Annotated in this window: 89 protein-coding genes, 1 tRNA gene, 1 other RNA gene, 1 pseudogene and 1 riboswitch (2 of these 93 cut by a window edge); of the genes and pseudogenes, 41 read left to right on the top strand and 51 right to left on the bottom strand. The window is 65.6% G+C overall.

Going from position 1 to position 115,343, the window contains the following annotated elements; genetic code table 11:
• From OIU93_RS10040 to OIU93_RS10030, 3 genes are all read right to left on the bottom strand, one after another.
• Positions 1-251, bottom strand: partial view of an SH3 domain-containing protein gene (locus OIU93_RS10040; RefSeq protein ID WP_264269956.1) — the 5' end (the start) only. It extends 1,294 nt beyond the left edge of the window; the window shows 251 of its 1,545 coding nt (coding positions 1-251); its start codon is at positions 249-251; its stop codon lies off the left edge, out of view.
• Between the two features lie 250 nt (positions 252-501).
• Positions 502-2,091, bottom strand: a complete 1,590-nt coding sequence (locus OIU93_RS10035; RefSeq protein WP_264269931.1) for a long-chain-fatty-acid--CoA ligase — start codon at positions 2,089-2,091, stop codon at positions 502-504.
• Positions 2,092-2,220: 129 nt separating this feature from the next.
• Complete coding sequence (locus OIU93_RS10030) at positions 2,221-2,745, bottom strand: nucleoside deaminase (protein ID WP_264269930.1); 525 nt, start codon at positions 2,743-2,745, stop codon at positions 2,221-2,223.
• 113 nt (positions 2,746-2,858) lie between these two features.
• Between OIU93_RS10030 and OIU93_RS10025 the strand changes: the two genes are divergently transcribed.
• Both OIU93_RS10025 and OIU93_RS10020 read left to right on the top strand, forming a co-directional pair.
• Entirely contained in the window at positions 2,859-3,488 is a 630-nt protein-coding gene (locus OIU93_RS10025; protein WP_264269929.1) for a uracil-DNA glycosylase, read from the top strand.
• Positions 3,485-4,339 (top strand): SDR family oxidoreductase, encoded by an 855-nt coding sequence (locus OIU93_RS10020; RefSeq protein WP_264269928.1) that lies wholly within the window; start codon positions 3,485-3,487, stop codon positions 4,337-4,339. The genes OIU93_RS10025 and OIU93_RS10020 overlap by 4 nt, the downstream gene beginning before the upstream one ends.
• Positions 4,340-4,502: 163 nt before the next feature.
• Here OIU93_RS10020 and OIU93_RS10015 read toward each other — a convergent pair whose 3' ends face one another.
• Positions 4,503-5,780 (bottom strand): FAD-binding oxidoreductase, encoded by a 1,278-nt coding sequence (locus tag OIU93_RS10015; protein WP_264269927.1) that lies wholly within the window; start codon positions 5,778-5,780, stop codon positions 4,503-4,505.
• A 377-nt stretch (positions 5,781-6,157) separates the two neighbouring features.
• Here OIU93_RS10015 and OIU93_RS10010 point away from each other — a divergent pair, with 377 nt between their 5' ends.
• Complete coding sequence (locus OIU93_RS10010; protein WP_264269926.1) at positions 6,158-9,520, top strand: DEAD/DEAH box helicase; 3,363 nt, start codon at positions 6,158-6,160, stop codon at positions 9,518-9,520.
• A gap of 72 nt (positions 9,521-9,592) precedes the next feature.
• Positions 9,593-10,762, top strand: a complete 1,170-nt coding sequence (locus OIU93_RS10005) for a hypothetical protein (RefSeq protein WP_264269925.1) — start codon at positions 9,593-9,595, stop codon at positions 10,760-10,762.
• 54 nt (positions 10,763-10,816) lie between these two features.
• Here the strand turns inward: OIU93_RS10005 and OIU93_RS10000 are convergent, their stop codons facing one another.
• The 3 genes from OIU93_RS10000 to OIU93_RS09990 form a co-directional block, all read right to left on the bottom strand.
• On the bottom strand, positions 10,817-11,440 hold the full coding sequence (locus tag OIU93_RS10000) for a malonic semialdehyde reductase (RefSeq protein ID WP_264269924.1): 624 nt from the start codon (positions 11,438-11,440) through the stop codon (positions 10,817-10,819).
• Positions 11,441-11,885: 445 nt separating this feature from the next.
• Positions 11,886-13,139 carry a sensor histidine kinase gene (locus OIU93_RS09995; RefSeq protein ID WP_264269923.1) on the bottom strand — a complete coding sequence of 418 codons (1,254 nt, stop codon included), beginning with the start codon at positions 13,137-13,139 and terminating at the stop codon, positions 11,886-11,888.
• 55 nt (positions 13,140-13,194) lie between these two features.
• Positions 13,195-13,395, bottom strand: coding sequence for a hypothetical protein (locus tag OIU93_RS09990; protein WP_264269922.1), 201 nt, complete (start codon positions 13,393-13,395; stop codon positions 13,195-13,197).
• 110 nt (positions 13,396-13,505) lie between these two features.
• On the opposite strand from OIU93_RS09990, the gene OIU93_RS09985 reads away from it, so the two are divergent.
• A complete protein-coding gene (locus OIU93_RS09985; protein ID WP_264269921.1) occupies positions 13,506-14,177 on the top strand; it encodes a response regulator transcription factor in 672 nt (223 codons plus the stop codon).
• A 265-nt stretch (positions 14,178-14,442) separates the two neighbouring features.
• A pseudogene (locus OIU93_RS09980) lies at positions 14,443-16,224 on the top strand (BCCT family transporter).
• A 264-nt stretch (positions 16,225-16,488) separates the two neighbouring features.
• Here OIU93_RS09980 and OIU93_RS09975 read toward each other — a convergent pair.
• Positions 16,489-17,745, bottom strand: a complete 1,257-nt coding sequence (locus OIU93_RS09975) for an APC family permease (RefSeq protein ID WP_264269920.1) — start codon at positions 17,743-17,745, stop codon at positions 16,489-16,491.
• A 197-nt stretch (positions 17,746-17,942) separates the two neighbouring features.
• Here OIU93_RS09975 and OIU93_RS09970 point away from each other — a divergent pair, with 197 nt between their 5' ends.
• Together OIU93_RS09970 and OIU93_RS09965 are read left to right on the top strand one after the other, a co-directional pair.
• Positions 17,943-19,190, top strand: coding sequence for an exonuclease domain-containing protein (locus tag OIU93_RS09970; RefSeq protein ID WP_264269919.1), 1,248 nt, complete (start codon positions 17,943-17,945; stop codon positions 19,188-19,190).
• A 109-nt stretch (positions 19,191-19,299) separates the two neighbouring features.
• On the top strand, positions 19,300-20,556 hold the full coding sequence (locus OIU93_RS09965) for a hypothetical protein (RefSeq protein ID WP_264269918.1): 1,257 nt from the start codon (positions 19,300-19,302) through the stop codon (positions 20,554-20,556).
• 134 nt (positions 20,557-20,690) lie between these two features.
• Here OIU93_RS09965 and OIU93_RS09960 read toward each other — a convergent pair whose 3' ends face one another.
• Positions 20,691-21,260 carry a histidine phosphatase family protein gene (locus OIU93_RS09960; protein ID WP_264269917.1) on the bottom strand — a complete coding sequence of 190 codons (570 nt, stop codon included), beginning with the start codon at positions 21,258-21,260 and terminating at the stop codon, positions 20,691-20,693.
• Positions 21,261-21,425: 165 nt separating this feature from the next.
• Here OIU93_RS09960 and OIU93_RS09955 point away from each other — a divergent pair, with 165 nt between their 5' ends.
• The 3 genes from OIU93_RS09955 (at position 21,426) to OIU93_RS09945 (ending at position 27,002) form a co-directional block, all read left to right on the top strand.
• Entirely contained in the window at positions 21,426-22,586 is a 1,161-nt protein-coding gene (locus OIU93_RS09955) for a GAF domain-containing protein (RefSeq protein ID WP_264269916.1), read from the top strand.
• 97 nt (positions 22,587-22,683) lie between these two features.
• Positions 22,684-24,474 carry an NAD(P)/FAD-dependent oxidoreductase gene (locus tag OIU93_RS09950; protein WP_264269915.1) on the top strand — a complete coding sequence of 597 codons (1,791 nt, stop codon included), beginning with the start codon at positions 22,684-22,686 and terminating at the stop codon, positions 24,472-24,474.
• 59 nt (positions 24,475-24,533) lie between these two features.
• Positions 24,534-27,002, top strand: a complete 2,469-nt coding sequence (locus OIU93_RS09945; RefSeq protein ID WP_264269914.1) for a DEAD/DEAH box helicase — start codon at positions 24,534-24,536, stop codon at positions 27,000-27,002.
• Positions 27,003-27,081: 79 nt separating this feature from the next.
• Here the strand turns inward: OIU93_RS09945 and OIU93_RS09940 are convergent, their stop codons facing one another.
• Both OIU93_RS09940 and xsc read right to left on the bottom strand, forming a co-directional pair.
• On the bottom strand, positions 27,082-28,419 hold the full coding sequence (locus tag OIU93_RS09940) for an FAD-binding oxidoreductase (RefSeq protein ID WP_264269913.1): 1,338 nt from the start codon (positions 28,417-28,419) through the stop codon (positions 27,082-27,084).
• 191 nt (positions 28,420-28,610) lie between these two features.
• Positions 28,611-30,416, bottom strand: coding sequence for a sulfoacetaldehyde acetyltransferase (xsc, locus tag OIU93_RS09935; RefSeq protein WP_264269912.1), 1,806 nt, complete (start codon positions 30,414-30,416; stop codon positions 28,611-28,613).
• 191 nt (positions 30,417-30,607) lie between these two features.
• On the opposite strand from xsc, the gene OIU93_RS09930 reads away from it, so the two are divergent.
• From OIU93_RS09930 to OIU93_RS09920, 3 genes are read left to right on the top strand one after another with little or no spacing between them, the layout of a single operon-like run.
• A complete protein-coding gene (locus OIU93_RS09930) occupies positions 30,608-31,447 on the top strand; it encodes an IclR family transcriptional regulator (protein ID WP_264269911.1) in 840 nt (279 codons plus the stop codon).
• Between the two features lie 5 nt (positions 31,448-31,452).
• Entirely contained in the window at positions 31,453-32,439 is a 987-nt protein-coding gene (locus tag OIU93_RS09925) for an AAA family ATPase (RefSeq protein ID WP_264269910.1), read from the top strand.
• Between the two features lie 16 nt (positions 32,440-32,455).
• A complete protein-coding gene (locus OIU93_RS09920) occupies positions 32,456-34,174 on the top strand; it encodes a cobalt chelatase (protein WP_264269909.1) in 1,719 nt (572 codons plus the stop codon).
• A gap of 127 nt (positions 34,175-34,301) precedes the next feature.
• Here OIU93_RS09920 and OIU93_RS09915 read toward each other — a convergent pair whose 3' ends face one another.
• The 8 genes from OIU93_RS09915 to OIU93_RS09880 form a co-directional block, all read right to left on the bottom strand.
• On the bottom strand, positions 34,302-35,408 hold the full coding sequence (locus OIU93_RS09915) for a YeiH family protein (RefSeq protein ID WP_372342903.1): 1,107 nt from the start codon (positions 35,406-35,408) through the stop codon (positions 34,302-34,304).
• Positions 35,409-35,536: 128 nt separating this feature from the next.
• Positions 35,537-37,093, bottom strand: a complete 1,557-nt coding sequence (locus OIU93_RS09910) for an APC family permease (protein WP_264269907.1) — start codon at positions 37,091-37,093, stop codon at positions 35,537-35,539.
• A gap of 80 nt (positions 37,094-37,173) precedes the next feature.
• The gene (locus OIU93_RS09905; RefSeq protein ID WP_264269906.1) at positions 37,174-38,187 is read right to left on the bottom strand and encodes a phosphotransacetylase; all 1,014 of its coding nucleotides are present in this window, start codon (positions 38,185-38,187) and stop codon (positions 37,174-37,176) included.
• 24 nt (positions 38,188-38,211) lie between these two features.
• Positions 38,212-39,606 (bottom strand): aspartate aminotransferase family protein, encoded by a 1,395-nt coding sequence (locus OIU93_RS09900; RefSeq protein ID WP_264269905.1) that lies wholly within the window; start codon positions 39,604-39,606, stop codon positions 38,212-38,214.
• 166 nt (positions 39,607-39,772) lie between these two features.
• Positions 39,773-40,954, bottom strand: a complete 1,182-nt coding sequence (gene alr, locus OIU93_RS09895) for an alanine racemase (RefSeq protein ID WP_264269904.1) — start codon at positions 40,952-40,954, stop codon at positions 39,773-39,775.
• A gap of 75 nt (positions 40,955-41,029) precedes the next feature.
• Positions 41,030-42,655, bottom strand: coding sequence for a PLP-dependent aminotransferase family protein (locus OIU93_RS09890; RefSeq protein WP_264269903.1), 1,626 nt, complete (start codon positions 42,653-42,655; stop codon positions 41,030-41,032).
• On the bottom strand, positions 42,642-43,538 hold the full coding sequence (locus tag OIU93_RS09885) for a universal stress protein (protein WP_264269902.1): 897 nt from the start codon (positions 43,536-43,538) through the stop codon (positions 42,642-42,644). Before OIU93_RS09885 ends, OIU93_RS09890 begins: the two co-directional genes overlap by 14 nt.
• Positions 43,539-43,644: 106 nt before the next feature.
• Positions 43,645-45,219, bottom strand: coding sequence for a helix-turn-helix transcriptional regulator (locus OIU93_RS09880; protein ID WP_264269901.1), 1,575 nt, complete (start codon positions 45,217-45,219; stop codon positions 43,645-43,647).
• Positions 45,220-45,366: 147 nt separating this feature from the next.
• On the opposite strand from OIU93_RS09880, the gene OIU93_RS09875 reads away from it, so the two are divergent.
• A complete protein-coding gene (locus OIU93_RS09875) occupies positions 45,367-46,155 on the top strand; it encodes a GNAT family N-acetyltransferase (protein WP_264269900.1) in 789 nt (262 codons plus the stop codon).
• Positions 46,156-46,177: 22 nt separating this feature from the next.
• Here OIU93_RS09875 and OIU93_RS09870 read toward each other — a convergent pair whose 3' ends face one another.
• The 7 genes from OIU93_RS09870 to OIU93_RS09840 are packed head-to-tail and all read right to left on the bottom strand — an operon-like array spanning position 46,178 to position 54,910.
• Entirely contained in the window at positions 46,178-47,416 is a 1,239-nt protein-coding gene (locus OIU93_RS09870; protein WP_264269899.1) for an acyl-CoA dehydrogenase family protein, read from the bottom strand.
• A 40-nt stretch (positions 47,417-47,456) separates the two neighbouring features.
• Positions 47,457-48,683 carry an acyl-CoA dehydrogenase family protein gene (locus OIU93_RS09865; RefSeq protein ID WP_264269898.1) on the bottom strand — a complete coding sequence of 409 codons (1,227 nt, stop codon included), beginning with the start codon at positions 48,681-48,683 and terminating at the stop codon, positions 47,457-47,459.
• 15 nt (positions 48,684-48,698) lie between these two features.
• A complete protein-coding gene (locus OIU93_RS09860; RefSeq protein WP_264269897.1) occupies positions 48,699-50,141 on the bottom strand; it encodes an LLM class flavin-dependent oxidoreductase in 1,443 nt (480 codons plus the stop codon).
• An 18-nt stretch (positions 50,142-50,159) separates the two neighbouring features.
• Positions 50,160-51,266: an ABC transporter permease gene (locus OIU93_RS09855; protein ID WP_264269896.1), complete on the bottom strand. Its 1,107-nt coding sequence runs from the start codon at positions 51,264-51,266 to the stop codon at positions 50,160-50,162.
• Positions 51,263-52,270: an ABC transporter permease gene (locus tag OIU93_RS09850; RefSeq protein WP_264269895.1), complete on the bottom strand. Its 1,008-nt coding sequence runs from the start codon at positions 52,268-52,270 to the stop codon at positions 51,263-51,265. The genes OIU93_RS09855 and OIU93_RS09850 overlap by 4 nt, the downstream gene beginning before the upstream one ends.
• Positions 52,267-53,832 (bottom strand): sugar ABC transporter ATP-binding protein, encoded by a 1,566-nt coding sequence (locus OIU93_RS09845; RefSeq protein WP_264269894.1) that lies wholly within the window; start codon positions 53,830-53,832, stop codon positions 52,267-52,269. Before OIU93_RS09845 ends, OIU93_RS09850 begins: the two co-directional genes overlap by 4 nt.
• Entirely contained in the window at positions 53,816-54,910 is a 1,095-nt protein-coding gene (locus OIU93_RS09840; RefSeq protein WP_264269893.1) for a substrate-binding domain-containing protein, read from the bottom strand. The genes OIU93_RS09845 and OIU93_RS09840 overlap by 17 nt, the downstream gene beginning before the upstream one ends.
• 1,501 nt (positions 54,911-56,411) lie before the next feature.
• Between OIU93_RS09840 and OIU93_RS09835 the strand changes: the two genes are divergently transcribed.
• Both OIU93_RS09835 and OIU93_RS09830 read left to right on the top strand, forming a co-directional pair.
• A complete protein-coding gene (locus OIU93_RS09835; RefSeq protein WP_264269892.1) occupies positions 56,412-57,590 on the top strand; it encodes an MFS transporter in 1,179 nt (392 codons plus the stop codon).
• Between the two features lie 231 nt (positions 57,591-57,821).
• Entirely contained in the window at positions 57,822-59,645 is a 1,824-nt protein-coding gene (locus OIU93_RS09830; protein ID WP_372342902.1) for a calcineurin-like phosphoesterase C-terminal domain-containing protein, read from the top strand.
• A gap of 116 nt (positions 59,646-59,761) precedes the next feature.
• Here OIU93_RS09830 and OIU93_RS09825 read toward each other — a convergent pair whose 3' ends face one another.
• Positions 59,762-60,589, bottom strand: coding sequence for a shikimate 5-dehydrogenase (locus tag OIU93_RS09825; RefSeq protein ID WP_264269891.1), 828 nt, complete (start codon positions 60,587-60,589; stop codon positions 59,762-59,764).
• Between the two features lie 584 nt (positions 60,590-61,173).
• On the opposite strand from OIU93_RS09825, the gene OIU93_RS09820 reads away from it, so the two are divergent.
• Positions 61,174-62,922: a calcineurin-like phosphoesterase C-terminal domain-containing protein gene (locus OIU93_RS09820; protein ID WP_372342901.1), complete on the top strand. Its 1,749-nt coding sequence runs from the start codon at positions 61,174-61,176 to the stop codon at positions 62,920-62,922.
• A 78-nt stretch (positions 62,923-63,000) separates the two neighbouring features.
• Here the strand turns inward: OIU93_RS09820 and OIU93_RS09815 are convergent, their stop codons facing one another.
• Positions 63,001-63,681, bottom strand: coding sequence for a FadR/GntR family transcriptional regulator (locus tag OIU93_RS09815; RefSeq protein ID WP_264269889.1), 681 nt, complete (start codon positions 63,679-63,681; stop codon positions 63,001-63,003).
• Complete coding sequence (locus OIU93_RS09810; protein WP_217388791.1) at positions 63,678-64,991, bottom strand: MFS transporter; 1,314 nt, start codon at positions 64,989-64,991, stop codon at positions 63,678-63,680. Before OIU93_RS09810 ends, OIU93_RS09815 begins: the two co-directional genes overlap by 4 nt.
• 208 nt (positions 64,992-65,199) lie before the next feature.
• Between OIU93_RS09810 and OIU93_RS09805 the strand changes: the two genes are divergently transcribed.
• The 3 genes from OIU93_RS09805 to OIU93_RS09795 all read left to right on the top strand — a co-directional run bounded on the left by OIU93_RS09805 (position 65,200) and on the right by OIU93_RS09795 (position 68,539).
• Positions 65,200-66,387: a CynX/NimT family MFS transporter gene (locus OIU93_RS09805; protein WP_264269888.1), complete on the top strand. Its 1,188-nt coding sequence runs from the start codon at positions 65,200-65,202 to the stop codon at positions 66,385-66,387.
• A 125-nt stretch (positions 66,388-66,512) separates the two neighbouring features.
• Positions 66,513-67,535, top strand: coding sequence for an LLM class flavin-dependent oxidoreductase (locus OIU93_RS09800; RefSeq protein WP_264269887.1), 1,023 nt, complete (start codon positions 66,513-66,515; stop codon positions 67,533-67,535).
• Positions 67,536-67,708: 173 nt separating this feature from the next.
• Positions 67,709-68,539, top strand: a complete 831-nt coding sequence (locus OIU93_RS09795) for a hypothetical protein (RefSeq protein WP_264269886.1) — start codon at positions 67,709-67,711, stop codon at positions 68,537-68,539.
• A gap of 96 nt (positions 68,540-68,635) precedes the next feature.
• Here the strand turns inward: OIU93_RS09795 and OIU93_RS09790 are convergent, their stop codons facing one another.
• Positions 68,636-68,863, bottom strand: coding sequence for a hypothetical protein (locus OIU93_RS09790; RefSeq protein ID WP_264269885.1), 228 nt, complete (start codon positions 68,861-68,863; stop codon positions 68,636-68,638).
• A 93-nt stretch (positions 68,864-68,956) separates the two neighbouring features.
• Between OIU93_RS09790 and OIU93_RS09785 the strand changes: the two genes are divergently transcribed.
• Both OIU93_RS09785 and OIU93_RS09780 read left to right on the top strand, forming a co-directional pair.
• Positions 68,957-69,946 carry a winged helix-turn-helix domain-containing protein gene (locus OIU93_RS09785; RefSeq protein WP_264269884.1) on the top strand — a complete coding sequence of 330 codons (990 nt, stop codon included), beginning with the start codon at positions 68,957-68,959 and terminating at the stop codon, positions 69,944-69,946.
• A gap of 48 nt (positions 69,947-69,994) precedes the next feature.
• Positions 69,995-70,369 (top strand): PH domain-containing protein, encoded by a 375-nt coding sequence (locus OIU93_RS09780; protein ID WP_217388796.1) that lies wholly within the window; start codon positions 69,995-69,997, stop codon positions 70,367-70,369.
• A gap of 91 nt (positions 70,370-70,460) precedes the next feature.
• Here the strand turns inward: OIU93_RS09780 and cycA are convergent, their stop codons facing one another.
• The 3 genes from cycA to OIU93_RS09765 form a co-directional block, all read right to left on the bottom strand.
• Positions 70,461-71,942, bottom strand: coding sequence for a D-serine/D-alanine/glycine transporter (gene cycA, locus OIU93_RS09775; protein ID WP_264269883.1), 1,482 nt, complete (start codon positions 71,940-71,942; stop codon positions 70,461-70,463).
• 55 nt (positions 71,943-71,997) lie between these two features.
• A complete protein-coding gene (locus tag OIU93_RS09770) occupies positions 71,998-72,204 on the bottom strand; it encodes a hypothetical protein (RefSeq protein WP_264269882.1) in 207 nt (68 codons plus the stop codon).
• A gap of 156 nt (positions 72,205-72,360) precedes the next feature.
• Positions 72,361-72,458, bottom strand: a riboswitch (glycine riboswitch).
• Between the two features lie 74 nt (positions 72,459-72,532).
• Positions 72,533-72,703 (bottom strand): hypothetical protein, encoded by a 171-nt coding sequence (locus tag OIU93_RS09765; RefSeq protein WP_217388798.1) that lies wholly within the window; start codon positions 72,701-72,703, stop codon positions 72,533-72,535.
• A gap of 382 nt (positions 72,704-73,085) precedes the next feature.
• Between OIU93_RS09765 and OIU93_RS09760 the strand changes: the two genes are divergently transcribed.
• Positions 73,086-73,964 carry a hypothetical protein gene (locus OIU93_RS09760; RefSeq protein WP_336245080.1) on the top strand — a complete coding sequence of 293 codons (879 nt, stop codon included), beginning with the start codon at positions 73,086-73,088 and terminating at the stop codon, positions 73,962-73,964.
• 60 nt (positions 73,965-74,024) lie between these two features.
• On the opposite strand, the gene OIU93_RS09755 is transcribed toward OIU93_RS09760, so the two are convergent.
• The 4 genes from OIU93_RS09755 to OIU93_RS09740 are packed head-to-tail and all read right to left on the bottom strand — an operon-like array spanning position 74,025 to position 78,573.
• Positions 74,025-75,251 carry a glycerate kinase gene (locus OIU93_RS09755; protein WP_264269881.1) on the bottom strand — a complete coding sequence of 409 codons (1,227 nt, stop codon included), beginning with the start codon at positions 75,249-75,251 and terminating at the stop codon, positions 74,025-74,027.
• A gap of 46 nt (positions 75,252-75,297) precedes the next feature.
• Positions 75,298-76,875, bottom strand: a complete 1,578-nt coding sequence (locus tag OIU93_RS09750; protein WP_264269880.1) for an SLC13 family permease — start codon at positions 76,873-76,875, stop codon at positions 75,298-75,300.
• A complete protein-coding gene (locus tag OIU93_RS09745; protein ID WP_264269879.1) occupies positions 76,872-78,389 on the bottom strand; it encodes a HAMP domain-containing sensor histidine kinase in 1,518 nt (505 codons plus the stop codon). Before OIU93_RS09745 ends, OIU93_RS09750 begins: the two co-directional genes overlap by 4 nt.
• On the bottom strand, positions 78,382-78,573 hold the full coding sequence (locus OIU93_RS09740) for a hypothetical protein (protein WP_264269878.1): 192 nt from the start codon (positions 78,571-78,573) through the stop codon (positions 78,382-78,384). Before OIU93_RS09740 ends, OIU93_RS09745 begins: the two co-directional genes overlap by 8 nt.
• A 239-nt stretch (positions 78,574-78,812) precedes the next feature.
• Here OIU93_RS09740 and OIU93_RS09735 point away from each other — a divergent pair, with 239 nt between their 5' ends.
• From OIU93_RS09735 to OIU93_RS09720, 4 genes are all read left to right on the top strand, one after another.
• A complete protein-coding gene (locus OIU93_RS09735) occupies positions 78,813-79,466 on the top strand; it encodes a dTMP kinase (RefSeq protein WP_264269877.1) in 654 nt (217 codons plus the stop codon).
• Positions 79,467-79,859: 393 nt separating this feature from the next.
• Positions 79,860-81,161: an isocitrate lyase gene (gene aceA, locus OIU93_RS09730; protein WP_217388804.1), complete on the top strand. Its 1,302-nt coding sequence runs from the start codon at positions 79,860-79,862 to the stop codon at positions 81,159-81,161.
• Between the two features lie 145 nt (positions 81,162-81,306).
• The gene (gene aceB / locus OIU93_RS09725; RefSeq protein ID WP_264269876.1) at positions 81,307-82,944 is read left to right on the top strand and encodes a malate synthase A; all 1,638 of its coding nucleotides are present in this window, start codon (positions 81,307-81,309) and stop codon (positions 82,942-82,944) included.
• 421 nt (positions 82,945-83,365) lie between these two features.
• Complete coding sequence (locus tag OIU93_RS09720) at positions 83,366-84,577, top strand: MFS transporter (RefSeq protein ID WP_264269875.1); 1,212 nt, start codon at positions 83,366-83,368, stop codon at positions 84,575-84,577.
• On the opposite strand, the gene OIU93_RS09715 is transcribed toward OIU93_RS09720, so the two are convergent.
• A complete protein-coding gene (locus tag OIU93_RS09715) occupies positions 84,574-85,242 on the bottom strand; it encodes a YoaK family protein (RefSeq protein WP_264269874.1) in 669 nt (222 codons plus the stop codon). The two genes, OIU93_RS09720 and OIU93_RS09715, sit on opposite strands and share 4 nt — an antisense overlap.
• A 342-nt stretch (positions 85,243-85,584) precedes the next feature.
• Between OIU93_RS09715 and OIU93_RS09710 the strand changes: the two genes are divergently transcribed.
• On the top strand, positions 85,585-86,949 hold the full coding sequence (locus OIU93_RS09710; RefSeq protein WP_264269954.1) for an amino acid permease: 1,365 nt from the start codon (positions 85,585-85,587) through the stop codon (positions 86,947-86,949).
• Positions 86,950-87,175: 226 nt separating this feature from the next.
• On the opposite strand, the gene OIU93_RS09705 is transcribed toward OIU93_RS09710, so the two are convergent.
• Positions 87,176-87,376, bottom strand: a complete 201-nt coding sequence (locus OIU93_RS09705; protein ID WP_264269873.1) for a hypothetical protein — start codon at positions 87,374-87,376, stop codon at positions 87,176-87,178.
• Between the two features lie 111 nt (positions 87,377-87,487).
• Positions 87,488-87,622, bottom strand: a complete 135-nt coding sequence (locus OIU93_RS09700; protein WP_264269872.1) for a hypothetical protein — start codon at positions 87,620-87,622, stop codon at positions 87,488-87,490.
• 262 nt (positions 87,623-87,884) lie between these two features.
• Between OIU93_RS09700 and OIU93_RS09695 the strand changes: the two genes are divergently transcribed.
• Entirely contained in the window at positions 87,885-88,607 is a 723-nt protein-coding gene (locus tag OIU93_RS09695; RefSeq protein WP_264269871.1) for a DsbA family protein, read from the top strand.
• Between the two features lie 3 nt (positions 88,608-88,610).
• Here the strand turns inward: OIU93_RS09695 and OIU93_RS09690 are convergent, their stop codons facing one another.
• On the bottom strand, positions 88,611-89,306 hold the full coding sequence (locus OIU93_RS09690; protein WP_217388811.1) for a LytR C-terminal domain-containing protein: 696 nt from the start codon (positions 89,304-89,306) through the stop codon (positions 88,611-88,613).
• An 8-nt stretch (positions 89,307-89,314) separates the two neighbouring features.
• Positions 89,315-89,614, bottom strand: coding sequence for a type II toxin-antitoxin system VapB family antitoxin (locus tag OIU93_RS09685; RefSeq protein ID WP_217388812.1), 300 nt, complete (start codon positions 89,612-89,614; stop codon positions 89,315-89,317).
• Positions 89,615-89,794: 180 nt separating this feature from the next.
• Between OIU93_RS09685 and OIU93_RS09680 the strand changes: the two genes are divergently transcribed.
• The 3 genes from OIU93_RS09680 to OIU93_RS09670 all read left to right on the top strand — a co-directional run bounded on the left by OIU93_RS09680 (position 89,795) and on the right by OIU93_RS09670 (position 93,415).
• Complete coding sequence (locus OIU93_RS09680) at positions 89,795-90,820, top strand: isopenicillin N synthase family oxygenase (protein WP_217388813.1); 1,026 nt, start codon at positions 89,795-89,797, stop codon at positions 90,818-90,820.
• A gap of 197 nt (positions 90,821-91,017) precedes the next feature.
• On the top strand, positions 91,018-92,691 hold the full coding sequence (locus tag OIU93_RS09675) for a cell wall metabolism sensor histidine kinase WalK (protein ID WP_264269870.1): 1,674 nt from the start codon (positions 91,018-91,020) through the stop codon (positions 92,689-92,691).
• A gap of 298 nt (positions 92,692-92,989) precedes the next feature.
• Positions 92,990-93,415: an Hpt domain-containing protein gene (locus tag OIU93_RS09670; protein ID WP_264269869.1), complete on the top strand. Its 426-nt coding sequence runs from the start codon at positions 92,990-92,992 to the stop codon at positions 93,413-93,415.
• Here OIU93_RS09670 and OIU93_RS09665 read toward each other — a convergent pair.
• Both OIU93_RS09665 and OIU93_RS09660 read right to left on the bottom strand, forming a co-directional pair.
• Entirely contained in the window at positions 93,412-94,188 is a 777-nt protein-coding gene (locus tag OIU93_RS09665; protein WP_217388816.1) for a response regulator transcription factor, read from the bottom strand. The two genes, OIU93_RS09670 and OIU93_RS09665, sit on opposite strands and share 4 nt — an antisense overlap.
• Positions 94,189-94,339: 151 nt before the next feature.
• A tRNA-Ser gene (locus OIU93_RS09660) sits at positions 94,340-94,424 on the bottom strand.
• Positions 94,425-94,757: 333 nt separating this feature from the next.
• Between OIU93_RS09660 and OIU93_RS09655 the strand changes: the two genes are divergently transcribed.
• From OIU93_RS09655 to recR, 5 genes are all read left to right on the top strand, one after another.
• Complete coding sequence (locus tag OIU93_RS09655) at positions 94,758-96,170, top strand: HNH endonuclease signature motif containing protein (RefSeq protein WP_264269868.1); 1,413 nt, start codon at positions 94,758-94,760, stop codon at positions 96,168-96,170.
• Positions 96,171-96,237: 67 nt separating this feature from the next.
• An RNA gene (gene ffs / locus OIU93_RS09650) (signal recognition particle sRNA small type) lies at positions 96,238-96,334 on the top strand.
• 60 nt (positions 96,335-96,394) lie between these two features.
• Positions 96,395-97,315, top strand: coding sequence for a tRNA glutamyl-Q(34) synthetase GluQRS (gene gluQRS, locus OIU93_RS09645; RefSeq protein ID WP_264269867.1), 921 nt, complete (start codon positions 96,395-96,397; stop codon positions 97,313-97,315).
• Complete coding sequence (locus OIU93_RS09640; protein WP_264269866.1) at positions 97,312-100,848, top strand: DNA polymerase III subunit gamma and tau; 3,537 nt, start codon at positions 97,312-97,314, stop codon at positions 100,846-100,848. The genes gluQRS and OIU93_RS09640 overlap by 4 nt, the downstream gene beginning before the upstream one ends.
• A gap of 110 nt (positions 100,849-100,958) precedes the next feature.
• On the top strand, positions 100,959-101,621 hold the full coding sequence (recR, locus tag OIU93_RS09635) for a recombination mediator RecR (protein WP_264269865.1): 663 nt from the start codon (positions 100,959-100,961) through the stop codon (positions 101,619-101,621).
• Here recR and OIU93_RS09630 read toward each other — a convergent pair.
• The 4 genes from OIU93_RS09630 to OIU93_RS09615 all read right to left on the bottom strand — a co-directional run bounded on the left by OIU93_RS09630 (position 101,618) and on the right by OIU93_RS09615 (position 108,800).
• Positions 101,618-104,110: an FAD-dependent oxidoreductase gene (locus OIU93_RS09630; RefSeq protein ID WP_264269864.1), complete on the bottom strand. Its 2,493-nt coding sequence runs from the start codon at positions 104,108-104,110 to the stop codon at positions 101,618-101,620. The genes recR and OIU93_RS09630 overlap by 4 nt on opposite strands.
• Before the next feature lie 24 nt (positions 104,111-104,134).
• Positions 104,135-105,028: a formyltetrahydrofolate deformylase gene (purU, locus tag OIU93_RS09625; protein WP_264269953.1), complete on the bottom strand. Its 894-nt coding sequence runs from the start codon at positions 105,026-105,028 to the stop codon at positions 104,135-104,137.
• A 79-nt stretch (positions 105,029-105,107) separates the two neighbouring features.
• Positions 105,108-106,991, bottom strand: a complete 1,884-nt coding sequence (locus OIU93_RS09620; protein WP_264269863.1) for a BCCT family transporter — start codon at positions 106,989-106,991, stop codon at positions 105,108-105,110.
• 1,029 nt (positions 106,992-108,020) lie between these two features.
• Positions 108,021-108,800, bottom strand: coding sequence for an IclR family transcriptional regulator (locus OIU93_RS09615; protein WP_264269952.1), 780 nt, complete (start codon positions 108,798-108,800; stop codon positions 108,021-108,023).
• A gap of 436 nt (positions 108,801-109,236) precedes the next feature.
• Here OIU93_RS09615 and OIU93_RS09610 point away from each other — a divergent pair, with 436 nt between their 5' ends.
• Positions 109,237-110,523: an aspartate kinase gene (locus tag OIU93_RS09610; RefSeq protein ID WP_264269862.1), complete on the top strand. Its 1,287-nt coding sequence runs from the start codon at positions 109,237-109,239 to the stop codon at positions 110,521-110,523.
• Positions 110,524-110,642: 119 nt separating this feature from the next.
• Here the strand turns inward: OIU93_RS09610 and OIU93_RS09605 are convergent, their stop codons facing one another.
• Positions 110,643-112,022 carry an HNH endonuclease gene (locus tag OIU93_RS09605; RefSeq protein WP_264269861.1) on the bottom strand — a complete coding sequence of 460 codons (1,380 nt, stop codon included), beginning with the start codon at positions 112,020-112,022 and terminating at the stop codon, positions 110,643-110,645.
• Between the two features lie 191 nt (positions 112,023-112,213).
• Between OIU93_RS09605 and OIU93_RS09600 the strand changes: the two genes are divergently transcribed.
• Both OIU93_RS09600 and OIU93_RS09595 read left to right on the top strand, forming a co-directional pair.
• Entirely contained in the window at positions 112,214-113,119 is a 906-nt protein-coding gene (locus OIU93_RS09600; protein ID WP_264269860.1) for a 3-methyladenine DNA glycosylase, read from the top strand.
• A gap of 48 nt (positions 113,120-113,167) precedes the next feature.
• Positions 113,168-113,644 (top strand): hypothetical protein, encoded by a 477-nt coding sequence (locus OIU93_RS09595; RefSeq protein ID WP_264269859.1) that lies wholly within the window; start codon positions 113,168-113,170, stop codon positions 113,642-113,644.
• A 10-nt stretch (positions 113,645-113,654) separates the two neighbouring features.
• On the opposite strand, the gene OIU93_RS09590 is transcribed toward OIU93_RS09595, so the two are convergent.
• Together OIU93_RS09590 and OIU93_RS09585 are read right to left on the bottom strand one after the other, a co-directional pair.
• Positions 113,655-114,320 (bottom strand): response regulator, encoded by a 666-nt coding sequence (locus tag OIU93_RS09590; RefSeq protein ID WP_264269858.1) that lies wholly within the window; start codon positions 114,318-114,320, stop codon positions 113,655-113,657.
• Positions 114,317-115,343 carry the 3' portion of an ATP-binding protein gene (locus OIU93_RS09585; protein WP_264269857.1) on the bottom strand. Its footprint extends 695 nt past the window's final position, so only the last 1,027 of its 1,722 coding nucleotides appear in the window; its start codon lies off the right edge, out of view; its stop codon occupies positions 114,317-114,319. Before OIU93_RS09585 ends, OIU93_RS09590 begins: the two co-directional genes overlap by 4 nt.

The following is a 115,343-nucleotide window of genomic DNA, read 5'->3' as shown; positions in this document are numbered from 1 at the left end:
GCCTTGACCTCCCACCAAACACCGCTGGCCTTGCCCGTCCGGGTAACCGCAGTGCCCTTGGCAAGAACAGCCAAGGACTCGTAATGGGCACCGGCATTCTGACGCAGGTTCAAGTTCGCGGTGGTTCGAATGACCGTGGTGGTTTGCGCACGCGGGGCGAGTGGCTTCTTCGCGACAGTGAGTTGCAGTGGAGCTGCGCCCGTGGGGACCGGTGCTGCCACCGCCGCGGGGGCCAGCGCCCCCACCGCCATTGACGCACCGAATGTCGCGGCTGCAATCCGTAGGGAGAGGAGGGGTTGGGGACTCATGGTGATTACTCCTTGAACAAAGGAATTGACCCTGAGACATCAATCCCCGTGGATAAGTGCTCGCTTGGGTACACACTATGTGTCTGGAGTTGCCAATGTCACGGGTGTTACAGGAGGGATTGAAGAGAATTGGCCCTCCCGGTGTTGTTTTTTCGGGAGGACCAACCGTTGAACGCACCTGCGTGCGGACGCGCTAGGCGTTTTGCCGCAACACGTTCTTTTGCACCTTTCCGGTGGATGTGCGCGGCAAATCCTGCGGGAAGTGGATGGTCTTGGGAACCTTGAAACCGGCCAATTGTGTGCGGGCGTGGGCCTGGAGCGTCGCCGCGTCGACCTGCGATCCGCTGGCCCGGAGGACAAAGGCAACCGGCGTTTCGCCCCATTTTTCGTCCGGCACGCCGATCACCGCGACGTCAAGGACCTCCGGATGGTTTGCGAATGCCTGCTCGACCTCGATGGTCGAGATGTTTTCCCCGCCGGAAATGATGATGTCCTTGGCGCGGTCCTTGAGCTGGATGTACCCGTCGGGGTGCATGACGCCTAGGTCCCCCGTGTGGAACCAGCCGCCGGAAAACGCCGCGGCGGTGGCTTCCTCGTCCCGGAAGTAGCCAATCATGACGTTGTTGCCGCGCAGCACGATTTCGCCCATCGTCTCCCCGTCGGCCGGCACATCCTTCATGTCAGCATCAACGATGCGCGCCGATTCGGCCTGGACCATGCCCACTCCCTGTCTGGCGACTTTCTGCGCCTTGGCCTCGTCGTCCAACCCGTCCCAGGCGTCCTGGTACTCACAGATCGTGTAGGGCCCGTAGACCTCGGTGAGGCCGTAGACGTGAACGACCTCGATGCCGAGCATCTGCAGCTTGCGGATGATCGCCGGCGAGGGCGGAGCCCCTGCAGTGGTGATCTTGATGCCGCGCTCCAGCTCGTGGGCGCGGGAGGAGTCGGCGATGATGGAGCAGACCGTGGGGGCGCCGCACAGGTGTGTGACGCCGAGGTCGTCGATGGCGTCCCATACCGGTTCCGCGCGCACGCCGCGCAGGCACAGGTGCGTGCCGCCGGCAGCGGTGACGGCCCAGGGAGTGCACCAGCCGTTGCAATGGAACATCGGCAAGGTCCAGAGGTAGCGGGTATGAGCGTCAAAGCCCTGGTGGAAAGCCTCCCCCATCGAGTTCAGGTAGCTGCCTCGGTGCGAGTACAGCACGCCCTTGGGCTTGCCGGTGGTCCCCGAGGTGTAGTTCAGCGTGATCGGGGCCCGCTCGTCCGCGATCGCGTAGTCCAAATCCGCCCCGGTGCCGGCGGCAACGAATTCGGCATAGGTTCCATCGACCTGGACCTCGGCCCTGGTGCCGGTGAATTCCGGGTCCTGGATCTCGATAAGCGCTTCAAGGGACGGGACCTCTGCGCGCAGCGTCGCCGCGGCGCCCAGGAGCTCCGAGTCGACAAAGAGCAGCTTCGTGGCCGAGTGCTCCATGATGTAGCCGAGCTCGCGGGCCGACAACCGGGTGTTCAGTGCCACGAGCACACCGCCGGCCAGTGGGACGGCATAGTGGGCGACCAGCATTTCGGGAATGTTGGGTGCCAACACCGCCACCCGGTCACCGGGAACGATGCGAGCGGCCAGCGCCTTGGCGAATTGCTGCACCTGCGCCCCGAACTGCGCGTAGCTGTAGGACCGTGACCCGTGCACGATGGCTTCCTTGGACGGATACACCTCCACCGAGCGCTGCAGGAATCGCAATGGTGTCAGTTCCGAGTGGTTGGCCAGTGGTTGCACACCCATGTGGTCCTCATTCCGGTCTTCGTCTGTTTTTCCGGTCCCAATCGTCTTTGGCACAGTGTGACGCCGACGACATTTCCCAGAGTAAGGTTTCGGAACGCAGTTTCACAATTAGACACCGGGTTTCACTGTTTATGTCGCGCCACCGGACCCTTTGACGGCGGCGGGACGACGCAACGTCTCCTGGTGGGCCTGGAAGTGCAGGTAGCGGATCCGCGGCACCAGCTCCTCGGCGGGCCCGACCACTTCTATGCCCGGAACCACCAGGTTGATGGGCAACGCGGCCACCCGCCCGCGCCCGACACCCCAATCCCGGTGCCAGGAATCAAGCATCGCCGCCGAGGCAACAAAGGCAATGCGTCCCAGACCGGCCCAGCCGTGGGCCCCGGCGCACATCGGGCAATGCTCCCCGGAGGTGTATACCGTGGCGGCCGCCCTGCGCTCCGGATCAAGGTTTGCCAGCGCCCATTGCGCAATGGCCAGCTCCGGATGCGCGGTGGCATCCCCGCCGGCCACGCGGTTCCGGCCCTCGTAGAGCACGGACCCGTCGGCGTCGACAAGGATGGAGCCGAAGGGCTCGTCGTTTGCCTCCAGGCTCTCCTCGGCAAGTGCAACACAGCGGGTCAGATGGTCAATGTCCAAGCGCGTCAGTCCCATGTGCCCATCATGCGACATGGCCGTCGATTTGCCCACCGCGGCAGGCCGTTGAACGCTGGAATGCGCGCGACGGCTAATCGGCGTAGGCTCAGTGCGAGGGCGAAAGGTGAATAATGAGCCAATCCGAGTACTTTGAAGAACAGTTGAGCAAGGTGGAGGACGATTCCGTCGCCGAACTCACGGCACTATGTCGCAAGCTGCAGGACCAGCAGCCCGGTTCCCGGGTTCCGCTTATCGACCCGGTGCACGACGTGGACGAGGCTCGGGTTATCTCGCTCCAAATCGCGCCGGGCCCCGGAACGTCTTCGGGTTTCCTGTCCCTGCGCAACGACGATCCCACCGCGGCACGACTCGCTGCAGTCTATGAGACTGCCGGGTTGGAGCCGCGTTTTGCTATCCCGTGGAATGTCTACCCGTGGGAGCTGCCCGACGGCGGAACCAAGCTGACCCCGGACCAGGTGAAAGCCGGGATCCGCCCGCTCAAGGAGCTGATGCGCATCGCTTACCGCACCTCAGCGATCGTGGCCCACGGCACCGAGGCCAAGCGCCTGGTCCAGGCCTGGATCAAGGCAGGCGGCCAGCAGGTCATCAACCAGCGCGGCATCAAGATCTACGAAGTGCGTTCCACCGCTGACCGCGCCTTCCTGGGTTCGACCGAAAAGCAGCAAGCGTGGTTCGACGAAATGGTGGCCGCGTACGCCGACGCCATGGCTCGCGCCGGTTTGCGTCCACCGGCCAAGTGAAGGTCCTCGTTCTCGGTGCCGGGGATCTCGGCACCGAGGCGGGCCTGCGCTTCGCAGCCGCCGGGCACCACGTCACCGCGTGGCGCCGCCGGCCCGAAGTGCTGCCTGCCTCCTTCGGCACCCGGCGGGTCGATCTTGGCGATGCCGGCACCGAGCTGCCGGCCATCGATCCGGCCACGGATATCGTGGTCTTCACCCCCGCCGCACCCGAGCGCAGCGAAGAAGCCTACCGGCGCACCTACCTGGACGCCACGCATCGCGTGCTCGACGCACTTGAACGCGACGGCGTTGATCCGCAACGCTTCCTGCTGGTCTCCTCCACCGCGGTCTACGGCGATGCCGCCGGAGGCTGGGTCGACGAGGACACCCCGATTTCGCCGCGCACCGAAACCGCGCAGATCCTGGCAGAGACGGAGGCGGCAGTGCGGGAACGCGCAACGACGCCAATCATCCTGCGCCTGGCTGGCATCTACGGACCCGGCCGCAACCACCTGGTCTCCCAGGTGCGCAACGGCAAGGCACGCACCCCCGGAGAAACCGTGTGGACCAACCGGATCCACCGCGACGATGCCGCGGCTGCCATCGTGCAATTGTGCACCATGGACACCGCGCCCGCCCCGCTGTATCTGGGTGTCGACCACGAACCGGTGGATCTGGGCGAGGTCCAGGGGTTCCTGGCCTCGAGCCTCGGCGTTCCCCGTCCCGAGGTCGGAGAAGCCCCGGTGAACCGCGGCGGCGACAGACGCCTGTCCAATGCCCGGCTGCTCGCCAGCGGCTTTGAATTCACGTTCCCGACCTACCGCGAAGGCTATTCGAGCGTGCTTGCGGGCGAAGGCGTGCGGCACCCCTGAGCAGCCGGCAGGCTCCGCCCGCTGCCCGCCGGCGGGGTTCTTGGGGCCGGGGCCGCCACTCACGGTCGGATCGGTTGTCCCTCACGCAAGGAACCCCGGCGATCGGTGCGGGCTTCCTGATCCGCACCGATCGCCGGGGTTCGGCGGTTTTTCCTACAAGAGCCTAGAAGCCCTTGCGCAGCGGGTTGAAGTGGCGTGCAACGGCAGGCTTTTCCTTGCCCACGATGCCCGCGGCCAGCAATTTGCCGGTCAGCGGGCCTAGGGCCACGCCCCACATGCCGTGGCCGCCGCCGACGTGCACGCGGGGCGACTTCGTGGCCCCGACCAGCGGCAGGCCGTCGGCGGTGCAGGGCCGTCCGCCAACCCATTCCTCCTTGCGGTTCTCCCAGTTGATGCCCTTGTAGACCGGGGCGGCCGCGGCAACGATGGCCTCGATGCGCTTGGGCTCCAGCGGGTGGTTGGCGTCGCGGAACTCCATGGTGCCGGCAATGCGGAAGCGGTCACCCAACGGGGTGCAGGCAACGCGCTGGGACGGGAAGTAAATCGGGTGCGTCGGCATGACCTCGGGCTGGACGGTGAAGGAGTAGCCGCGTCCCGCCTGGACCACGACATTCACGCCGAACTTCTTGGTCAGGTCGTTCAACCAGGCGCCGGTGGCCATGACCGCGTGGTCGGCGGTGATCGAGCGCCCCTCGGAGCCGATGACCGTGACGGAGCCGCCGTTGTCGCGGATGTCGGTGACGTTGAAGGAGCCGACGATGTCGCCGCCGCGGGCGACCACCGACTCGGCGAGGGACTCCATGTACTTCGGCGGGTTCAGGAAGCGCTGGTTCTTGATCGCAACACCGGCCGCCACCTCGTCGGAGAGGGTTGGTTCGATGGCACGCAGTTCGTCACCGGTGAGCAGGTCGAACTCGACATTGCCGCCGGTCTTGCGGATCATGTCGAATTCGTGAAGAAGGCCATCGCGGTCCTTCAGGGACTTGAAGCCGGTCAGGAAGGGGTTGGCCGGCTTGGTCTTCTCGACGACGCCCGGGCCGGCATTGGTATTCTCGGCGATCTCGTCGAAGGCATCCAGTCCGGTGGTTCCGATCTCCGAGTAGATGCGCATGGCTTCCTGCCATTTCTTCGGCGTGCTGTGCCAGGCAAAGCCCACCAGGAAGCGAAGCAGCTTGGCATCGGCCTTCAACGGAACGTACAGCGGGGACGCGGGATCCAGCAACATCTTCGGTCCACTGGTGAAGATGGACGGCTCGGCAATCGGCAAGGTGAGTGCCGGGGTCAGCCAACCGGCGTTGCCCCAAGAGGCGCCCGAGGCAACTCCCCCGCGATCCACGACCGTGACCTTGACGCCCTCTTCCTGCAGGTACCAGGCGGCGGACAGGCCGACGAACCCGGCACCGACGATTACAACATGTTCTGGCGACGCTGCGCTGGCCATGGTTCACACTCCGTTCAAGAAATTCCAACTCTGGATCTCAACTTTGGCGCTGAAAGCCACTCGAAGCAACGGCATTTCACTTTTCATCGGTGACGCAGGCCACTGCATCGCCAAGTCTGCATTAAATACAGCAAATCGGATACTTTTTAGTTTTTCTTGCAACAGGGATCAATGACGGCACATTTCTGACCCGGTATTGTGGGGTCTGACCTGCTCTCATCATCGATCGAATCATATATTCGCGCAAGCACCCGGACCGCGTAACTGTCCGATGGACTGAAACGACCCACCCGGGAACCACTCACCGCATTCAGCCGACAGTCGCACAACAGTTCTTTTGGATCCGGCGCATGGGCGGTCCCCTTTAGACTATTTCCATGCTTCCCGTTGCTCCCGTGCTTTCGTCGACCACTCTGATCCGGGAACTTGTCGGTCCGCTGAGCCTTGACCGCGGTGCGGCCTATGCCAGCCAGGGCAGGGTGCTGGACGTTAGCTGGGTTGCCCCGATGAGCATCGTGCGCGCCAGCGTCCTGGGCTCGGGCGGCATGGTCTACCGCACCGCAGTCCACTCCCAGGTCCGCCACGGCTTTCTGATGCCCCAGCACGGGATCTGCACCTGTCCGGTGGGCGCCAATTGCAAGCATGCAGCAGCGGCACTCCTGGCCTACATGTGGGATGAGACGAACTTCGAGGAACCCGATCCCAGGGCACCTTGGGAGCGGATGTTGGACTCCCTGATTGGCGACGGCGGCGCCCAACCCATGGCAACCGAGGAACGCACCTTGGGTGTCCAGTTCGAGCTCCGTCCCCGGACCCTGCAGCGGTACCAGGCCGCTGCGATGCAGAAGATCAAAAACGGGGACATCCCGCACACCTCCAAGCTTGAACTGGTCCTGCGTCCCGTCCAGCTCAACGACAAGGGCCGCTGGGTCTCAGGCAACCTCGCCTGGCAGCATTTCCGCTACACCCGCACCGGCGGCGTGCCGGTGCTGCCCTTCGACTACACCTACGACCCTGACCAGGTGGAGTGGTTCTGCACCCTGCTGCAGCTAAACTCGTTTGCCGCCTGGAACGGGACGCATCTGTCGGCCAGCGACTTCCTCAGCCCCATGGTCTGGAACCATTTGGAACGTGCCACGGCGCTGGGAATCGAGTTGCGCGGGCCGTCGGCAAAATCCTCTGTGAAGGTGCACGAGCCCGTCACCATCAGAACCGACGTCGCATCGGAGGGCCGGAAATTGCGGATCCGACCCGCCCTCGACGTCCTGCCCGCGGAGTTCGACACGGACTTCATCGGTGCCGTCTCCGACCACGGCGTCTTCTGGTGGAACGCCAGCGACGGCATGAAGCACCTCAACCTGCGCTTGGCTCCAACCCGCGCCAAGATCCCCCCTTTGATCACGGGCCTGCTTGCCACGGACAAAAAGGTGGTCGTCCCGGCCAATGGACGGGAAAGCTTCGAACGCGAATATCTGCCCAAGCTCGCCAAGGCCACGGAACTATCCTCCCTCGACTGCTCCGTCGAGGTGCCGGCCTCCCTTGCCCCGAAGATGCTGCTGCGCGTCAAGCACATCCTCGTCAAGCCGGACACCGCTCGAAGGCGCAAGGACGAGAAAGCGGGCGTTCCCGGCGTTGAACTCCAGTGGGGCTTTGCCTACGGCGAGATCCGGGTTCCCCTGGGCAACGCACCGGTCCCCGGCGTCGACCGCGATCCGAAGGCCGAGCTCGCCCTGCAGCGTGAGGCGGGCGCGGCCATGGCCGATTTCCCTGGAGCCCTCGGCAACATCCAGCAGCAGGACCGGACCACCGACAGCACCATAGTCATCTCAGGCGTGGAAGCCGCCCGCTTCACCGCCGCCCTGCCGACACTGCAGGCGATCGAAAACCTGGAGGTGACCATCGAGGGCGAAACCATTGACTTCGAGGAGCTGACCGCCGACCCGCTGATCACCATCTCGGCCGAGAACACCGAAACCAACGACTGGTTCGATTTGGGTGTGGAGGTGCGGATCGATGGCAACAACGTTCCCTTCACCGAACTCTTCCAGGCCTTGGCCCACGGCGACGAGTACCTGATGCTCCCCGACGGCAAGTACTTCGCTCTCGACCGCCCGGAATACGAGCAACTACGCCGGCTCATCGAGGAGGCCCGCGCCCTCTCGGATTCCACCACGGATGGGACCATTCGGATTTCCAAGCACCAGGCTTCGCTGTGGGAAGACCTCAAGGACATCGCCACCAATGTCGAGGCCTCCGAAGCGTGGAAGGCCTCCTCCGAAGGACTGAGCAACATCCTTGAGGTCGCCCACGCCCCGCTGCCCGCCGGCATCGATGCCACCCTGCGCCCCTACCAACGCGAGGGCTTCGAATGGCTTTCGTTCCTTTATGACAACGGCCTGGGCGGCGTGCTTGCCGACGACATGGGGCTGGGCAAGACGTTGCAGACCCTGGCGCTGATCCAGCACGCCAAGGACAACCACGACGAGACCGCGGGCAAGATGCCGCCGTTCCTCGTCGTGGCCCCGACCTCCGTCGTTTCCAACTGGGAGGCCGAGGCCAAGCGCTTCGCCCCGGACCTGCGCAGCGTGTACATCACCGAGACGGTGCGCCGCGGCGGGATCCCGGCACACGAGATCGCCGCCGAGGTCGACATCGTCATCACCTCCTATGGGCTGTTCCGCATCGACCAGGAGGAATACGCCGCCACGAAGTTCTCCGGCCTGATCCTGGACGAGGCGCAATTCGTGAAGAACCCGGCCACGCAGGCATCCAAGCAGGCCCGCGACTTCCCGACGTCCTTCAAACTCGCCATCACCGGCACTCCCATGGAGAACAACCTCTCCGAGCTGTGGTCAATGTTTGCGATTGCCGCTCCCGGGCTTTTCCCCACGCTCAAGCGCTTCGACGAGACCTATCGCAAGCCCATCGAGAAGGACGGCGACAACGAGGCGCTGAAGCGCCTGCGCCGACGCATCCGCCCGCTGATGCTGCGCCGCACCAAGGAACTGGTCGCCACCGACCTGCCCGAGAAGCAGGAACAGGTCCTGGAACTGGAACTGAACCCCAAGCACCGCACCATCTACCAGCGGCACCTGCAGCGCGAACGCCAAAAGGTGCTGGGCATGCTCGAAGACATGGACAAGAACCGCTTCGCGGTGTTCTCCTCCCTCACCAAGCTGCGCCAGCTGTCCCTGGATGCCTCGCTCATCGACGACGAGTACGCCTCGGTGCCCAGCAGCAAGCTCGACGCCCTGCTCGAACAACTCGAGGACCTCACCGCTGAGGGCCACAACGCGCTGGTCTTCAGCCAGTTCACCTCGTTCCTGTCCAAGGCCAGCGACCGGCTCACCGAAGCGGGGATCGAGCACGCCTATCTGGACGGCTCTACCACCAAGCGCGCCAAGGTCATCGAGTCCTTCACCTCCGGCAAGGTCCAGGTGTTCCTTATTTCGCTGAAGGCCGGCGGGTTCGGACTAAACCTCACCCAAGCCGACTACTGCTTCCTGATGGACCCTTGGTGGAACCCCGCCTCGGAGAACCAAGCTGTTGACCGAGCGCACCGCATCGGCCAGAAGCGCAACGTCATGGTCTACCGCATGGTTTCCAAGAACACCATCGAGGAAAAGGTCATGGCACTGAAGGACAAGAAAGCCAAGCTCTTCACCGCGGTGCTGGATGACGATGCGGCTTTCGCCTCGGCCATCAGCGCCGACGATGTCCGTTCGCTCTTTGCCGACTGAGTGGGCACCGGCCGACAGAATATTCCGTAGCATCCAAGGATTTCCAAGTACCAAAGAGGGGACGACGCCTAAATGTCGAAATCGAAGCCTGCCACCAATAAGTCGCGAGGCGGGCACCCCGCCCGCACTTCGAGTGCTGGTGCGTCCAAGTTTGAAAACCAGGTGCGCGTCGCGATGCGGCCCTACCTGGCCCAGTTGCGTGCCTTCTTCAACCAGCGCCACGACGCGGCCGATACGGAAGCTGGCATCGAGGGGCTCGTGACGCTGCTGACCGTCCACGCCCGGCTTCGCGGCCAAGTAGCGGTGTCGGAACTCGACCACGACGCGCTGTCGATCCAGTTCGAGGATCTGCGCGCTATCGGTGACGAGGTTGCGGTTGCCTGCGCCTCGATGCTGCGGGAATTCGTGCTTTTCCTGGCCGAAAGTGGTCGTTGGTCCGGCTCGGTGGAGGGATTCAAAGCGGTCTTCGATCTGATCTCCGCCCAGGGCGGAGAGTCCCCCGTAGTCGTTCCGGAACTCGATGAGGACGGCGCGGATGCCCGCTGGGCCAAACTGCCCATGGTTTCCACTGCGCGTGCGCTGTTGGCATGGGTCGGCGAGGGCCGGGACGTCCGTCCGGACGGCTCACTGCTGGATGTGGATCTGGCCCCGGCCGCCGCAGCCGTGGGCCTCACGGTTCTCCACGACCCCGGAGCCGCGGCTACGCATCTGCCCTGGGACCCGGAGGCGGGTACTGCAGTGGCCACGCTCGTTCAGCTGCCAAAGCTGGACGCCTACTGGAACTCGCTGTTGCGAGCCGGTCTGCTGACCAACCAGCAGGGAAAAGCGGTCCCGACCCCGGTGGTCAGCGAAGCGTTGCATGCTGATTCGGGATTTAGCGCACGCGGCGTGAAAGACCTCATCGCCGAGGGCCTCTACGCCCACATCCTGCTCAACGCGGTGGGATCGGAGAACGACCACACCGTGACGCAAATGGCTGCCGCATTGTTGAGCAAGGCCGGGTCGGCCAATCCCCCACGCACCGAAGCCGCCTTCGCTGTCCCCGCTCCCGGGGAGCTCGAACCCGAGCAGGCCCATCTGCAGCCACTCTTTGAAAAGACGGTGCCCGCCGCGGAGTCGCTGCTTCGCGCAGCGGAATCCGAGGGGCTGGTGCGCATCGGAAAACACGTGCGGGTGCCGCGCGTCTTGCGCGCCCCGCTGGAACGGGCACTGACGCGGGTGGCCGAGGAACTACTGGCCTAGTTCATAGGTTATTAGCGCCGCCCGACGGCGTCTGTCACATTGGACGAGGAACCCTTAGATGCTGCTCGTGGCCATGTCGATGTCCAGGCGCGGCAGGCGGTCGAACCAAGCGTTTTCGCCGGGGGTGCCCACGTTGACGATCAGGAAGGCGTGGTTGGCGGTTTCGGCGTTGACGACGGTGTCCACGCCGGCGGCGTTAAAGCCACCCATGGGTCCGGCATGCAGACCGGCAGCACGGACGGCCATGATGAAGTAGCCTGCCTGCATCCAGGCGTTGTTCTTGGCGATCTCGGCACGCATGGCGGCATCGTCCTCAAACATTGCCTTCCGCTCCGCCGCGTGGGGGAAGAAGACGGGGAACTGCTCGTGCCAGTTGGCATCGTAGCTCAACACAGCCAGCGCCGGGGCGGCCAGGGACTTGGGTCGGTTCGCTTCCATCATCTGGGCAACAACTGCCTCGCGGGCCTCTGCACTCTTGACCCAAGTGATGCGCAACGGCTGGTTGTTCATCATCGTCGGACCCATTTTGGTGAGCTCGTAGATGGCTTCCAGGGTCTGGTCGGAGACGGCGTCGTCGGAGAAGGTGTTGGCAGTTCGCGCTTGAAGGAAAAGCTTGTCAGCGGTATCTGCATCGATCGACAGCTGTTCGTACACGGTCGCGGCGGTTTCAACGCTCATGTGGGGGTGTGCTCCTTGCGGTTCAGCGGTAGTTTCCTACTAGAGCAGAACCACCACTGTTGACCGCCACATTCCACTGGCATCCGTGATTCACGTCACCCGGAATGGCCAAGGGTTCGAGAACGGGACACTTTCGTGGTTAAACATCAGCACGCCTGACGACGCCGATGGTAGCTACTCTTGGGGTAGTAGCGACCGGGAACCATGGTTATCAAATGCTCCTTGGGGGAAAGCATTTGACGCGGTTCCCGATGCGGACCAACTTGGGGGCTTGGTCTGCGGGGCTGGCGTCGTCTGGCGTGCTGGAAATGAGTTCTCGAAGCGCCACTCGCAAAACGCTCTTCGTACTCATCAATCGGCTATACGGCCGATGTAGTACCTACTGTATCCAGCGAGGCAACCACAGCACATTAGACTTTTGACCATACTTAGTGAGGAAACCTCACTATAAATCTTGGACCTCGGGGTGTTCCTCGGGCACCTGGTGGGCTCCATCGAGAATCTTGGCGGGCAGCTCGGCCCGAACCACCCAGTCACCTCGGACGCCCTGGGCCGACAGAGTCCCGCCGAAGGCTGCCATGCGGTCGGCCATGCCCACGATGCCGGAGCTATGACCACCATTGTCAAAACCCTGGTCGATCACCCGGCCAGGCAGTTTGTTGGCGACTTCAAGCCAAACCCTGTCACCGACAATGAGGGCCTCAATGCGGCAAGGCGCATCACGCTCGGCATGTTTGACGATGTTCGTCGTGGATTCCTGCAACACCCGATACAACGCGGCTTGCGCCGACTGGGGCAGCCCGGCAAGCTTTGGGTCGGCCATGGTCTTGGTCGGGTGGCCGAGGTCAACCAATCGCTCGGCAAAGATCTCGACACCAATCAATATTTCCAGGCTGCTGGCCGCGTTCCCGGCCTTGTCAACAATCGATCCGTCCAAACGCGTTGCCTGGCCATCGGATCGAAGCACATTGAGCAGGACGCGCAGGTCCTGGAGCGCCTCCTTAGACGTAGCACCGATAACCTTGAGCGCGGCCTGGGCAACCGCCGGATCGCCGGAAAAACCTGCAGCCTTGGCTTGCATGGAAATCACGGTGATGTCGTGGGCGACGATATCGTGAAGGTCCCTCGCAATGGCCTTGCGCTCCGCTTCAACAGCTTCCCGTTGTTTGCGTCGTAATTCTTCAATGCGCTCCCTGTCGGCTTCGCGCTGTTCCTGGAATTTCCGGACGAATATGGCGATGAAGTAAGCCGCCGCAACCAAAGGAATGATGATGATCAAGAAGCCCACGTCGTAGGATCTGACGACGATGATCAGGATCGGCCAAAGGCCCGTTATGCAGAGGTAGCGGAGCGAGAATTTGCGGGTCTCCGTCAGAGTAACCAAGCCGACGAGGAGGGGAATAATGAGGAGCGAGTACAAATATGCTCCGGTGAATGCTGCCAACGTCATTGCCACTATCGAAACGATGACCGCATATCGGGTACGCACCCACAGTAGTCCGAGCGCCAGAGCGAAGGTCGCATTAACAGCGACCGCTTTAGCAAAGGAGACAAACAGGGCAGGGTCAGTTTCGTTGAGAAGTGTCACAATGTCAGTGCCCAGCAGCAGTGCGACGAATCCACTGGCCACCAGAAGAATCTTCCTCCCAAGACTGGAGGAAGACTGCTCCTTGGCGGCGACAGTTATCGGAGAGTTCATTTCTCCATTCTCATCGAAATAAGGGCTCGCACAAATAAGCCCAGATCTTTAGGAGCTATGAACGGCAGCCGGCACCAAAGTATCGGCACAGCCAGTCATTGAAAGCCAGAGATGCGCCAGCGGTTTCAGCGACTGGCATTGAGCCACCTTGCGCCAGGGAACCCGGAACGGCAGCAGCCTGGGCAGGAATTGCAGCCGGCAGCAGCAAGGCGACGGACATGGTAACAGCAGCGAAGATACGAGTTTTACGATTCATGTTGCCCATTCTCGCACCTATTTCAGTAAGTCAACAGCTACATTCCCGAAAACTTTTGTTGCTCACCTGCAAGTCCCACAATTCCACTCAGGGTCATTAGACTCGTAGTTGTGACCGACATCCAAGTTCTTGTGGTAGATAACGAACCACTCATGCGCCAAGCACTCAAAATCATTCTCGACGCAGCGCCAGGATTTCATTGGCTTGGAGAGGCAACAAACGGCATTGAGGCCGTGAATTTTTGTGCGGGCAACAGCCCGGACGTGATCCTCATGGACATGCAGATGCCGCGTATGGACGGTGTTGAGGCCACAGAAATTATCATCACGAATTACCCGGACATCGGCGTACTCGCCATAACCGCATTCTCCTCGGAAGAATACCTGGTCCCGGCTCTACGCGCCGGTGCTGCAGGATATCTGGTCAAGGACGCCGAGCCCATGGAAATCCTCGGCGCGATTCAGGCAGTGCACGACGGAAGCGCCGCCATTTCGGCATCGCTATCGCAGGATCTCATTCGCGCGGTTCGCGATGCTCACGGCATCAAACCAAGTAGTACGAGCAGACAAAGCCCCATGCCTTTGTCTGAGCGGGAACTTGAAGTCCTACAGTTGCTGGCTCGCGGCCGAAACAATCCAGAGATGGCTGCCGAGTTGCACATTTCCGAAGCCACCGTCAAAGCGCATCTAAGCCGTGTCATGGCAAAATTCGGTGTCCGGGACAGGGTCCAGACCTTGATCCGGGCTGCACAATTCGGACTTGTCGAGCTGCACATGGATTAGACAAGGGCCTACGGTTGTTGCTCGGCAAATGTTGTCACGCCAACCCGGCGTCTTTGCCTCCAACGGATCGGGACGGGCACCGGTTTTGCACGATGAATAGGTGCCCATCCGGCCACCGGCGTCAGGCAGCGGGACCGGGCACAAATAAAACTTGTACATTTTACTAATAAGATCTCCATTTCATGGATTAGCATTCATTTGCAAATTAGGTGGCAATAACCACCTTTCTTGCTAGGGTCCCCCCTGCATCGCCTAGGCTCGAAAAATGACAACTGAACTGACGAAGGCGCGCGCCCAGCCACGCGTACACCGATGGGTTTTCTGGCCCGCTGCCATCATCATCATTGTTTTTGCCACGTTTGCCATGACCATGCCAAGCACTGCCGAGGCACTCTTCGCGTCCGTCCAGTCGCAGATCATCGGCTACTTCAATTGATACTACGTCCTTATTGCCACGGGATTTGTGGTGTTCAGCCTGTGGCTGGGATTCGGCAAATTTGGCGAAATCAAGCTCGGCAAGGACGAAGACGAACCGGAGTTCTCCCTCGGTTCGTGGTTCTCGCTGCTCTTCGCCGCCGGCATGGGCATCGGCCTGGTCTTCTATGGCGTCTCAGAGCCGCTGAGCCACTTTGCCTCTCCTAAGCCCGGCGCCTCGGGATCGCCTGGCGAGCTTGCCCAACAGGCGCAGGCGCAAACCTTCCTGCATTGGGGGGTGCATGCCTGGTCGATCTACGTAGTTATCGGGTTGGCCCTCGCCTACGCCATTCACCGACGTGGCCGGCCCATATCGATTAGGTGGACACTCGAGCCACTGCTGGGGCGCAAGGTCCATGGCGGACTTGGAAACCTCATCGACGTTGTTGCGTTGGTTGGCACGATCTTTGGTGTGGCGACCTCTTTGGGATTGGGCGTCTTGCAAATCAGTGCAGGACTGGAAAGCGCCGGACTGGTTCAGGCTTCCCAATTCATCGATCTCGTCATCATTGCAGTCGTCACCGCGTTGGTGCTCTTCTCCGTTCTTTCGGGCGTCGGCAAGGGCATGAAGTGGCTCTCGAACACCAACTTGATCCTGGCAGGCGTGATGGTCGTCTTCCTCTTGATTGTTGGCCCCACGCAATTCCTGCTCAGAAACTTCGTACAGTCCGTGGGCAATTACCTGCAGAACTTCCTTGCAATGTCGTTCAACGTCAGTGCCTTCACCGGGGCCGAGGGCGAGGTCTGGCAGGGCACTTGGACCACGTTCTACTGGGGCTGGTGGATTTCGTGGGCGCCGTTCGTGGGAATCTTCATTGCCCGGATTTCTCGCGGTCGCACGGTACGCCAATTCGTTGCAGGTGTCATTTTGGTTCCCACCATTGTCACGATGATGTGGTTCTCGGTCCTGGGTGGAATCGCCTTGCACGGACAGCTGGAGGGAACGGGCAACCTCATCGCCCCGGACCGCTCGATTGACACCGAGGGCGCCTTGTTTGCCATGCTCGACCAATTGCCTGCCGGCTCTGTACTAACGGTGGGTGCGATCATCATGATTGTCATCTTCTTCGTTACATCGGCTGACTCGGGCGCGCTGGTCATGGGCATGATTGCCACCGGCGGGGACGTGGAGCCCAAGAACTGGATCCGAATCTTCTTCACGCTGGCAACTTCGATCCTGGCCGCTTCCCTCTTGCTCTCGGGCGGCCTTGAGGCACTCAAGACAGCGGCGATCATCATTGCCCTGCCGTTCAGCATCGTCCTGATCTTGATCTGTTGGTCGACGTATCGGGCATTTTCACGTGAAGTGAAGGTATATGAAAAGGCACGGCGCATGGCGTTCGTCGACCACATCGGCGATTTCTATGGTCTGGAAGTCGAAGCCCCGAACCAGGATTCGCAGTTGATCAATCTCCAGAACTTCACTGCACGGCTGCGGCGGTCAGTTCCGCTGGCACGCCGAGGCCATGTGCCGGCGGCTTCGGGCAGGGTTCGCTTGGAGGCTGACAACCATCGAGACGCACCGGAAACCGAAGGCAGCCACTCCGGCCAGCCACCGCAGGCCACGAGCTAGCCGAATCTACATCGCAAAATCGAGGTGTTGGGTCCCCGTCCATGTACGGGAACCCAACACCTCGAATGCGTTTCAATCTATGTTTCCGACAGGCGTGGGCAAATAGCTGCCGGACTCAACGGCGGTATTCTGCTGCCCGGTTGGCGGTCACCGACTCGGATCCAAGTCGTGGAAGACCACGACGTGCGGCGCCAACCGCGTTCCGCATGTGGTGGTCGGTCGGAACCTTGTTCCCAGGCTGGACGATCAATGGTCCACGTTGTATCAGTTAGCCCCGAAGCGCAGGCGAATGGCACGGTAGGCCAGGCCCACGGCGAACATCGCCAGTCCGCCGATGACGGCGCTGGGTGGCAGCGTGGCAACAAGCACGGCGCACCCAATGGCACCTGCGACTCCCAACCACGCGGGGCTCAGGCGCTCGTCCCGCGGCTGTTTGAACGCCGCGATGTTGGCGATTAGGTAGTAGACGAGCACGCCGAACGACGAGAACCCGATGGCGGTCCGCAGGTCGAAGAACATGATCAGCAAGACCACCGCCACGCCAACCGTCAACTCGGCGCGGTGCGGCGTTGAAAAGCGCGGGTGGATGGCGGCCAAGGGATGGGGAAGGTCGCGTTCCCGTGCCATGGCCATGGCCGTGCGTCCAATGCCTGCAATCAAAGCTAGGAGCGCCCCAAGGGATGCCAGGGCCGCGGCTATTTGCACCAGCGGCAAGGCCCAGGAATCCCCCAGTGCGGTGACCAAAGGCTTGGCGCTTTGGGCAATGCCTCCGGCACCCAAAACATTCAGGAGCACCACCGCGACCACCGCGTAGAGAACTACGACGATGCCCAGGCCAATCCCGATGGCACGGGGAATGCTCTTGGTCGGGTTTCGTACTTCCTCGCCCAGGGTCGCGATGCGTGCATATCCAGCGAAGGCAAAGAACAGTAGACCGGCCCCCTGCAAGATACCCAGAGCGCCGGTATTCTCCCCTGCCGCGTGGGCCGGCGGCGCATGGGTGCCGGTAAGGATCACGACCAGAACCACGGCAAGGAGCGCCAATACCGCGATGACGATGATGCGTGCTGCGGCCGCTGTTCGTGTAACTCCCAGATAGTTGACGCCGACCAGCAACGCCACCGCCAGAACAGCGACGGGCTTCACCCAGACTTCGGGAACCGTGTAAGTTGCGAATGTCAGTGCCATTGCCGCTGCCGAAGCCGTCTTGCCGACCACGAAGCCCCATCCGGCGATAAAGCCCGGCCACGGGCCAAGCACCTCACGCCCATAAGCATAAGTACCTCCGGACGTCGGGTACCGAGCCGCGAGTTGGGCGCTGGAGCGTGCATTTGCATACGCCAACGCAGCCGCCAAAAACAGGGACACCAGAAGTGCGGAACCGGCCGCGGACGCCGCAGGTGTGAACGCGGAAAAGATTCCGGCGCCAATCATGGCACCCAAACCGATCATCACTGCCGCTTGGGTACCCAATTGACGTTTGAGGCCAGGGCCCACTTCTTCTCCGCTCAAGCTTCGCATTCTCAACAGCTACTACATTGAGATTAACGTTTGGTGGCGCACCAACATCGAGGGACGCGCCCTCAGTCGCCTTTTCACTTCGCGCATGCGCTCCCACGCCATAACCCCACAGACCGACATTGGTCTGGGAACGACCTTTGCAGGTTCGCCTAAGCTCAAAGAGGATTGCTGGATACGCGCAAGAATCGGGGACTCGCATGACACTGGGACATTTCGCAGTCATTGATACGGAAACCACGGGACTGTTCCCGGGAAACCACGACCGTATCGCAGAAATTGCCGTCATTACCATGGACCGTTCGGGAGCGGTACTGGATCGATGGGAAACGTTGATCAATCCAGAGCGTGACTTAGGCAAGCAATCGATCCATGGCATCCGGGCAAAGGACATCCTCGACGCGCCACGCTTCAGTGACGTCGCTGACGAACTTGATTGGCGCCTATCCGGAACCATTGTTGTTGCGCATAATCTCGGATTCGACGCGCGTTTCCTCAGGGCCGAATTTCATCGTGCGGGACTCGAACTTCCCGATTTCTATTTACCACGCGGTTTGTGCACCATGCAGATGGCGCACGAGTATCTGCCTGGGGCGGGGCGCTCCCTGCAGGACTGCTGTGATTCATTCAGCATCGAGCTGCGGCATGCTCACAGCGCCGGGGATGACGCCGAGGCAGCGGCCGTCCTTCTATCCCGATATATGGAGCTCGATCCCGATCTGGGAGACTGGGACTTTCTCCTGACGGAGGCGGCGGAAACATCCTGGCGACAAACACCGCTTACGCCCCTTCGCGAACCCGCGCACCGATCATCGGCGGGTTCTTTGGAACCGCACTTTGTTGACCGGATTGTGGTGCGGCTGCCAGAAATATCCGGGCCAGCGGAACACCATGAGTATCTGGCACTACTTGACCGCGCACTGCTTGACCGGTATCTCTCCGCTCACGAAAAATCCGCACTCGTTGCCACCGCCGATGATCTGGGAATCGGCCAAACCACCGTTCGGGAACTGCACGGGAAGTATTTCGCTTCGGTGTCAGCTGTCGCTTGGGCAGATGGTTCGCTCACCGGAGATGAACTAAACGAACTGACAACCATCGCGGGGCTGCTCGGCATCTCTGCCCAACAGCTCGAGGCCGCTTCCCAAGCAACACAGGAAACGGTCCCGCCGGTCCCTGATACGACTGCTTTGACCTCCTCGTTCCTGGTACCTGGCGATCTCGTCGTACTGACCGGGGACATGAGCAGGCCGCGCAACGCCATCGAAGCCGAGTTGGAAGAAGCCGGCTTCACGCCTCACGGGGCTGTGACAAAAAAGGTCAAACTTCTCGTGGCCGCCGATCCGGACAGCCTCTCGGGCAAAGCGCGAAAAGCCAGATCCTACGGCATCCCGGTGGTCGGGGAGGATTACCTGTGGAACCGTCTCCTTAGATCGCCGGGCAACTGACGTCTCTTCAGAATTTTTTGACAACGGTACAATCGATCTCGGCTCACTAGTATGCTCAAGTCATCAGCGGCGGCGCCGGGGTTGTAGGCGCTGCCAAGAGGACCAAACTGTGCGGAAAAAGATGTCTCCCAAAGATCCGAAATCAGCCAACAAGGTCGAATCGCCACCACGCGGCGCAGCCGATCCTTCCGTCGTAAGCATCGATGAGCTTCGAATTCGCCGCGAACTACCTCGCGTCCTCCCCGCTTTCGATCAATGGTGCTCGGAACGTCGATTCGATATCCGCGGTTCGGATCTCCGCGCGAAAATCGTTGCTTTTCTGGAGCACTATGCGCGCGTAAACAGCAGTCGCGAAATCACCTTCCTGAATCTCCCGGCCTTCGCCGCGACGCTCGATGACCTGATGCTTGGCAAGAAAACCAACGACTTCCTGGAAACGACACACGTCCTGGGGGCCTACCTTGAGTTTCTAGGCACCACGGGAACATGGAGCGGCGCCCATGAGGAATTTCAACGCCTCGAATCTTTTTTCAAATGCTTCGATTTTCCCCGGTTCGAGCCGGAATATTCCGCCATTCCCGAACTTCAAAGCGTGATGATCAGTGTTCCGAAACTTTCCCACGAAGAAGTCCATGAAGGGATCGCGGAGTTGGCCCTGACCCGCCGATTGCTGTCGTTTTTGCGTTGGTTCGGCACGAAGCGCGAAATCACTAGCTCGAAGATCTTGACCCGCAAACATGTACAAGAGGCGGCCGCCGCCCTCGAAGTACCAGCCGTTTACGACGGCTCGCCGACACCCCTCGGCGGACCGTCGAAGAACGGTCCGGTCCGGTTCAAGTCCGCCAAGAATGTGGCTCGCCTGAACTTGTACTGGGATGCGTCGGTGGCCGCCGGACTCGTGGAATTGAGCGCCACCCGCGCCTACCCAAGCAAGGAGGCCATCGGCTTGCTTGAAGATCCCTCCGCCAATCTCATCAACGTGGTCCGTAGCGTGGCGCAGCAAATGTACCGTGCAGTGTCGGTGGAGGTAGAAGGACTCCGCCGAGTTCCGGAGATGGGTTACCTAACCCGTTATTTCTTGCTGGAGGCGGCCGTCGAGCCGATCAGCGTCGAAGTCCTCAAGCACCCGGTCCGGGGTTTGAGCGACTTCGATCCGCGCGGAACCCCGGACACCATTGAAGTAGCTTGGCATTACCTGGAACGGTTGCATGCGGAAGGACTCGTGACCATCAACGCACGGCTTTCCATCCCGCCGGTCTTGTGCAAGCCGCTGGTCCTGGAACTCGCGGATGCTTCCGAGGTCGCGTACACGTTCTTGGATCCCAACGACGAGGTTCCCAGCTTCACCGGTCGTCCGTTGTTGTGAACCTTGCGACTCCGGGAACGAATACTCGAAAATTTAGGGACTCGGCTGGCGGTACCGTTGTCCGGCGTTCCCCGTGAAATCTTCTTCTACTTAGTCGCGTTGAGTGGAGCACCCGCATACGCGGGATGCGACGCCTACTGGATGAGAGGGGTTCCAAGCGTTTCCCCGTTGACGCTGCGCACCATCCACAGGCCATCAACGTTGTCCGTCAGCGATACGGATCCATTGAGAATGCTGTCAAATTGGTTTCCGGCGAGCGCGGAGAGGGTGTAGCGGATGATCGTTCCGTGGCACACCACGGCAACGTTCTTCTCCGGGAAGTCCGCGGCGATCAGCTCAATGGCGGCAAGGCCGCGAGCCACCACTGAGTCCAAGTTCTCTATTCCGCCGCCGACCTTGTTGGGCCAGAGCTTCTCCCATTCACCGTCCTGCATGCCTTCGGCCTGACCGTAATCTCGCTCAATGAGTTCGTCGTAGCTGCGTCCCAACTCTATCCCCAGGCCACTTGCAATGATTTCCGCAGTTTCGCGCGCCCGGGACAGCGGGGAACTGACAATCGCATCCCAGGAGCCTGCGCCAAGCACCGCCACGGCGTCGCGGGCCTGCTGGCGTCCGACCTCGTTGAGAGGGATGTCGCTGGAGCCCTGCAGGCGGCCTTCGGCGTTCCAATCGGTTTGCCCATGGCGAATGAATCCTAGTTTCATGTCTCCATTCTCGCGCTTCCGCACCCCGACTGCCTACCACCGACACTCGTCGGGGAAGTTCAGCTGCCAATGCAGATGCGTAAATTCAGTGGCTTCGTCTTTCCCGGCCCCCTGTCCAAAGGAAGTGCTTCCATGCGATCCTCTAAGGGTTGAGGGGTGGGACATATGGCAGTTCATCGGCTGGAGGCCGCGCTTGCTGCGTTCGAGGATCCGGCGGCCAAGGCCCGATCGCTTATGCCGCTGCATCGGGCGTGGTCCAACACGGAGATCATCCCCGCACCGGTGCGTCCAGTGGTGGCCCGCTCCTGGCAGCGACAGTCGCTGAAGAACCCGGCCATCCGGCCGTTGGGCACCGAGGACATCGTTGACCGCAGGGAACGTGCAGCCGTGCTTTCCGGCTTGGTTCCCCTGCTTGAGGACCGCTTGTTGCAACTTGCCGCCGATGCGGGCAACGAACTGGTCATCAGCGATGACGAGGGCTATGTCCTGTGGGTTGCCGGGCCGTCCCCTATTCGCCGGCGCAGTGAGGGCATCGGATTCATTGCCGGGGCGCGATGGCGGGAAACCGATGTCGGCACCAACGGGCTGGGCGCCGCCATGGCCGAACGCACCGCGGTGCAGATCTTCGGCCCGGAACATGCCCGCGAGGAACAACATACCTGGGTGTGCACCAGTGCCCCGATCATCGAGGAACGCACCGGACAGGTGCTTGGCGCCATCACGCTCTCCGGGTCCTACCGCACCGCGCACCCGCATACCCTTGCGTTGGTCAGCGCCACGGCGCGGGAGGCCGCCGGCCTGCTGTCCGAACGGCACCACCGCGAGCTTCATCTGCTGGCTGCTTCGGTTCCGTCCCCGGTCGGACGCCATGTGCTGGTCGATGCGCAGGGCTGGGTGGCGCATTCGGCGGGCTTCGGTGTGGGGAATCGCCTGCGGCTGCCCGGCACACTGTCCCCCGGCGGCGCCTGGCTGCCCGAGCTCGGGGCGGTCGTGGCCGAAGAGGTCCCCGGTGGTTGGCTGCTGCACGGCGGCAACCGCGCGTCGGACGCCCGGCTGGAACTTGCCCTTGCCCCGGTGCCGGTTGCCGTCGTTGTCCAGGACGGGCAACGAACCGAGATCCGCCTCAGCGAGCGGCACGGCGAGATCCTGGCACTGCTGGTGGCCAACCCGGCCGGCCTGGACGCCCACGGCCTCATGGAGCGGCTTCCCGGCATCACCACCACCGTCACGGTGCGCGCCGAGCTCTCCCGGCTGCGCACCAGACTCGGCGGGCTGATCGAATCCCGGCCCTACCGCCTGGGCCTGCCGGCGGCCTTCCGCCCCTGAGGCGGGGCGGGTGTTGCAACCTCTTGCAACCCTCGCGGCACTGTGACGCAGCTCATAGCATCGTCTCCATCGCAACATGCTTTCGAAGGAGACGGACATGACCGAAGAGAACGCCAGCACCGCGGCAGGGCAATGGCTCCGCGAGCTGGAACGCGCACTGGAAGCGGGCAACACCGAGGCGGCGGCAGCCCTCTTCGGCGGGGAATCCTACTGGCGGGACCTGTCGGCGCTGACCTGGAACCTGCACACCTCCGAGGGTCGCGGGGAAATCAAGGACATGCTGGACGGGGTCGGGCCCGACGCCTGGCCGCGGGACCTCTCCCTGGTCTCGGCCACCGAGGGCGACGGCGTGATCGAAGCCTGGTACACCTTCACCAACAAATCCATCGACGGCAAGGGGCTGCTGCGGCTGCGCGACGGCAAGTGCTGGACGCTGCTGTCCACCGCCCAGGGCCTGCGCGAGTTTCCCGAACCGGCAGGGTCGCTGCGCGAACGCGGGGCCGACCACGGGTCCGAGATGACATCGGAGAACTGGCTGGACCGGCGCAACCGTCGCGCGGCGGAATTCGGCATCACCGAACAGCCCTACGTGCTGGTCATCGGCGGCGGACAGGGCGGCATCGGGCTCGGTGCCCGGCTCAAGCGCCTGGGCGTCCCCGCCCTGGTCATCGACAAGCACCCGCGCCCGGGCGACCAGTGGCGCTCGCGCTACCACTCGCTGTGCCTGCACGACCCCGTCTGGTACGACCACATGCCCTACATCCCCTTCCCAGACCACTGGCCGGTGTTCACCCCCAAGGACAAGATGGGCGACTGGCTGGAAAACTACACCCGGCTGATGGAGCTGGACTACTGGTCCAACACCGAGGCCACTTCCGCCGTCCACGACCCTGACATCGGGGCATGGACCGTCCAGGTGATCCGCGAGGGCCGGAAGCACACCTTGAGCCCCGCACACGTGGTGATCGCCACCGGCATGTCCGGGATCCCGAACATCCCCTTCTTCGAAGGCCAGGACGTCTTCGGCGGGGAACAGAACCATTCCTCGACCCACCCGGGCGGCGAGGCCTACCGGGGCAAGAACGTGGTGGTCGTCGGCGCCAACAACTCCGCCCACGACATCTGCGCGGACCTCCACCAAAACGGCGCCAGGCCCGTGATGGTGCAACGCTCCAGCACCCACATCGTGCGCTCGGAGTCGCTGATGAACACCGTGCTCGGGCCGTTGTACTCCGAGGAGGCGCTTGCAAACGGCATCGACCACGAGACCGCGGACCTGATCTTCGCCTCCATCCCCTACAAGGTGCTGCCCGAATTCCACCGCCCGGCGTTCGAGAAGATCCGCGCGGACGATGCGGATTTCTACCAAGGGCTCGCCGATGCAGGCTTCGACCTGGACTTCGGCGACGACGATTCCGGGTTGTTCCTGAAGTACCTGCGCCGCGGCTCGGGCTACTACATCAACATCGGCGCCTCCGAACTGGTGGCCGACGGGTCGATCGCCCTGGCCCACGGAGACGTGGCGCATTTGACCGAGGACTCGGTGGTGCTCGACGACGGCACGGTGCTGCCGGCCGACGCGGTGGTCTATGCCACCGGCTACGGCTCCATGAACGGCTGGGCGGCCAGGCTCATCTCCCAGGACGTGGCCGATGTGGTGGGCAAGTGCTGGGGCCTGGGCTCGGACACCACCAAGGACCCGGGTCCGTGGCAGGGCGAGCTGCGCAACATGTGGAAGCCGACCCGGCAGGAAAACCTGTGGTTCCACGGCGGGAACCTGCACCAGTCGAGGCACTACTCCAAGTACCTGGCGCTGCAGCTCAAGGCACGCTTCGAGGGCATCGACACCCCCGTCTACGCGCTGGCCGAGACTCACCACAGCTCCTGATCCGGCGCCAGGGTGCCCCGCTGCCCCGGATCGTCGGAGCCGCGGGGCACAATGGTGGTGTGAGTCCCACCCACCACGATCCGGACCAACCCCAGCTGCCGCTTGATGGGGCATCGACCCGGCCTCCGGCACCGGCAGACACCCGCGCCCCCGCCGATGCCCCTGCCAACACCGGCTCCGTCCAACGCGAGCTTGAGGCGCTGCGCATCGACAACGTGCGGCTGCGCAAGCTCTTGTCCCTGGGCACTGCCGAGGCACGGGCCGCGGCACCCTCCCAGGCCGAGCTCGCGCTGCGCCCCTCGGGCCCGGTGACCGCCAGCTCCCCGGAGGCCGAGAAGATCCGGCTCTACATGGACCTGTTTCGCGCCCGCACCGATGTCTTTGCGCTGCGCTGGGAAAACGCGGCGGAGGGAAAGTCCGGCTGGGTGCCGGCGGTTCCCGGGGGCTGGCGCAAATGGATGGACCGGGACAATACGAACTACACCAGGCTCACCCCGGCCGAGGTCGAGGCCCACCTGCGGGGCACCCAGCACATCGGGCTCTACCCGTTGACGGCGCGGGACAGCTGCTACTTTGTGGCCGCGGACTTCGATGGGGACGCCGCGATGCTCGATGCGCTGGCCTACCTCAAGGCCGCGCGCTACCGCGGCATCCCCGCCGCCCTGGAGGTCTCCCAGTCCGGGCGCGGGGCGCACGTGTGGATTTTCTTCGCGCAGGAGGTCTCTGCCGAGTCCGCGCGCTCCCTGGCCAGCTCGCTGCTGCACGAGGCCATGGGCATCAGGGGTTCGATGTCGCTGCGCAGCTACGATCGGCTTTTCCCCTCCCAGGACCGGCACACCGGCAAGGGCATGGGCAACCTGATCGCCGCACCGCTGTCCGGCAGGCGCCGCAAGCACGGCACCACGCTCTTTCTGGACACTTCGACCCTGGAGCCCTACGAGGACCAATGGGCGTACCTCTCGGGCCTCGGGCGGGTGAGCCCCGGGGAACTGAAATCGCTGCTGCGGTTGCTGCCGGCACCGGTCACCGGGCGCAAGACCCGCCTGGAGGTCCCCGCCTCCTCCAAGATCTCCCCGCGACCCGCCCCGATCGTCAATGCCTCGATCGCTGCACGCATCACCCTGCGCGCCACGGACCTGGGCCCGGCCATGGTCACCGCGCTGAAGCACGCCGCGGCCCTGCCCAACCCCGACTTCTACGAGCGGCAGCGCCAGCGGCGCTCCACCTGGGGCATTCCGCGCTTCCTCACCAGCTACGACGAAACCCTCGAGGGCGACCTTATCCTGCCCCGCGGGCTGCTGCCCCGGCTGGAGGAACTCGTTCAAACCGCCGGCAGCAAGCTCAGGCTCACCGACCACCGGGTCGCAGGGGAAGCGGCCGACTTCGCCTTCACCGCGACGTTGCATCCCGAGCAGCAGCGGGCGTTCAATGCGCTGGCGGCCCGCACCCACGCGGTGCTGGTCGCCGCGCCGGGCAGCGGCAAGACCGTCATGGCCTGTGCGCTGATCGCGGCCAAGTCCGTCTCCACGCTGGTGCTGGTGGACCGCAAGGCGCTGGCGGACCAATGGCGCGGCGAGATTCTCACCTTCCTGGGCGAGAAATCCGGCCAGATCGGCGGCGGGAAGTCCAAGACCACCGGCCGCATCGACGTGGCGCTGCTGCCCACCCTGGCCCGGCGCAAGAACGTTGCCGAGCTGACCGCCGGGTACGGGTTCGTGGTGGTCGATGAATGCCACCACGTGCCTGCGGCCGCCTTCAGCCAGGTCATGAACCAGGTCCCGGCCCGTTCCTGGCTCGGGCTCACCGCCACCCCGTACCGACGCGACGGGTTGGAGGAGCTGATCTTCCACCAGCTGGGCACCTTCACCCACGAGTTCGCCACGGCCCGCCACGGCGAACTGCCGCAAAGCGCCGCCGAGTTCCCCGCTCCTGCCCTGCAGCTGCGCCTCCACGACACGGCGTTCGACTACGCCGGGGACATCGACCCGAGCGAGCCGGGCGGGATCACGCGGATCTACAAGATCCTCATCGAGGACCGGAACCGCCTGGCCCAGGTCGCCGGCGACGTCATCGAGGCGCACGGACAGGGCCGGCAAATCCTGGTGCTCTCGACCTGGAAGCGGCATCTGCAGCTGATCGCCGAGGAGTTGCGCGGCGCCGGGCTCGACCCGATCGAGCTCACGGGATCGCTGAAGACCTCCGAGCGGCGGGCCGCAATGGAGCGGATCAACTCCACCCCCGAGGACGAAGCGCTGCTGGTCCTGGGCACCGGGTCGCTGATCGGCGAGGGCTTCGATTGCCCGCGCCTGGACACGCTCTTCCTGGCCGCACCCGTTTCCTTCAAGGGACGGCTCGTCCAGTACGCCGGCCGGGTCACCCGGCCACACCCGGGCAAGGCCACCGCCGTGGTGCACGACTACGTCGATGTGCTCACCCCGGTGATCGCCCGCGCCTACGACAAGCGCGCCGGCGGGTACCGGGACCTGGGCTTCTCCCCCGCGCCCGGCCCCGACACCCGCGTTCAATAGGTGGATGGCGTGGCCGCCCGTCCCCGTCACCAAGGGTTGGGAGGCCACGCCACCGCTGTTGTTGCGCCGGGCCGGCGACCTAGCGCAACGGGTTGAAGTGCCGCATGATGGCCGGGGTCGATTCCCCGGTGATCGAGGCGGCAAGCATCTTGCCGGTCAGCGGCCCCAGGGCCACTCCCCACATGCCGTGGCCGCCGGCGACATGCACGCGCGAGGATCGGGTGGCCCCGATCAGCGGCAGCCCGTCGGTGGTGCAGGGACGGGATCCGACCCATTCCTCCTGGCGGTCCTCCCAGTTGATGCCGGTGAACAGCGGGGAGGCCGCGGCGACGATGGCCTCGATGCGCTTGGGCTCCAGCGGGTGGTCGGCGTCGCGGAACTCCATGGTCCCGGCCACCCGGAACCTGTCCCCCAGCGGGGTGCAGGCCACACGCTGGGCGGGGAAGTAGATCGGGTGCGTCGGCATGACCTCGGGGACCACGGTGAAGGAGTAGCCGCGCCCGGCCTGGACCACGCGCTTGACGCCGAACTTCCGCGCGAGCTTGCCCAGCCAGGCGCCGGTGGCGATGACCACGGCGTCGGCGCCCTGGGTGCGCCCGTGCGCGTCGACGACCTCAACGCCGTGGGCGTGTTCAATCACGTCGGCGACCTCGAAGTCCGTGACGATCTCCCCGCCGCGGGCAACGACCGAATCGGCCAGCGAGTCCATGAACTTGGGCGGGTTGATGAAGCGCTGGTGGTGGATCGCGACACCCGCCTGGACACCGTCCCCCAGGGTGGGTTCGATGTCACGGATTTCCGCCGCACTCATCAGGTCGAATTCGACCTCGCCGCCGGCGGCGCGGATGCCCTCGAATTCGTGGAGCAGCCCGTCGCGGTCCTTGAGGTTCTTGAATCCGGTCAGGAAGGGCTCGGCCGGGCGGGTGGGTTCCACCACGCCGGTCCCCAGCGTCGCGGTGCCCCCGTCGTTGCCGCGGGTGCCGGACCCGTTGACGGAGCCCGCCTGCCCGATCCTGCTGACGGCGCTTCCCTCCGAGATCTCGTCGAAGGCATCCAGCCCGGTGGCGCCGATCTCGCTGAAGACGGCCATGGCCTCGCGCCACTTGCCCGGGGTGCAATGCCGGGCAAAGCCCAGCAGGAAGCGGATCAGCGAAGGCTTGGCGGAGAGCGGGATGTAGAGCGGGGAGGCCGGGTCGAACATGGTCTTCAGACCGTAGGTGAGCACCGAGGGTTCGCTCAGCGGCAGGGTCAGTGCCGGGGTGAGCCACCCGGCGTTGCCCCAGGAGGAACCCGCGGCCACGCCGTCCCGGTCCAGGATGGTGACCTTGACGCCGCGTTCCTGCAGGTACCAGGCGGTGGACAGGCCGACCATGCCCGCACCGATGACGACCACGTGTTCCGGACTCGTTGTGCTCATTTCACGCTCCACTCTCTTGCTGGCCACTCACCGTCGGCGGACGTCGCTGTCCGCGGGCGGTGCCCGGCCGAATTGCCGATGTTCAATGTCTGGGTTCAATGTCTGGGGGTGGCCGGAAGTGCGCCGGAGGGTGTGCCCACCCCCCGGCGCACTTCCCCCGGCCACGGGGGTCGTGCGGATGGAACTGCGGTTTAGACGTAGTCCTTGTACTTCTCCAGGTGGCGCACCGGGGTGGAGAGCGCGTCGCGGCGGAACGGGTCGCCCAGTTCGCGGGTGCACATGATCTCGATAACGGTGGTCTTGCCGTCGACCATCTGGTTGTTCAGGGCTTCCTTGAGTGCCGACCCGACATTTTCCAGCTTGTCCACGACGATGCCCTCGGCGCCCATGCTGCGGGCCATCTCGGCGAAGGATTCGCCGTTGTCCAGCTCGCCGGCGATGAAGCGGCGGTTGTAGAACTCGACCTGGTTCTTCTTCTCCGCGCCCCACTGGCGATTGCGGAAGACGATCGCGGTGACCGGGAGATCATGGCGGACCGCGGTGAGGACCTCGCCCATGCTCATGGCCCAGGCGCCGTCACCAGCGTAGGCGATGGCCGGGCGGTGCGGGGCCGCGGCCTTGGCACCGATCATGGTCGGCAGTGCGTAGCCGCAGTTGCCGAAGGACATGGGTGCGAAGAAGCTGCGCGGCTTCTCGAAGCGCAGGTAGCTGTGCGCCACGGAGTTGATGTTTCCGATGTCGGTGGAGATCATGACGTCTTCCGGCATGGCCTTTTCCAGTTCGCGCAGCACCTGGCGCGGGTGCAGCCAGTTGCCCTCCTCGCCCTTGGCCTCGGCGATCACGTCGAGCGAGTACTCGTCCTGCTCGTGGGTCCACTCGGAAAGCTCCTGCTCCCAGGCTTCCTTTTCGGCCTTGATGTTCGCTGCGCGTTCGGCCTTGTTCGCATCCGATGCCAGTTCGATGCCCTCGAGGCGCTTGGAGAGCTCAATGGCAACCGCCTTGGCATCTCCGGTGATTCCCACTGCGATCTTCTTCACCAGACCGAGCTTGGTGTGGTCCGCATCGATCTGGATGATCTTGGCCTCGGTGGGCCAGTAGGCCTGGCCGTACTGCGGCAGGGTGCCGAACGGGCCGAGCCGGGTGCCCAGCGCGATCACGACGTCCGCCTGGGAAATCAGCTTCATGCCGGCCTTGGATCCCTGGTAACCCAGCGGGCCGGCCCACAGCGGATGGCTGGCCGGGAAGGAGTCATTGTGCTGGTAGCTGTTGACCACCGGTGCACCGAGCCGCTCGGCCAGGGCCTTGGCTTCCTCGACACCGTCTGCCATGACCACGCCGCCGCCGGAAACGATGACAGGGTTCTTGGCGGTCTTGAGCAACTCGATGGCCTCGTCGAGGGACTTGGTGCCACCTGCACCGCGGTCAACGCGGCGCGGGGCGGGGATCTCGGTGATGGATTCGCCGTAGAAGTAGTCGCGCGGGATGTTCAGCTGCGTCGGACCGTTTTCGCTCATCGCGCGGTCGAAGCAGCGGGCGGTGAATTCGGCCATGCGGTTCGGGTGCGTCACGTGGCCCTGGTACTTGGTGAATTCCTGGAACATCGGGAGCTGGTTGGCCTCCTGGAAGCCGCCCAGGCCGATGGTGTTGGTTCCGGCTTCCGGGGTGATGATGACGACCGGGCTGTGTGCCCAGTAGGCGGCGGCGATGCCGGTGACGCAGTTGGAGATGCCCGGGCCGTTCTGCCCGATGACCACGCCGTGGCGGCCGGAAGCGCGTGCGTAGCCGTCGGCCATGTGGGCGGCGCCCTGTTCGTGCACGACGGGCACCAAGCGGATGCCTGCCGGGGCGAAGATATCCATGGCGTCCATGAAGGCGGAGCCCATGATGCCGAAGATGTCGGTGACGTCGTTGGACACCAGCGTCTCAACGAAGGCTTCCGACGACGTCATCTTCTGCGCGCCCTTGACGACCTCGCGGGATGTGGCCTTTTCAGTCATTACAAGTCTCCTTCGGGGATCAAGACCTCGCAATCGCGAAAAGTCTCAAAAAATGATTCGAACTGCTCCCAAAAACGGGATTGATGACAAAGCTATGCGACTCACGTCACATCAGTCAAGTCCCTATTCCATTTATTCTTCGTCCTGATACGATTTATTGAAACTTCGCTCATCGGCAGATTGGATCGATCATGGAAAATCTCACGGAACCGGATCTCGGGCCCGCGGGCGCTGTCCAGGGGGAAACACCGGCCCTGCGCCTGTTCGCGCTGCTGGAGTTGATCACCACACGCGACCAGCTCTTCACCTTGCAGTCCTTGGTGGACCAAACGGGACTTCCGAAGCCCACTCTGCACCGCATGCTGCAACAACTCGAAGGCGCCAACCTGCTTACCCGGCAGTCCGACGGCAGGCATTACGGCACCGGATCGCGCATGCGCCGCATGGCCGAGGACGTGCTGCTCAATGACACCCGGCACGGCACGCGGCACGCCATCCTGCGGGGCCTGGTCGATGAAATCGGCGAGAGCTGCAACATCACCGCCCTGTCCGGAAACGAGGTCATCTACCTCGACCGCGTAGAAACCAACGAGCCCTTGCGCGTGCACCTGGGCCCAGGATCCCGGGTGCCGGTGCATTGCTCGGCCAGCGGAAAGCTGATCCTTGCCCAGTTCGGCCCCACCCAGCGCGAACGCGTCCTGGCCACGGGACCCCTGCAACGCTTCACGGTCCACACGCTCACCGACAAGGCGGAAATCGAGGCCGAGCTGGCCCGGATCCGGATCGACGGATACGCCGAGGACCGCCAGGAATACCTGGACGGTCTGGTTTGCCTGGCGGTGCTGGTTCCCAACCCGGCCGGGCGCTCGAACCTCTGCATCGCGGTGCAGGCGCCCATGATGCGCAAGAGCTCGGAGGACCTGCTCAAGTTGCTGCCCGCACTTCGCCGAGCGGCCGAGAGCATCTCGCGCATCGAAGACCACGCGGACCTGGGTTCCCCGGAGTCCGAACCCCTCGCGGCGGGATGGTGAGGGAAATGAACCCGGAAGCCACCCCCCTGGCGCAGCAGGAATTGGTCTCCGTCCGCGAGACCTTCGGCATCGACAGCGACCTGCGGGTCCCCAAGTTCACCGAAACCTCGGACCACGTCCCGGCCCTCGACCCCGCCTACAGGTTCAACCCGGATGTCACCTTGGCCGTCCTCGCCGGATTCACCCACAACAGCCGGGTCATGATCCAGGGATTGCACGGCACGGGAAAATCCACGCACATCGAGCAGGTTGCGGCGCGGTTGAATTGGCCCCTCATGAGGGTGAACCTCGATGGGCACATCAGCCGGCTCGACCTGGTCGGCAAGGACACCGTGGTGATCCAGGACGGCCAGCCGGCCACCAAGTTCCAGGAAGGCGTGGTTCCCTGGGCCATGGTCCAGCCCATGGCCCTGGTCTTCGACGAATACGATGCGGGGCGGCCCGATGTCATGTTCGTGATCCAGCGGCTGCTGGAACGCGACGGCGGATTCACGCTACCCGACCAGAACCGCGTGATCCGCCCCCACCCGCACTTTCGGCTCTTTGCCACGGCGAACACCGTTGGACTCGGAAACCTCAACGGCCTCTACCACGGGGTGCAGCGGCTGAACCACGCCCAGCTGGACCGGTGGAACATCGTTGCCGCCCTCGACTACCTTCCGGTGGACGAAGAGGTCCGGATCGTTGCCTCCCGTGTTCCCGAGCTAGCCCGAACCCCTGCCGGACTGGAGCTGGTTCGGTCCATGGTGGACGTTGCGCACCTCACCCGCGACGGCTTCGCCGCCGGGGACATCTCCACCTTGATGTCACCACGCACGGTGATCACCTGGGCCCAGAACGTTTCCATCTTCCGCGATCCGGCACTGGCCTTCAGGCTCTCCTTCGTCAACAAATGCGACGAGGCCGAGCGCTTCATCGTGTCCGAGTACTACCAGCGTGCCATGGCCACCGAACTCGACGAGTCCTACGCACTCGTTCCCGTCGGGGCCTAGGGCAGCCCGGCGCGCCATGAGTGCAGCCCAGGCCCCCGAGCGCCGCGCCCAGGAAATCAGGGAACTGTGCGCCGCGTCCCTGCGCGCTCTCGGCGCCGATCCGCGGCTCGAACTGCTCGGTACCCGCCCCTACCGCGGCACCGACGTGCTCCCGTTCAATGCCCCGCACCTCTATCCGCCGGCGGCAGGGGCCGGCTTCGAGTCGTTTCGCGGTGCCGCCGATGGGATGGCCCTGCGCGTGCTGCATTCCGACACCGCCGCGCACCTGGCCCTGCTCCCGCGTTCCCCCAGCGCCAGGCTGGTCTTTGAGGTGCTTGAGCAATTCCGTTGCGAATCCCTGGCGACCCTGCCCGGGGTCATCGAGAATCTCCGGGCCCGGCACGTCGCATGGTCCAAGGAATACATCGCCTCGGGGCTGACCGAAACGTCCCTGGGCATGCTGCTCTACACTATCTTCCAGGTGACCCGCTCGCGGATCAACTCGGAGCCGGTGGTCCATGAATCCGAGGACATGATCGAGGCGACCCGAGCGAACCTGTCCTCGACGCTCGGCCCGTTGCTCCCGGGCCTACGCCGGCACAAGCACAACCAGACCGAGTTCGCCCAGCATGCGCTGCTGGTCGCCGAACTCGTCGCGGAGGCCGTCAGCGCCCTGGAATCCCGGGCACCAGCCCGCAAGGGTGCCAAGGACAAACAAGCCAAGGCACCGGAGTTTTCCCTGCTGGTGGATGTCGAACACGATGCAGCCGCCATCGGGACATCCGGCAGCGCAACCAGCGGCGCCCTTGATTCCTCGCCCGAGGGATACACCGTGTTTACCCGCGCCTACGACAAGATCTCCCCGGCCACCACGCTGGTGCGCGAGGACCTGCTTCGCAGCTACCGCGAGCGCATCGCCGCCCGGGTGCACACCGAGGCGGTGAACGTGCAGCTACTGGCCAAGTCCCTGCAGTCGCTGCTCTGCGTTCCCGAGCGCTCGGACTACGATTCGGGCATGGAGGAGGGCCTGCTCGACGGAACCCGGCTGGGCCAATTGGTGGCCTCGCCCACCGAACGCCGGCTGTTCAAGACCGAGCGCTTCGAACCTTCCGCGGCCGCGACCCTCACATTCCTGGTGGACTGTTCCGGCTCCATGAAGGAGCATGCGGAAGGACTCGCGGCATTCCTTGACGTGCTGGCTCGGGCACTGGAACGCATCCAGGTGCCCTGCGAGGTGCTGGGCTACACCACCGGCACTTGGAACGGCGGCCGGGCGCTGAAGGACTGGCGCCGCGCAGGCACCCCGCCGAATCCGGGGCGGCTGAACGAACTGAGCCACGTGATTTTCAAGGATGCGGCGACCTCGTGGCGCACCGGGCGCGTGGGGCTTGCAGCGATGCTCAAGTCGACGCTCTACCGCGAGGGAATCGACGGGGAGGCCGTTCGCTGGGCCTTGGGCCGGCTCGGGCAGCGGGACGAGGAACGCAAGATCCTGGTGGTGCTCTCCGACGGCAGCCCCGCGGACGGCGCCACGGCAAACGCCAACGACGAGAACTACCTGCAGCACGACCTCGCCAATGTGCTGCGCGAGGCCGAGGCGGCCGGCGGCACCACGATTCTGGGGCTTGGCCTGGGACTGGACATGAGTCCGCATTTCAGGCGCAACGCCATCCTGGAAGCGGGCCGGCTGGGCGGTTCGGAAACCGTGCGCGACCTGTTGGGCCTGTTGGAGCGCTCGTTGCGTTCAGTGCGTTGAACGGGAGGCGTACCACTCCGAGCAAAGAGATAGCGCGAAAAAGGGAACGGAGCGTGGCCGAAAGATTCTTTCGGCCACGCTCCGTTCCCCTCACGACTTGTGGCGGTCACTGTCTCCCGCCGTAGTACTACATCTGCAGCAGGAGCACCCCCGCGTAGCCAAGTCCGGCAATCAATGCCCAGGAACACATGGCCATCAGGATCGAGGCCCCCTTCGAGGCAAAAAGCTGGCGGATCCGCACGGCCGAACCCAGTCCGAAGAGCGCGGCGGCCAACACCACGTCCTGCACGATCGTCACGGCCTCCAGGACCTCGGTGGGTACGTTGAAGATCGAGCGCACCGCCACCAGCACCACGAATCCAATGATGAATCCCGGAACAATCGGCGGAAGCTTCAGGCCTTTTTCACCGTCACCAGCCCGGCCGTTGCGCCGGCTGATGATGCCGGCTGCGGCTACCATCGGGGCCAGGGTCAGCACGCGGGTGAGCTTGATGACGATGGCAATGGCCAGCGCGGAGGCCCCGGCGGTCTGCGCGGTGGCAACGACCTGGCCGACGTCGTGGACCGAGGCGCCGACCCACTGGCCGAAGGCCTCCGGGCCCAGCCCCAGCGGACGCATCAGCAGCGGCAGCACGGCAATGGCCAGGGTGCCGCACAGAGTTACCAGCGCCACGGGGATCACGGTGTCCTGGTCCCTTGACCTGCGCACCGCGCTCATCGCACCGATGGCGGAGGCACCGCAGATGGAGAAGCCGGTGGCGATCAACAGCGGCTGGTCTCCCGGCAAGCGGAACGCCTTGCCCAGCAGGTAGGTGCCGCCGAAGGCCAGCAACACGACCAGCACCACCACCCCGAAGGTCGCCCAACCCAGCTCAAGCACATCGACGATGCTCAGTTTCAGGCCCAGCAGCACAATGCCGACCCGCATGAGTTTCTTCCCCGCGAAGCCCAGCCCCCTCTGCCAGGGCCCTTCCACCAACCGGCCCGTCCCCGGGAGGTTCGCGGACAGGATGCCCAGCACCACGGCCGTGGTCATGACCGGGATCGAGGGGACGAGCAGGTGGACCAGGAAGGACAGCGGGACCACCACGGCGCAGACCGCCAGCCCGGCCCAATGCCCGGCGACCCAGGCGCGCGCGCGGGCCCGCCGGGTAGGTCTCACGGGAGCGACGGGCCTCTGCGCGCTGCTCCCGGCCGGAGGCTGCACTGCCGGCTCATGTGTTTGGTGCACCATGAAGGTGGCTCCTTCGAAGAATGACATTGCCGTGGTGCGGCCGCACGCACCCGGGAGTATTCTCCCGTCGGGGGCTGCGGACGCACCACGATCAATGTGGTGGGTACGTTGACAATTCTGCCCGCTAATCAGGCTCCGGGCGTCACGGCCGGGGTGCCGGACTTCAGTTTGGTGCCTTCCGGGCGCGGGGCACCCAGCACCAGGATGTCGACCTGTTCGTCGGTGAGGGTCTTGTTGTGCCTGCGGCGCATCAGGAAGAATACGACGCCCAGCAAGGTCCAGACGACCAGCGCCGTCATGGATTCCTTGCCCAGCACGCCCGGGGAACCCGGGACCAGCAGCAGCCCCATGAAGACGAGGGCCGTCACGGCACCCAGCGCGCTGAGCACCTTCTTGGAGGTGGAGCGGGTGCCCTCGAGGTCTCCGGGGCGCTCGATGGAGTTGGTCGGGCGGAAGATCTTGAACGCGCACAGGCAGGTGTAGAGGTAGGCCACCGTCACGCCCACCGCGGACATGTCCACGACCCAGGTCAATGCCGCGCGGCCGAACCACGGGCTGATCAGGCAGACGGACCCGACGAAGATGACGCCGACGTATGGGGTCTTGTACTTGGGGTGCAAGCGGGCGAACATCTTCGGGACCATCTGCGCCCGGCCCATGCCCAGCAGGATGCGGCTGGCCGAGACGTAGAAGCCGTTCAGGCCGGTGCTCACGCCCATGGTGATGCCGATGGTCAGCAGCAGCAGGCCGGATCCGCCCAGCACTCCGGTCAATGCGTCCGCGGTTCCCCAGGCCGAGTCGCCGGCCACGAGGGCCTCCCACGGGGCGGCCATGGCGACGGCGGCGATCATGGCCGCGTAGAGCAGGGCTGCGGCCAGCAGTGCCAGCACGATCAGCTTCATGGCCTTGGCCGGCGGGAAGTCGAATTCCTCTGCCGCCTGCGGCACGTTGTCGAAACCGATGAAGGCCCAGGGGGCGATGGCAACAATGGCGGCGATCGCCGCGACCGGGTTCACGCCCTCCGGAAAGGCCGGAAGCGCGTTGGAGAAGAGGACCTGCGGGCTGGCGATGACCGCCACCAGGATGCAGGCCACGGCTACGAGCATGATGACGCAGGCGATGAACTGGATGCGGCCGGAGAGGGCGGTGCCGCGGATGTTGAGGTAGGCGAAAACCGCCAGGGCGGTCATGGAGATGAGCACCTCGACGATGTACACGTCGAAACCTGCCACGGTGTATAGGTATCCCTGTTGGACCACGTCCGGCATGAGCTTGCGGAAGAGCAGGGCCAGCGCCGAGGCGTTAAGGGCCACGATGCAGGTGTAGCCAAGGGTCAGGAACCAGCCGCAGAAGAAGGCGTGGGTCCGCCCGAAGCCAACCAGGGCAAAGGCCAGTTCGCCGCCGGAGACGGGAAATGACTTGATCAGGAACCCGTAGCTGACGGCAATGAGCACCATCAGTGCGCCACCGATCAGGAAGCCGGAGACCGCTCCGAGCGGTCCTCCCATGGCCAGCCAGTCGGTGGGGAGGATGAACGCACCCCAACCCACGGCGGAGCCCAGGGCAATGGCCCAGACCCAGTGGGCCTTGAGTGTTTTTTCCATGCGCTCGGGCTGACCGTTGTCCGGACCTGCCGATGCCGATGCCATGGGGGTAACCACCGTCTTGTCTGTTGTGGCTTTCATTTTAACCTCGTTCTCGGGTGGTGGCGGCGATGCCACCGCTTGCGAAGACCGGCCGCCCAGGCAGGGGCGGGACCAGTGGATCAAGATTTCTGGGATTGCAACATGCTGATGAGTGAAACGTTGACGATGTCCGCGACGCTTGCGCCGCGGGAGAGGTCGTTGACCGGCGCGGCCAGCCCCTGCAGGATCGGCCCGTAGGCCTGTGCCCCGGCGAGCCTTTGGGTGATCTTGTACCCGATGTTTCCGGCCGCCAAGTTGGGAAAGATGAAGACATTTGCGTGTCCGGCCACCGTTGAGCTTGGGGCCTTGGACGCGGCCACCGATTCGAGCAATGCGGCGTCGAATTGCAGTTCCCCGTCGATGCTCAGTGTTGGCTCGGCCGCCCGGGCCAGGGCGGTTGCCGCGCGGACCGTGGAAATGCTTTCGTGCTCCGCGGATCCGGCGGTGGAAAAGGAGAGCATGGCGACGGCCGGTTCTTCGCCGGTGAGGATGGCGAAAGTCCGTGCCGTGGCGCGGGCGATGTGCGCCAATTGGGTGGCGTCGGGCGTCGGGATGACGGCGCAGTCGCCGTATCCCACATAGCGCCCGTCGGCCAGCCGCATCAGGAAGGAGGAGGAGATGCTTCCGGTGCCCGGGTCCGTGCCCACCACGCGCAGTGCCGCTCGCAGCACGTCGGCGGTGGGCCGGGTGGCACCGGCGACGGCGGCCGAGGCCAGCCCCGCCGGAACCGCCGCGACCGCCAGGAACAATGGGTCATCCATCCACCCGGCGGTCCTGGCGGGGCCGAGGTCCGCGACCTTGCCCGCCAGGAGCGTCCCGGCGGCACTGTCGCGCAGCTCGGCCACGCACAGGACGGTGGTGGCATCGGTGAACGTGACCCCTTCGGCGAGCGCAACCGCCTTGATGCAATCGCCCTCCCCCACCAAGATGGTCTCCACGCCGATCTCGCCCAGCACCCCGGCGGCGGCAATGGCCCGCGGATCGTGCCCGTCGGCAAGGATGACCGGTCCGCGGGAACCTTGGTCCGGGCCTGCCAGGAATCGGGCCAGGATTTTTTCGTCGACACCCGCGGGTCTCACCGTTGCGATGGCCATGGGACGATTTCCTCCCCTTGTCCGCTAGACCGCGGCCAGGGTGACGGCCGGCGACTTGAGGTAGCTGTCGGCGGCACTCATCACGTGGTGGACCTTGTCCAGCAAGTCATCGAGCACGTCCTGGTCGGCGACCAGGGGCGGGGAGAGCACCAGCATGGTGGCGCCGCGGTTGTCCGGGCGGGTGATCAGGTTGACCTCGCGCATGGCCTTGGGCATTACCCTGGTCAGCAGGTCCTTGGATTCCTCGGCCGTGAGCTCGCGTCCGGTTTCCCGGTTGCCGGTGAGCTCGATGGCGTAGAAGAATCCGGTCCCGCGGTATTCCTTGATGCTGGTGTGCGCCGAGACGATCTTGTCCAGTCCGTTCTGGAAGTACGGTTCCAGGCTCCGGACGTTGCCCACGATGCCTTCTTCCTTGAGCGCGGTCATGTTGGCCACCGCCACCGCGGTGGAGACCGGGTGGCCTCCCCAGGTGGCGCCGTGGGTAAAGATGCCCGCCAATGGCGAGGAGAGCATGGCGTCGGCCAGCGGTTTGCGGATAATGACCCCGCCCAGCGGCGCGTAGCCGGAGGTGGAGCCCTTGGCGAAGGTGATCAGGTCCGGGACCACGTCGTACTTGATGCTGCCGAACCATTCGCCGAGGCGGCCGAAGCCGGTGATGACCTCGTCGGCGACCAGCAGGATGCCGTGCTCGTCGCAGATGGAGCGCAGTTCCTGCCAGTAGCCGGCCGGCGGGACCAGTGCGCCGCGGGAGTTCTGCACCGGCTCGGCAAAGAGCGCGGCGATGGTGTGGGCGCCTTCGCGGGCGATGACCTCGCGGATCGCCTGGATCGAGGGCAGGTCCGCGGCGGATCCGCCTTCCGGGATGACCTCTCCCAAGGTGTTCGGGACGTGGAAGACGCCGGGCATCAGGGTGCCGAAGGCCTCCTTGTAGGCGGGGATCCCGGTGACGGCCAGGGCGCCAAGGGTGGTGCCGTGGTAGGCCATGTTGCGGGCGATGATCTTGGTGCGCTCGGGTTCGCCCTGCCCGCGGTGGTACTGCCGGGCAAACTTGATGGCCGACTCGACGGCCTCGGAACCGGAGTTCACGAAGAAGACGACGTCGAGGTCCCCCGGGGCCAGCCCGGCGATGAGCGTGGCGGCATCCACGGCCGCCGGGTGGGCCGAGCCCCAGTTGGTCCAGTAGGCCAAGCGCGACATCTGCTCGTACGCGGCCTTGGGAATGTCCTGGCGGCCGTGGCCGATGTTGGCGCAGAAGAGCCCTGCCAGTCCGTCGAGGAACTTGTTGCCGTCCTCGTCAAAAAGGTAGCTTCCCTCGCCCCGGGTGATGATGGGCAGGTTCGGGTCGTTCCACACCTGGCCTGTGGTGAAGTGCGGGTAGAGATGCCGCTGAGCACGATTGCGGATATCTGAGTTGGTCACGAGACCCCTCCATTCAAGGTTTTCCTGTCGGGTCCGCGGGCGCTTCCTTGCCCCGGGGATCCCCGCGCCACCCGACGTTGCCGTGTGGTGTGTATCACTCTGCCCCCATGCTGGGCCCTTTCCCAGAACCAAATCGGCTTCCCTTTTTAGGTACCAGAGGTTGGGGCTACACGTAGATCCGCGGCACGCTGGTCCCCACGCGGGTCAGGATCTCGTACGGAATGGTGCCGGAGGCCTCCGCCCACTTCTCGACGTGCGGCTCCCCGGCATCCCCGGGGCCAAAGAGCAGCGCCGCGTCCCCGGCCGAGACGTCGTCGTCGCCCACGTCGATGACGAATTGGTCCATGCAGACCCGGCCCAGGACGCGGTAGCGCACGCCACCGACCTGGACGGGACCCACCGAGCTGGCGCTGCGGAAGACGCCGTCGGCGTAGCCCAGCGGAACGACCGCCAGCGTGGTCTCCCCTTGCGTGGATTCGGTGTGGCCGTAGGAGATCCCGGCGCCGGCCGGGGCGCGCTTGGTCTGCACAACGGCAGCGCCCAGGGACATGGCCGGCCGCAGCCGGGGGCAGTGGGTGCGTTCGGATTCGGGGAGCGGGTTCACCCCGTAGACGGCGATCCCGGTGCGGACCATGTCGAAGTGCGCCTCCGGGGTGGCGAGGGTCGCTGCGGAGTTGGCGATGTGGCACAGCGCGGGGTCCAGCCCCAGGGACCTGGCCGTGTCGATGGCGTGCCTGAAGACCTGCAGTTGCGCAGCCACCGAAGGGTGCCCCGGCTCATCGGCGCAGGCCAGGTGGGACCAGACTCCCACCACCCGGATCCGTCCGGCGGCTTCCAGCGCCCGGGCCGCCGTGCACAATGCCGGCCAGTCGGCGGGCGTTGCCCCGCCGCGCCACATCCCGGTGTCGATCTTCAGGTGGATCCGGGGAACGCCGCCGGCCCCGATTCCGGCGTCAGCGATCTCCCGCAATTGCCCCACCGAATACGCGGCAAGTTCGATGTCCTCGGCGATGGCCCGGGCGTAGGGTGCGCCGGGCGCCGCCAGCCAGGAGAAGAGCGGGGCGTCGATCCCGGCTTCCCGCACGGCGAAGGCCTCCTCGAGCACGGCGGTGCCCAGGTAGTCGGCTCCGCCTTCGAGGGCTGCGCGGGCGGCGGGCACGATGCCGTGTCCGTAGCCGTCGGCCTTGAGCACCGCCAGCAGCCGGACGCCGGCGGCGACCTTCCGCAGCGCCCGCACGTTGGCGGTGATGGCCGCCGTTTCGATGAAGGCTGCCCGCTGCGGCACCGCGCCGAGGGCCGTCTGCGGCCCGGGGGCCTGGTTGTTTTCGAGCGTGCTGGAGGGATTCATTGCGACGTCCTTGTCGTTGGTGGGGTGCGCCGGTGCGCGGGCAGGGGGCGGCGGGCGGCAAAATGCCCGCGCTAGCTACAACTGTTCTGCAGGTGCGCCGTTCGGCACAGATCCAGATCGGGCAGGGTTCAATGGGTCCACAGGACGTGAAGGAGCCTCTCCCTGCCGCCCGGTGAGCCCGGAGAGCCCGGCAATGACGCGGCCCAGTTCCCTGATGCCCGGCCGGATGGCCTCGAGCTTGATGGCGGCGAATCCCAGGCGGAAGTGGTTCCGGTTGGCTCCTGGATCATCGTAAAAAACGTCCCCGCGCTCGATGACGATTCCTGCCTTCAGCGCCTCGGCCGCCAATTCCACGCAGTCCAGGTCCGCGGGGCCGGTGATCCAGACGCTGACCCCGCCCGGAGGCGCAACGACCTTGAAGGGCACGAATTCCTCCAGCGCCTCGGTGAGCACCTGCCACTTGCGCTGCAATTGGGTGCGGCGCCTCGAAATGGTGCGGTGGTACTGGCCCGATTCGATCAGCAGCGCCATGGCGCGCTGGGGATGGCCGGGGATGTGCCGGATCTTGTAGCGCCGCTGGTTCCGCAATTCGGTGATCAGCTCCGCCTCGGCCACCAGGTAGCCCATGCGCAGCCCCGGGGCCAGGAACTTGGTGAAGGATCCGAGGTAGATGACGTGCCCGGAATTCGGCAGCGCCTTCAGCGCCGGGGTGGGCTTGCCGCGGTAGCGAAACTCGGAATCGTAGTCGTCCTCGATGATCAGTGCCCCGGCGTCGCGGGTGCTCGCGAGGATTTGCTGGCGGCGGCTGCCCGAGAGGGTGACGTTGGTGGGGCTGTGGTGGCTAGGGGTGAGATAGAGCAGGTCAAGGTCCCCGAAGTCCGCGGGTGGCACCAGGCCGTGCTCGTCGACTTCCAACGGACGCAGCGTGGCACCGGTGCGCGCGAAGGTGTGCCGGGCATCGACATACCCGGGGTTCTCCACCCCGACCACGGTGTCGCGGCCCATCATGGTCTGCGCCAGAAGGTCCAGCCCCTGTTGGGAGCCGGCGGTGATGAGGATGTTTTCCGGCCGGGCCTGGATGCCGCGGGCCGGGAGGACCCTCTTGCACAGCACCTCGAGAAGGTACGGGTCGTCCTCGTCCACCGAGTCGCGCAGCGAGTAGAAGAGGTGTGGTGCGTCCATGGCGTCGCGCAGTGCCCGGGACCAGGCCAGGCGCGGGAAGTCGCGCTCGTCGACCTGCCCGGCCACGAACGGGTACGGGTGGCTCGACCAGTTGCGGACCTTGGTGATCTCCGGCATCCCGGCATCCTCGCGCGGGCGGATGTGCCGGGACCAGTCGACGGCCGACCCCTCCGCCGTGGCGGCGGCGCGGCCGAGCTCGCGGTTGCGCAGCATCTGGATGTTGATGAAGTAGCCGCGGCGCGACCGGGACTCGATCATGCCCGAGGCCAGCAGCTCCTGGTAGGCAGCATTGACGGTGTTGCGCGAAAGACCGAGCTCCCGGGCCATCTCGCGCGACGAGGGCAGGGGCTGCTCCGGCACCAGGGTGCCTACGAGAATCTGGTGCTCCAGCGCCTGCCGCAGCTGCCGGTACAGCGGCTCCCCCGACCCGGCCGACACCGCGATCGGAGCCCTGACCCCTTCGCGGGGTTCCGGCAAGTCTGCGGGGTTGGCGGGGCGCGGGTTCCTAGACGTGGCCATGGTTGGCGCCCGCAGGTACCGGGACGTAGAAGCGCGGGATGACCACAATGGGCACCGGCAGGGCACGCAGCATCTTGTTCGCGGTGGACCCCAGGAAGATCCGGCTCCGCTCCGCCAGGCGGCTGGAGCCGAGCAGGACGATTTCTGACTCGTCCCAGTCAAGGGCATCCACCGCGGCCTCTGTCGAGCGGCCCTGGGCGACGTCGGCGGTGACAATCGTCCGGTTCCGCACGCCCGCGATGGCCGTCTCGAGGGTCTGCCGGGCGTGCTCGCGCGCCGCCTCGATCCGGTCGCCGTGGTGCTTTTCGCCGTCCATGGCCACCAGCGAGATCAGCCGCAGCGGAACGTGGCGGACTGCGGCGGAATCCACCGCGGCCTCCAGGACCGAATCGGCCCCGGTGCGGGTGCCCAGCGCACAGGTGATGCGGGTGATTTCCCGCGGCGGGAGGTAGCCCGAGGGTGCCAGCGCCACCGGGACCGGCGAGGAATGCAGCAGGGCGTTGGCCACGGAGCCGACGGTGAACCGGCGCAGCGGCCCGGTGCTCGCTGCTCCCACCACCACCAGGTCCGCCTTGAACGCCGACACCGCCTCGAGCAGCCCTTCGGCCATCGATGCGGCAAAACGAATGTGGGTCCGCGCAACCATGCTCGAGGGCACCAGCGCCAGCGCCCGGTCCATCCATTTTTGGGCTGTCTGCTCCAGGAACTCCTGGTAGACGCGTTCGCTGCGGGTGGCTGCAGCGGCCGGCGGGACGCCGGGAAGGATGTGGACCAGATCGATCTCGGCATGCGTGGGAGCCGCCAACGACCTGGACAGCGCCAGTGCCAGGGAGATTGCCTCACGCCCGCGCTTGTCCTCGGTGCAGCCAACGACATACCTCATGGCGTGGGCTTCCCCCCTTCATTGGGAGTAGATTCGGGTTTTCCCCCTTATGCCTACCAGTTCGCGGGGCAGGGCGGAAAGAATGACGCACCTGTGACGCGGCGCACTATTTGTCCATCGAGTGCTGCGCCAGGAAGGAATACACCTCGGTCTCGTCCACGCCAGGGAAGGCACCCTGTGGCATGGCCGCCAACAGATGCGTCTGGGCGCGGGCGCTGGGCCAGGCCTGGCCCGCCCACTGCTGCTGCAGCTCCAGCGGCGGGCGGCGGCAGCAGGACTCGTCCGGGCAGGTGGATACGGAGCGCTCGGTGGTGTCGCGGCCACGGAACCACTTCACGTGCACGTAGGGCACCCCGATGCTCAGCGAGAACTTCCCGGTGTTGGAACGCTCGGTCCGCGCGGTGCACCAGAAGGTGCCGACCGTCGTGTCCGTGTACTGGTTGTAGGCGCTGAACTGGTCGGCCACGTCGAAGACCTCGCGGCTGGTCCAGTGCCTGCACACCGACTGCCCCTCGATGGCACCGATGTGGTCCATCGGGAAGTTCACGCCGTCGTTCTCGTAGGCCTTGTGGATGATGCCGGACTCGTGCACCTTCTGGAAATGCACCGTGATGCCCAGGTGCTCGGTGGCCAGGTTGGTGAAGCGGTGGGCGGCGGTCTCGTAGGAGACCGCAAAGGCGTCCCGGATGTCCTCGACGGCGAGCTCGCGCGCGCTCTTGGCGTGTTGCAGGAAATCCACGGTGGCCTTTTCCGGCATCATCAGGGAGGCCGCAAAGTAGTTGGTGGCCACGCGCTGGCGCAGGAACTCGGCATAGTCGGACGGGGTGGCGTGGCCCAGCACGTGGTGTCCGAAGGCCTGCAACAGCACCGAACGCGTGGAATGCTCCGAACGCTGGGACTGGGTGAGGTAGACCCGCATGTTCTTCAGGTCGGTGACCGAGCGGGTGGAGTGCGGCAGGTCCGAGACGTTGTGCAGGGAGAACCCCAGGTGCGCGGCGATGTCGGCTACCTGGTGGTGTGAGAGCGGACCGGTGGTGTGGCCAATGGCCTTGAGCACGGCCGCGGCTTCCTTCTCGATCGCCGGAAAATAGTTGTTGCGTGCCTTCATCTCGCCGCGCAGCTCCGCGTTGGCGCGGCGCGCTTCCTCGGGGGTGGCGGATTGCTCGTTGAGTCGCCGTTCCAGCTCCCCCTGCAACCCGACCAGGGATTCGAGCACGTCCATGGGCGTCCGAGAGGAGATGCGCACCTTGGGCAGTCCCAGCGACTGGTAGAGCGGTCCGCGCTGGGCGCGCTCCAGCTCGATTTCCAGTGCCGCGCGCCGCGTGGGAGGTGCGGCACCGAGCAGCTCGTCCAACCCGACGCCGAAGATGGCGGCGAGCGACTTGAGCATGCTGAGCTTTGGCTCGCGCTTGCCATTTTCCATCAGCGACAGTTGGCTGGGCGCTGTGCCCACGGCCTCTGACAGGTCATCGAGGGTCATGGCCTTGGCCTTGCGCAGGTGTCGGATCCGGCGGCCGAGGGAGATGATGTCCAATTGCTCGGCGTCTTCGGGCGACAGGATGCTCTTGTCCGACGTTGCGGGCCGGTTCCATGTGGGGGTGCTCACATTTTCAGGGTACGCGAAGAAGTGAAGATCTTCCCAGCGATTGGCCAGAAAGGCTGCCCTGAAAACACCAAACATGCGTTTCAGCGAAGTTGCATGCCGAATCCGCCAGTCTGCACAACCGTCCACGAACCCCCGGGACTCGATGTGGAGCTACTCGCGTCCGGTTTTCCCGCCGCCCAATGGGGGTTGTGCCCGACCAACCGCCCTGACAGCATTAAACCGGTGACTGACCATGCGAAATACCTCGAGGCCTACGACGACCAGCTCCGCACGGACGCCGAAACGCCCAGCGCGATCCGGGTTGACCTGCTGGACACACTGCGCCTGGTGACGTTCGCCGGAGGGCGCGGCTTCGTGACGTACAGGGATCTGGGATCCGTTGACAAAGTCGGAATCGCCACACTCGTTGGCCGGGCGCTCGACCATTTCCGCAAGGATCCGACGATCGCCGGCATCGAGTGGAAAAGCCGGGGGCACGATCATGCACCGGGGTTGCACGAGGCACTGTTGGCCAATGAATTCCTGCCCCACGAGCCAGAATCGATCATGATCGGAGCCCTCGAAGGATTATGTAAAGATGTCCCGACCCCGGACGGGGTCGGCCTGCGGCGGATCACCAGCGATTCCGATGTACGGATCATGAGCGAGATGGTCGAGCAGGCCTTCGGCAACCCCTCAAACACCCGTCTTGCCGATGCACTCATCAACCGACTGGCGCGCAACGACGGCATGGAGCTGTGGGTGGCCGAGACCGACGGGCGCATGGTCGGCGCGGGCCGGCTCGAGCCCGTGCCCGACACCGACTTTGTCGGCATCTGGGGCGGCTCCACCCTCCGGGCCTACCGCGGACGCGGCATCTACCGCGCCCTGACGGCTGCGCGGGCGCGGTCGGCGTTGGCGGTGGGCAAGAAGCTGGTCCACAGTGACTCGACGGAGTACTCGCGACCCATCCTGGAACGCTCCGGCCTGCTCAAGGTCTCCACGACCACGCCCTATTACTGGTCGCGCTGAGTCCGAAGGCCGCGCCGGCCGGCTACGCCCTTTTTGACGCGCCGATGGCCCAGACCCGCGGCAGGGCAGCGCCGTTGACGGAGTGATCCCCCACCAGGCGGGCCTTGTAGACCCAGGGGTTGTGGTTGCCGGCGGTGCGGGCGTTGCGCCAGTGGCGGTCCAGGTTCTTGGCGGTGCTGGTGGCCGAGGCAGCCAGCGCATCGAAGGCGTGGGTCACGGCGTTCAGGACCAGCGGGGTCAGTGCCACCTGCGCCTGGGCCGAGGCGAGTTCCGCGGCGTCGTTGGCCGCTTCGTCCTCCTGCGCCGTGGCGTCCCCGGCGTGGAGCGCGACGGCGGTTGCGTAGGCGCGCTGCAGGGAATCCGCCACGCGTTCCACCGCGCCGGCGGCGACGAATGCGGCGGCGGATACCTCACCGACGATTTGCAGCAGCTGCGGGTCTTCACCGGCGACGTTGGCCGCGGCGTGGCTGAAGGTGCGCTTGCGCGCGGCCAGCTCTGCGGCGAATTCGCGTTCGACGGCGCGTGCCGTTCCCGCCAGCACCGCCAGCAGCACCTCCTGGTAGAAGGCAGTCTGGTACTTGAACCGGGTGTCGAATTCGATGAGGTTCTGCGCCGTGACGATGGCGTCGGTGTAGGTGGAGGTCCCGGTGCCGGTGGTGCGCTGGCCGAATCCGTCCCAGTCGTCCTCCAGCTGTACCCCGGGTTGATGGGCGTTGACTACCGCAATGACCCGGCTGCCGGTGTCGGTGCGCTGGGCGTAGGTGTCGATCCAGTCGGCGTAAATCGACCCGGTCGAGTAGTACTTGGTCCCGTTGACCACGAACCCGCCGGTGTCGTCGGGGCTGACCTTGGTATTCACCTCGCCCACGGTCACGGTCCCGATCTCGGTCCAGGCACCGCCTACCAGCTCGCCGGCGACAAAGCGCGCCAGCCACGCGTCGCGTTCGGCGCCGGGGACGGCGACGAGCCGGTCCTCCACGAAGGCGAAGTGGCTGCGCAGCGCCTGGGTGATGTTGGGGTCTGCCGCGGCTAGCTCGGTGAGCAGCTCGAAAAGCTCGGGCAGCGTGGCCCCGGCACCTCCGTGGGATTCGGGAACGCGAACCGCACCGAACCCGGCGTCGGCCAATGCCGCGACTTGTTCGCGGGGAAGTGACCCCGTGCGGTCGCGCTCCGAGGCACCGGCGGCGATGTCGGCGAAGAGCGGGGCGAAGCGTGCCGAAAGCTGCTCGAGCCGGCTGCGGTTCAGGGATGTGGTGGTCATGGTTGGACTCCTTTGTATGGGAAGGAAAGCGGGACGGGGCTTAGGTGTAGAGCGAGAGCGGTTGCAGCTCTCCATGCAGGAAGTGGGCGCCGACCTCGATTTTCTTGTAGTCGACCGGGTCGTGCAGGGTGTGGGTGCGCACATTGCGCCAGAAGAGGTCGAGGCCCACGGAATTGGCCGTCGAGCTGGCGCCGGTGACCTCATAAATGCGGTTGGCGACCTCGATGCCGGTCTCGGTGGCCACCACCTTCAGCTCGGCGATGGCGATGGCGTAGTCCCCGCGCTGCTCGGCCGTCAGCTCGTTGGACCGGGCGACCTCGGTATCGAAGCGTCGGTTCAGCTTCTCGGCGAGCGCCTCAACCGCTGCTGTGCGGGCCTTCAGTTCCCCGATGGCGCGCTGGAAGACCACGTCGTGCGCATAGCTTTCGGCGTTTGAGAGGAACCAGGCGTTCTTGCGCGCCAGCAGCAGTTCCCTGCCCTTGGCCAGCGCGCCCTGGGCGACGCCGAGGTAGAAGTTGCCGAAGCCCAACTGCACCCCCGGCGTCAACAGCGAGGCGATGGGCTCGTCGGTGACCGGCCCGAGGATGTCCTCGGGCAACACCGCGACATCGGTGTACCGCACCGAGCCCGAGGCCGTCAGCCGCTGGCCGAGGTGGTCCCAGTCTCCCACCAGCTCCAGGCCCTCCCGCCCGGTGTCCAGCACGAAGGCCAGCACCTTGCCGTCGTTGGTTCCGCCTTGGATGACGGCGTTGACGATGATGACCTCGCCCACCCCGGAGCCGGTGGAGAAGCGCTTGAACCCGTTCAGCCGGTAGCCCTCGCCCTCTTCGGTGAGCACCAGGGTGGGGTCCACGGGGTTCACCGAGTCGCCCCAGAGCCAGCCGCCCTCCACAGTGCGGCGCCACCAGGCCGGCTGGTCCTCCGGGGCCGCGTAGAAGCCGATGCCCGCCTGGTTGAAGTAGTGATAGGCCAGTAGCTGGGAGATCGAGCCGTCGGCGGTGGCCAGGATCCGCACGGCGTGGAAGGAGGACTCGAAGTGTCCTCCGCCACCGCCGAACTCCGCCGGGACCAGCAGATCCAGCAGGCCTGAGGAGCGCAGCAATTCCGTCTCCGCATGGGGTGTCGCGTTGGCGCGGTCCCGGGCCAGGGCATCAGTGGCAAGGGTGTCGGCCACCGATTGGGCGATGGCGCTCCAGTGGGCGATCTCCGCCTCGTCGGCGTGCCCGCTCCAGGGGGTGCGGCGCAGGGTCTCGGTGCTTGTGCTCATGTGCTTGCCTCTTTCCTAGGAGTGGTTCGAGGCCAGGACGGCCTCGGGGGTGGCGCTGGCCGCGGCCTCGGCTGCGGAGGGCTTGTCCGCATAGGCGCCGCGGTAGGCTGCCGCCGGGTGGGTGTCGGCGACCTTGGTGTTGCCCTGCCCGGCCACGTACTCGCGCAGCGTGGAACCTTCGTAGCCATCCCAGGCGCGTCCGCGCTTGCGCAGTTCCGGGACCACCAGGTCGGAAAATTGCTCGAAGGACCCGGGGGTCACGGCGTAAGCCAGGTTGATGCCGTCGAGCCCCGATTCGTCCACCCAGCGCTCCACCTCATCGGCAACGGTCTCGGCTGAACCGACAAAGACAGGGCCGATGCCGCCGATGCCCAGGTAGTCGGCGATCGCATTCGGCGTCCACGACTTGGTGGCATCCGCGGTGGTGAAGATCGACAGCGCGGAGCGCGCAGCATTGGTGTCGATGTACTTCAGTTCGTCCTCGCCGGCGTACTTACTCAAATCCAGGCCCGACCAGCCTCCGTAGAAGGTCATGGCGCCCTCGCGGGAGGAAAAGGACTGGTATTCGCGGTACAGCGCCTCGGCCTTGGCATCCGAGTCGGCGACCACGGTGGTGACCAGCGCGTAGAGCTTGGCCGCATCGCGCGGTCGGCCGACCAGCTCGAGTTCGTCGCGGATTGCCTCGGTTTGCCGGCGTGTGACGGTGGTGTTGATCGAGTTCAGGAAGATCCCTTCGGCGTGCGTGGCGCCGAAGCGCCTGCCGCGTGAGGATGCCCCCGCCTGGAAGATGGCAGGGGTGCGCTGCACCGAGGGCTCGGAGAGGTGGATTCCGGGCACCTTGTAGTACGTGCCGTCGTGGTTGATCGGGTGCACCTTGGAGGGGTCGGTGTAGATTCCGCGCTCCCTGTCCTTGACGACGGCGCCATCCTCCCACGAACCCTCCCAGAGCTTGTAGACGACCTCCATGAATTCATCGGCGAGGTCGTAGCGCTCGTCGTGTCCCAGCTGGCGCGTGTAGCCCAGGTTCCGCGCGGCGGATTCGAGGTAGCTGGTGACAACGTTCCAGCCGATGCGCCCGCCTGTGAGGTGGTCAAGCGAGGAGAACTTGCGGGCCAGTGCGTAGGGCTGTTCGTAGGTCAGCGCGCTGGTCACCGCGAACCCGAGGTTCTTGGTCACCGCCGCCATCGCGGAGACCTGCATGAACGGGTCGTTCAGCGGGACCTGGTCGGCGTCCAGCAGTGCCGGGGCGCTGGAGTTTTGGTAGACGTCGTAGATTCCCAGCACGTCGGCCAGGAAGAGGGCGTCGAAGCCGCCGGCCTCGAGGGTCTTTGCCAGGGAAGTCCAGTATTCGAGGGTGTTGTAGGTATCCGCCTGATTTTCCGGGTGGCGCCAGAGCCCGGGGCTCTGGTGGGTCGGGGTGGTCATGTCGAAGGCATTGAGGGAAATGCGTTGTGCCATGGCGTGTGGGGCTTCTTCCTAGTCGGTGCTCTGGGTTGCGTTGCGGGGTGACGGCCTGGTCAATAGCCGGGCCAGGATCCCGGTTCCGGCCGGGACGCTTCGGGAAAGCAGCACACCGAGCAGGAGGATGGCCAACAGCACGACGCCGCGGCCCAGTCCCTGCCAGAAGAAGGAGAGCCCCACGAGGTTCATCCCGTTGCTCAGCAGAGCGAAGATCAGCACGCCGATGAGCGTCCCGGGCACCGAGACGCGTGAGAAGCGGGAAAGCGTCGCCCCGATGAAAACCGCGCCGATGGCATCCATCAGGTATGCCTGCCCGGATCCGGGCACGAACCCATTGGTCCGTGAGGCCAGGATGACTCCGGCGAACCCCGCAACCAGGGAGCAGAGCAGATAGGCCGAGACCGTGATGCGGTTGATCCGCAGCCCGGAGATGCGCGCCGCGGTGGGCTGCTCGCCGGTGACCGTCACGGTGCGGCCCCAGCGGGTCGCCCCGAGCAGCACGCCGATGACCAGGGCAACGAGCGCGGCGCTGACGATCACCCCGTCCACGTCCACCAGATAACCGCGGCCAAGCAGGGCGAACTCGATCGGCACGCGGGGCTTGGACAGGTAGATGGGGGCTCCACCGCCGGTGAGCAGTTGCTGGACGCTGGTGCCAATGAACCAGACGCTCAGCGTGGCCAGGAACGGCGGGATGCGCAGGCCCACGATCAGTGCTGCATTGACGGCGCCGACCAGCAGTCCAAAGAGCAAACCGGCCGCGATGGCGACCCAGGCACGGTATCCGTCGGCGATCAACGCCGCGGACGCAAGCGCGGCCAGGTCCACGGCGACTCCGATGGACAGGTCGATGCCGCCGGCACGGACCACGATGGTCATCCCGATGGCCACCAGCGACAGGATGGCCATCTGGCCCAGTACGCCGGCCAGGTTCCCTGCAGTCAGGAAGACCGGGGACAGCATGCCGAAGCCGAGCAGGATCGCGGCCAGGGCCACCGGGGCAATCAGCCGCGGTGCGATGGCTCCGACCCGGCGCCGCTCCCGGCCGGGAGCGGGCCCGGGGTTGCCCTGCGGTGTCGGTGGCGTGGGCAGCAACGGTGGGGATTGTTGAATGAGGGTCATGATGCGGTGTTCCTTCCTCGGACAACGACGACGGCGAGCACCAGCAGGATCAACAGGCCCTTGGCTGCGCCGACCCACTGGCTGGCAACCCCCAGCAGGGTTAGCCCGTTGGCCAGCCCGGCGACGAAGATCGCGGCGACGACGGTGCCGGGGATATTGACCACGAGCCGGCGGGAGAAGACGGTGGACATGTAGGCCACCAAGATGATGTCCAGCAGGATCTGCCCGCCGATGCCGGGGACGGCGGCGGAGAGCCGAGAGGCCAGCAATACCCCGGCGATGCCGCCCAATACGCCACTGATGACGTAGCTGGAGAAGCGGTAGCGTGCCGGGGACAGCCCGGCGATCGAGGCAGCGGTGGCGTTTTGCCCCACCGCGTAGCTGTTGACGCCCCAGGCTGTCTTGCCCAGCGCCCACCAGGCAAGCACGGTGGCCGCAACCAGCACCACGACGGCGGCCGGCAGGCCGGCGAAGGTTCCCTGGCGCAGCCACAGGAAGGCTCCGCCATCGAGGGCGATCTTGAGGTTGTCGCTGACCACCAGTTCCAGGGACGTGGCAATGCCCATGGTCGCCAGCGTTGCCAGCAGCGGCCGCAGGCCCAAGATGATGGCAGCTCCATTGACAGCACCCAGCGCCGCGGCAACTGCCAGACCCGTGAGCACGGCGGCCGTGGCTCCGGTGCCTGCCGCGACGGAAACGGCCGTGACGGTCCCGGCAAGCCCGGCGGTGGCCCCGATGGAAAGGTCGATGCCGCCCTCCAGGACGTCGTCGCCACCGGTGACGATCACGATGGCCAAGCCAATGCCGGCGATCCCGAAGACTGCTGCCTGGTTCAGCACCGAGGACACGTTCTCCCACTGCAGGAAGTGCGGCGACCCAAGGGCAAAGAAACCCAGAATGAGGACCACGGCGGCATAACCGGCCCAGGTGATTAGTGCGGGGCGCCTGCGCGGGGCGGCGGCCCCGGCGCCCGGACGGATGGGGTCCAGCGTGGTGACGCTCATGCGTACTGCCTCGCATTCAGGGTTTCGGGGGTGGATTGGGCCTGGCCTGGAGCCGAGGCGGCTCCCGAGGCGATCGCCAGAATCCGGTCGGTGGTGACCTCGGGTCCGGAAAGTTCCGCGGCGACCTTTCCGCGGTAAAGGACCAAGGTCCGGTCGGCGATGCCGATGAGTTCCTCCAGGTCCACAGTCACCACCAGCACGGCGGCTCCGGCCTCGACGAGCTCATTGATTTGGGCGTAGATCTGGGCACGGCTGCCGACGTCGACACCGGAGGTGGGCTGGTCAAGCACCAGCACCGACGCGTCGGCGGCCAGCCACTTGCCCAGCACCGTTTTTTGCTGGTTTCCCCCGGAAAGGTTCCCGGCGATGGCCGAACCGCTGGCCGGGCGAATGTCGAGCTGCTCGATGTATTTCCTTGCAAGCCTCGTCTCCAGCGCGGGGGCAATGAATCCCAAGAGTTTCGAAACGTTGCGCAAGCGCGCCACTGACAGGTTTTCCGCCACGGTGTTTCGCACGAAGATGCCGTCGCGGCGGCGATTCGAGGGCACATAGGCCCCGCCGTTGGCAACGAACCCGGCCACGTCGCGCACCGGTTGGCCGCTCAGCTGAACACTCCCGTGGCGCTTGGCGGTGCCGGTGACGGCGTCGGCGACGACATCCACTCCGGAGCCGACCAGCCCGGTGATGGCCAGCACCTCTCCGGGAAGCACCTGGAGGTCAAGCCCCTGCAGGGCGCCGGGAACACTGAGTCCACGGACCTGAAGTGCCGGTATCTTGCTATCGGGACGGCGTGGGGTCCGCCCGTGGTCGAACTCGACGACCTTGCGACCCACCATCAGCTCGACCACGTCTTCAAGGCTGTCCCCGGCGCGCAGCGACACATTCCCGGCGTTCCCGCCGTTGCGCAGCACGGTGATCTTTTCGGTGATCTCGTTGAGTTCCTGCAGGTAGTGGGAGATGTAGATGATGCCAACTCCGGCGCCCTGAAGTCGGCGCAGGGTGCCGAAGAGCTGGTCGACCTCGCCGGAGGCCAGCGGCGCGGTTGGCTCGTCCAGGATCAGCACCCGCGGTTCGGAAAGCACCGCCCGGGTGATCTGGAGCAGTTGCTGCTGGGCAACTGTGAGCCGTTCCACCAGCAGGGAGGCATCGATGTGCTGGCCGGTGACGCGCAGGATGTCGGAGGCGGCTTTCTGTTCCAGGTTGCCGCGGCGTATCCAGCCGCGGCCGAGGTCCCGGTGCCCGAGGTACAGCTGTTCCGCGACGGAGAGCCTGGGGGCCAGGTGCCGGTCCTGGTGGATCACGTGGATACCCAGCTCCTCGGCGTCGGCCGGCCTGGCGATGGACACGGGGTTGCCGTCCAGCCGGATCTCGCCTGAGTCGGCGGCATAGAGACCGGTGAGGATCTTGATCAGTGTCGACTTGCCGGCCCCGTTCTCGCCAACGAGCCCCAGGATCTGCCCGGAACCGAGCTCGAGGTCGACGTCGGTGAGGACCTGCGCGGAACCGAACGACTTGTTGATTCCGGTCATTTCCAGCAGCGGCACGTTAGATGCCGAGGTCAAGGCGCACCTGATTCACGTTGGACTTGTCGATGAACACGGGGGCCAGGTAGCTGGTGTTGGGGACCTCGTCGGCTCGGTCGCCGAGCAAGAGGGCAACGTTGGCAGCCGACTTGGCTGCCATCGCCTTGGTCTGCTGCGCAACGGTTACGGTGTAGGAGCTTTCCGGGTCCGCGATGAGGTCAAGTGCCCCAGGTTCGGCGTCGACGCCGTAGAGCTTGATTTCGTCCCTGCCTGCCGAATCGACGGCCTGGGCCGCACCAATCAGCGGGATGTCCCAGCAACTCCAGATGGCGTCGATCTCCCCGGCGGGGAGTCTGCGAAGCTGGTCCTGGACCTGCTTCTTGGCATCCTCGATGGTGCCTTCGTATTTGTCCTGAAGCTCGGGCTTCAGGATTTCGATTCCCGGGTAGTCTTCGAGCACCACCTTGAGTTCGCTGTAGCGGATGCGGCACGGGGCCACTCCGGGGAAACCGTTGAAGGCCAGGATCTTGCCCTTGCCCCCGATGTCCTCGGCCAGGGTGCGGGCAACGGTGGAGCCGACCCACCAGTTGTCGCCGGTGACGTTGTTGCTGCTGTACTCGGACTGGAAATCTATGGTGAACAGTGCGATCCCGGCCTCGTCGACCTTCTTCAGGGCGGGACTGAGCGTTTGGGCATCACCGAGGATCACGATGATCGCATCAGGCTGCTGCGTGACGAGGTTTTCCACGTTGCTGACGTGCTTGTCGTCCTTTGCCTCGGCCTGGGTTGCAATCACCGTGCCGCCGAGTTCCTCAATTCGGGATTGGAGCTCCTCATAAATAACGCGGCTGTAGTCGTGGACAATGTCCTTCGCGGCGATTCCAACAGTCTTGCCTTCCAGCGAGGGGACGCCGGCGAGGGGGTCGGCTTCTGCAACGGGAGCGCCCGCTGCCCCCGTGCCTGGTTGGCTGGCGACCGGAGCGGCGGTGGCCACCGGTTCCTTCAGCGAGCATCCGGTGACCATCAAGGTCAGCGCGGCTGCCAGGCTCGCGCCCTTAAGAATCGCTCCGCGCAGCGCACGGCCTGACGATGCCGAGTGGGATTTGGTGTTTTCCATGAAACGCATTCCTTCAACAATCTCGGTGGCGAAGAAATCGACAAACAATCCGTCCCATGGCCAGCAGGTCCTGGCCGCGGGAGGGATCGCGAGATCTCCATCGGTCCTGGCCGAAGCACTATCCACGGATTGCTCCGTAAACTTGCTGCGGCGTCAACAAGCCAGGTCTCTCGGCCGCTCTGGATGGGTACTCATCGATTCAAACAGCCTGATTCCGCCGAATAAACACGACCGTAATATGTCGGTTGCCTCAGGCCTCATGACGTCGTCTGGCGACTTTCACGTCGTTACATCGGGCCGAATCCCGCCCTTCATCGACTTCGAGATGTCATATGGCGCAAGGAACCGTCACCTTTCGCCTTCAATTTGGAACTAGCCGCCCTCCGCTCCATCCGCTACGGCTTCTCCCGCTGGGGCCGGTGACACATTCACCAGACTCGGCTTCACAATTCACTTTGTGTCCGGCAGGAATCAAACCGCCCAGGGCTGACGACTGATGCAGTGCCCCAGCGGCCCGCGATGCCGATGGCAAAAGATGTTGTCGGAATCCATGCTCCGACACTGACAAAAAATCTAGAATTAGGGTACGGATAAAGGACTTGGTGATGAACATGAAAAACAAACATCCCCGCTCGGCAGGCAATGCAGGTAGTACTTCCAGGATGGGCCCTGCCGCGCTGCACGGTTCGGCGTCAAGCCCCGGACTCCCAAATTTGGCAGGTGCCCAGATCCCGGGCCCGGGTACCAAGCATGTCCTCTACGGCGCGGACGGTACGCTCTCCGACGCGGCTGCCGATCCGTGGGAGCTTGAGGGCCATTTGGGTTCCCGCGGCGGGCTTCGCTCTTTCCTGGACAGGATCTTCAGACGCTGAGGTGTCGCAAGGAATCCAATCTGTTGAACTCCACGGAGTAGTACGTCTACCTGAGGCGCAGGCAACCATCTTCATGGTTTCCTGCGCTTCAGTTCCCACTCGAAGTCTTAGCGTTGGCCCCGGGCAGCCAGGATCGAGCCCCGGAACCGATCCAACAAGACGCCACGCTTCTGGGCCTCGACCACAAGTTACCGGTGCTCGGCCGGTGAGACCCCAACGCGGAGGTTGCCACCAGAGGAACGCTCGGAGAACGGTGCAGGCCCGTCTTCGCCATTGAATTCAAGGTCACGTACGACTCCTTCGACGAGATTCTCCAATGCGCGAAGGGATGCGTGCTGATCGTCGTCGAGCCATGGCCGTGAGGGAAATTCCGCAACGGTCGCAACAAATTACTGGTCTTCAGGCGACCATTCAGCTAAATAGCGGTAATGGGAAATGCGCGGACGAGCGACGACTTGCATCCTTCGACTCTTTTTGTCGATCGCTGCTAGCACTTGGGCGACCTGACATGGCTTGGCCGTCCCGCCGCGCCCACACGAAAGGTACCGCAGGCCGTCACAAACCTCCCTTCTTCCAAGCGAACTGGTTTCATATAGCGAGGAACGAGCTTGGAAAGGGCGAATAACCATATGTCCGAGGACTCCACCGAATCATTGGGCGCAATACCCGATCCGGTACTTCGTTCCATCGGCTTCCTGGCATTCTTTGACCGTTTCGCCACCCCGCCCATGCTCGTCGCGCTGGCTACTTTCACTGACCTCTCCTTGGCCCAGGCCGTCCAGCTAGTCGCCGTCTATGCGCTTTTCTATGCCTTCGGACAACCGTTGTGGGGATTTCTCAGCGACCGCTTTGGTCGCCTGACGGTGCTGCGTCTGGCACTCATCGGGGCCGTTCTCGGCGCCGTTGCGAGCACCCTGTTCATTTCATACGTGCCGTTGCTGGTGGCCAGGGCTTTCTCTGGTTTCATGTTCGGCGCCCTGTATCCCACCTTGCTCACGCTGCTGGGTGATACCCGGACGGGGATCGACCGCGCCCGGGGGCTCTCGGACCTGCAGATCTATTCCTCGCTGGGAGCGACCCTCGCCACCTTGGGAGCAGGAGCCGTCGCGACCTTCCTGGATTGGCGGCTGGTCTTTGGAATTCCTGCATTGGGAGCTGCGGCAATCCTGTTTGCGTTGGCCAAGGTTTCGGCTGTTCCGGTGGTTCGTGGCCGCTTCCAGCTTCGCCGCGCCTTTACCGTAGCCGCGGTTGGCGTCTATGTGATTGCCCTGATGGAGGGCATGGTGTTGCTCGGCGCGCTGACCTACATCGTGCCGGCGCTTCAGCACGCCGGCGTGGGGATCGGGGTGGCCGGGCTGTTGGCCACCGGCTACGCCGTGGGGGTGATATTCGGTGCCCGCGCGATGAAGAAATTGGTGCACCGTTTCTCCCGGACCCAGCTGATTTGTGCCGGCGGCTCGGTATTGACGGTGGCTTGCGGGATCTCCATGCTGTGGCCGGTACCTGCGGTGGTCACCGTGACGGCGACCTTGATCGGCGTCGCCAACGCGGTCATGCACTCGTCAATGCAGGGTTGGGCCACCGATGTCGCACCGCAGGCCCGTGCGACGACCGTCTCGTTGTTCGCCGCATCGCTGTTCCTGGGCGGCTCGCTGGGAAACTTCGCCACGGCCACCCTGGCCGAAACGGGCGACTACGCCGCCATCTTCGGCTACGGCCTGCTGCTCAGCGCGCTGCTGACAACGGCAGCGACATTCGGCCACACAGCATGGAACCGTCGACATGCCGAACCCGCCACCCTCGGATAGCAACACGCAATAGATTCCGCGCGTCCCGCCCATGAACGTTGACGTCATGGAACCATGGCAAAAACAGCGCACGAACATTGCCCGCCCCCGTGTTCACGAATTCGTGGGCGAGTCTTTGCCGGCAGGACCCCTTCCCGGACCACGAACCCCGTTCCCCATTCACCTGCACTTGGAAAGTTGGAGGTGCCGACGAATAAGTCGGCAGGTTTTCCCCCAACCCGGAGGTCCCTCGTGCAGTCGTTCACCCCACCGTCCAAGAAGGCCCATGCCCGTCCCCTCGGCATTGCCGCCGGAACCCTGGCGCTCATGTTCGCCGGATCCGTTCTCTCCCCCGCTGCCAGCGCAGCCCCCGTCAAGGCTGACTGGGACGCAGCTGCCTTCCGCGGCACCGTCGATGTCGTCAAGCCAACCGGCGACGCAGGCCAGGAGGCCATCGATGGAATCGTTTTCGATGACAAGAACAAAAACTCCAAGCAGGACGCCGGCGAGCGCGGCGTCAACGGCGTGACCGTGTCGAACGGACGCGACGTCACAAAGACCGATCCGAAGGGCCGCTACGAGCTGCCGGCCTTTGACAACATGACGGTGTTCGTTACGCAGCCGCGCGGCTACCAGGTACCGGTCGACGAAAACAATGTCGCCCAGTTCTCCTACCACCACCTGCCCGCCGGCTCCCCGGAGCTGAAGTTCGGCGGCATCGCCCCGACCGGCGCACTGCCTGAGGCAGTGAACTTCCCGCTGGCCAAGAGCAAACTGACCCAGTCCCCCGAGCAGCACTGCCTGATCGGCGGCGACATCCAGACCTACAACCAGGACGAGGTCGAATACGCCCGCAACGGCGCCTTCGCCGACCTGGCCCAGCGCACCGACTACGAGGGCTGCGGCGCCCTGTTCATTGGAGACGTGGTCGGCGACGACCTTTCCTTCTACCCGCAGACCCGCGAGCTGGCCAGCGTCCTGAACGGCCCGGCGCGCTTCCTGCCCGGCAACCACGACCTGGACTTCGACTCGGCCACCAGCGAGCACGCGTTCGACACCTTCAAGGCCAACCTCGGCCCGGAGTACTACTCCTACGACGCCGGCAAGGCCCACGTGGTTGCGCTTAACACCGTCGAGTACCCGACCAAGCAGCCCGCCGCGAAGGGCGACTACACCGGTTCCCTGGACAAGCAGCAGCTCCAGTGGCTGCGCAACGACATCGCCCAGGTGCCGATGAACAAGGTCATCGTGCTGGCCGCGCACATCCCGCTGCTTGACTTCGCCGACCAGGGAAGCGCCAAGCACCAGGTCAAGCAGGTCGCCGAGATCTACGAACTGCTGAAGGGCCGCGAGGTCGTGGCATTGGGCGGACACACCCACAGCATCGAGAACATGCGCGAGGGCGACAAGCTCGAGGGCTGGAACGACATCTTCGGCATCGACGGCCTGCCCTTCACCCACATCACCGCCGGCGCCATCTCCGGCGACTGGTACTCCGGACGCGACGGCGAGAGCGGCTACCCGCTCGCCCTGCAGCGCGACGGCGGACGCCCGGGCGTGCTGACCCTTGACATCAAGAACACCGATGTCGTCGAGCGCTTCACCGTCCGCGGCGAAGAGGACTCCGTGCAGATGGCCCTGGGGCTGAACACCCCTGCCTACCGCGACTGGTACGCCGCGAACCTTTCCAACAAGGGCAAGGCCCCCGAGTTCGAGAACCCGCTGTCCGTGCCGAAGGCCGACCTGGCCAACAACACGTGGCTGACCACCAACTTCTGGATGGGTTCCACCGGCTCCACCGTCAAGGTGAGCATCGACGGCGCGGCATCCACCGAAGCGACCCGCACCCAGGCGATGGAAGGCGAAGCCCCGCTGGTCGGCGCCGAGTACTCCGACCCGGTGGCAGTGGCCGAGCAGCTGGTCAACGGCGGCAGCGTCGCTGACCGCTCCATGCACCTGTGGCGCCTGGAACTGCCCTCCGGCCTCGCCGTCGGCGAGCACACCGCGGAGGTCACCGCGACCGACGTGCACGGCCGCGAATTCACGCAGACCCTGACCTTCGAGGTCACCGAGTAGCATCCCGCTTCACCCAATCCAGCGCACTGGCGGTGCGTCGCGGCTTTCGGGCCGCGGCGCACCGCCGTCGTTTGTTCGGCTGCCCCGCGGCCGTGCCCGGTGGCACACGGTCGAGGTCAGGGGCGTTGTGTCTGTGCCAGCATGAACTCCCGTGCCGCGCGAGCCTGCTCCGCGGTCGGCCTTATGCCGGTGTAGAGCACGAATTGCTCCAGGGCCTGCAGTGCCGCAACATCGGTGCCTGTCACGACCGGCTTCCCGGCGGTGCGCGCCGCGCGAATCAGCGGCGTTTCCGCCGGGACGGACACGACGTCGAACACCGCCTGCGCGGCAGCCACCTGTTCCGGCGGGAACGGCATCTGGTCCGCCTCGGGGCCGCCGGCCATCCCAATGGGGGTGACGTTGACCAAAAGCTCCGCACCGTCGAAGGTCTCCGACGCCCAGGTGAACCCGTAAGTCTCGGCCAGTTTCCGTCCCGCCGCCTCGTTGCGGGCCACCACCACCACGTTTTGGAAGCCGACGTGCCGCAGCGCCGCCACCACCGCCTTGGCCATTCCGCCGGAGCCCCTGACCATGGTCCGCAGGGTCGCGGGAAGCTGGTGGACCCTCAGCAGCTCGACCACCGCCGAAAAATCGGTGTTGTGGGCCGTGAGGACGCCGTTTTCATTGACGATGGTGTTCACCGACTCGATGGCCGCGGCGGAGGGCGCCAAATGGTCGACGAGCGGAATCACGGCTTCCTTGTAAGGCATGGAAACGGCGGCGCCCCGGATGCCCAGACCACGGATCCCGGCGACGGCCTGGGCCAGGTCGGTGGGGGCGAATGCCTTGTAGATCCAGTTCAGGCCCAATTGCCCGTACAGGTGGTTGTGGAAAAGTGTCCCGTTGTTGCTGGGTCGCGCCGCCAACGAGATACAGAGCGTCATGTCCTTGTTCAAAATCGGCATGACCTCAGTCTATTCGGCGGCCGCGGACCTAATTTCTGGACGTCCAGAAAAACGGTCCGGAGGCAACGGCCGGCCCCGAACGGGAATCCGAACAGCAAACGGCGAGCGCTGACGGTGAAGAACACCAACCCCGGTGAGGCCCGGATAGCCGCCGGCCGCGCTCGCTGCCATCGTCGGGCGGTCCGCGCGGAAACGCCACCAGGCCGAACCCGCCCCCGCGCAATGGCGGGCTTCGGAGGCGCACGGCGCCAGATCCTGCCCGGGTACCGTCGTCATGGCCTTCCGGCCGGCTGCGGCCCCCGTTGCCTGCCCATGGTCGTTTACGACAGGACAATGACGCCGGTACCGCAGGTGAATTTCTTGCCTGGTCTTGTTGTTCCGCCGTTTGGCGAGTCTTCACGAGCCTGACCTCCTGCCGGTCCGCGATGGCGGCCTTCCATTCACCGGAGTTTGGAAGGTTGGTGGCGGTCGGCCAACCAGCCGGCCGGTTTTCCCCACACCGGAGGTAAGTCATGCCCTCGTCCACCCAACCGCCGAAAAAACTCCGCGCTCGGCCGCTCGGCATCTTTGCAGGAACCACTGCCGTGCTCGTTGCTGGCACCCTGCTGTCCTCTTCCGCCGGCGCAGCGCCGGCCCAGGGCGACTGGGACGCAAATGCCTACCGCGGCTCCGTTGACGTCGTTGAATCCAACGGCGCCAACAACCAGGATGCCCTCAGCGGCGTCGTTTTCGACGACGCGAACAAGAACTCCGTTCTTGACGGCAACGAACGGGGCCTCAATGGCGTGGCCGTATCCAACGGGCGCGATATCGCCACGACCGATCCGAACGGCCGCTACGAGCTCCCGGCCTTTGACAACATGACGGTCTTCGTCACCCAGCCCCGCGGTTACCAGGTTCCGGTCGATGAGCACAATGTCGCCCAGTTCTTCTACAACCACCTGCCCGCAGGCTCCCCGAAGCTGAAGTTCGGCGGGATCGCACCCACCGGTGCCCTGCCGGAGGCGGTGAATTTCCCGCTGGCCCAAAGCAATCTCACCCAGTCCCCCGAGCAGCACTGCGCCATCGGCGCCGATATCCAGACGTACAACCAGAAGGAGGTCGAATTCGCCCGCAACGGCGTATTCGCGGACCTCGCCGAACGCCAGGACTACGCGGGCTGCGGGGCGCTCTTCATCGGGGACGTGGTCGGCGACGATCTTTCGGTCTTCACCCAGACCCGCGAACTGACTTCCATGCTCAACGGCCCGGCACGGTTCCTGCCCGGCAACCATGACCTGGACTTCGATGCGCTCGACGGCGAGCACGAATTCGACTCGTACCGAGCCCAGTTCGGTCCGGAGTACTACTCCTACGACGCCGGCAAGGCGCATGTGGTGGCCCTGAGCAACATCGAATACCCGACGAAGGTGCCCGCAAAGAAGGGCGACTACACCTACGGGCTCGGCGAGCGCCAGCTCGAATGGTTGCGCTCCGACATCGCGAAAATTCCCAAGAACAAGGTGATCGTGCTGGCCGGCCATAGCCCGCTGCTCGAGTTCTACTACAGCAACTCCCACACGACGAAGCAGCTGCAGGAGATCTACGAGATCCTTGAGGGCCGCGAAGTCGTCTCGCTGGGCGGGCACACGCACATGGCGGAAAACCTGCGCAAGGGCGACTTGATGGCCGGATGGCGCGACGAAGTCGGCGAGGCCGGCCTGCCATTCACGCACCTGACCGTGCCCGCCGTGTCGGGCCATTGGTACGGCGGCCGGGTCCTCGAAAAGGGTTACCCGACGTCCGTCCAGCGTGACGGCACCCCGCCCGGCGTGCTGACCCTCGACATCAAGAACACGGAGGTCACGGAACGGCTCACCATCCGCGGCGGCGACGGCTCCGAGCAGATGTCGGTGGGCCTGAACACCCCGAAGTACCGGGCCTGGTACGCAGAGAACATCTCCGTGCCGCGCGGGTCGGCTCCGGAGCTGGAAAAGCCGTTGGCGGTTTCCCAGGCCGATCTGGCGGGCCAGACCTGGCTGACGACCAACTTCTGGATGGGTTCGACCGGTTCCACGGTCGAGGTCGAAATCGACGGCGGCGAGCCGCTGGTTGCTTCGCGGACCCAGCAGCTGCGTGGCGAGACCCCGCTGGTCGGCTCCGAGTACTCCGATCCCGTTGCCATCGCGGAGCAGTTCGTCCATGGTGGCGGCTTGGCCGACAGGTCAATGCACCTGTGGCGCCTGGCGCTGCCCGCCGGCCTCGCCGTCGGCGAGCACACCGCCGAGGTCACCGCGACCGACGTGCACGGCCGCGAATTCACCGAAACCCTGGACTTCGAGGTCACCGAGTAGCTCCCGGGTTCACCCGTTCACACACACCGACGGTGCGTCACGGCTTTGCGGCCGCGGCGCACCGCCGGCGTTTTGCGGCTACCTCCCGGGCATCCATCCCATGCAATAGTCGAGGTTCGCGATGACGGTGCGCACCGCGGCCTCGCCGTCCCCCGCCTCGATCGCCTCGAGCAGCTCCTCGTGGCCGGTGGCAAGGCAACCATCAAACCCGGCCTCGAGCCGCTGGACCATCTTCGTCCCATGGAAGACGTCGCCGAAGCTTTCGTAAAGCTCGTGAAGCAGCGTGTTCCCCGAGGCCTCCACCACGCGCAAGTGGAATTCCCAGTCCGCGGCCGACCAGGCTGCGTAGTCCCCGGATTCCCAGGACTCACGCCGTCGCGCCAGAAGCGAGCGGAGTTCGGCGACCACTGCGGTGTCGGCCGAGCCCGCGGCGAGCCTGGCGGCCTGGGTGTCCAGGGCGAAGCGCACCTGGAGCACGTCCTCGTCCGCGTGTTCGCGAAAGACCCGCTGTGCGGTGCCGCTGATCTCGCTGGTGGCCCTCACATAGGTCCCGTCCCCGCGCAGCACCTCGAACAATCCGGCATGGGCCAACGCCTTGATCGCCTCGCGCAAGGTTCCGCGGGAGACCCCGAATTCGGCAATGAGCTCGGGTTCGGACGGGATTTTATCCCCCACGCCCCAGCGGCCCGACGCGACGGCCTCGCGCAGCCGGGCAACAACCTCGTCGGCCAACGGCGGCCTCACCCCTGGGACGTTCATGCCCGCACCTCCACGGGGACGTTCGGCTTCCGCCCGATTCCGCCCAGCCGGTACCCCAGGACGAACTGCACCAAGGTGATTCCGACGAGGATCGCCAGCGGAACCGTCCAGGAACCCAGTACACCCTGCAACAGTCCGAGCCCGAACGGTCCGGCGGCGGCCACCAGGTAACCGACCGATTGGGCAAGGGTCGACAGTGCAGTGGTTTCGGCTGCGCTCTCGCCGCTGCGGCTGATCATCAGCATCAACAGCGGGAAGATGCCGAGCCCCATGCCGGTGAGGATCGCCGGGATCACCGAGAACGCGACCGGGAGCAGCAGCAGGGAGGTGAACCCGGCGACGGCGCACCCGCAGGTCAGGATGAATGCGGCACGCAACAGCCGCGGCTTCGAGGCCATCCACAGCATGAGCAACACGGTGGGGATGCTGACCGCCTGGACCAGGCCCAGCATGAAGCCCGCGGTGGCGGCGTCCGATCCGCGCGAGATGAGGATGTGCGGCAGCCAGCTCAACAGCGTGTACACCAGCATCGACTGCACGGCGAAGGTCGAGGTGAACAGCAGGCCCCTGCGGGTGGCCAGCATGGGCCACGGGGAGACGTGTGGTCCCGCGGGTCCGACGGTGCGGCTCCCCCGGATGGCCAGCGGCAGGAAGACCAGCAACGCGAGTGCCGCGGGGATCGCCCAGGCCGCAAGCCCGAGCGTCGGCGAGCCCAAGCGCGCGGCGACCGGCACGCTCAGGGCAGCGGCGGTGGTTGCGCCCACCGACATGGTGACGGTGTAGGTGGCGGTCATGGCCGCGGACCTGCTTGCGTGGTGCTCCCGGATGAAGGAGGGCATGGCCACGTTGCAGATGGCCAGCCCGGACATGCCGAGCACGGTGCCGGCCAGTAGCAGCCAGGTGGACTCGAAGGCACGCACGGCCAGGCCCAGGGTAAGCAGCAGCAGGGCCAGCCCGATCGCCCGTTCGAGTCCGGTGTGCTTGACCAGCCAGGCGGTGCCGGCCCCGGCGAATGCAAAGCAGAGCACCGGGATCGTGGGCAGCAGCGAGGCCACGACGGTTCCGTAGCCCAGCAGTTGTTCGAGGTCGTGGAAGAGCGGCGCCGCGGAGGCAATCGCCGCGCGCAGGTTCAGGCCGACCAGGACCACCGCGGCCACCGTCAACGCCCCGATGACCCAGCGCTTTCGCGTCGCGGGCACGGGTCCGGCCGCCGGCGCGCCTGCGGCTGACTCGACCCCTGCCAATGCGCCGGCGGCATCTTCGATGGCCTGCGGTGGAAGGGGCGGGTGCCGGGTGGTCTCTGAACTCATGATTAAACATTAGACGTCTGATGTTTGTTACGGCGAATCCCGTGGCCTTAACCACGGACCGGTACGGCCGTCGAAGGCTCCGATAGGCTGGCTGCGGGACCTTGGCGCGCATTGGCCACAGCGTCCCGCAAACCAAAAGGAGCCCGCCACGCATCGCCACCCAGCACTGCCCGCGGCACTGCCGTGGGTCATCGCCGGCATCGTGGTCGTGGCGTTGAGCCTGCGCGCGCCAATCATCGCGCCCACCGCGGTGATCACGGACATCACCTCCGACACCGGGCTGACGGCCGTCGGGGCAGGCCTGCTGACCGGGCTGCCGGTGCTGCTGTTTGCGCTCGCGACCCCGCTGGCCACGCGGAGCATCCGCCGCTTCGGCCCGGAGACCACGATCATCCTGTGCCTGGCCGGAGTGCTTGCCGGAACCGTTCTGCGCTCTCTCGGCCCGGCCTCGGTGGTGCTGGCAGGAACCGTGCTGATCGGCGCCGCCATGACCCTGGGAAACATCGCCGTCCCCGTCCTGATCCGCCGGGACGTGCCCTTCAAAAGAATCTCCGCCGTCACCGGCGCCTACTCGGCCACCATGAACATCGGATCCATGGCCACGCTGCTGGGCACCGCACCGCTGGCAGCACTGCTTGGCTGGCGCTGGGCAATCGCGGCATGGGGGCTGGTGACGGCCGCCGGGCTGGCCTACTGGCTGTTGCGCCAACGGCGGGCGCGTCAGGTGGCCGCCCCCGGGCCCGCACCCGAGGCACCCCGCGAATCCACGGCCGGAAGCTCCCGCAACGGCCCCGGGGCGACCGCGGCCACGGTACGCACTTCCACGGACCGGGCGCACTTCCGGCGCGTCGTCGCCCTGCTGGTGTTGGCCTTCTGCGGCCAGTCTGCCGCCTACTACGCCACCACCGCCTGGCTGCCCCTGCTGCTCTCCGACACCCGGGGGCTGGCCCCGACCTCCTCCGGCGCAACTGCCTCGCTGTTCCAGATCGCCGCCGTCATCGGGGCGTTCGGGGTGCCGCTGCTGGCCGCGAGGACAAGACTTTGGATAGCCACCGCCGTCGTCGCCCTGTGCTGGGTCACCCTGCCGATCGGTCTCCTGGCTGCCCCCGAGGCCTTCGTGCTCTGGGCCGTCATCGGCGGCATAGCGCAGGGCGGCGGGTTCACCGCAATCTTCTCGATCATCCCCCGCGTCGCCCACAACAATGCCGACACTGCCTCCGCGTCCGCCCGGATCCAGGCCGGCGGCTACCTCGCCGCGACCTGCGCCCCGCCGCTGGCCGGCTGGCTCAACAGCAGCACCGGGTCCTGGACCGCGCCGCTGTTCCTGGTGCTCGCGGCGACCCTCGCCTTCACCGTCGGGTCGTTGTTGGCCGTGCGGCTCGCGGACCGGCGCTGAACCCCCGGCACCCGACGCCAAGAGGCTCCACACCGCCTCGGCCTGCACCCGGCGTTGCCTGTCAGTCCCCCATTCCCGAACCTCCATGAGGAATACAAACCGCGCCCGCCGCGTTGGCCACGGGTGTGAAGAACATCGGATTCCTGTCATTTGGCCATTGGACCGACCACCCGCAGTCGGGCACCCGCAGCGCGTCGGACGCACTGCTGCAGGCGATCGACCTTGCGGTTGCCGCCGAGGAGCTCGGCGCCGACGGCGCCTACTTCCGCGTCCACCACTTCGCCCAGCAACATGCCTCCCCGTTCCCGCTGCTGGCCGCAATCGGCGCGCGGACCAGCCGCATCGAGATCGGCACCGGCGTGATCGACATGCGCTACGAGAACCCGCTCTACATGGCCGAGGATGCCGGCGCGGCCGACCTCATCTCCGGTGGCCGGTTGCAGCTGGGCATTAGCCGTGGTTCACCCGAGCAGGTCATCGACGGGTGGCGCCACTTCGGCTTCTCCCCTGCAGAGGGCGAATCCGACGCCGAGATGGGCCGCCGGCATACCGAGCGCCTGCTCGAGGTGCTGACCGGCGACGGCTTCGCGGAGCCGAACCCAAACCCGATGTTCCCGAATCCTCCGGGCCTGCTGCGCGTGGAGCCGCACTCCGAGGGCCTGCGCGAGCGCATTTGGTGGGGCTCCGGCTCCAACGCCACGGCCGTCTGGGCCGCAAAGCTCGGCATGAACCTGCAAAGCTCCACGCTCAAGGACGACGAGTCCGGCAAGCCCTTCCACGTCCAGCAGGCCGAGCAGATCGAGCTCTACCGGCAGATCTGGAAGGAAGCCGGGCACCCGCGGGAGCCGCGCGTCTCGGTCAGCCGCAGCATCTTCGCGCTGACTGACGAACGCGACTGGCAGTACTTCGGCCGCGACCGCCACAGCTCGGACCAGGTGGGCAACATCGATGCCAAGACCCGCGCGGTCTTCGGCAAGTCCTACGCCGGGGAACCCGACGAGCTCGTTGCGAAGTTGGCCGAGGACGAGGCGATCGCCGCCGCCGACACCCTGCTGCTCACGGTCCCGAACCAGCTCGGCGTCGAGTACAACGCGCACGTCATCGACGCGATCCTGACGCACGTGGCACCGGAGCTCGGCTGGCGCTAACCCCCTGGCCCCACGGCCCCGTGCCGGCGAAGGTGCGCGAGCGGAACAGGTTTTCCGCTCGCGCACCTTCCTCTTTCCAAGTCCGTAAGGCCTTCACGGGAGGCAGGTTCCGCCTCCGCGCGCCGCCTGGCCAAACGGCTCCACCCGATGCACAATCAGGCATGGCTGCAAACATGAATACCGTCCAGGGGCTATCACAGGGCCAGGAAACACTGCGTTACCTGCGGCTCATGCTGCTGGTCGTCCCGTTGCTCCTTGTGGTTGCCATCCTTGTCTACGGGCTGACGACCGGGCGGGTCGAGGACTCGATCAGCTCCTACTACCTCGGGCCCGCCAGGGACCTCTTCGTCGCGATGCTGGTGACCATCGGAGTCTTGCTGGTCGTCTACAAGGGCCCGCCGCTGGAGAATTACGCGCTCAACCTCGCCGGCTTTTACGCGGTGTTCGTGGCCCTCGTGCCCACCCGACTGGACGAAACCCTCGCCGGGCTCGCGCCCGCCGATCGCGAGGCGCTGGTTCGCTCGATTCAGGTCGCCGTCATTGCGGTGGTTGTCGTTGCGGCGGTCTTCATGTGGCTCGACTGGAAGACCATGACCTGGGCACCGGCGATTCTGCTGCAGAGCGGGTGGACGCGGGCCCTGACAATGGCGAGCTCGGTCCTGCTGGCGGGATTCCTGGCGCTGCTGGCGTGGCGGACGTGGGAGGGCAAGGAGTTCGTGGGCGTCCACCTTGCTGCAACGCTGCTGCTGATCGGCAGCATGGCCATCGCGATCGCCAGTCACCTGGGCAGCGACCGACTGGGAAGCACCGACACCAGTGGCGGGCGCGGGCGCCACTATGGCGGGCTGCTGGTCCTCATGGTTCTCGGTGTCGTCGCGTGGCCGGTGCTCTCGGCCGTCGGGATCAGGCAGGCGGCCTTTCTGGTCGAATGGTATGAGATCGCGTTGTTTGCCTACTTCTGGTATCTCGAATCACGGAGGATGTGGACTCCGGACGCCGAGTAGCTCAGAGGCCGATGGCGGCAGCCGGAGCAGCGCTTCCCGCGCGGCCGGACAGCCGATCGCCGCGAGATTCCCGCCGGGGGACGAGCGCGATTCGGCTCAGAACCGCCCGGCGACGACCTGGGAAAGCTGGATCCAGGCGCGCTCGCGGTTCTCGCGCAGCTGCTCCTCCTGCAGCGGCGAGGTGCGCCAGAGAGTGGCGGCCATGCGGTGCCGCGGGGCCGCGTGTGCAGCGGTTCGCGCCGTCCTCCTGCGGGCCAGGTGCCTGCCCTTGGCAGGATTGTCGAAGAGTGGTCGGGCAGTGAATGTATCGGTTGAGATGCTCATGCGTCCATCCTGAAACCGCCGGCGCCGATCGGCCACCATTCGGGTATTTCCGAATCCTTACCCCGGGACGTCCGCGAGCCTAGACTGATTGACATGCAGATCAGCCTGTCGGCCGAGGACCTGACCCGGGTGCGATTCACCATCTCGCCCCTGTGGGAAACGGTCACCAGCGTGCGTGCCCTCCAGCTGGGCACCCGGATGCACCGACCCTGGATCAGCGATGCCACCAGACGCATTCTTGCCTCGCGCGATCCGCAGAAACAGGACCATCTGCGGTTGCTGACCACGTTGATCCGCCCCACCGGCTACATCGCCGATTCCCTCACCCCCACTCCCCTGCGGCAGGACACCTTCGAGGCGGGCCTTGCCGCGGTTGGCGCCGTTCCGCCGGAGTTGTGGGTCCGCGACCTCGACTACCTGTTCGCCACCGGGTTGGAAGAAAACCGCATGAAAACGGTGCGGGCAATCCGTGACGATCCGCTATCCGAAATCGCGCGCATCGTTGCGGCCCTGCGCTGGTACTGGGAAACCGCCGTTGAGCCGTTCTGGCCGCGACTGCGCGCCATGCTGCTGGCGGACCTTGACTACAGGCTGGCCCTGCTGGCCGAGCACGGCATCCACCAGGTCTTCAACACCTTGCACCCCAATGTGCGCCTGACGCCCGACGGCATCGAGGTCACCGCCAACTGCGACGGCAGCCACCACGCCTCCCCGGGCAACGGGCTGATCCTGGTTCCCAGCGCATTCGTCTGGCCGCGCACCCTGGTGCTGGACGTCGATCCGTTTGTCCCCACGCTGACCTACGCCCCGCGCGGCGTCGGCCGGCTCTGGGAAAACACCCGCGAGGTCAAGGACTCCCCGGTGGCACAGCTGCTCGGGCACACTCGGGCACAGATCCTGGCCCAGCTCGACCTGCCCATGACCACCACCCAGCTGGCCTGCGTCCTGGACCTGGCCGCGGGAACCGTCAACGGGCACCTGAAAGTGATGGCCGCCTCCGGTCTCACCGACACCATCCGTGCGGGCCGCGAGGTCTTCTACCGGCGCGCCGGCCTGGGCGAGGACCTGCTCGCCCGCGCGTAGCCCCGCCGCAACGCCCTCACTGTCCCCGCGGCTGGGTAGGGTCGGGTCATGATCGATTTCAACAACGCCTCCGTGTTCAAGCTCAGCCCCTGCAACCCCGAGGACGTCGCGGGGGAGGTGACTCCCCTCTTTGTCCAGGGCGAGGAGCTGCTGGCCGCCTTCAAGGGCGTGCGCGACTACGTGGTTTTCACCAACAAGCGGCTCGTCGCGGTGAACATCCAGGGCCTCACGGGCAAGAAGCGCGACTACACGTCGCTGCCGTATTCCAAGGTCCAGTCGTTCTCCGTGGAAACCGCCGGAACCTTCGATCTCGACGCCGAGCTGGATTTGTGGTTCAGCGGCCTGGGCAAGGTCCGCCTGGAGTTCAAGGGAAAGGTGGACGTGCGCGCCCTCTCGCAGCTCGTCGCCTCCCACGTCCTCTAAGCCAACAACAGCCGGAAAGGCCTCGGGGCCGCCCTTTTGGGGGCGGCCCCGAGGCCTTTCCGGCTAAGCAGGCGCCCGGTGGCGCCCGGCGTCATCGCGCGGCAGGCTCCTTCTGCTCCGCCTCGACGGCCGGGCCGGCGTTGAATGACGCGGCGAGCATGCGCTCCTGGGCGACCTTGGCTCCGTGCATGGCACGCAGCTCGGCGTGCTTCGGCTTGCTTCGCAGGATCGCGTAGCCGATCCCCAGTCCCACAAACCAGATCGGGGTGAAGAGCAGCGCGGAGAGGGTGTCGGCCTGCGTGGTCAATGCCCAAAGGATGAAGCCGAAGAAGGCCAGCACCACGTAGGGCATGAACGTTCCGCCGGGCATCTTGAACTTGCTGGCCGCGTGCAGCTGCGGGCGGCGCTTGCGGTAGACCAGGTAGCTGATCAGGATGATCGACCAGACGAACATGAAGCACAGGGCCGAGATGGTGGTGACCAGGGTGAAGGCCTCGGCCACGCCGCCCTCTGCGTAAAGCAGCGCCACCCCGGCGAGCAGGAACATGCAGGAGAACAGCAGCGCGTTGCGCGGGACCTTGGTGCGGGAGAGCTTCGCGAAACCCTTGGGGGCGTCGCCTTCCTCGGCCAGCCCGTGCATCATGCGGGAGGTCGAGTAGATCCCTGAATTCGCGCTGGAGGTCGCGGAGGTGAGCACCACGAAGTTGATCACGCCTGCCGCCCCGGCCAGGCCGGCCATGGCGAACATGCCCACGAAGGGGGATTCCGCGGCGCTGAACAGCTTCCACGGCTGCACCGCCATGAGGATGACCAGGGCACCGACGTAGAAGAAGAGAATGCGGACCGGGATGGAGTTGATCGCCTTGGGCAGGGTCTTCTCCGGGTCCTTGGTCTCGGCGGCGGTGGTGCCCACCAGCTCGATGCCGACGAATGCGAACACGGCGATCTGGAAGCCGGCGACGAAGCCCATGAAGCCGGTCGGGAACATCCCGCCGTCGCTCCAGAGGTTCGCGAAGGAGGCGGTGGCGCCGTTGTTTTCGAAGCCGGTGATGATCATGACCAGGCCGACGACGATCAGTGCGCCGATGGCGACGATCTTGACCAGGGCGAACCAGAACTCGGTTTCGCCGAAGTTCTTAACGCTCGGCAAGTTGAGCGCCACGAGCAACAGGATGCAGGCCACGGCGGGGATCCATAGCGGCAGGTCCTTCCACCAGAACGCCACATAGTGGGAGATCGCCACGACGTCGGCGATGCCGGTGACCACCCAGCAGAACCAGTAGGTCCAGCCGGTGAAGAATGCGGCCCACGGGCCCAGGATGTCCCCGGCGAAGTCGGAGAAGTTCTTGTAGTTGGTGTTGCTCAGCAGCAATTCGCCCATCGCGCGCATCACGAAGAAAAGCATGAAGCCGATGATCATGTACACGAAGATGACAGACGGCCCGGCCACCGCAATGGTCTTTCCGGAGCCCATGAACAGGCCGGTGCCGATGGCCCCGCCGATCGCGATCAGTTGGATGTGGCGGTTGGAGAGCCCACGTTCGAGGTGGGGCGCGGAACTGTTCTTGCTCATGCTGTTGCCTTCCAGATTGGTGCCGGTGCTTCGGTGGCGTGCCATTGACGACTCCCTAACGGATGTCGCCGACGGTGGCGAGGCCCTGGAGTGGGGCCTTCACGGTGTTCTCCGAGGCAACCATTCCCAGGCCGGCGCACTTGCAGGAGGGCCATTCGGCGCGGCGCGCGGCAAGCCGGTGATTCCGCTGCGCGGATTCACGGGACAGGCCGGCGGGCGCGCCGAAGGGCGACCGGGCAGTGGCGTGGGTGGTTGGCGTCATGGAGGAACTCCCGAATCGAGCGCGGGCCAGGCCGCACTGTTCTTGGATCCTCCCCAATCTGTTGACGTACCTGAGAGTTTCCATCCCGGCCCGCAAGGGGTCGGGACTTGCTCCTTCGGTGAGCACGAACGTAACCGTGCTTCTTTCCAGATTCGCCTCTTCGTGGCGGTACGGGTGCCTGAGAGTTTCCTGGGGAGGAATTGCTCCTACGGCGCCCGTCCATGGTGTGAACGGGACTCTCCCGCCACGCGTCAACGGCGATTTTGTTGTGACTGCTGTCACAATCTACGTGAAAGTTCTCCCGTGGTGCAAACCGCAGAAACTTTCATTACAGCGCAGGGTCGAAAAATGTCATTCTGACGTGGGCCGGGTACGCCAACGGGGATTCGTCATCTTCATGGGCGAGGCCGACGGCGCGGTCCTTGACGGATTCCTTGATGGTTGCGACCGCCGCACCGGCGGAATCGGGCGCTGCTTGCGGCCTGGTTGTCTGTGTCATGTGTGCCACGCTAACAACCCGGAATGCCGGGCCATTTTCGTTCGCGTTTCCGCCCTGTAACGGTCGTCCAGCACGTGTTTCGTGCACGTTTCACGAGACGGCGATCCTCAAGAAGAAGAGTTCCACGTGGGCGGACACAAAAGGACCGTCTCCGGGGAATGTCGGCTCCGTCCCCTCAGGCGGGCAGCCGGGACACCGCGTCGTTCGCTTCGGTTACCTACGTATCGTAGGGTCTTTCTCATCGACGTGGTTTGGTAAGTCATAGGTGGAGCCGCCTCGGTCAACGGGGCGCAATGATCGCGCCATCCTCGGAACCGAGCGCAAGATACCTCCAAGAGACGAGGCCCAAACCCTGTTCACCTCCGTGTGCTTGGCTAAGTACATGACAGTCCCCGAAGTCCTGATCCAGACCTTTCACCGCTGGGATCTCGCTGGCCGACCAACGCAGGCCCAATCACGCTGGAACACCGAATCTTGGTCCCGGCATCTCCCTGAATATGCGTCATTCCTGGCGTCCTTAGGAACAGACCGCATGGACCGAACTCAGGCCATCGCGGCGGCCCCGGATGTCGTCGACGAGGACACAGCGGTGCAGGTCTTCTTGCTCTCGATGCTCTGGGGATATGGTCCCGTCGGATACGGACCGTTTCGGACTCGACGAGTCCTAGAGCGCGCCGAGGCAAAATCAGAGCTCCTTGAGGTAGCTCAGGAAGCGAAGCAAGCTGGCGGTCTCGCTGCCTTCGAACTGATCGCCGACCGTCGGCGACAGTCCCGCTCCTATTTGAAATGGCTTGGACCCGCGTTCGGGACGAAATACATCTATTTTCTTACCGCGCAAGACACAAAACACCGGCCAGCACCGGTAATGGATGCCGTCGTGTACCGGTGGTTCCGGACCCATGTACCGAATCGCCCGCTGATCGTCGATTTCTGGCATGCCCCGAGCTACCGCATGTTTCTGGAGAGTCTCAATGAATGGTCTGCCGGACTCGGTGGCGAACCGGGTCAAGAGCTACGCGTCGACGACGTCGAGTACCTAATCTTCGCGGAGGGCAACCGGTTCGAGGACAATGCGGAATGGCGGGAGTCTTGGGACGCGGAACAACGCGTACTTCAGCTCCCCCTGCTCTTCGACCAGTTGCGTTCACAGGCCGGCGCGGGCACTCAACCGGAACGCGCAAACCAGCTCATTTCCGAGCTCGAGTCACTTTTCAACCCCGCGGATGACACTGAAGAGGGCCGCACGCCCTACGTCTTGTAGAGCAATGCACAGGGCACCGCTCCGCCGGCGCGAGGTGGGCGTACCTGCTGGGGGCGTCCGCTACCCGGCGTCGCGCGGGCTCAGCCGGGCCGCCGCCATGGATGCACCCAGGATGATGGTGCGCATGAAGCGCTCGGCCGCCTCGATGAGCAGGCGCTCCCCGTCGTCCACGGCCTCCTGCAGGGTCATCGGGATCGGGACGATGGAGGCGATCGCGTCGATCCCGATGTCGTGGACGTCGCGGCAGCCCTTGCCCAGCGTCCCGGCCAGCGCCACCACGGGCACCCCGTGCAGCGCCGCGCGGCGCGCGACCTCGGCGGGGACCTTGCCCCGGGGCGTCTGGAAGTCGATGGCCCCTTCGGCGGTGATCACCAGGTCCGCGCCGCGCAGCAGCCCGTCCAGGTCGATGCCGGCCAGGCCGGAGTCCAGGATCGCCTCGAAGCGCGGCATCAGCACCGCCCCGAGGGCGGCAAGCCCGGCGCCGAGCCCGCCGGAGGCGCCGGTTCCCGGGGCGTTCGCGAAGTCGGTGTCCCGGGCGGAGTCCAGGGCATCGCGGCGGAGCACCGCCGCCCAGTGCTCGAATCCGGCGGACATGGCCTCGACCTGCTCGGGGGTGGCGCCCTTCTGCGGGCCGAAGACGCGGGCCACCCCGCGCTTTCCGGTGAGCACGTTGTGCTGGTTTAGGGCCAGGGTGATTTCCACGGTGCCCGCGGCAATGGCCGGGTGCAGTCCGGCCAAATCCAGCCGGTCGATGCGCGACAGGTGGTTGCCGCCGGCCGGGACCTCGCGCCCGGCGGCGTCAAGGATCCGCACGCCGAGTCCCTGCAGCGCGCCCATGCCGCCGTCGGAGGTTCCGGAGTCGCCGCAGCCGACGAGCACCTTCTGCGCGCCGGCATCGATCGCCGCGGCGATGAGTTCGCCGACGCCGCGGCTGGTGGTCACCCCGGGGTCGCGCTGGTCGCGCGGGACCAGGCGCAGCCCGGCGGCCGCGGCCATCTCGACCACGGCCGTGCCGGCGGCCTCGCCCCCAAGCATCGCGTAGTGGGAGTCGACCGGTTCCCCGACGGGGCCGGTGACCCGGGCCGGGACCAGCCTGCCGCCGGTGGCGCAGGCGAGGGTCTCGGCGGTGCCTTCCCCTCCGTCGGCGATCGGGACGGCCTTGACCACCGCGCCGGGCAGGGCGCGGCGGACGCCGGCGCCGATGGCCTGGGCGACGGCGGCGGCGTCGAGGGATTCCTTGAATCCGGAGGGGGCAACGAGGATGCGGCGGGGCAGGGCGTTGGACATGGTGGTTCCTTAACTATTGGGGAAGGTATTGGGGGTGGGTGTGTGGCTAGAGGAAGAGCGGCAGGCCCATGGCCGGCCAGATCCAGAGGGCGAAGACCAGCACCAGGGCGACCATGACCGGGCCCAGCACTGCGCTGAGCCGCAGCAGGTCCGCGGGTTCGTAGGTCGTTACTCCCTCGATGTCGGAGAACAGGTTGACGGGCTTCGCACTGCTGGTCAGCGTGTGGCAGAAGCCGGCCGCGGCGGTGGAGGCGAAGGCGATCGCGACCGCGTTGACCCCCAGGCCCGGGGCCAGGGAGACGACCAGCGGGATCAGCACCGCGGAGCGGGCCGAGCGCGACTGGATGACCAGGTGCGCAGCTGCGGACATGGACACCACCAGCACGGTGAACAACCACGGTGCTGCGGCGCCCAGCGAGTCGACCGGGCCCAGCACGCTGCGCGCCAGCCAGGCCGCCGCCCCGGTGCCGACCAGCGCGGTGCCCAGGGTCAGCGTGGCGGCCATGAAGATGAGCATCGACCAGGGCACTGCCTTCAGCGCCTTGGCCAGGGGCACGGAGCCGAAGCCCGGGCTGGCCACCAGCAGCGAGCCGAGCAAGGCAACGATGGCGGGGTGCAGGTGGTGCAGCGGCTCGGTGCACCAGAGGACCACGACGCCGCAGACCAGCAGGGCCGCACGGGACTGGGCGACCGTCAGCGGCCCGGACAGCGGAACCGGCGAGTGTTCCTGCAGCTGCCCGATGCCCACGGCCAGTGGCAGCCGCCGGTCCGCGGGCCGGGTGAAGAGCCGGAGCACCAGCTCGGCACACAGGTGCGAGGAGACGAAGGCCAGCGGCAGCCCGTAGAGCAGCCACCCGGCGAAGGAGAAGCCCTCATACCCGGAGGCGGTGAGGATCTGGCTGGTGATCAGGTGTGCCCCGGCGCCCAGGTAGGAGGCGACCGCGGAGAGCAGGATGACCGAGGGGAACACCAGGGAGAGGGCCAGCACCACCCGGCGGCGCTCGTGCAGGGCGCGGGCCAGGGCGATGAACACCGGGATGGCCAGGGCCGCCCGGCCGGAGGTGGAGGGCACCGCGAACGCGGTGGCGACCAGCACCCCGGTCGTGAGGTGGACCAGCTGCCGGGGGCTTCGGGCACCGGCAACGATGTAGGCGGCCGCCCGCGTGGCCAGACCGGTGGCGGTGATGCCCGCGGCAATCACGAACGCCGCCAGCAGCAGCCAGATGGTGTCCTCGCCGAGCGAGGCGAAAAGCACGTCCTCGGGTAGCACTCCCATCAGCACCAGCACCAGTGCGGCACCGAGCGCGACGTAGGTGTCACCTACCGGGGAAAAGATCCACAGCCAGATCGCGACGGCGAAGACCGCCAGCGTCAGCGCGCCGTGGGCCGGCAGCGCGTTTCCGGCCCCGGTGGCCGGGCCGAAGGCGCTGACGGCGCACCAAGTCAGGAACACGGCCAGCAGCGCGGCGGTGAGCAGGCCAGAGATCCGGTGGCGGTTCCAGCGCATGGGCCGGGGGCGGGCCGCGGGGGCCGACTCCGGTGCGGCCGGGGCTGCCGTTGCATGGCGGAACCGGCTCGGGGCGGCGGTGCCGGCCCGGGTCTCGGCGGTGTCGGTGGACTTCATGATTCCTCCCCCAGCGTGGTGGCGATCCGGTCGGCGAACGCGTCGTCGGCGCCGCGGGCGGGCGCCAGGGCGTCGAGGGGCACGGTGAGCCCGAAGCGGGTCTGGGCCCCGTCCCCGGATTCGACCCAGGCGATGCCCCGGTGGGCCTCGGCAACGGCCTTGACCACGGCCAGGCCAAGGCCCATGCCGGGGTCCGAGCCCTCGGTGCTGCGGTAGCTTTCAAGCAACGCGCGGGCCCGCTCGGGGTCCAGCGGCGGGCCCGGGTTGGCGACCCAGAAGCTGGCGGCGCCGTCGGCGACCGAGGATCCGATGCCGATGGTGTCCCCCGGGGAAGTGTGCGCCACGGCGTTGTCAACGAGCTGGCGCACCGCATCGGCGATGCGGGCGGCATCCAGCCACGCCTCGGCCCGGCCCGTCTCCTCGATCCGGAAGTGCCTCCCGGGGTGGGTGCCGGGCTTGGACGCCTCGGCGGCAACGTCAGCGGTCACCTCTGAGACCGGGACACGGGCGGGCTTCACGAAGCCCGGATTCCCGCTTTGGGCCAGCACGTCGAGGTCTGCGAGCGTTTGTCCCATCCGGGCGATCAGCTGCTGGGCGCCGCAGGCGATGCGGGCGCGCTCGGCCCCCGGCATATCCCCGTCGACCAGGTCGCGCAGTGCCGCGGCAAGCAGGCGCTGGGGTTCGTTGAGGTGTTCGCGGGCCTCGGCGATGAAGTGGCGCTGCGCCAGGTGCGAGCCCTCGATGCGGTCGAGCATGGCGTTGAGCGTCTCGGCCAGACGGGCCAGGTCGTCCCTGCCCTGAACCGGGATACGCGCGGAGAGGTCGTGGGCGGTGATTGACTCGGCGGTTTCACGCACGGTGCGGATTGGCCGCATGATCTGCCGGGCGACCAGCCAGGCGATCCCGGCGGTCAGCGCCAGCCCGCCCACCGCGACGCCGAAGAGCAGCACTGCCTGCCGGTTTGCCTCTTCCTGCGCTGCCCCGGTGAACTGGGCGACAAGAAGGTGCGCCCGGCGTTCCGGCGCGATGGTGGCCGGTTCGCCGGCGGCAACGGCCTCGGCCTTGCCCCAGCGCACCGTCCCGTGGGCACTTTCGTAGACCCCGGCGGTCTGCGCATCGCGCAGGATCCGGTCCACCAGGGCGGCGTCGCCGGCCAGGATGTCGCCGGAGCCATCGGCCAGGCCCTGCGCGGCCAGCACCCTGCCGCCGGCCACCCCGACGATCGCCTCGCCGGCCAGCGGCTGCTGCCGGGCAAGATAGCGCTCCATCAGCGCTTCCATCGAGGTGAAGGGCCGCGCGGTGCGCGGGTCCAGTCCCTCGGCGGCGAAAGTGCGGAATTCCTCGATTTCCTGCACGACTCCCACGTTGGCGGCCTCGGCAACCTGTCCCGACATGACCGAGCGCATGGTCACGGTGACCGCGAGCAGTGCCAGGGCGGTGGTCAGCACGATCCAGCCAACGATCCTCCAGCGCGCCGACACGGCCGAACCCTGCCGCTCCAGGTTCTCAGTCATCGCCATGTTCGTGCCCCCTGGACTGGGCCGGAGCGCTCGAGGTCGGCGGGGATGCCAGCTCGACGACGATGGGATGCTGATGCGGCAGCGGAGGGTTGGCGGTGTTGGCCAGCGCTTGGCTGGCGGTCGCCAGTCCGGCCGGAACGGCCAGGACGACGAGCAGGAGAAGAATGCGGCGGATCATGCTCCCAACATTAGAAATGCCTTGTGAGAGCAGGATGATGTAGCTGTGAGAGGCAAATGAGAGCGGTGCGGGGTCCCACCGGGGCGCTCGGGGTGGAGTGCCGGTGGGACCCCTCCGTCGCGGAAGCGGCGTCCATTCACAGGCAACGCACAGTGCGGGGTTGGCATCGATTCGTCCGGCCTGGCCGTTGAACCGGGTAGAGAACCCGGCCAACCGACCTCTGGAGCCCATTGCCAGCCATGTCCCCCGCAACGACCACGACAACCGACACGCTACCGAATCCGCGTCATGCCGATGCCCACGCGAACGAACAGTCGCGCCCCCGGACCGTGGTGTTGCTGGGTATCGACGGGGCGGGCAAGACCACGGTCGGGACAACGCTCGCGGCCGAACTACAGGCATCCGGGACGCAGGCGCAACTAGTGCGCAACCCGGCCGGACGCCGCTGGATGTCGCGCGTGGCCGGACGCTTCGGAACCGCACTGACGCCGGCGTGGGCAAATCGCCTGGAGTCGGTCGTGCGCCTGGCCAACGTCCTGGCCTCCCACGCCCGGGCCTCGGGATTTGCCGGCACCACCGTCATGGATCGCCACGTGGCGTGCCAGCTGGTGCTGCGCTCGGTCCGCGGACTGCCCCAGGGGGTCCTGCTGCCGTGGCTGCTCTCCCGACTGCCGGAACCGGATGCGGTCATCCTGATTGATGTCCCCGCCGAGGTCGCCCACGCCAGGATCCTTGCGCGCGGGGAGGACAGCGAAACCCTTTCCTATTTGCGGTCGGCGCGCGAGGCTTATCTGGAGATTGCGTTGGCCAGGGGCTGGCATATCATCGACGGCACCGGTACGCCGCGGCAGGTGGCCGCCAAAACGCGGCGGGCCGCGACAGGCAACGACTGAGACCGCTTCACCGGACGCACCCCGGCATGGACGGGCCCTAGCGGCCCCGGGTGGCATTGCTTCCCTCAGAACATGCACGAATGGCATGGCGCCCGCCAGCCTGTTTGCCCATCAACAAATGGCAGGTTCTTGCCGTCCCTCGAATATCGCCGGCTTCTTCGGCGTCTTCCACCCGCGCCCGTGGCATTTTTCGTTTAACGGCCCCGATTGGTGTGCGCGATGCCACAAATTTAGATTTCGCGAAGAAACGCAAATCTTTCCATCAATACCCTCTAGCTGGCTCTGGAAAAGTGCGGAAATGTAGTTCCTACGCAGAAAGAACGCCGGAACAACCTACCGGGATCACGAAGACGATCCAGGCCCGGCAACCGGCAATCCAGCAAGGAGAAGGCAATGACCGAGCAAAACTCAACCGAGAACCGCATCGCAGCAATCGAAGAGGATTGGGCAAGCAACCCGCGATGGTCCGGCACCACTCGTGATTACTCGGCAGCCGACGTCGTCAAGCTCCAGGGCTCCGTGCAGGAAGAGCACACTCTGGCCAAGCGCGGCTCGCAGAAGCTCTGGAAGCAACTCACCGAGGAAGCGCCGTCCGGCGGATACACCAACGCATTGGGCGCCCTGACCGGCAACCAGGCAGTGCAGCAGGTCAAGGCCGGCCTCCGCGCCATCTACCTTTCCGGCTGGCAGGTCGCCGCAGACGCCAACCTCTCCGGCCAGACCTACCCGGACCAGTCCCTCTACCCGGCCAACTCGGTTCCGCAGGTGGTGCGCCGCATCAACAACGCACTGCTTCGCGCCGACCAGATCGAGCACGCAGAGGGCATCAAGTCCGTCGAGGATTGGCTCGTCCCGATCGTGGCCGACGCGGAAGCCGGTTTCGGCGGCCCGCTGAATGCCTACGAATTGATGAAGTCGATGATTTCCTCCGGCGCCTCCGGCGTCCACTGGGAAGACCAGCTCGCTTCGGAAAAGAAGTGCGGCCACCTCGGCGGCAAGGTCCTCATCCCGACCCAGCAGCACGTTCGCACCCTGAACGCCGCCCGCCTGGCAGCAGACGTCGCCGGAACCCCGTCGGTCGTCATCGCCCGCACCGACGCCGAGGCAGCAACCCTGATCACCTCGGACGTCGATGACCGCGACAAGCCGTTCATCACCGGCGAGCGCACCGCCGAAGGCTTCTACAAGGTCACCAACGGCATCGAACCGTGCATCGCCCGGGCCAAGGCCTACGCACCGTACTCCGACCTCATCTGGATGGAGACCGGGACCCCGGACCTGGAACTGGCCCGCAAGTTCGCCGAGGCGGTCAAGGCCGACTTCCCGGACCAGATGCTCTCCTACAACTGCTCCCCTTCCTTCAACTGGAAGAAGCACCTGGACGATGCAACGATCGCCAAGTTCCAGCGCGAACTCGGCGCCATGGGCTTCACCTTCCAGTTCATCACCCTCGCCGGCTTCCACGCCCTGAACCACTCGATGTTCAACCTCGCCCACGGCTACGCCCGTGACGGCATGAGCGCCTACGTCGAACTCCAGGAAGCGGAATTCGCCTCCGAGGCACGCGGCTACACAGCCACCAAGCACCAGCGCGAAGTCGGCACCGGCTACTTCGACGACATCGCCACCGTGCTGAACCCGAACGCCTCGACCCTGGCCCTGGCCGGATCCACCGAAGCCGGACAGTTCCACTAAACATCCCCGGGCGCTTTCCCGCTCTCGGCACCGGTGGGGCCGACCAACCACGGTCGGTCCCACCGGGCCACACCCCGCCTTGGCCCACCGGCATCAAGGCACACTTCCCACCCACACACTTTTGATTCAAGAAGGAGTCACAGCCATGAACGATCCAATCACCCTGAACGGTATTACTTTGGTCGCTGCCCCAGTCCGCCGGCAGGAAGAGATCCTCACGCCCCAGGCGCTGGACTTCTTGGCGCAGCTCCACAAGGCCTTCGACGGACGCCGTGCGGAACTCATGCAGACCCGCCAGCTCAACCGCGCCCGGATCGCCAACGGCTCGGACCCGAGGTTCCGCCCGGAGACCAAGTCCATCCGCGACGACGCGTCCTGGAAGGTTGCACCCATCGCCCCCGGGCTGGAGGACCGCCGCGTGGAAATCACCGGCCCCACCGACCGCAAGATGGCCATCAACGCCCTGAACTCCGGCGCCAAGGTCTGGCTGGCCGACCTCGAGGACTCCTCCACGCCCACCTGGTCCAACGTCATCAACGGTCAGCTGAACCTGCGCGCGGTGCTGGACCGCACCATCGATTTCACCTCTCCCGAGGGCAAGGAATACAAGCTGTCCGGTGAGAAGCTCACCGACCTGCCCACCATCGTGGTCCGCCCGCGCGGTTGGCACCTGCCGGAGAAGAACCTCCTGGTTGCCGGCAAGCCGGTCTCCGGTGCGTTGGTCGACTTCGGACTGCACTTCTTCCACAACGCCCAGCGCCTGATCTCCCAGGGCCGCGGACCGTACTTCTACCTGCCGAAGATCGAAAACCACCTGGAGGCGCGCCTCTGGAACGACGTCTTCGTCCTGGCGCAGGACCTGGTGGGCATCCCGCAGGGCACCATCCGCGCCACGGTGCTCATCGAGACGATTACCGCTGCCTTCGAAATGGAGGAGATCCTCTACGAGCTGCGCGATCACGCCTCCGGGCTGAACGCCGGCCGCTGGGACTACATCTTCTCCATCATCAAGAACTTCCGCTCCCGCGGCCCGCGCTTCGTGCTCCCGGATCGCGGCATGGTGACCATGACGGCCCCGTTCATGCGCTCCTACACCGAGCAGCTGGTCCGTGCCTGCCACCGACGCGGCGCGATGGCCATCGGCGGCATGGCTGCCTTCATCCCCAACCGCAAGGACGAGGCAATCAACGCGGTGGCCTTCGAGAAGGTCCGCGCCGACAAGACCCGTGAGGCCAACGACGGCTTCGACGGCTCGTGGGTGGCACACCCGGACCTGGTTCCGGTGGCCCGCGAGGTGTTCGACTCGGTCCTGGGCAGCAACCCCAACCAGCGTGAGCGGACCCGCGAGGACGTCATCCCCGACGACAAGGAGCTGCTGAACATCGCCGGCACCGAGGGCAAGATCACCGAGGACGGCATCCGCAACAACATCGAGGTAGGCATCCGCTACATGGAAGCCTGGCTGCGCGGCAACGGCGCCGTGGCCATACACAACCTCATGGAGGATGCCGCGACCGCCGAGATCTCGCGTTCGCAAATCTGGCAGTGGATCCAGCAGGCAGCCATTACCGACACTGGTGAACTGGTTTCCCGCTCCTGGGTCGAGTCGATGACCGAGGAGGAATTCGAGAAGCTCTCCCGCTTCGAGGGTGACCGCTTCGAGGATGCCCGCGAGATCTTCGAGGCATGCGCCCTGCGTGAGGATTTCCCGACCTTCCTCACCGTCCAGGCGTACAACCGCTACCTGCGCGAGGCCAAGTCACTGGAAAAGGCCGCAGCGTAACTGATCTTCGGTGGCGGGGTCGAGGGGCCAGCGCAATGACGCGACCACTCCTTGGATCCCGCCACCAGGAATCAACCACATGGATTTCGACCTTCCCCAAGTCAACGGAGAAGGCCACCGAATAATTGATCTTCGGTGACGGGGTCGAGGGGCCAGCGCAATGACGCGACCACCCCTTGGATCCCGCCACCAAGAATCAACCTCACAGACTTCGATCGTCCCCACCGGCAGAGCTGTCTCAGGCGGGGACGATCGTTATTTAATGTAGCGGCCATCCGAAAGTGGTTCATCCCTCCCCCTGTTGTCGGCAATGGCACCGCTGCCGACGTCGCCAAATGCCGAATTCGGCTCGTCCGACGAACCATAATGGGAGACGGGTCCGCCTCGGGGCCGGACGCAGTAGAACCCCCAAAGGAGCCAGGTGAGCCAGCCACACGATCCGCCAACGAAACTCTTCACACGGGATTTCCTGCTCGCCGCCGTCGCCAACCTCTTTATTTCCATGGTCTTCTACCTGTTGATGACCTCCATGGCGCTGTATGCGGTGGACAGGTTCCAGGCCTCCGACAGCGCCGCGGGGCTGGCCTCGAGCGCCTTCGTCATAGGTTCGGTCGTTGCCCGGCTCTTTGCCGGAAAAATGTTGCAAGTCATGGGACGAAAACGGCTTGCCGTCCTCGCCCTCGGCCTCTTTGCCCTGTCTTCAGTCTTCTACCTCCTCAGCAGCACGTTGTTGCTTCTGCTCATCGTGCGCCTGGTCCATGGCATGGCTTTCGGCATGGCCAACACCGCCATTGCCACCGCCGTCCAGTCGCTCATTCCCCAAGCGCGGCGCAGCGAGGGAACCGGCTACTTCGGGTTGTCCACCACGCTGTCCACCGCTGTTGGACCGTTCCTGGCGGTGCTGCTTGCCGGCAGCGGCAACTACACCTCCGTCTTCGTGTTCTGCACCATCTTCTCGGCTTCGGCGTTGCTCTTCACGCTGCTGGTCCGCATGCCCGAACCGCAGCGCCCCACCCACCTCTCCACGGCACATGCCCGGCGCGGCAGCTTCATCCGTTCCATCATCAGCCCGGCGGCACTTCCCATCTCCTTGGTCATCCTGGTCTGCGGCATCGCCTATTCGGGCATCATTTCGTTCCTGGCCCCGTTCCTGATCTCGAAGTCCATGACGGAGGCGGCCAGCTGGTTCTTCATGCTCTACGCCGTCACCGTGCTTTTATCCCGGCTCTTTGCCGGACGCATCCAGGACCGCCGCGGCGACAACGCCATCATGTACCCCCTGCTGGTGGTGTTTGCCCTGGGTATGGCTGCGCTTGCATTCGACCCGAGCAGCCTGACCGTGGCTTCCGCCGCGGCTTTGACTGGTTTCGGCTTCGGCGCCTTGATGCCCTGCGCCCAGGCCATCGCCGTGTCCTCGGTGCCACCGGCCGAACTGGGGGTGGCAACCTCAACGTTCTTCCTGATGCTTGATGTCGGGATCGGCTTCGGGCCCGTGGCGCTGGGCCTGCTCATCCCGCACCTGGGATACACCGGCATGTTCGGAAGCCTCGCCGTACTTGCGGTGCTCGGCATCGTCCTCTACTTCCAGGTGCATGGGCGCCACGCCCGCGGGAATCGTCCAGGGGCAATCTAGCGCGGGATCCCGAAGATCCGGCCCGGGCTGTCGCGCACGAAGGCGACGACCGTCCAGGCCACCAGGGCCACAGCGGCGAGCCACAGCACCGGAAGGCCCACCTGGAGGTAGAGGAAGGCGCCGATCAAGGAGCCGAGCGTGATCATCGCCCAGAGCGCGCCGTACGGCAGCCAGGCCCACTTGGGGCCGCCGGCCAGGGCCGCGGCGAGGTGCTGCCCCATCTTCACCAGGGCGCCGGTCATGTAGGTCAACCCGACGCTGACCTCGCCGCGGCGCGTGTATGTCGCGTTGATCGCCCCCATGGACATGGCCATCAGCACGGCGGTCCATGCCCCGCCGGCCGATCCCAGCGTGGTGAGGGCCGAGGCCAGCAGGAACGCCGAGGACACCGAGAGCACCGCCCCGCGCCGGTGCACCGAGGGGACCTGGCTGGCCAGGCTCGCCGCGACGACTCCCAGCACGAAACCGAGCACCAGGCCCATGGCCAACCCCCACTGCAGCAGGTTTCCCTCCGCCAGTCCTGCGCTCGAGCGGGTCGAGTTGCCGCTCATGAAAGAGACAAAGTACCCGCCGAAGTGGATGAACGCCACGCCGTCCACGAACCCGGCGATTGCCGTCAATCCACTGGCATAGGCAATCCCCCGCCATCCCAATGAGCGTGCCACGTAGCTTCTCCCCCATCCGCGCCCGGGCGAAGCGGCGCTCCGCCCGGGGCACCGTCTCGATTGCCGGTGCCGGATGCCCCTGGAAATCGGCACCCGGTTCCGTCCCCAGTCTAGTGAGCAGGCCAAACGGCGCGCTGCCCGCCCGCGCGGGCGCGGTCCCCGGTTCGCCGGTGAGTGGCTGCGGGCCACGCACCGGCGGCAGGTGATACGCGCCACGGGATCATGGCCGAATCATTCCCCCGACTTACCATTGAATGACCCCCTTCCTACCAAAGGTTTGTTTTCGTGCCCCAATTTGCCCAGGCGCTTGCCCGCGGACTCAACGTCCGCCACGTCCGGTTCATGGCCCTCGGTTCGGCCATCGGTACCGGCCTGTTCTACGGTTCCGCATCGGCCATCCAGGCCGCGGGACCGGCGGTCCTGCTGGCCTACATGATCGGCGGCGCTGCCGTTTTCATGGTGATGCGCGCGCTGGGTGAGATGGCGGTTCGCCACCCGGTCTCCGGTTCATTCGGCCAGTACGCTTCCAAGTACCTCGGCCCCTTCGCCGGGTTCATCACCGGCTGGACGTTCGCCTTCGAGATGGCGATCGTGGCGATTGCGGACGTCACCGCATTCGGCATCTACATGGGCTTCTGGTTCCCGGACGTCCCCCGCTGGATCTGGATCCTGGCCGTGGTCTTCTTCATCGCCGCGCTGAACCTGATGAAGGTCAAGGTCTTTGGCGAGACCGAGTTCTGGCTTTCCCTGATCAAGGTCTCGGCGATCATCGCGATGATCGCCGGCGGTGTGCTGATCGTGCTTTTCGGCTTCGGGCTTCCCGCCGAGGCGAACCCCGGCATCGGCACCATGCTTGCAGCCGGAGGGTTTTTCCCCAACGGTTTCTGGGGCCTGTTGGCTTCCTTCTCGATCGTGATGTTTGCCTTTGGCGGCATCGAGACCATTGGCATCACCGCCGGCGAGGCAGAGAACCCCAAGTCAGTGGTGCCCAAGGCGATCAACACCGTGCCAGTGCGCATCCTGCTCTTCTACGTCTGCACCCTGGGCATCCTGATGATGATCTACCCGTGGAACCAGGTCGGTTCCGCGGGCAGCCCCTTCGTGCAGATCTTCGACAACCTGGGCATTCCCGCGGCGGCACACATCCTCAATGCGGTGGTCATCACCGCAGCCATCTCGGCGATCAACTCCGACATCTTTGGTGCCGGGCGCATGATGTTCGGGCTGTCCCAGCAGGGCCACGCCCCCGCCTCGTTCGCCAAGATCTCCCGCAATGGGGTCCCCTGGATGACGGTGCTGACCATGGGCATCGTGCTGCTGGCCGGAGTGGTGCTCAACGCACTGCTGCCCGAGTCGTTGTTCCTGATCATTGCCTCGATCGCCACCTTCGCCACCGTGTGGGTGTGGGTGATGATCCTGCTCTCGCACATCTCCATGAAGCGGACCATTGCGCGCGAGAACCTCCAGGCCTCCGAGTTCCCCTCCCCCTGGTGGCCCGCGGCGTCCTATGCCGCGCTGGCATTCATGGGCTTTGTGATCGTGCTGCTGGGCATCATCCCCGCGACCCGCGTCGCCCTGGTGGTCGGGGTTGTCTGGATCGCGCTCCTGTTTGTCGCCTACAAGGTCTGGGTCCGCGCCAAGGGCCACGAGCGCGCCGAGTTGGTCGACGAAACCGGGCGCGACTACGTTCCCGCCGAAACGCGATAGCCGGGCCAATCCCACCGGCATCCCGATGACAGGACCCCCGGCCGCTTCTGCGGCTCGGGGGTCCTGTCATGTTTCGTCCCATGCCGCCATTGGCATGGAGCACCATATGCAGCCGGCTAGCGATCGGGCTTCGACACCAAGGCCCGCCTGCACGATGCGGGACATAAATCGGCGGAAGAACGCACCCTTGCGCCTGTCGTCCGCAGTCGTCCCGTGGACGATTTCCCTAGCCCTTGGTCCACTGGCCGCGGGTGGCCACATACGATGCCGTCGCGCAGGGATCGGGCGCGTCGTCCACTGCCTTGCACGCGCGCACCCGGAAGCCGTCGGCTCCCGGGTGCCAGCTGTAGATGAGACCGTAGGAGGAGTTGGAGAACCTGGCGCGGTTGCCGTAGCCACAAACATTTTGGGTAAACCGCGTCCACACGGTGTCCGGCGCGTTGTTGCGTACAGCCTGTGCCTGGTAGTAAACGCAGTGGCCGTCCCTGGCGTCATCCGTTAGATACAGGTTGTAGCCGAAGTGGCGGTTATCGTCTTTTCACACCTTGCCACTGCTCTTGGCCCATGAATTGTCCATCGAGTAGGTTTCGTATGCCTGGGCCGGGGTGGCCAAGGTCAGTGACGCCAGCACAAGTGCTGCGGCGGCCGCGAATCCGCGGAATATGTGTTTCATGGTGTTCCTCAACTTTTCGACATTGAAGGGTTTCGGATGGGTTCTGACGCGAGCGAGACTACCAGCGGGCATCATCTCAGCGGTAGGTCTAACGCGTAGATTTATTTAATCCGTTTGCCCGCAATCCGCTGCCACGCCTTTCCCCAAGGCCGGCAGAACCCGTCGTTTCCAGACGGTAGTGGCCGTCCCCCGCCGCAAGGGATCACATCGGTTCCCGCATTACGCGGGGAATACGCACCACGGGCTCGCTGTTGCCCAAGACATGACTGAAACCCGCTTGAGCGTTGATATTTTTTCCGACATTGCCTGCCCATGGTGCTTCATCGGCAAGCGCCGCTTCGAAACGGCACTGGCCGCCCTGCCCTTCGGCGAAAAGGTCGATGTGAAGTGGCATGCGTTCCAGCTGGATCCCTCGCTGCCCGAGCATTTCGAGGGCAGCGAAATCGATTACCTTTCCCAGGTAAAGGGAATGCCCAGCGAACAGGTGGTCGGCATGCTCGAGCACGTCACGACCCAGGCCGCAAGCGAGGGCCTAAAGTACGACTTCGATGCCCTACACGTTGCCAACTCATTCACCGCGCTGCGTCTGCTTGCCCTGGCCAAGGAACGCGGCCTCGGCAACGAGATGAAGGAAGCGCTGCTTTCGGCCCACTTTGAGCAGGGCGTCAACACCGGCAACAGCGATGCCCTGCAGGGCATCGCCGATACCGTGGGCCTGGACCCGGCGGAAACGGCCGAGGTGCTCGCCGGCGACAAGTATGCCGACTCGGTGCGGGCCGACGGCGTCCGCGCCCGCGAGCTGGGCGTCAGCGGTGTGCCGTTTTTCGTCCTGGACAACAAATACGGGATTTCCGGTGCCCAGCCCTCGGAGGTATTTGAGCAGGCGCTGAGCCAGGTCTGGAAGGAAATCGGCGGCGAGAACCTGCAGATGCTCGGAACGCCGTCTGCCGACGGCGCGGCCTGCGGCCCCGAAGGCTGCAACTGACGCCTAGTTCTCCTTCGCATCCGTCGACGGTTCCGGCTTGGCCGGGGCCGTCGACGGTTTTGCGCCTGCCTTTGGCTTCGGCGGGGTGCAGCCAAGCTTTCCCGGCTTCTTGTTGACGGAACCCTCCTTGACCAGGTCCTTGTACTTGGTGCCGATGACCACGTCCACGGTCTTCCCCGGGCGCTTTGCATCGTAGACATAGGTCAGGCCCTTGATGTGCCGCTGCAGCGTCATGGCCTGGGCGTAGCCATCGGGTCCGGAGGTCACCGCCCCGACCACCTGCACGTTGGACAGGTTTGCGTTGCCCACGTCGCCCACCTTGAATCCGTGTTTTTTCAGTTTCGTCGCGGTGGCCCCCGCCAGTCCGTAGATCTGGGTGGCGTTCAGGACGTTCACCGTCATCTTGCCCGGGTCGACGTAGTTGAATTTCCTGGTGGGGCATGCCTCGTTCACGGCAACGGGAGCCTCGGCAACCGGTTTGGGCTCAAGGGCGTCGATGACGAGGGTGCGCGTGTTGACCAGGTAGGCCAGGACAAGGGCGGCGGCCAGCATCAGGACCACGAAGATCAGGATGACGCCATGGCGGATGCGCCGTCGGCGCTTGATCCGGTCCTCCGTGGTGAACTCGGGGCTCGCCAACTCGTCTTCGGAGATGATGTGGTGCCCGTGCCAATCGTTCGGGTCCTTGCTGCGTGCCAACCTGTCCCCTAGTCTTCCAACACGAGCACACGTGCGTGCAGGATTGAACGCTGGTGCAGGGCCGTGCGGACGGCGCGGTGCAATCCGTCCTCCAGGTAGCGGGTACCCTTCCATTGCACAACGTGCGGGAAAAGGTCGCCGAAGAACGTCGAGTCCTCGGCGAGCAGTGCCGCAAGGTCCAGGGTGCTCTTGGTGGTCACCAGCTCGTCCAGTCGCACTTGCATGGGCGCGACGGAGGCCCAGTCCTTGGGAGTCACGTAACCGTGTTCCGGATATGGCCGGGAATCGCCGACAGATTTGAAGATCACTTGACCAGCTTAGGAAACTTCGAGCACCTATTGGGGCGATTGGCCGATATTTGTGCGCGTCGCGCCTCGGGTACGTGACCCTGGGGCCCGCGTCAAGGGGTAGGACGCATGGATTCACAGTACGGAACGTGAAGTAACTTTCGCTGTCACAAACCGGCCACCCGGGTGCATTCTTGAACCATGAGTACAGTTCTCACCACCGTTCCGGTCCTAGACATGTCTACCGCACGTCGCGCCGATGGCACTTTTGATGAAGACTTCATTACTGCATTGCGTGACGCGGCCCACCGTGTGGGCTTCTTCCAGATCACCGGCTTTGGCGCCGGCCCGGGCACGACACAGAACCTGCTCAAGACCCTGGCCGATTTCTTCGCCCTCCCCGTGGAACAGAAGCTGAAGCTGGACAACCGCACCTCGCCCCAGTTTCGCGGCTACACCCGGCTGGGGGCCGAAATCACCCGCGGCCGTGCCGACTCGCGCGAACAAATTGATTACGGACCCGAACGCGAGGTCCTCACCGACGTCCCCGCCGACGCGCCCTACCTGAACCTGCAGGGGCCGAACCAGTGGCCGGAGGATTTCCCGCGGCTGGAATCTGCGGCCATGGACTGGGCAAACCTGATGAACAAGGTGGGGGCCGAGCTGCTCTCGGCCCTGGCCGTGGGCCTGGGCCTCCCGGAGGAGTACTTCGATGAGCCGTTCGCGCAGAGCCCGGCTTGGATGGGCAAGCTCGTGCATTACGTCGGCGGCGGCATCGTCCCCGAGGCGGGCACCCAGGGCGTCGGTGCCCACGCGGACTACGGTTTCATCACCCTCCTGCTGCAGGATGCCGTGGGCGGCCTTGAGGTCAAGCCCTACGGCCAGGACGAGTGGATCTCCGTGGATCCGATCGAAGGCGCGCTCGTGGTCAACATCGGTGAAATGCTCGAGGTCGCGACCAACGGCTACCTGATGGCCACCATTCACCGGGTCATCGCTCCCCCGGCCGGCGTGGACCGCTACTCGGTGCCTTTCTTCTACTCGCCCCGCCTGGATTCGGTCATCGGCACCGTGCCGCTGCCGGAGAAACTCGCTGCCGATGCCCGCGGCGTCTCCGACGACCCGCACAACCCCATGTTGGCGTCCTACGGCGCCAACGTCCTGAAGGGCTGGCTGCGCGCCCACCCGCAAACCGCCAAGGCGCACTACCCAAATCTGGTGAAGTAGCGCGTCCGCCCACGGGGCGGGGTAGGGCGGTCCTGGGACCGTCTTGCCCGCCCCGTGGCATTTCGATGCTGATCAGGCAATCAGTCACTAAGCTGGTGTCCATGAGCGCCGCACGAACGGGCAACCAGCACCATGCAATTGGTAGGTTGTCGTCGTTATTCCCCCGCATCATCACCAAGGGAGTGCCATTTTCCCAGTTGCCCTTGCGTCGAAAGGTCGGGTGGTCGCAGGCGCCGATGCTCATCGCCGTGGCCACCGCATGCCTGCTGGCACTCGTCACTTCCCCGACGGAGATCTTCGGGGACCGGCTCTTCGTTGCCGGGGTGCTGCTGACGCTTCTCAACAGCGTTCTGGCGTGGACCATCCCGTGGAAGTCCATCGGGCCGGAGCAAACGTATCTGGTCATTCCGGCCTTGGGACTGATTTCGGCCACCTTGATGGCTACTGGCGCCTACCCGTGGCTCAACGGGGTGTCCCTGCTGATTGCCTTCCCGGTCTTTTGGTTTGCGTGGTCGGGTTTTGTCCCGCGGCTGACGCTCGTGCTCTCTTTCCTGGTGCCGCTGGCGGCCATCTGGCTGCAACTCTGGCACCGCGGCATCCCGTTCTCCCTGGACGCCATGGCCAAGCCCCTGCTAATCCCGCTGACCATTCTCGCCCTGGCCACGACCACCGTCATTGTCGAGCACAACTCCGCGCTGGCGGAACGACAGCTGCGAGCCACGCTGGCCACCAGCCGACGCCAAACCCGCCTCCTCAATGCGGTGCTCAACGCGGCCAACGTCGGCGTTGTGGTGGTGGACCGCGACGGCCACGACTTGTTCATGAACGATGTCCAGCGCTTCCAGCACCGCCACGCCACCCCGCCCGGAATCCCAGACCCCGATGAGTCCCAGCTTCTCGTTCGTGCCGTATCCGGAGCCTACGAGCCGATACCGGAACTACTGGACCCCGAGTACCGGCCGGTCGTCCGTTCCATTCGCCAAGAGGAATTCACCGACGAGTTGTTTGCCCTGGGCCCTCTCGACGACCCGATGTACCTCTCGACCTCTGCCCGCTCGTTCTTTAACGAGGACGGTGAATACGACGGGGCCGTGACCATGTTCAAGAACATCACGCCGCTCATCGAAGCCTCAAAGACCAGAAACCGATTCCTGGCCAACGTTAGCCATGAACTGCGCACTCCGCTGACCTCCATCCTCGGCTACCTCGAATTGCTCGAGGACGACCCGGGACTCACCGAGGACCAGCGGCAATCAATGGATGTCCTTTCCCGAAACACCGAGCGCCTGCTGCACATGGTCAACGATTTGCTCACCGCGGCGGCCGGCCAGCACCAGGTCAATATCGCCACCATCGACCTGGGCTCGGTTATCCACGGCCAGCTCCAATCCATGCGGCCGCGTGCAGCATCTGCCGGCATCGAGTTGATCGAGGGGAACATGTGCCACGAACCGGTGCTGGGCGATGCGCTGCGACTGGGCCAGGTGATCGACAACCTCGTCTCCAACGCCATCAAGTATTCCAGCGCCGGGGATTCCGTCACTGTGAACATGAACTGCAACAGCAAGGAAATCTCGGTGCGGGTGGCCGACACCGGGCGCGGTCTGTCCCCCACCGACGTGAAGAGCCTCTTCACCCGATTCTTCCGCTCGGAGGAGGCCCGACGTTCCGGGCTTCCGGGCGTCGGGCTTGGATTGGCGATCAGCCATGAGCTAGTCGAGGCCCACGGCGGGCATATCGCGGTCGAAAGCGAACTGGGAGAGGGAACAACAATGACCGTCATCCTGCCGCGCAAGGACGCTGGCGGCGACTCGGAGCCTTCCTCCCGGCGCCTCGGTTTTCCGACAATGCATCCGGACTCGCGACGCTGACTGCTTGCGTTAAGGGCAAAGTGTGGGCTCCCGGTGCACCGGAAACCCACACTTTGCCTGGTTCGTCATGTCCACTCACGCCCCCATGAAGCGAGTGAAGAACCCTGTATTGGCATCCGGTCTGGCCGCCTCCCCCTCGTCTCGTCGGCGGAGACTGGTGGATTCACTTACCGGATAACGAACACTATTCCCTGCCGACATCAATTTTCCATCCAATCGAAAACAATATTGGCGCAGACTATCCTCAAGATTCCGCGGCATTCCTTGAGGCTCCCTTGAGCATATTTAGGGCCGGATCGTGAGCTTCGCACGTCATGATGATGTTATGAAACTGGAGCCCGTTTCCCCTGACGCCGCAGTGTGCGCGCAAACCCTGGGAAAGCTGTGCTCGGAAGTCGGGCCGGAGTCCGTCAACGAATTCATCGCCCAGTTTCGTTCGCTATGGCCCACGCGTATCGCACGGCTCAGAAAGGCGCTCGCGTCCAATGACGCGGCAGGTGGCGAGGATGCGGCACTCTCCTTGAAATCGGCGGCGACCATGGCCGGCGCCCACGACCTGGCAGCGCTGTCCGTCCAGCTGCACTCGGCATTCCGGGGTGGCGACACAACTCTCCAAGGCGAATTTATTTGCCGCATTGAGCATGCCGGCAACTCAATCCTGATGGTGTTGACCGAACCCGGCTTCGCCGAGCATGCCTTGGGTGCCTACCGTCAGTCCGTCTAGCGCCTAGCCACCGATCGGTACCCCACGCCGCGCACTGTTTCTATCCAGCGCGGTTCCTGGACGGAATCCCCCAGCTTGCGCCGAAGGTTCCCCACGTGCACCTCCACGGACCGCTCGTCCGCCGCCGAGACGAAAGTCCCGGCGTCCGAGTCCTCATCACGCAGCCGCCTGACCAATTCGGATTTGGTGCGAATGTGCCCGCGGGCTCCCAGGAGCAAATCAAGCAGGGTGAACTCGGTCGGCGTGAGGTTTACCGTTTCCCCGCCAACGTGGACCGAATACGTGGCAACATTCATCTCCAACCCATTGAGGGTGCGCACATGGTCGGTGTCGTCGGGGGCACCGGTTTCGGCGCCCGACGGGTTTTCGACCGGCACTGTACCCTGGTGAACCGTGGGGAGCGCCGTGCGCCTGCGCATGATCGCATCAACCCTGGCGCGAAGTTCGCGGGGGCGAAATGGCTTGGTGACATATTCGTCGGCGCCGGATTCCAGACCCAGAACAGTGTCGATCTCATCGGCCCTCGCCGTCAACATGAGGATGTGCGCATCCGAGATCGTGCGGATCCGGCGGGCGGTTTCGAATCCGTCAATGTCCGGCAAGCCGATGTCCAAGGTCACCAGATCGGGATCGTGGAACTCAACCATTTCCACACCCGAAACCCCGGAGTCCGTGGAGTGCACATCAAATCCTGATTGCTGCAGGACGACCTCGAGCAATCCTCGGATGTCGGCGTCATCCTCCACGACAACTGCGGTACGGGGTTTGGTCACCACATTCACCTCTTAAGCTGAGTCCAATCGGCGAATCAGGTGGCTCGCCCAGGGCATATTCGTTAGTCTAACGATTTTCCGGCTTATAGGCGTTGCTTAAACGAAATCGGCCTTGACGAGATTTCTCAAGTCAAGACCGATTCCGTATCCGCGGAGGATGGGGGATTTGAACCCCCGAGGGCGTGAACCCAACACGCGTTCCAGGCGTGCGCCATAGGCCGCTAGGCGAATCCTCCAGCTTGCTCCAAAGAGCAGGTTCCAGCATAGCGGACATTTTCGGTGACAACTAATCGATGCGTGAGGAGCGGATCGATTTGGCCGTTCCGTGTCACTGAAGCACTCATCCGCACATCCCTGGGCCAGGGACGCCCCCGATTCACAGGCCGCACTTGACCCGGACCGCCCATGGCTTCGCCGGGCTGTACTTGATTATGGGAAAGTTCGCGGCTCATCAGAGCAATATGGGACCCGAGGGCGGTGGCGTGCCGCAGGCGGGGTTACGCTATTACGCCGGATTGGACGGTGCCTGGACGGCCTGCGTGGAAGGTTTTCTGGAGCGAAATCCCCTCATGAGGGCCGTTACGAAGCTCACATCCTCCCAGTGTCCCCGGACCCCGGCGCAGGGACTTGGACAGCTCCGTGAGCTCGGCCGGATCAGGGCCATGATTGACGGGCTGGAATCCACGCTGTTGGCAGACACCAGCGAAATGGTGCAGCGCGGAATGCCCACCCCGCTTTCGGAGGAAAACCCCACGCTCTTTGACTACAAGCGCGAGATCGAGGAGCACGGCTTTCCACTCTCCCGGGCGGACCAGGACTTGAACCGCTCCTCATTTGTCGCAGAGGCCGCCCTGGTCACCCGAACCTCCGAGCGCTCGGCGTTCAACCGCCTGGCTATTGCCGAAGGCCTGCGGTACGTGCATGAGGAATCCCTCTTCGCACTGTACGCCGGCAACATCACCTCACGAACCGCGGCCACACTCGTCAAACAAACTCGCGGCATCCCACGGGCGACCGCCCGGCAAATCGAGGCGAGCACGCTGCCCACGGCGACCACGGCCTCCGATGCCTCGATGGCCTTGCGGATCAAGCGGGCACGGGAGCGACTGCACCCCCAACCGGCCGCGGACCGCCGCACGCGGGCCGAGATGGGGCGTTCGCTGATGTGGTGGCCCGAAGAGGACGGGATGGCCGTGCTGCAGGCCTACCTGCCGGCCGAGGACGTGCTGTCGATCTACAACACCGTCTCCGCCCACGCCAACCTGCTGGTTTCCGGCGAACAGGAACGCCCCTTGGGCCAACTGCGGGCAGACGTCTTCCGGGACTCGTTGGTCGACGGCTGGCCGGGGCAAATCAAGAGGAAGCCCCCGCTCTTTGTGGGGCTGACGATTCCGGCGCTGGAGCTCCTGACAAACCCGGAACGCGGCGTTGCCAACCTCGAGGGATACGGCCCGATTCCGTTGGGGATTGCCTTGCGCCTTGCAGCCAGGGCGCCCTCCCTGAAGCCCATTCTCACCGATCCGTGGACGGGTTCGATCCTCGACCTGGGCCGCAGGCGATACAAGCCCTCGAAGGCATTGCGTGATTTTCTGCGGGTGCGTGACGAGCATTGCCGCTTTCCCGGTTGCCGGCGGGCCCCGGAGCTGTCCGAGTTCGACCACATCGACGATTGGGCGGCCGGCGGTGCGACGTCGGTGCAGAACGCGCAGCTCTTGTGCAAGAGGCACCAGATCTACAAGCACGTGCTGGGCTGGCAGGCGGTCTATCTGGGCAACGGATCGCTGCAATGGCGCACTCCTCACGGGATGACCCAGCTGGAATTGCCCGATGGGCTGCTTTTCCCACGCCCGCTGGGGCCCAATCCGCCCCCGGTCCAGTTGATGCTGCCAGGAACCTCGATCGACGCGCAGACCAAGAGGTTGCTGGGCTGGGACGATTCCGAAGGCGTCCCGGGGGTCCCGGACAATTCACAGGAGACGTGATCCGGCCAGGCGGGCGGACCACGGGGCGCGGATTTCGGGCCAAGGCCCTACCTCGGGTAGACTACTTGTCGGCCCCTCATGTGGTGTCATCCTGTTGAACTCCCCCAGGACCGGAAGGTAGCAAGGGTAGATGGGCTCTGGCAGGTGCATGAGGGGCCTTTACTATTTCCCCGGGGATCGTTGACCCATTCACCTCGGATCCGGGAGTCGAAAGGGAGTATTCCATGGGTGCCGGTCGGTTCGCCCCAAGCCCCTCGGGGGACCTGCATCTGGGAAATCTGCGCACGGCGATCCTGGCTTGGCTCTTTGCCCGCTCCTCCGAGCGGGCGTTCCTCATGCGGGTGGAGGACCTTGACCGTGCACGTGCCGGCTCCGAGGAGCTCCAGCTTGCCGACCTCGCCGCCATCGGCCTCTCATGGGACGGCGACGTCGTAAGGCAAAGCGAACGATCCGGACACTACGCCGGCGCGCTTGACGAATTGCGGGACCGCGAGATGCTCTATGAATGCTTCTGCACCCGGCGCGACATCGCCGAGGCTGCCAGCGCGCCGCACGCCGCCCCCGGGACCTACCCCGGAACCTGCAGGAATCTCACCGGGACCGAACGCGCCGCGAAGCGCGAACTGCGCCCCGCGGCGTTGCGGCTCCGGACCGAGGTGGGATCCTTCGCCGTCGCCGACCAGTTGCACGGCACATACACCGGGGCAGTTGACGACTTCGTGGTGCTGCGCAACGACGGGGTTCCCGCATACAACCTGGCAGTGGTGGTCGACGACGGACTCCAGGGCATCGACCAGGTCGTCCGCGGCGACGATCTGCTCTCCTCTGCCCCGCGGCAGGCGTACCTGGCGCAACTGCTCGGTTACGGCATCCCGGGTTACGCCCATGTCCCGCTTGCCCTGAACTCGCACGGCAAACGCCTGGCCAAGCGGGACGGCGCGGTCACACTGGCCCAACTTGCCGTCCTGGGCATCGACGCCGATGGGGCGCGCAGCATGATCCTGGCCTCGTTGGGACTGCCCACCGCCTCGCTGGACGCCGCACTGGATGCCTTTGAACCAACATCGCTGCCCACCGACCCGTGGGTATTCACAACTGATCCGAATGCGCTTGGCACCGGAAAAACGATAGGGTGGCCATCGTGAGTACAGCTCTTTACCGTCGCTACCGTCCAGACAATTTTGCGGACGTGATCGGGCAGGAACATGTCACCACACCGCTGATGACGGCCCTGGAAAAGAACAGGGTCAACCATGCCTACCTTTTCTCGGGTCCGCGCGGCTGTGGCAAGACCACATCCGCCCGCATCCTTGCCCGCTGCCTGAACTGTGCCCAGGGACCGACGCCGACCCCGTGCGGCACCTGCCCCAGCTGCATCGAACTGGCCAGCGGCGGACCGGGTTCCCTTGACGTCATCGAGATTGACGCGGCTTCCCACGGCGGCGTCGACGACGCCCGCGACCTGCGAGAACGCGCGACCTTCGCACCGGTGCGCGACCGCTACAAGATCTTCATCATCGACGAGGCCCACATGGTCACCTCGGCCGGCTTCAACGCCCTGCTGAAGATCGTCGAAGAGCCGCCGGAACACATCAAGTTCATCTTCGCGACGACCGAGCCGGACAAGGTCATCGGCACGATCCGCTCGCGCACCCACCACTACCCGTTCCGGCTGGTGCCGCCCGAGCCGCTGATCAAGTACCTCGAGTACCTGTGCACCGCCGAGGGCGTCGAGGTGGCACCCGGCGTGCTCTCCCTGGTCATCCGGGCCGGCGGCGGGTCCGTCCGCGATTCGCTGTCCGTGCTCGACCAGCTGATTGCAGGAGCGGGGCCCAATGGCCTGGACTACGAGCTGGCGGTTTCACTGCTCGGCTACACCCATGCCTCACTGCTTGACGACGTGGTTGACGCCTTGGGCGCCGGCGACGCCGCAACGGTGTTCGCGGCGGTGGACCGCGTGGTGCAGACCGGGCACGACCCGAGAAGATTCGTCGAGGACCTGCTCGAGCGCTTCCGCGACCTGATCATCGTGCGTGCGGTGCCCGAAAACGCCTCCCAGATCATTCGCGGCCTGCCCGAGGACCAGCTCCAGCGCATGCACGCCCAGGCAGCGGGGCTTGGCCAGGCCGAGCTCAGCCGCTGGGCGGACGTCACCAATGCCGGACTGACCGAGATGACCGGCGCTACGTCGCCGCGGCTTCACCTCGAGCTGCTCTGCGCCCGCCTGCTGCTTCCGGCATCCGATGCCACCGAGCGCGGGTTCAATGCGCGCATGGACCGGGTCGAGCGTCGTCTGGCCTATGCCGGCGACGATCTTCCGCCGGCGCCGTCCGGCGACGGCGAATACGCACACGCCGGGGGTTCGCCGGGCGCCTCCGGATTCGAGGGGGAGAACGCCGGTCAAGGTGCGGCGGCAGTGCGCGAGGCGCTGCGTGCGGCCCGGGCCCAAAAGGAGGGCGGCGCACCCGAGGCACCGTCCGCACCCGAAGCAGTGCCTGCCGCCTCGACGGCCCACGAGCCGGAGGCCGCCCAGGCATCCGAACCTGCACCGGAACCGGCCTTGGCCGAGCCCGAGGTTGCCGAGGCCTCCGTCCCGGCCGCCACAACGCCGTCGACAGCCGTCGAGGAAACCCCCTCCGTGGAGGAATCCACCGGGCACTCCGCCGATTGGGGCGGCACCTGGGGCCCCGTTCCCGACGCCCCGGTCAACCCCGTCACCGAGCCGGTGTCCCCTGCCCAGGGCTCCCCGGTGCAGCCTCCGGCAAATGTTCCGCCGTTCAGCATCCTGCCCGATCGTGCCGCCGAGGCAGAGGTCGAGCCCGCCGCCCCCGCGACCGAGCCGGCACCGATCCAGCAGAACCAGGCCATGGCCGACTTCGCCAGGAAGGTCAAGGAGGAGCAGGCCGCCAAGGAGCGTGCTGCCGCCGAGCAGGCAGCTGCCCAACGCGCGGCGCAGGAAAAGGCGGAAGCCGAACAGCGCGCCGCCCAGGAACGCGCGGCGCAGGAACGTGCCGCAGCCGAACAACGGGCCGCGCAACAGCAACAGGCCGCCGCCCGGCCGCAGCATGCGCAGCAATACGCCGCGCAGCAGCAGAACCAGCCACCGCAGCAGCAAGCCCCCGGCCAGCAAGGCCAGCAGCCACCGGTGCAAGCCCGGCAACAGGGGCAGACCCAGGGCCAGATACCTCCGCAGCAGCAGGCACCACGCCAACAGCAACCACCGGCGGCACAGCCACAGCAGGGCCAGGCTCCGGCGGCGCACTCCGGCGGCACCGGCTCGGTGGAAATGTTCCGCCGGGCATGGCCCGACATCTTGGAAGAACTGAAGAGCAACAAGAAGTTCGTCTGGATGATGGTCGCGCCAAATGCCTCGGTGACCGGGTTTGACGGCCGCACGTTGACCGTCAGCTTCGCGCACAGCGGCGCACTGACCGCGTTCACGGCGCGGCAGGAAAATGTGGCAATCCTGGGGCAGAGCATCAACAAGGTACTCGGCGTCAACGTTGAGTTGGCCATCGCAGCGGGAGGTTCCGCACCGGCGGGTGGTTCTGGCCCAAAAGTTGATCGCCGGCCCGAGCCGGCGGTGACCAATGGTCCAGCTGAAACCGCACCACTGCAGCACACCGCCCCCTCCCCCTCCAGTGCGCCCGCTTCCACCCAACCCGGACACGGCAGCGCACCGCTTCCGGCGACCGTGACGGATGCGGCACCGCCTGCCTCCCGACCCGAACCGGTGGCACCGGCACCCCTGGCGGAACCGGCTGCACCGCGGCCCGCCGCCCCAAGGCCCGTCGTCCACCAAGCCCCGCCGCAGGCAGCCGCGCAGCCCGCGGCCCCAAGACCCGCCGTTCGGCAGGAATCCGCGCGGCCGCCGGCCGAAATCGTACGCAGGGAACCTGCGACGGAACCGCCGGCCCAGGCGCCGGCCCAGGCGGACGAGGATCCGGGCTTTGGACCGGAACCCACCTGGGATTCGGAGCCGTGGGACGACGGCGGCGGCGACTGGGATGCTTCCTCGGTCCCCGTGCCCGACTGGGAGGCCGACCTCGGCACCTCCACGGCGGAGCCTGCCCGCGACGCAGGCCCGGCGGCACCCGCCCCCGTGTCCGGCGAAGTCCCGCGCCCGGCCGCCCCGGCCCCGGCCGCACCCAAGGGCTATGTGGCACCGGCGCCGTCGCTGGGCGCTGCCGATCGTCCGGTGGCCCCGCGCCCCGGCGCCTCGGCCGCAACCTGGGGGATGCCGGTTCCGGCACCCGTGGCCGAAACCGTCGAGGTGTCCGGCGCACCCGCCGGTCCCGTCGCCGGGGCCAACGGCGGAAAGCTCAGCCGCTACCAGCGGCTGATGAACCGTGCCGCGGGGATCACCGGCTCGGGTCCGTCACCCGTGCCCGCCCCCATCGCCACGGACCCGGCGGCCGGGGCGTGGGGCAACCCCGACGACGCCCCAGACTTCGCCCGCCCCCGCCCCGCCGCACCCGAGGAAAATTCGCGCGCCCCGGAACCGGCCAGGGCCGTAGAATTGGATGACACGGAGTTCGTCCCCAGCGACGACGACATCGCGATCGAGGATTCCTCGCTGATCGGGGTCCCCGCCATCGAACGCATCCTCAATGGCCGCATCATCGAGGAACGCGACGCCGCCGGCAACGTGATCGAGCGGCCCAACCGGCCCCGCTGACCGCCGGGCCCGGGCCCGGGCCCGGTATCTAGCGTGGGAGCGGGCGTGTAGTGTCTGGTGCACGCAAACATAGTTGCAGCGAACAGCAAGATTAGGCAGTGTGAATCCAAGTGTACGAAGGCGCAGTCCAGGAACTGATTGACGAGTTGGGAAGGCTTCCGGGCATCGGCCCCAAGTCTGCCCAGCGCATTGCCTTCCACATCCTCGAGGCGGATCCGGAGGACATGAAGCGCCTGGCCACGTCCATCTCCGTGGTCAAGGAGCGGGTGAAGTTCTGCACCGTGTGCTTCAACGTCTCCGAGTCGGAGACCTGCTCGATCTGCCGGGACGAGCGCCGCGGCGATGACATCATCTGCGTGGTCGAGGAGTCCAAGGACGTCATCGCCATCGAGCGCTCCCGCGCCTTCACCGGCAGGTACCACGTGCTGGGCGGGGCCATCAACCCGATCAACGGGATCGGCCCGGAGCAGCTGCACATCCGCGAGCTGATCGCCCGGCTGGGAGATGAGCGCATCACCGAGATCATCCTGGCCACCGACCCCAACCTGGAGGGCGAGGCGACGGCCACCTACCTGGTGCGCACGCTGCGCCCGCTGGGCATCAAGATCAGCCGGCTGGCCTCCGGGCTGCCGGTGGGCGGGGACCTCGAGTACGCCGACGAGGTCACCCTCGCCCGCGCCATCGAGGGCCGCCGCAACACCGCGCCGGCGGCCCCCGCCGCACCCCTGGTGCGCACCGCGCTCCCGGCCCAGGAACCGGTGTCGGCCTCCTAGCCGCGCAGGCGCTCCATCTTCGGATCGAAGAGCGGATCGGCGGCCACCGTCGCCGGAATCCTGCGGCCAAAGTACTCGATCTCCACCTGGTCGCCCTCCACCGTGGAGGCCGGCAGCCAGGCGTAGGCCAGCGGGGTGCGCACCGTGTAGCCGTAGGCCGCCGACGTCACGTAGCCGGCCGGGGCGCCGTCGAGGTACACCGGTTCCTTGCCCAGCACCATTGACTTCCCGTCGTTGACGGTCAGGCAGCGCAGGGCGCGCGTCGATGGCTTGTTGCGCAGCACGTCCACCGCCTCGGCACCCACAAAGCCCGTCTTGTCCTTGGCGATGGAGAAGCCCAGGCCCGATTCGAACGGGTGGTGCTCCGGGGTCACGTCGGTGCCCCAGAGCCGGTAGCCCTTCTCCAGGCGCAGGGAGTTGAAGGCCCCGCGCCCGGCGGCGATGATCCCGTGCTCCTCACCGGCCGCGAAGAGCACGTCCCAGAGCCGCTGCCCGGTCTCGGCGCTGGCGTAGAGTTCCCAGCCGAGCTCGCCCACGTAGGACAGGCGCATCGCGGTGACCGGGATCCCGCCGATGACCACCTCCTTGCTGCGGAAGTACCTCAGCGAATCGTTGGAGAAGTCGTCCTCGCTGACCTTGGCCATGACCTCGCGGGCCAGCGGCCCCCACAGCCCGATGCAGCAGGTGGACCCGGTGATGTCCGCGACGTGCGCCCACGTCGCCGGGTCTTGTGCCGCCTGCCGGCGCGCTTCCACGGTGAAGTAGTCGAGGTCGATGTTGCCGTTCACGCCCAGCTGGAAGCGGTCCTCCCCCAGCCGCGCAATCGTCACGTCCGAGCGGATCCCGCCGTCGGCGTTCAACAGCAGGCAGTATGTGACGGCGCCGGGCTTCTTGGCGATGTTTCCGGTGCTCAGCCGCTGCAGCAGCGACAGGGCCCCGGGACCGGTGATTTCCAGGCGCTTGAGCGGGGTCATGTCGTACATGGCCACCGCGGTGCGGGTCCGGTGGGCCTCCGCCGCGGAAATCTCGGAGTGGAACTGGTTTGACCAGGCGTCGCGCTCCGGGGAACGCCATTGGTCGGGCAGCGACTGGAGCAGGTGCCGGTTGGCCTCGAAGAAGTGCGGACGCTCCCAGCCGGCGGATTCCAGGTAGAAGGCGCCCAGCTCGTCCTGCCGCGCCCGGAACGGGGAGGATCGCACGTCGCGCGGGGAGGTCCGCGGTTCCAGCGGGTGGCGGATGTCGTAGATCTCCACGAAGTTCTGCTGGGAGGTTTCGCTGACGTATTCCCTCGTGGTCTGCACGGCCTCGAAGCGGGTCACCTCGCCCTCGTGCAGCGAGATCGAGGACTGCCCGTCGACGAGCAGCTCGGCCACGGCCCGCGCGATGCCCGCCGAATGGGTCACCCAGACGGCCTCGGCCAGGTAGAAGCCCTCCAGCTGCGGGGCCGCGCCCACCAGCGGGCCGCCGTCGGGGGTGAAGGAGAAGATGCCGTTGAAGCCGTCCTCGATCGACCGCTCCCGCAACGCCGGCAGCAGCGCCTTCGAGTCCTCCCAGGAGGGCAGGAAGTCCCCTTCGGTGAAGTCAAGGCGCGAGGGCATCTCGTGCTCGCTCATCCGATCCGCCGGCACCTTGGCCAGCGTGTCGAGCTCCACGGGCATCGGGCGGTGGGCGTAGGAGCCGATGCCGATCCGCTCGCCGTGCTCGCGGTAGTACAGGTCCTTGTCCTGGTGGCGCAGGATCGGCAGGGAGGCGCCGTTGGGCGCCGGGTTGTGCCCGGCCAGCTCCGGCAGCGCGTCGGTGGTGACGTATTGGTGGGCCAGCGGCAGCAGCGGCACGCGCATCCCGATCATGTCCCCGATGGCGGGGCCCCAGAACCCGGCGCAGGAGACCACGATATCCGCCTCGATGACCGTGTCGTCCCCGATCCGCACCCCGGTGACCTTGCCGGCATCCTGCTCGATCCCGGTCACCGTCGTGTCCCCGAGGAACCGCACCCCGGCGGCGGTCGACTTCTCGATGAGCAGCTGCACGGCCCGCGCAGCGGACGCCAGTCCGTCGGAGGGAACCAGGAAGCCGCCCAGCACCGCATCCTCGTCCAGCAACGGGTAGAGCCGCTTGCATTCGGCGGCATCGACCAATCGCGACTCGAGTCCCCACGAGGTGGCGAATCCGTGGCGGCGCTTGAGCTCCTCCAGGCGTTCGGGGGTCGTGGCGATTTCCAGCCCGCCGACCTGGTTGAAGCAGGAGGTGCCGTCCTTCTGCAGGGAAAGCAGCTTTTCGACGGTGTAGCCGGCGAACTCGGTCATCGACTTCGAGGCGTTGGTCTGGAAGACCAGGCCCGGGGCGTGCGAGGTGGAGCCGCCGGCCAGGTGCAGGGGCCCCTGCTCGATGACGGTGGTGTTTGCCCAGCCGCGGGTCGCCAGCTCGTCGGCAAGGTTCGCGCCGACGATGCCGGCCCCGATGATGACGACGCGGGGTGCTTGGTTCATGGAAATGCTCCTTTTCGGGGGTGTTTAGCGGAAGACGACGGTGCGGGTGTTGTTGAGCAGGATGCGGTGCTGGCAATGCCAGGTGATGGCACGGGCCAGGGCCTGGGCCTCGGCGTCGCGCCCGATCCGTGCCAGCGCGTCTGCGTCCGGGACGTGGTCGACCCGGAACACCTCCTGTTCGATGATCGGGCCCTCGTCGAGGGACTCGGTGACGTAGTGCGCGGTGGCCCCCACCATCTTCACGCCGCGGGCGTATGCCTGGTGGTAGGGCTTGGCGCCCTTGAAACCGGGCAGGAAGGAGTGGTGGATGTTGATGGCCCGTCCGTGCAGCGCGGCGGTCAGCTCGTTGGAGAGGACCTGCATGTAGCGGGCGAGCACCACCACGTCCGCCCGGTGGTCGGCGATGACGTCCTGGAGCCGGGCCTCGGCGGCGGGCTTGGTGTCGGCGGTGACCGGGATGTGGGTGAAGGGCAGACCGGCGGCCTCGGCCATGGGACGCAGGTCCTCGTGGTTGGAGACGACGCCGACCAGTTCGGCACCGAGCGTGCCGGTCCGCCAGCGGTAGATCAGGTCGTTGAGGCAGTGCCCGAACTTCGAGACCATGACCAGCACCCGCTGGGCGCGCCCGTCGTGGAATGCGAAGTCCATGTCGAACTGCCCCGCCAGTTCCCCGAATGCCGCTTCCAGTTCCCCGGCGGTGACCTCCGGGTCCCCTCCGGCCAGCGCGGTGCGCAGGAAGAGCCTGCCTCCGACATGGTCGTCGAATTGCTGGTGCTCGGCGATGTCAAAGCCGGCATCGTCGAGGAATCCCGTCACGGCCCGCACGATGCCGGGCTTGTCGGGGCAGGAGAGGGTGAGGACGAAGCGGACGCTGCGCGGGTGCGTGGCATCCCGGGTCACTGCCGTCTCGTGGATCATGGTGCTCACGTTTGCTCCCTTGGCTCGTTGAAAGGTGGTTGGTTGTGGCTGGATATTGGTGTGTGGATTGCGGACGTTCTCATGCGCCGTCGGCGCCTCGGCCAGGGCAGCGGTCTTCGGCGTCGCAGGCCTCGGTGCAGTCGTGTTTGGTCACCAGTTCGAAGGGCACTCCGCCGTGTTCGTCCACGCCGCTGCGGATGGCCCGTTCGACCACCGAGTCGGCCAGCTTCCTGCGAAGTGCCAGCGGATCGCGGCGCAGGTCCTTGACCAGGGCGATGCACAAGATGAACATGACGGCAGCGAACGGCAGAGCGGAGACGATGGTGATGTTTTTCAGCCCGTTCAGCGCCTGTCCGGGATTGTCCCCGCCGGCCAGCAACATGATGGAGGCAACCGCCCCGGTGAGCACTCCCCAGAACACGATGACGCCCTTGGAGGGTTCCAAGCGCCCATTGGTGCTCAGCGAGCCCATCACGATCGAGGCGGAGTCTGCGCCGGTGACGAAGAAGATGCCGATCAACACCATGGCCAGGATGGCAATGGCCAAGGTGACCCCGGGGCTGGCGCCAAGGTGCTGGATCAAGTCGAACATGGCGCCCTCGAAGTCGATGGAGGGTTCCCCGTCGACCATGCTCACCATCGAATCCGACGCCCCGTTTGAAGCTGCGGACTTGAGCTGGATGTCGAAGGCGGCGCCGCCGAAGATCGAGAACCAGATAACGGAGACCAGCGACGGGACCAGCAGCACCCCGGTGACGAACTGGCGGATGGTGCGTCCGCGACTGATCCGGGCAATGAACATGCCCACGAACGGCGCCCACGACACCCACCAGGCCCAATAGAAGATGGTCCAGCTCGACATCCACGCCCGCACCGACTCGTCACCGGCGGACTCGGTGCGCGAGGCCATCGAGGGCAGGTCCCGGACGAAGTCGCCGATGGCCGACGGGATCAGGTTGAGGATCAGCAGCGTGGGCCCCAACACGAACACGAGCACCGCCAGCAACAGGGCCAGGACCATGTTGATGTTGGACAGCCACTGGATGCCCCGGGAGATCCCCGAGACCGCGGAAAGCACGAAGCAGACGGTCAGTACCGTGATGACCCCAACCAGCACCGGCGAGGCGACCTTGCCGACCCAGCCGTTGAATTCGATGCCGCTGGCGATCTGCATGGCCCCGAGCCCCAGCGAGGCGGCGGTGCCGAAGAGCGTGGCGAAGATGGCCAGGATGTTCACGATCTTGCCGGCTGGCCCTTCGACCCGCGGACCGAAGAGGGAAGTGAAGGCCGAGGAGATCAACTGCCGGCGACCCAGCCGGAAGGTCGAGTAGGCCATGGCGATGCCGACCACCGCGAACATGGCCCAGGGGTGGATGCTCCAGTGGAATATCGACGTGGCCATGGCCGTCTGGATGGCCTCGGGCGTGCTCCCGTCAACCGTTCCCGGTGGCGGGGAGACGTAGTGGTAGAGCGGTTCGGCCACCCCGTAGAAAACGAGGCCGATTCCCATGCCGGCGCTGAACATCATCGAGATCCAGGAGACAGTGCGGAACTCCGGCTTTTCCCCGTCACGCCCCAGCGGGATGTTGCCGAACCGGCCTAGAGCCAGCCAGAGCACGAAGATCACGAAGAACGAGGCCAGCGAAACAAAAAACCAGCCGGTGTTCTCGGTGACCCAGGACAGTGCAGCGTTCGAGGCCGCCGAGAGCGAGGCGGTTTTGACCAGGCCCCAGATGACGAAGGCCAGCGCGAAGGCCCCGGCGACCCCGAAAGTGACCTTGTCCAGTCCCTCGGGCAGGCGCGGAATCATCCGTGTTGCCTTCCGCTCCGATTCGCCGTCCCTGAGCTCCTGCAGGATGGCGGTGTCAACTGGTGGCGCGGAACCCGCGACCGGATCCTCGACCACGTACTCGTCGGGCACGTCCGGTTCTTCGGACATGGTCTCGTCGGTGTTCACTGCCATGGGTGTTTTCCTTTGCCTGGTGAATGCGAACGTGTCTTTGGTCCGTGGACCGGGGGCGGTCACCCGCCGAGAGAACCGCTATCCCGCGGGATTGCAGTCCTGGAAATCGGGGCATCGGAGTGGCTTCGTCGCCCGTGGTGGAGCTTTGCAAGACCGTGGCGTATTGGATGCGAGCCTGCAACCGGGTGAACAGGGGCCTCCTGCGTTCAGGTGCAGTAGCTGGCGAGCAGCCCAGCGCCGTCGATAGGCATTGCGGCAATCAGGGCCGGCTTGTCCAGAAGGGCGCCACTGCGGGACAACCGTTTCGATGGACAGGCTTCGTGCATCGCGCATCGACTTCCTTTCGGCTGTTTCGTTCGATGGTTCGGCGGCGATTCAGTCTCGCTATGATCAACAGCCTTCGCCCTGTGCAACAACTGTGGCGCACGCCACAGAAGGGTGTCAAGAGGTTTAGGTCTTTTTCCTTCCGGCCATCCCGACTCTGGGGCCGCCCTGCGTCGCGCCACACCGGAATCACCCCTTTGTTGTGGAACCTGGCCCAGGCGACGCATTGGCGTAACAGTAGAAGAGTTGCGCCTACAGATGCTTGATGTTTATTACGCAATTGGGAAACAGAGGTCCCAGTACAAATCGAACCGACTTCCCGAATGCCCCGAAGTCAGGGGTTAGCCAGCCGGCTGATGATCATCTGCGGCCATTCGCAGGACCACTGCGATTGCATCTCCGCCGTACGCGAATCACCCCGGGAAAGGTCACGGAGTCCAATTTCTCTGGTACGGATAGATCGGGAACCCGGGAGCCGCATGAGGGCAGGGAAGGGAGGCCGTCCCTCCAGGACGACATCATGGGATCTTCCGGGATTCGCCCGGGAGACTTGGTGCGAGCCAGGACCCTGGCATCACAAACCTCGGTTGATGACCGTGGTATCGACCACGACGCGATGGCCAGATGGAAGGCCATCGTCGGTCATGCAGCCCGGCACGTCGTCAGCAGCGCACGGAGTGCGCCGACATCATCGACCGGCGAGCCTCAGCCGGCGGTGTAGCCAAGCGACGCGCTGACCTGCAGTCCTGCCTGTTTGAGCCCCTCCAGCAGACCGGGCTCCATTTCGGGGGCGAAGCGGAAGGCAGGGCCCGAGATGCTGATGGCACCAACGACCACGCCGAGGTGGTTGCGCACTGGCGCCGCATAGGAATTGATGCCCATCTCGAACTCCTCGAGCGCCTGAGCGTAACCGTCCTTCACGACCTGAAGCAGTTCTTTTTCCAGAGCCGTCCGGGTCCGAATGGTTTTGGCGGTGCGCTGAGGAAGCTTGGTGGCTTTCAGGATCCGCCCCCGTTCATCGGAGCTGAGGCCCGCCAACAGGACCTTGCCGCTGGAGGTCGCATGCAGGGGGGTGAGGCTGCCCAGCCAGTCATATGTCGCCAGGGTCGAAGGGCCCATGGCCTGGTCCACGTTCACCGCGTATTCCTCGCGCAGCACGGCAAGGTTGACAGTCTCTTTGTACTGCTCGGCCAAGGCCTCAATGACCGGGCGGGCCAGAGCCACCAGTGAAAGCCGGCCTGGAATGGTGCTGGCCAGCTTCAGGATGCCGAATCCCAGCTCGTATTTTCCCCGATTGGTGTTCTGCTGCACCATGCCGCGGGCCAGCAGCGAGCCCAAGAGCCTGGAAGCCGTGGACTTGTGGATCTGCAGTTCTTCGGCAACTTCGCCGACCCCGGAACTTCCGTCCCGGCCGAGGATTTCCAGGATGGCCAGGGCGCGGTCCACCGATTGGACACCCCCATGCACGGCATCGTCGTCGTCCATTTCCGGGCGATGGGATTCATCGACTGCCAAGGGCCTGCCGTCCTTTGCGTTCATCTTCATACTTGGTCGCTTTCGTCCAGCTTATGCGCTGGCCCCGGCAAGGTGCGCGCCATCGCCCCGGCGCCCAGCGCCAAGGCGGGTTGGAAGCCCCGGCGACGAGCCGGCAATACCGGCTTGGCAAGCTGCTCAAATCACGCTTTCGTCCAATCCGTTACCAAATGACCCCCTCGCCGCGTGGGGCCGACCAGTCTTCCGGACGAGGTGACCTCGCCGACACCAAACCGAGCAAATAGACCAGCCAAACCACCCTTTATGACCTAGATCGGTCACGCATTGGCGTCCCGGTGCATCACAATGGCTAATATGGGGGTTGGGCCAATTATTGTCGCGCCCTTTGAAGTCCCACCTGTTCCCGTCCCATGGAGTGTGCTGACGCATGAGCCTGATTGTCCAGAAATTCGGCGGATCTTCCGTTTCAGATGCCGAAGGCATCAAACGTGTTGCCCGTCGGATTATTGACACCAAGTCCGCCGGCCACGATGTCGTCGTGGTGGTTTCCGCCATGGGCGACACCACCGATGAACTACTCGACCTCGCCGAACAACTGACCGAAGAAGCCCCCGCCCGCGAGATGGACATGCTCCTGTCTGCAGGCGAACGCATCTCCATGGCCCTGCTGGCCATGGCCATCGACGGCCTGGGTGCCAAGGCGGCTTCCTTCACTGGCTCACAGGCCGGCATGATGACCGATGCCATCCACGGCAAGGCACGCATCATTGAGGTTTCGCCGCAGCGCGTGCGCCGCGCCATCGATCGCGGCTACGTCGCCATCGTCGCCGGGTTCCAGGGCATGAGCAAGGAATCGAACGACATCACGACCATGGGTCGCGGCGGTTCGGACACCACCGCGGTGGCGCTTGCCGCCGCACTGGGTGCCGATGTCTGTGAGATCTACACCGATGTCGATGGCATCTACACCGCCGATCCCCGCGTGGTTCCGGCGGCCCGCAAGATCGACACCATTTCCAGCGAGGAAATGCTGGAGATGGCCGCCTCCGGCGCCAAAATCCTTCACCTGCGTTGCGTTGAATATGCGCGTCGTTTCGGGGTTCCGCTTCACGTGCGGTCCTCGTTCAGCACCAATGAGGGAACCTGGGTTATGCCCAGCCCCGATGACCAGATCAAGATTCAAGAGGGAGAACCCTTGGAACAGCCCATCATTTCCGGTGTCGCCCACGACCGCTCCGAAGCCAAGGTCACGATTGTTGGCGTGCCCGACATCCCCGGCAAGGCCGCACAGATTTTTCGGGTCATTGCCGGCGCCCACGCCAACATCGACATGATCGTCCAGAACTTCTCGACTTCAGGTTCGGGCCGCACAGATATCTCCTTTACGCTTCCCATGGTCGATGGCAAGCAAGTCAAGGAGGCCCTGCGATCCGCCCAGGAGGAAATCGGCTTCGAGGACATCTCCTACAACGAGAACGTTGGCAAGCTTTCGCTCATCGGGGCAGGTATGCGTTCAAACCCGGGCGTTTCCTTCACGTTCTTCGAGGCCCTGCACCAGGCCGGCGTGAACGTGGACATGATCTCCACCTCGGAAATCCGAATCTCCATCGTCACCGACGCCAACAAGCTCGATGCCGCGGTGCGAGCCATCCACGCGGCATTCGACTTGGATGCTGAGGACGAGGCAACGGTCTACGGCGGCACCGGCCGCTAAGGTACATATGCCTTAACGCCACGCGGTCCGTGGCACCGGGGCACGCCAAGGGGCGTGCCTTCGGTGCTGCGGACCGTTTTTGGTGGTGGGCGTGGTGCGGCGGCGGAACTCTGCGGTGTTCAGGCGGGGGTGCCGGGCAGGGCGGGTGCCGTGGAGGTGTATTGGGCCCCGGTGGGGGTGGTGATCAGGATGGTGTGCCGCCCGCCGGTGTCCAGCACTTGTTCTTCCCAGCCGGTCTGTTCCTTTGTCTGGTTGCAGGCGGCGCATCGTCCGGCACTGTTGGCTTCGTTGGTCGGTCCGCCGCGGCTGTGTTGGACCACGTGGTCGAAGTGCTTGATCGGTGCGTTGCAGTAGGGTGTGCGGCAGTACTGGTCGCGGATGCGGATCAGGTCCTTGAGCGCCTTGGGAAATTGGCGGGAGCGTGAGTCCATGCCCACCAGGGCCCCGGTGTCGGGGTGGGTGTAGAGCCGCTTCAGGGCCACCTGGGAGCGGCGGCGTTCCCGGTCCTGCGGTTCGCGTCCGCCGACCAGGTTCCTGGCCCAGGTGGAGGGGACAGTGCCGTAGCCTTCTAGGAACGCCGGCTCGCTGCCGCCCTGGAGCAAGGTCCGGTCGGACATCGCCAGGTACAACATGAGCTGGGTTCCTTCAGCGGTGGACCTGCCGGTGATCCGGTCCACCGCGACGTCGACCATGATTTGGGCCCGTGTCCGGGTGTCCCCGGCCGCCTTGAGCCTGTCAACTTCGAGGGTGAGGGCCTGGCGGATCGCCAGCCCGTCCTCGACAGAGAGCATCCCGGCGACCTGCATCATCGCGTCCCGGGCCGGGAACACCGCGAGGTACCGACAGGACTTGGCCTCTTCCAGGCGCGTCAGCGCGTCGGAGCTATCGTATGCGTAGGCGAGCCGGCGGACCCGGTCGACGACGGCACGCACGCACAGGCCCTTGAGCCCTTCCGGATCGCGAAGCAGTGCCGCGTCGATCTCGCCGCGCTGCGCCGAAGGCAGGTTCGCGGTTTCGCGGTCAATGGTCCGCGCCTGGGACTCGCCGATCTTGCCGCGCACCAGGGCAATGAGGGTGAATGGCAGGTCCGAGACCAGGCGGCCGGATAAGCCCAGGAAGGCCCTGCCCTGTTCCGGGGATTCGCGGCGTGCCAGGGCGACTTGTGCCCCGACCCCGTAGGACGGGTTGTTTTCCCGCACGCCGGCCTCGGTGCGCCGGGCCACGACGTCGGCTTCCATGAGGGTTGCGGATATGACCTGGGCGCCGGCCGCGGCGCTCTTGATCTCCTCGGCCAGGGCGATCTTTTCGTGATGTTCCTTGGCGGTGCCATCCGTGTCCAGGGCCGCCAACCCGTCGCGCACGTATCGCAGGAACGCCAGGTCATCCTCGTGGCATCGCCCCGGGACAGGCGGGAGACAGGCGACGGGTGCGGGTGCGACAGGAAAGTATTCGTCGGGAGGTTCGTCTATGGAATCTCCGCTGGGATATTCATCGAACATACCTCCATTCTACGCCCGAAAACCTTCGAAAAGAAGGGCAAAAAACAAAGGAAATTACCCCAAACGCTCATGTCAAATACGCTTTATGGTTGTTCACAATCCTGCGCGGGGGGCCTTGACAAAGGTCGTTGAATCGGAGCATGCGATTCAATAATTAAGGCTTTCCCGGCCGGCGCGGCGATAATGAATGGATGCTCTCCTCCTCGCTTGCCTGGCTGCCCGAAGAGCAGTGGCTGTCGTCCGCCGCCGCTCATCAGGTGCGCGCAAAGCGTTTTGGCGAACCGTTCACGGAGCGCAGGATGAAGCGCCAGAAGCACCCGATCGAGGACTTCCTCTTTACCTATTACACACAGAAGCCTGGGCAGCTCTATCGCTGGCATCCGGGGCCCGGCGTGGTGCTATCCGGGGAGAGCGCCACGGAACGCAGAGACTGGAAGTTCTATCGCGAAGTCGTTGACGAGTCGACCGGCGAGCGCGGCTACACGGTGGACCTCGAGGCGTTTGCGCAAACCCGCACGGAGGCGATCCGGTTCGCCAACATCATCCTGGCCGGAACAGCCACCCGAGCGGCCAATTTCGCATGCTTCGGCCTGCACGAATGGGCCATGGCCTACAAATCGGCCGACAACGGGATCAGGCACGAATACCTGCCCCTGCGCCTGGGTTCGGCGGGAACCGATGCGGTGGTCCAGGAGCACAAGATCCGCTGCACCCACTTCGATGCGTTCAGGTTCTACACCCCCGAGGCCGTGCCGCTCAACGAACTGCAGCCAACCCGTGAAACCCAGCGGGACCTCGAGCAGCCCGGGTGCCTACACGCCAACATGGACCTGTACAAGTGGGCGTACAAGCTGACCCCCGCGGTGCCGAGCGACTTGGTCATGGACTGCTTCGAACTGGCGTGGGACATCCGCACCATGGACATGCAGGCCTCTCCCTACGACCTGGCCGACTGGGGCCACCGGCCCATCGCCATCGAGACTCCCGCGGGCAAGGCCGAGTACGTTCGCTTGCAGAAGGACTTTGCCGATCGGGCGCAGGTGCTGCGCGATCGCCTACTGGCCGTTGCCCAATCACTGCCGTTGCCACAGACTTAGAGGTACCGGCCGCCACCGGCGGCCGACGCATGATTGGAGGGCAACTCCATGCGGCACAGGAACCATTCGCTTCTCCCCGCGCTGCTCCTTGGTGCCGTCGCGATGCTTTCCGGGTGCGCCGGCGGCGGCGGAACCGGCGGATCGCCGAGCGCGTCGACTTCCAGCCAGGGGCAGGGCCAGGACACCGACCTGCAGATCTCGATCCGGGCCGACGGAAACGCTGAAAGCGCGCACTTCCACCTATTGTGCGACGGGCCCGTCGCCCTGGAACGGAGCAACCACCCGCGGGCCGCTGCGGCCTGCGCGCTGGTGGATGCCCACCCGCAGCTGCTCACCGAGCCCGCGGCGGGCGCCACGCGGATGTGCACCCAGCAATACGGCGGTCCGGCCATCGCACGGGTGACGGGCACGCGGGACGGGCAGGCGGTGGAGCGCACCTTCGACCTGCATGACGGCTGCGCGATTTCCGACTGGACCGCCGCCTTGGCGCTACTGGTCGACCAACCTTCAGGGCAACTGCAATAGGGAGGGGGCCTCAGCCCTGCACCAGGTAGCGGTGTTCGGGCCTGCCCCGGCTGCCATAGGCCAGCTCCAGGCGCAGCGATCCGGCCTGCACCAGGTTGGCCAGGTAGCGCTGGGCCGTGGCGCGGGAAATCCCCACGGCGGTGACCACCTGCATGACGGTGGCAGGTTCCCCCGCGGCGGCAACCGCGGCGAGCACCGCCTGCTCGGTGGGCGTAGCCACGGCCGTGCCACCTTCCTCACCGGCCAGCAGCGTGCGCTGCGCCCGGTCGATGGCCTGTTGGTCCAGCCCGGTTGCGGTGTCCAGTTGCCGGCGGTAGCGGGCGTAGGCCCGAAGGCGCGAGGCAAGGACCTTCGGGTCGAACGGCTTGACCAGGTATCCCAGCGCGCCGCGCCGGATGGCGGTGCGCACCGCATCGACCTCGGTGGCAGCCGAGAGCACGAAGGCGTCCACGTCGAGGGTGGCCAGCAGGTCCAGGCCCGAGCCCTGGGGCAGGTAGACGTCCAGCAGCAGCAAATCCGGCTGCTGCTCGGCCACGGCGCGCGGCACCATGCGGGCATCGTGCACCGGCGCCAGGGCGCGGAAGCCCGGCACCGAATCGACGTAGCCGGCGTGTAGCGCCGCCACCCGGAAATCGTCGTCGACGACCAGGACCTTGTAGTCGGTTGTCTCGGTCATGGTGCTTCGGTCCTTTCGGGAGATCCTGATTCGGTGGACAGCACCCCGGGCAGGCGTGCGGCGAAGACCGCTCCCGCCGCCGGGTGTGCGGTGTTTTCGGGTGCCGCAGGCTCCTGGCGGCCACCGGGATCCGCGATCCAGACCTCGCCGCCGCGGGTGCGCGCCAGGCGGCGCACCAGCGGCAGCCCCACGCCCTGCCCGCGCTCCGGGGAGCCCGGCAGCGCCCCGGTGCTGACCCCTTCGGCGAAGACGTCGAGCCCGGGTTCGACCCCGGTCCCGGAATCTGCGACGGCCAGGTGCAGCGTAGAGCCCTCGGACAGCAGGTCGACCTCGACCCAGCGCGGGGCCGGGCCCTCCACCGCCGCACGCAGCGCGTTGTCGATCAGGTTTCCCAGCACCGCGGTGGCGTCCTGGGCGTCGATGAGGCTTCCGTAGAGCGCGCTGGCATCCCCCACGCGCAGCACCACGCCGCGCTCGTACGCCTGGACGCCCTTGGCCCCGAGGAAGGCCCGCAGGTAGGTGTCCTCGATGGCCTCGAGGTTCTGCACCGGCTCGCGCACCGGCCCGGACTCGATGACCTCGCCGAGGTAGTCGCGGGCCTCGTCCACGTCCCCGTGGTGCAGCAGCCCGGAGATGGTGTGCAGCCGGTTGGCGAATTCGTGGCGCTGGGCGCGCAATGCCGAGGCCATGGTCTCCACCGCGTCCAGCCGCGAGCCCAGGGTCTCGATGGTGGTGACATCGCGCAGCAACACCACCTGGCCCAGGTCGGTGCCGTCGCGTCGCACCGGGTGGACGGTGGCGACCAGCGCTGCGCGCTCGGTTTCCAGGCGAAGCGTTGCACCGTCGCAGGTGGCGATGGCGGCAACCAACGGCGCGGGCAACTTCGCCTCGGTATAGGGCAGCCCGATGATGTCGGAGGATTCATGGCGGTGCGGCAGCCCCAGCATGATCCGCGCCGCCCGGTTGCGCACGCTCACCCGTCCGTCGGGGCCGATGCCGATGACGCCGTCGGCCACGCCGTAG

It is taken from the genome of Paeniglutamicibacter sp. ZC-3, from assembly GCF_025847175.2.
Lineage (GTDB): Bacteria > Actinomycetota > Actinomycetes > Actinomycetales > Micrococcaceae > Paeniglutamicibacter > Paeniglutamicibacter sulfureus.
The sequence above is the reverse complement of the archived record's forward strand: the minus strand, read 5'-3'. Positions and strand labels throughout refer to the sequence as shown.

What these genes read in the sequence shown, in the direction of transcription:
- OIU93_RS10035 (WP_264269931.1), bottom strand. Translation starts at nt 2,091, where the DNA reads ATGGGTGTGCAACCACTGGCCAACCACTCGGAACTGACACCATTGCGA.
- OIU93_RS10030 (WP_264269930.1), bottom strand. Translation starts at nt 2,745, where the DNA reads ATGGGACTGACGCGCTTGGACATTGACCATCTGACCCGCTGTGTTGCA.
- OIU93_RS10025 (WP_264269929.1), top strand. Translation starts at nt 2,859, where the DNA reads ATGAGCCAATCCGAGTACTTTGAAGAACAGTTGAGCAAGGTGGAGGAC.
- OIU93_RS10015 (WP_264269927.1), bottom strand. Translation starts at nt 5,780, where the DNA reads ATGGCCAGCGCAGCGTCGCCAGAACATGTTGTAATCGTCGGTGCCGGG.
- OIU93_RS10010 (WP_264269926.1), top strand. Translation starts at nt 6,158, where the DNA reads ATGCTTCCCGTTGCTCCCGTGCTTTCGTCGACCACTCTGATCCGGGAA.
- OIU93_RS10005 (WP_264269925.1), top strand. Translation starts at nt 9,593, where the DNA reads ATGTCGAAATCGAAGCCTGCCACCAATAAGTCGCGAGGCGGGCACCCC.
- OIU93_RS10000 (WP_264269924.1), bottom strand. Translation starts at nt 11,440, where the DNA reads ATGAGCGTTGAAACCGCCGCGACCGTGTACGAACAGCTGTCGATCGAT.
- OIU93_RS09995 (WP_264269923.1), bottom strand. Translation starts at nt 13,139, where the DNA reads ATGAACTCTCCGATAACTGTCGCCGCCAAGGAGCAGTCTTCCTCCAGT.
- OIU93_RS09990 (WP_264269922.1), bottom strand. Translation starts at nt 13,395, where the DNA reads ATGAATCGTAAAACTCGTATCTTCGCTGCTGTTACCATGTCCGTCGCC.
- OIU93_RS09975 (WP_264269920.1), bottom strand. Translation starts at nt 17,745, where the DNA reads ATGCGAAGCTTGAGCGGAGAAGAAGTGGGCCCTGGCCTCAAACGTCAA.
- OIU93_RS09970 (WP_264269919.1), top strand. Translation starts at nt 17,943, where the DNA reads ATGACACTGGGACATTTCGCAGTCATTGATACGGAAACCACGGGACTG.
- OIU93_RS09960 (WP_264269917.1), bottom strand. Translation starts at nt 21,260, where the DNA reads ATGAAACTAGGATTCATTCGCCATGGGCAAACCGATTGGAACGCCGAA.
- OIU93_RS09955 (WP_264269916.1), top strand. Translation starts at nt 21,426, where the DNA reads ATGGCAGTTCATCGGCTGGAGGCCGCGCTTGCTGCGTTCGAGGATCCG.
- OIU93_RS09950 (WP_264269915.1), top strand. Translation starts at nt 22,684, where the DNA reads ATGACCGAAGAGAACGCCAGCACCGCGGCAGGGCAATGGCTCCGCGAG.
- OIU93_RS09940 (WP_264269913.1), bottom strand. Translation starts at nt 28,419, where the DNA reads ATGAGCACAACGAGTCCGGAACACGTGGTCGTCATCGGTGCGGGCATG.
- xsc (WP_264269912.1), bottom strand. Translation starts at nt 30,416, where the DNA reads ATGACTGAAAAGGCCACATCCCGCGAGGTCGTCAAGGGCGCGCAGAAG.
- OIU93_RS09930 (WP_264269911.1), top strand. Translation starts at nt 30,608, where the DNA reads ATGGAAAATCTCACGGAACCGGATCTCGGGCCCGCGGGCGCTGTCCAG.
- OIU93_RS09925 (WP_264269910.1), top strand. Translation starts at nt 31,453, where the DNA reads ATGAACCCGGAAGCCACCCCCCTGGCGCAGCAGGAATTGGTCTCCGTC.
- OIU93_RS09920 (WP_264269909.1), top strand. Translation starts at nt 32,456, where the DNA reads ATGAGTGCAGCCCAGGCCCCCGAGCGCCGCGCCCAGGAAATCAGGGAA.
- OIU93_RS09915 (WP_372342903.1), bottom strand. Translation starts at nt 35,408, where the DNA reads ATGGTGCACCAAACACATGAGCCGGCAGTGCAGCCTCCGGCCGGGAGC.
- OIU93_RS09910 (WP_264269907.1), bottom strand. Translation starts at nt 37,093, where the DNA reads ATGAAAGCCACAACAGACAAGACGGTGGTTACCCCCATGGCATCGGCA.
- OIU93_RS09905 (WP_264269906.1), bottom strand. Translation starts at nt 38,187, where the DNA reads ATGGCCATCGCAACGGTGAGACCCGCGGGTGTCGACGAAAAAATCCTG.
- alr (WP_264269904.1), bottom strand. Translation starts at nt 40,954, where the DNA reads ATGAATCCCTCCAGCACGCTCGAAAACAACCAGGCCCCCGGGCCGCAG.
- OIU93_RS09890 (WP_264269903.1), bottom strand. Translation starts at nt 42,655, where the DNA reads ATGGCCACGTCTAGGAACCCGCGCCCCGCCAACCCCGCAGACTTGCCG.
- OIU93_RS09885 (WP_264269902.1), bottom strand. Translation starts at nt 43,538, where the DNA reads ATGAGGTATGTCGTTGGCTGCACCGAGGACAAGCGCGGGCGTGAGGCA.
- OIU93_RS09880 (WP_264269901.1), bottom strand. Translation starts at nt 45,219, where the DNA reads ATGTTTGGTGTTTTCAGGGCAGCCTTTCTGGCCAATCGCTGGGAAGAT.
- OIU93_RS09870 (WP_264269899.1), bottom strand. Translation starts at nt 47,416, where the DNA reads ATGACCACCACATCCCTGAACCGCAGCCGGCTCGAGCAGCTTTCGGCA.
- OIU93_RS09865 (WP_264269898.1), bottom strand. Translation starts at nt 48,683, where the DNA reads ATGAGCACAAGCACCGAGACCCTGCGCCGCACCCCCTGGAGCGGGCAC.
- OIU93_RS09860 (WP_264269897.1), bottom strand. Translation starts at nt 50,141, where the DNA reads ATGGCACAACGCATTTCCCTCAATGCCTTCGACATGACCACCCCGACC.
- OIU93_RS09855 (WP_264269896.1), bottom strand. Translation starts at nt 51,266, where the DNA reads ATGACCCTCATTCAACAATCCCCACCGTTGCTGCCCACGCCACCGACA.
- OIU93_RS09850 (WP_264269895.1), bottom strand. Translation starts at nt 52,270, where the DNA reads ATGAGCGTCACCACGCTGGACCCCATCCGTCCGGGCGCCGGGGCCGCC.
- OIU93_RS09840 (WP_264269893.1), bottom strand. Translation starts at nt 54,910, where the DNA reads ATGGAAAACACCAAATCCCACTCGGCATCGTCAGGCCGTGCGCTGCGC.
- OIU93_RS09835 (WP_264269892.1), top strand. Translation starts at nt 56,412, where the DNA reads ATGTCCGAGGACTCCACCGAATCATTGGGCGCAATACCCGATCCGGTA.
- OIU93_RS09825 (WP_264269891.1), bottom strand. Translation starts at nt 60,589, where the DNA reads ATGCCGATTTTGAACAAGGACATGACGCTCTGTATCTCGTTGGCGGCG.
- OIU93_RS09815 (WP_264269889.1), bottom strand. Translation starts at nt 63,681, where the DNA reads ATGAACGTCCCAGGGGTGAGGCCGCCGTTGGCCGACGAGGTTGTTGCC.
- OIU93_RS09810 (WP_217388791.1), bottom strand. Translation starts at nt 64,991, where the DNA reads ATGAGTTCAGAGACCACCCGGCACCCGCCCCTTCCACCGCAGGCCATC.
- OIU93_RS09795 (WP_264269886.1), top strand. Translation starts at nt 67,709, where the DNA reads ATGAATACCGTCCAGGGGCTATCACAGGGCCAGGAAACACTGCGTTAC.
- OIU93_RS09790 (WP_264269885.1), bottom strand. Translation starts at nt 68,863, where the DNA reads ATGAGCATCTCAACCGATACATTCACTGCCCGACCACTCTTCGACAAT.
- OIU93_RS09785 (WP_264269884.1), top strand. Translation starts at nt 68,957, where the DNA reads ATGCAGATCAGCCTGTCGGCCGAGGACCTGACCCGGGTGCGATTCACC.
- OIU93_RS09780 (WP_217388796.1), top strand. Translation starts at nt 69,995, where the DNA reads ATGATCGATTTCAACAACGCCTCCGTGTTCAAGCTCAGCCCCTGCAAC.
- cycA (WP_264269883.1), bottom strand. Translation starts at nt 71,942, where the DNA reads ATGAGCAAGAACAGTTCCGCGCCCCACCTCGAACGTGGGCTCTCCAAC.
- OIU93_RS09770 (WP_264269882.1), bottom strand. Translation starts at nt 72,204, where the DNA reads ATGACGCCAACCACCCACGCCACTGCCCGGTCGCCCTTCGGCGCGCCC.
- OIU93_RS09765 (WP_217388798.1), bottom strand. Translation starts at nt 72,703, where the DNA reads ATGACACAGACAACCAGGCCGCAAGCAGCGCCCGATTCCGCCGGTGCG.
- OIU93_RS09760 (WP_336245080.1), top strand. Translation starts at nt 73,086, where the DNA reads ATGACAGTCCCCGAAGTCCTGATCCAGACCTTTCACCGCTGGGATCTC.
- OIU93_RS09755 (WP_264269881.1), bottom strand. Translation starts at nt 75,251, where the DNA reads ATGTCCAACGCCCTGCCCCGCCGCATCCTCGTTGCCCCCTCCGGATTC.
- OIU93_RS09750 (WP_264269880.1), bottom strand. Translation starts at nt 76,875, where the DNA reads ATGAAGTCCACCGACACCGCCGAGACCCGGGCCGGCACCGCCGCCCCG.
- OIU93_RS09745 (WP_264269879.1), bottom strand. Translation starts at nt 78,389, where the DNA reads ATGACTGAGAACCTGGAGCGGCAGGGTTCGGCCGTGTCGGCGCGCTGG.
- OIU93_RS09740 (WP_264269878.1), bottom strand. Translation starts at nt 78,573, where the DNA reads ATGATCCGCCGCATTCTTCTCCTGCTCGTCGTCCTGGCCGTTCCGGCC.
- OIU93_RS09735 (WP_264269877.1), top strand. Translation starts at nt 78,813, where the DNA reads ATGTCCCCCGCAACGACCACGACAACCGACACGCTACCGAATCCGCGT.
- aceA (WP_217388804.1), top strand. Translation starts at nt 79,860, where the DNA reads ATGACCGAGCAAAACTCAACCGAGAACCGCATCGCAGCAATCGAAGAG.
- aceB (WP_264269876.1), top strand. Translation starts at nt 81,307, where the DNA reads ATGAACGATCCAATCACCCTGAACGGTATTACTTTGGTCGCTGCCCCA.
- OIU93_RS09710 (WP_264269954.1), top strand. Translation starts at nt 85,585, where the DNA reads ATGGCCCTCGGTTCGGCCATCGGTACCGGCCTGTTCTACGGTTCCGCA.
- OIU93_RS09700 (WP_264269872.1), bottom strand. Translation starts at nt 87,622, where the DNA reads ATGAAACACATATTCCGCGGATTCGCGGCCGCCGCAGCACTTGTGCTG.
- OIU93_RS09695 (WP_264269871.1), top strand. Translation starts at nt 87,885, where the DNA reads ATGACTGAAACCCGCTTGAGCGTTGATATTTTTTCCGACATTGCCTGC.
- OIU93_RS09680 (WP_217388813.1), top strand. Translation starts at nt 89,795, where the DNA reads ATGAGTACAGTTCTCACCACCGTTCCGGTCCTAGACATGTCTACCGCA.
- OIU93_RS09655 (WP_264269868.1), top strand. Translation starts at nt 94,758, where the DNA reads ATGAGGGCCGTTACGAAGCTCACATCCTCCCAGTGTCCCCGGACCCCG.
- gluQRS (WP_264269867.1), top strand. Translation starts at nt 96,395, where the DNA reads ATGGGTGCCGGTCGGTTCGCCCCAAGCCCCTCGGGGGACCTGCATCTG.
- OIU93_RS09630 (WP_264269864.1), bottom strand. Translation starts at nt 104,110, where the DNA reads ATGAACCAAGCACCCCGCGTCGTCATCATCGGGGCCGGCATCGTCGGC.
- purU (WP_264269953.1), bottom strand. Translation starts at nt 105,028, where the DNA reads ATGATCCACGAGACGGCAGTGACCCGGGATGCCACGCACCCGCGCAGC.
- OIU93_RS09620 (WP_264269863.1), bottom strand. Translation starts at nt 106,991, where the DNA reads ATGGCAGTGAACACCGACGAGACCATGTCCGAAGAACCGGACGTGCCC.
- OIU93_RS09615 (WP_264269952.1), bottom strand. Translation starts at nt 108,800, where the DNA reads ATGGACGACGACGATGCCGTGCATGGGGGTGTCCAATCGGTGGACCGC.
- OIU93_RS09610 (WP_264269862.1), top strand. Translation starts at nt 109,237, where the DNA reads ATGAGCCTGATTGTCCAGAAATTCGGCGGATCTTCCGTTTCAGATGCC.
- OIU93_RS09605 (WP_264269861.1), bottom strand. Translation starts at nt 112,022, where the DNA reads ATGTTCGATGAATATCCCAGCGGAGATTCCATAGACGAACCTCCCGAC.
- OIU93_RS09600 (WP_264269860.1), top strand. Translation starts at nt 112,214, where the DNA reads ATGCTCTCCTCCTCGCTTGCCTGGCTGCCCGAAGAGCAGTGGCTGTCG.
- OIU93_RS09595 (WP_264269859.1), top strand. Translation starts at nt 113,168, where the DNA reads ATGCGGCACAGGAACCATTCGCTTCTCCCCGCGCTGCTCCTTGGTGCC.
- OIU93_RS09590 (WP_264269858.1), bottom strand. Translation starts at nt 114,320, where the DNA reads ATGACCGAGACAACCGACTACAAGGTCCTGGTCGTCGACGACGATTTC.